Consider the following 113,523-nt stretch of genomic DNA (forward strand, 5'->3'; position numbering starts at 1 on the left):
GCCGTCGCGGCCCGCTTCGACGAGGCGGAGGGCCACCTCCGCTCCGCGATCGAGCGGCTGACCTCCCTGGGCGTGGTGCCGGCCGACGGCGAGGCGCACCACCGGCTGGGCGAGCTCCTCGCCCGGCAGGGACGGCCGGAGGAGGCGCTCGAGGCTCTGAGCACGGCGCGGAGGGCGAGAACCTGGCGCGTCGCGTCCGGTGTCGCGCTCGGGCGGCTCCTTCTGGCGGCGGACCGTCTCGAGGAGGCCGAGGCCGTGCTGCGCGAGGTGCGCGCGATCGACGGGCAGCACGCGCGGGCGACGGTCCTGCTCGCCGTCGTACTCCGGCGCGGCCGGCGGGCGCAGCAGTCGAGGGCGCTGCTCGAGAGCGTGCTCGCGCGCGATCCGCTCGACCACTGGGCGCGCGACCTCGCCGGCCGCCCGCTCGACGCCGACGCCGACGCACTGCTCGACGTCGCGCTGGAGTACCGCGACGCGGGGCTGCCGGACGACGCACTGCGCCTGCTCGCCCTCGCGCTCGCGGCCGATGCCGCGCGGCGCACCCCCGCCGAGCGGACCGGGGTGGTGCCGCTGGTGCACTACCACGCCGCACTGCTGCACGAGCGGCAGGGTCGGCCCGACCAGGCACGGGCCGCCCGGCGGATCGCGCAGCAGGCGCCGCTCGAGGGCTGCCGCCCGGTCCGCCTCGAGGACGTCGAGGCGCTGGAGGCGGCCGACGCCGAGGACACCACCGCCCGCTTCCTCCTCGGCGGCTGGTACTCCGCGGTGGGCCGCGTCGAGGACGCCTTCGCTGCCTCGTGGTCCGCCGCCGCGCACGACCCGAGGGCGTGGGTGCGGGTGGTCGCGCTGCGCGCGCTGGCGGCGGCCTCCTGCACCGCGTACGGCGACGCCGAGGCGGGGCTCGCCTACCTCGAGCGCGCTCGGCACCTCGCCCCCGGCGACGCGGGGCTCCTCGTCGAGTACGACCGGCTCCGGGTGCTCCTCGGGCACGAGGGGCGACTCGCCCTCCTCGAGGAGAACGAGGCGCTCGTCCTCGAGCGCGACGATCTGACCCTCGAGTACGCGGCGCTGCTGGTCGCGGACGGCCGAGCGGGTCGCGCTCAGGGCCTGCTGCTGGGCCGGGTGCTCGGGCAGGGGGAGGGCCCGGGGAGCCGGGTGCCCGAGGGGCGCGTGCTCGAGGTCTGGGACGCGACGATGATCGCGCTCGCCGACGCGTCGTCGCCCGCCGATGCGCTGACCTTCCTCTGCGCCGCCCTCGCGCCGCCCGCCTGTCTCGGCGAGGAGCGCCCGCCGTCGGCCGTCCCCGCCGGGCTGCTGCTCCGCCGCGGTGCCGCGCGGGCGCGCCTCGGCGACGACGCGGGCGCCGCCGACGACTGGGAGGCGGCCGCCGGGCTGACCGGCGACGCCGTGACGGCGCCGCACTACGACGAGCAGACGGTCTCCGCGATCCGCGCGCTCCTGGCGCTCGGGCGCCGCGCCGAGGCCGACCGCCTGACGACGGCCTTCTCCGAGTGGATCGACGAGGAGGCCGCGATCCCGGCCACGGCCGACTGGACCCGCCCCGGCGAGCTGTACCCGCTGGAGCCGCAGCAGCAGAAGGACGCGCTGCTGGCGCGCTGCCGCGAGCAGCTCGCCGCGCTGGCGGAGGAGCGGCGGAGCGGGTGAGCGGGCGATCACAGCGGCGATAACATTATCGCCGATGGTCGAGTTGATAACATTATCAACATGCGCAACTCCCTCGACAACCCGTTCAGTCCCGGCTCCGACGCGGTGCCCGAGATCTGGGCGGGGCGGACGACGCAGCTGAGCGATTGGCGTGACGTGCTCCGTCCCCGCCTCGCGCGAGGCCTCCCCGAGCGCGGCCGCACGATCCTCGGCGAGCCCGGACTCGGCAAGTCCGCCCTGGTGCGGCGGATCGCCCGCGACGCCTCAGTGGACGGCGACTGGGTGACTCCGCAGCTGCGCATCCCGTCGGGCGCCGACCCGCTGAAGCTCGTGGCCGCCGCCCTGCTCGCTCTCGCCGAGGCCGCCGGTCTGCCGACGGCCCGGGAGAAGCGGATCGCGGCCCTCCTCGAGCGCGTGCAGGCGGTCGCTGCATCCGGGCTGTCGCTCACCCTCCGCGGACAGGACGGCCCGGAGGCGCACACCGCGCTGACCGAGCTGCTCGTCGAGGTGGGCCGGGCCGCGATCGCGCAGGACGTCGTCGTGCTCGTGCACCTCGACGAGGTGCAGAACATCGCCGACGAGAGCGGCCTCTCGCAGCTGCTGATCGCGCTCGGCGATGCCATCACCCACGAGGAGACGGTCGCGCTGCCGGGCGGCGTACAGGTGACCCGCTTCCTGCCCATCGCGGTCTACCTCACCGGCTTGCCCGACTTCGAGGACCGCGCCGGCCGCCAGAAGGGCGCCACCTTCGCTCGCCGCTTCAAGACGACCGTGCTGACGGCCATCGACGACGACGACATCGTCGCGGCGCTGCAGGACTTCGTGCTGCCCGGCTGGGAGGTCGCGGACGGCGCGGGTGGGACGGGCCGCATCCGGATGGAGGCCGACGCCGTCGCGGCGATCGTCGACCTCTGCCGGGGTGAGCCGTTCCTGTTCCAGCTGGCCGGGGAGAGCGCTTGGTACGCGGGCACCGACGCCACGATCACGCGCCGGCAGGTGCTTGCGGGCTGGCGAGGCGTGCAGCGGGAGGCGGCCGCTCATGTCGAGCGGATCCTCGGCCGGCTGCCCGCGCGAGAGCGCGCCTTCCTCGAAGCGATGGCGGTTCTGCCGGCCCGCGATCGGTCGCTGACCCGGATCGCCCGCGCGCTCGGTCTGTCGAAGCCGTCGGAGGTGGGGACGACGGCGCAGCGTCTCGACACCGTCCGCGGGATCATCGACCGAGGGAAGCTGTACGGGTTCCGGCACCGGGCGATCGAGGCGTCGCTGACGAGCGACTGGCCGCGAGTGGACTGAGGCGCGCCGCAGGGGTCCCGCTCACCCCGCGTGCGGCAGCAGAACCTCCACCAGGCCGTCGGTGACGCGCGTCTCGAAACGCGGCTGGGGCGAGGTGGCGGGGCCGCGGACGACCTCGCCGGTCTCGAGCGAGAAGGCGCTCGCGTGCCAGGGGCAGGTGATGCAGGCGTCGGCGCCGGTGCCGCGGAGCTCGCCCTCGTCGAGGGGGCCGGAGAGGTGGCTGCAGACGTTCGAGAGGACGTCGACGCGGTCGCCGCGGCGGACGGCGAGCAGCGGGGTCTCGGCGACGGTCCTCTTCACGGGGGAGTTCTGCGGCAGCTCGGCGAGCTGGCCGAGGGTCTGCCAGCCGGTGGGGAAGCGGTGCGGCACGTCCTCGGTGTGGTTCGCGCCGGCCGCCTGGCGGTAGCTGAGGTGGCCGCCGAGGTAGCCGCCGCCGGAGACGACCGCGAGACCGAGCGCGCTGAGCACCTTCCCGCTGGTGCGCCGCCCGCGCACGCGCTGGACGAAGGATGCGGTGTAGAGGACGGTCCCGGCGACGTTGGCCGCCGCGTGGACGAGCCCGACGCGCTTCTGCTGCTCATGCAGCTCGGACCAGTCGGTGTAGCCGGCGGCGGCGGTGGGCAGCACGCTGACGATCCCCAGGCCGATGAGGGTGCGCGCCGCGCGCTCGTTGCCGGGCAGCAGATCGAGGACCGCCGCCGACACCCACGCGCCGGTCGGCACGAGCACGAGCAGCGGATGCACCGGGTGCCCGATCGGGACGCCGTGCAGCACGTCCCGCACGGGCTGCGGCCGGATGACCGCGTCGACCACCTTCTTGACCCGGTCGACGAGCGGATCGAGGGCGGCCTCGTTCTCGAGACGGCTGACGAGACGGACGAGCTTCACTTCGCGCATGCACCAGGGCACCCCGTGCTCGGGTGGCGCGGCAAGGGGGTTGCGATCCGTGCGGGGCCGTCCCGCCCACGTCGGAGGACCGCGTCTCCGGACCGGCGCTGCCGAGGAGGGCGGGTCTCGATACGCCCCTGCGGGGCTACTCGACCAGCATGGTGCTGCAGAGGCACCTTGTGATCGGGCAGGGCGCGCAGTGCCCCGCCGTGCTGATCGCGCAGTGCCCCGCCGTGCTGATCGAGCAGCGCGCGCAGCGCCCCGCCGTGCTGATCGGGCAGTGCGCTCAGTGCCCCGCCATGCAGGTCGAGCGCCCCCCCCGTGCTGATCGAGCAGAGCGCGCAGCGCGCCCCTTTCATGCTGATCGAGTAGCGCGCGCAGCGTGCGTATCGAGATCCGCCCCCGTCGAGACGCCGGCCTGCAGGCCCGCCGGCGTCAGCCGGCCGACGTGAAGAACGCCTCGATCGCGCGGGTCAGCGCGACGAGGTCGTCGACGTGGGCGAGCTCGCGCGCGGAGTGCATCGACAGCAGCGGGACGCCGACGTCGACGGTCGAGATCCCGAGCCGGGTGGCGGTGAGCGGCCCGATCGTGGAGCCGCAGGGGACCGTGTTGTTCGAGACGAACTCCTGGAACTCCACTCCGGCCCGCGCGCACACTCCGGCCCAGAGCGCGGCGCCGCGGGCGTCGGTCGCGTAGCGCTGCGAGGCGTTGATCTTGAGCAGCGGGCCCTTGCCGGCGACCGGCTGGTTCACCGGGTCGTGCTTCTCCGGGTAGTTCGGGTGCACGGAGTGGCCGGCGTCGGCGGAGAGGCACCAGGACCGCGCCATCGCGCGGGCGCGCTCGTCGACACCCGCGCCGAGGGCGGCGCCGACGCGGGTGAGCACGTCCTCGAGGAAGGGCCCGCTCGCTCCGGAGCGGCTGGCCGAGCCGAGCTCCTCGTGATCGAAGGCGGCGAGCATGCTGATGTGCCCCGGCGCGGCGGCGGCGTCCGCATCCGTGCCGCTCGCCGCGAGCAGCGCGACGAGCCCCGCGTGCACCGAGCTGAGGTCGTCCATCCGCCCGGCCGCGAAGAGCGCGTCGTCGAGGCCGAAGCGCGCGGGCGGCTGGGTGTCCGCGGTGATGAGGTCGTAGCCGGCGATGTCGGCGGCACCGTCGAGCCCGGCCTTCGCGGCGAGGATCTCGAGCAGGTCGTTCCCGTCCGCGTCGCCCAGGCCGTAGACGGGGACGGTGTGCTTCTGCCGGTCGAGCTTCAGGCCGTCGTTCGCCTCGCGGTCGAGGTGGATCGCGAGCTGCGGGATGCGCAGGAACGGGCCGGTGCGCACGAGCACCTCGGCGCCGTCGCGGGTGACGATGCGGCCGGCCAGCTCGAGCTCGCGGTCGAGCCAGGAGTTGAGCAGCGGTCCGCCGTAGACCTCGACGCCGGCCTGCAGCCAGCCCTTCGACTCGACCGTCGGTCGCGGCTTCAGCTTGAAGCCGGGGGAGTCGGTGTGCGCGCCGAGGATGCGGAACGGCGTCACCGCGGTGGCCCCGGCCGGGACGTGCCAGGCGATGACCGCCCCGTCGCGGAGGACGAAGTAGCGCCCGGGCTCCGAGGGCCACGCGGCGGTCTCGTCGACGGACTCGAACCCCGCCGCCGCCAGTCGCCGCGCGGTCTCCGCCGCGGCGTGGAAGGAGGAGGGCGAGGCGGTGAGGAACTCGGCGAAGTCGGCGAGGTGGTCGGCGCGGGAGGTCATCGACTCATTCAAGCAGGGCGGGCGAGGCCCGGCGGCAGCAGCTCGGCGAGCGGGATCGAGCCGGTCGACTTCGTGGTCACGCCATGGCAGCCGCAGCCGGCGGGCGGACGGTCACGCCGGCGACCGCACAGCGCCCAGATCCCGCCGCGCCAGCCACCCCTTCGACCGCCGCAGCCCCTCCTCCAGCGTCGCCTCACTCTCCTCGTCGACGCAGATCCACCCGGCGTACGCCGCCCGCCCGAGCGCCTTCAGCACCCCGCCCAGGTCGAGCACGCCCTCCCCGGCGACCCGCCACTCCCCATCCCGCCCGACCGGGATCGAGTAGTCCTTCAGGTGCAGGTTGTCCACGAAGGCCCCGAACTCGTCGATGAAGCCCGGCAGGTCCTCGACCCCCGAGCGCGCCAGATGCGCCGTGTCGACGGTCAGCCCGAGCACCCCCGGCTCCCTCCCGTCGAAGAACTCGCGGAAGTCCGCGAGCTCCATCACCGGCTGGTCCGTGTGGTGGTGCAGCGAGAACGCCACGCCGGCGTCCCGCGACCGAGAGGCGATATCGGTCAGCGTCGAGGCGAACGAGCGCCGCATCGCAGCATCCACCCCCTCGTGCGGATGCCCGTGGCAGAACACGATCCGCTCGGCCCCCACCGCCGCGGCGAACGCGATGGTCGCCGCGATCCGCTCCTGCCCCGCCTCGTCCAGAGAATCCCCGGTGATCAGCGCCGAGTAGATGCCCGGATCCTCTCCCAGCGAGGCGAGGGCACGAGAGGGATCACCCACGTACTCGGCGTACTGCGCCCCTTTCAGCTGCAGTCCTTCGTACCCCTCCGCCCGGAAGCTCGACACCAGCACCGGAACCTCCGCCGGCTCCAAGAACTTCGAGAACGCCAGCCGCGACACGCTCATTCTCCGATCACCTCGCGCTCGGCCGTGTCGAACACGATGAGCAGCTCGCACTCCTCGTCGCCGATGTTCACGGCGTTGTGGGTGGCGCCGAGAGGGATCGAGATGGTGTCGCCGGGGCCCATCTCTACGTAGTCGTCGTTCACCCGGTTGCGGATTCGGCCGCGGATCACGGTGAGCACCTCGTCGCAGTTGGGGTGGTGGTGCACGGGGTTGTTGCGGCCGGGCTGGATGAAGCACTTGCCGACGGTGAGGACGTCGGAGTTCCCCTCCGAACCGGCGATCATCCACTCGAGACGCCCCCAGTCCTGCGGGACAGTGGTGGCGCCTCCGGCGGGCACGAAGCCACCGCGGCGGGTCTGGTTCTCGATCATGTCGTCTCCTTCGTCGTAGTCGATACGTCATCAAGGGGCGCCCGGCCCGGACAGGCCGGGCGCCGAGAGCGTCAGCCCCCGAGCTGCGCGACCTTCGCGTCCAGCGCCGCGCCGACCTCCGCCGGAGTCAGCTGCCCCTGCGCCATCAGCTGCAGCTGCGCGACCATCTCGACGTTCAGCGCGTCCTGGTAGCGCGGCCAGGCGGCCTGCGGCAGGTACACCCGGTCCTCCTGCAGAGCGAGCAGGTTGGGTGCGAGGTGCTCGTCGATCGCGGGCTCGTAGTTGGTCGTCGTCGTCATCGAGTTGGTCGCCTTCTGGAAGGCGGCGACGCCCTCGGGGCTGGCGAGGAAGCCGAGGAAGGCCTGCGCGGCCGCCGGCTGCTTCGCCTTCGCGTTGATCACCCAGCCGGGTGAGGCGTTGCCCGAGAACCAGGGCTCGCCGTCGGGCTGCGGGAAGCCCGCGATCTCCCAGTTCAGGTCGGGGTTCAGCTCCGGCACCTTCGTGACGTTCCACGGACCCATCGGGATCATCGCGGCGCGCCCGGTGACGAACTCCTCCAGCACCTGGTCGCCGTTCACTCCGACGACGTCCTGCGAGATCAGGCCCTCGTCGAACAGCTCGGCCCACTGGCCGAGCGGCTCCGCCCAGTTCTCCTCGAAGGAGCCGCCGCCGTCGAAGGCGTCGAGATCGCTCACGCCGTTGCGGGCGTTCGCGGCGCCGACGCTCGAGGCGATGCTGTCGGGCAGCGCGCTCCACGGCTCGAGGTACGGGGTCGTGCCCGTCTCCTTGAGGTCGCGCAGCAGCTGCACGAAGTCGTCCCACTCGGTCGGGAACTCGTCGTAGCCGAGCGACGCCACGAGATCGGCGTCGTAGGCCAGCCCCGTCGACCAGGACGAGATCGAGAGGCCGTAGGTGCGGCCGTCCCTGCCGCGGATCTCCTTGTTGAGGGGCGCGACGACGTCCATGTAGGGCTCGTCGGTGATGTCGACGACGAGCTCGCCGTCGATGAGATTCGTCTTGTTCTCGGAGCCCATCACGAAGACGTCGGCGGCGGTGCCGGCCAGCAGCCGGTTCTGCAGCGTCGAGATGTACTCGGCCACCGGAGGGGCGTGCGAGACCTCGACGCGGATGTCGGGGTTCGCCTCCTCGAAGGCGGCGACCACCGGCTCCATGACCTCGGGGTTGTCCCAGGTCATGAAGGTGAGGGTCGTGCGGCCGTCGCCACCGGCGGCGGAGCAGCCGCTGAGCACGAGGGCGAGCGCGACACCGCCGAGGAGCGCGGTGCGCAGTCGGGTGCGGGTGCGGGATCTGTGCGTCATTGCAGGATTCGCTTTCTAGAAGAGAGAGGAGAAGGAGAGGAGAGTTCTAGAAGAGAGAGGAGAAGGAGAGGAGAGGGAGGGGTCAGCCCTTGACGCTGCCGGCGAGGAGGCCGTTCACGATGTGCCGCTGCATGGCGACGAAGAAGATCACCATCGGGATCAGGGCGAGGACGGAGAGGGCGAGGAACGCCGGCCAGTCGACCGAGAACTCGCCGACCGCCTTGTACACCTGCAGCACCAGCGTCTGGTTCTGCGGGGAGCTGAGGAAGACGACCGGGGTGAGGAAGTCGTTCCACACCCACATCGTCTGGAACACGCCGACCGTGATCAGGATCGGGCGGATGAGGGGGAGCGCAATGCGCCAGTAGATCTGGAACGGGCTCGCGCCGTCGAGCTTGGCGGCCTCGATCATCTCGCCCGGAATGGTGCGCATGTAGCCGACGATCAGGAAGTAGCAGAAGACCGATCCCGCGGTGTACATCAGGATCAGCCCCCACAGCGAGTCGACGAGGCCGAGCTGTGCGAAGAGCCGGTAGAGCGGGATCAGCGTCACCTGCCCGGGCACGAGGAAGGCGATCACGAAGACGATCGTGACGAACCGCGATCGGCGCAGGATCACCGAGAAGGCGGCCAGCGAGCCGATCAGCAGCATCAGCACGATCGAGACGGCGGTGATCAGCAGCGTGTTGCCGAAGGCCTGCACGATCGGCACGCTCTCGAGCACGCGGGTGTAGGTGTCGAGCCGCCAGACCGTCGGCAGCGCGAGCGGCGCGGCGGCCGTCTCGGCCTGCGTCTTGAAGGTGTTGACGACGATGTAGTAGAACGGCAGGCCGACGATCAGCGCCAGCGGCAGCATGATCGCGCTGGTGAGCAGGGCGCCCGGCCGCAGGACCTCCGAGCGCCGGGCGGCGGTGCGGGCGGGGGCAGGAGTGCTCGCCGGATCGGGGGCGGTCGCGGGCGCGGGAGCGGCGACGGTGCGGCTCATGACGTCCTCCGTTCGAGTCGGTTCGAGAGCAGGAGCTGCACGGCGACGATCGCGCCGACGAGCAGCATGAAGACGACCGCGAGGGCGGAGGCGCGCCCGAACTGGGCCTGCGAGATGCCGTTCTGGATGATCGTCTGCGTGATCGTGTTCGTCGAGAATCCGGGTCCGCCGCTGGTCAGCGTGAACGGCAGCTCGTAGACCTTGAGGCCGCTGGTCATCAGCAGCAGGCAGCTGATCGTCAGCGCCGGGGTGAGCAGCGGAACGGTGATGTGCCGGAACTTCTGCAGCGCGCTCGCCCCGTCCACCGTCGCGACCTCGTAGAGATCGGCCGGGATGGACTGCAGGTAGGCGAGGTAGAGGATCGCGTGCCAGCCGGCGGTCGACCACACCCCCACGACGATCACCGAGAGCTGGGCGAGGGCGGAGTCGGACAGCCACGGCACGGGTCCGATGCCGAGGGTGCTCCGCAGCAGCGAGTTCAGGGCGCCGGAGCCGAGCGGCGAGAGGATGAACCCCCAGACGAGGCCGAGGATCGCGACGCTCGGGATCGACGGGAAGAAGAAGACCGAGCGGACGAAGTTCCGGCCGAGGAAGGCCCGGTTGAGCACGACCGCGGCCGGGATCGCGATCACCGTGACGAGGACCGTCGTGCCGAGCGTGAAGAGGATCGTGAAGCCGAGGCCGGCGATCATCGACGGGTCGGTGAAGATCGCCGCGTAGTTGTCGAGGCCGACGAAGGACACCTCGGTGCTGTAGCCGCCGAAGTCGGTGAAGCTCCAGTAGAGCGACTGCACCAGCGGATACGCGAACAGCACCGCGAACACGATGAGCAGCGGGATCGCGAAGGCGCGGACCTGGAGGACCTCCCGGAACGCCGCGACGGGAGTGCGCGCCGGCGGGGTCACCGCGGGCGGCGGCGCGGGCGTGCGCCGCGGCGGCTCCAGCACCGTGGTCATGGCAGGAGCCCGTCCACCAGATCGATCGGCGCACCCGTCTCGGCCGAGCGGTAGGCCCCGTCGATCAGGGACACCGTCTTGAGGTTGTCGCGGCCGGAGTTGGGCGCCTCGACCCCGGTCTCGACGGCGTCGAGGAGGCCGGCCAGCGCGCCGTAGGCGGTGAGCGGCTTCGCCTCGCCCGTCGACAGCGGGTTCTCGATCCGCTCCGTGCCGCCGGGGCCGGCGAGGACGATGCCGCCGCCGGTGATGTGCAGGGTGCCCTCGTCGCCCAGGACGATGGTGTCCCACTGGGTGATCCAGCTCGAGAAGCTGTCGGTGTAGGTGACGGTGACGTCGCCGAAGCGGATCTGCAGGTTCGCGTCGGTCTCGCCGACGGCGGGCACGGACGGCGACGAGAACGTGGTGGCGGTGAGCCAGGTGGCGTCCTGATCGATCAGCCGGCGGAAGCCGTCGAGCCAGTGCACGCCCATCACCATCAGTGCGTGGTGGGGCTGATCGTTGCGCCAGCCCTCGTCGACGCGGTGCATCAGCTCGCGGTGGTTGATCACGCGGACCCGCCCGACCCGGCCCGCCTGGATCAGCTCGCGGGCGAGCTCGAAGCCGTAGTGCTCGCGGAAGTTCTGGTCGACCGCCAGCTGCACTCCCGCCTCGTCGGTGATGCGGACCAGCTCGCGCGCCTCGTCGATCCCGTCGGCGAAGGGCTTCTCGACCAGGAGGTGCTTGCCGGCCGCGGCGAGCTCGCGGACGGTCTCGAGCCGGACGTGGCTGGGGGTGCAGACCACGGCGACGTCGAACTCGACGGCCGCGAGGGCCTCCGCGATGCTGGCGAAGGCGCTCGGCACGCCGTAGGTCGAGACGGCCCACTCGCGCCGCTCGGGCGAGGGGTCGATCACGGCGACCACGTCGATCCGCTCGGGCCGCAGGCGGAAGCCGTCGAAGTGCATCTCGCTCACACCGCCGGCGCCCACCACCGCGATGCGGTGCCGTCTCGTCGGCTCCGCGCTGTCGGTCTGCTCAGCGCTGTCGGTTCGTCCTGCGCTGTCGGTCTGTCCTGCGCTGTCATTCATCCGGACCTCCTCGTCGGACGACGAGGTCAGGGTGTTCGACCTCGGCGTCGGGGCGGCACGGTCGCCGCTTCGAGTTCAGCCTGGAGGGCCGATCCGATCGAGGAGAGAGCCAATACGGGCACGTTGGCCCACGGGACGCCCTCAGTCGGGAAGCGTGTTCCAGGTCGCGGCCAGGATCTCGATCCCGGCCCGTGTGAGCGCCGGATCGTTGGCGTAGGAGATCCGGACGTGGTCGTCGAGGCGGTCGTCGACGCTGAAGGTCGGACCTGGCAGGATCCGCACTCCCGCCCGCTCCGCCCGCTGAGCGAGGGCCGTCGCGCGAGGCTCGGGGAGTTCGATCCAGAGCGAGCCGCCGCCCTGCGGGATCTGCGGCGACCAGCTCGGCAGGTGCTCCGCCACCGCGTCGAGCACCAGGCGCCGGTGCTCCGACAGCAGGAGCAGCCGCTCGTCGCGAGCGCGCTCGATCCGCCCGAGCAGCCGCGCGGCCACGATCTGCGCGAGGACCGAGGTGCCCAGATCCTCCCCGCCCTTCACTGCGGCGAGCTCGGCCACGAGGTCCGGCCGGGCGCGCAGCCAGCCGACGCGCAGCCCGCCCCAGAACGACTTGCTCACCGAGCCGACGGTCATGATCGACTCCCCGCCCGCGGCGAGCGGGATGGGGCGGCGCTCGCCGTCGATGACCGTGTCGGCGAGCGTCGCGTCGTCGATGACCGGGACGCCGTGCCGCGCCGAGAGGGTGGCCAGGCGGCTCCGGCGGAAGTGGTCGAGCACCGACCCCGTCGGATTCTGCGCCGTGGACTGCACGACGATCAGCACCGGCTTGAGGGCGATGGTCAGCTTCGCGAGCTCGTCGACGTCGATGCCGTCCGGCCCGGAGGTCACGCCGACCAGGCGCGCGCCCAGTGCCTTGAGTGACTCGATGGCCCCGCGGAAGGTCGGCTCCTCGACGAGCACGGTGGCGCCCGGGGCGACGAACACCGCGGCAGCGAGCCGGAGGGCCTGCTGCGCCCCGGAGGTGATCAGGATGTGCTCCGGCGTCGTCGGCAGTCCGAGGTCGGTGTAGTACCCGGCGACCGCCAGCCGGAGCTCGGCGAGACCCGCCGGGATGTAGCCGTGGCCGGCCACGAGATCGCGGGTGCGCGAGCTGTCGATCGCATTGAACTCGTCCGCGACCATCGGCAGGCCGGGCAGCGCCGCGCTCCGCAGATCGATGCGGTCGACGGCCGCGGCCTCACCGACGAAGGAGCGGAGGCGGTCGCCGCCACGACTGGTCTGCGGGTGCCGTGACGCGCTGACGTACGTCCCGTCGCCCCGTCGGCTCGAGAGCAGGCCCTCGGCGCGGAGGTCGTCGAGTGCCTTGGTCACCGTGTTGCGGCTCACGCCGAGCGCCGCGCCGAGGATCCGCTCGGACGGCAGCCGCGATCCCGACGGCAGCGCCCCGCTGCGGATGAGCGTGCGCAGCGCCGCGGCGAGTTCCTCATGCAGCGCGCTCTCACCCTGCTGCCACTCGCCGAGCAGCCGGAGGAGCCGGTTCGCGCCGACCGCGACCAATCGGAAGGCATTGGCACTCGCTGCCTGATACGTCATCGGCACATCATGGGAGCAATCCCCGGCCGGGTCAATCGACCGATGGCGACGGGGCCGGAGGAGGAAGGACCTCGCGATGCCGCACACCGTCGTGTTGCTCGGAACGCTCGACACCAAGGGCGAGGAGTACGCGTTCCTCCGAGACCGCCTGAGATCGGCGGGCGTCGACTCGATCGTGATCGACGCCGGAGTGCTCGGCGCACCGGGACTCGCGCCGGACATCGACCGCGACACGGTGGCCCGCGCCGGCGGCTCGAGCGCTGCGGCGCTCGCCGCCGCGGGGGACCGGGGCGCCGCGATGGCCGTCATGGCGGCCGGAGCGACGGCCGTCGTCCGCGACCTCGTCGCGCAGGGCTCCGTGCAGGGCGCGCTCGCGCTCGGCGGGACGGGCGGCACCTCGCTGGCCGCGACCGCGTTCGGTGCGCTGCCGCTGGGCTTCCCGAAGCTGATCGTCTCGACGGCCGCGTCGGGAGCGACCGAGCAGTACGTCGGGAGCAGCGACCTGATCCTCGCGCCCTCGGTCGTCGACATCGCCGGGCTGAACCGGATCTCGCTGCGCATCCTCGCCAACGCCGCGGCGGCGATGGCCGGGATGGTCACCGCTGAGCCCGTTCCCGACGACGGCGTGCGCCCGATGATCGCCGCCAGCATGTTCGGCGTGACGACCCCGTGCGTGACCCGGGCGCGCGAGCGGCTCGAGGAGCTCGGCTACGAGGTGCTCGTCTTCCACATGACCGGCTCGGGCGGGCGGGCGATGGAGTCGCTGATCCGGCAGGGCTTCTTCGCCGGGGTGCTCGACCTGACGACGACCGAGCTGGCAGACGAGCTCGTCGGCGGAGTGTTCTCGGCGGGGCCCGACCGCCTGCGCGCCGCGGCCGCCGTCGGCGTGCCGCAGGTGGTCTCCGTCGGCGCGCTCGACATGGTGAACTTCGGCGCCGTCGACACGGTCCCGGAGCGCTTCCACGAGCGTCGGCTGCACGTGCACAACTCGAGCGTCACGCTGATGCGGACGACCGCCGCGGAGTGCGCCGAGCTGGGCGCGCGCCTGGCCGCGCGGGTCGCGGAGTCCTCCGGGCCCACCACCGTGCTGCTCCCGCTCGGCGGAGTCTCGGCGATCGCCGTTCCCGGCGGTCCCTTCTCCGACGGCGAGGCCGACGACGCGCTCTTCGGAGCGGTCCGAGCCGGACTCGCCGGCTCCCCGGTCGAGCTCGTGGAGCTCGACACCGACATCAACGATCCGGCCTTCGCCGAGGCGGCCGTCGCCCGGCTGCACGCGGCGATCACCGCACCCCGCACACCGACCCTCCAGGGAGCGCACTCATGACCTTCGTCGCCCGCACCGACATCCTCGACCGTCTCCGCACCAAGGTCGCCCTCGGCGAGCCGATCGTCGGGGCCGGCGCCGGCACCGGCCTCTCGGCGAAGTGCGAGGAGGACGGCGGGGCCGATCTGATCATCATCTACAACTCCGGCCGCTTCCGGATGGCGGGCCGCGGCTCGCTCAGCGGCCTGCTCGCCTACGGCAACGCGAACGACATCGTCGTCGACATGGGGCGCGAGATCCTCGGCGTGCCGCAGCGCACGCCCGTGCTCGCCGGGGTGAACGGCACGGATCCGTTCCTCGACGTGCCGCGCTTCCTCCGGCAGCTGAAGGACCAGGGATTCTCGGGCATCCAGAACTTCCCGACCGTAGGACTGATCGACGGCAACTTCCGCGCCAACCTCGAGGAGACGGGGATGGGCTACGACAAGGAGGTCGAGCTCATCCGCGCCGCGCGGGCCGAGGACCTGCTGACCACGCCGTACGTCTTCTCCGAGGAGGACGCGGTCGCGATGACCGAGGCGGGCGCCGACGTCGTCGTGGTGCACCTGGGTCTGACCACCGGCGGCTCGATCGGCGCCGAGACCGCACGGACCCTGGACGACGGCGTCCAGCTGGCCACGGCCTGGGCGGCCGCGGCCCGCCGCGTCCGCAGCGACGTGATCGTGCTCGTGCACGGCGGCCCGGTCGCCGAGCCGGAGGACGCGCAGTACGTGCTCAGCAACGCGGTCGGCCTCGACGGCTTCTACGGCGCCTCCTCCATGGAGCGGCTGCCGACCGAGCGCGCCCTGACGGAGCAGGTGCGGCGCTTCACGTCGCTGACGCTCCCGGCGCCGGCACCGGCACCGGCACGCTGAGGACTCCGGCGCCTGGCGCCTCGAGGTCCGGCTGTCACGGCATGATCGCGTCGATGTACCCGCCGTCCACCGGACCGCGGTCCCGTAGTGGGCTGAGGCCGGCGGGGATACCGGAGGCGCCGCCGTGTTCACGATCGGCGTCGGATTCCTCGCCTGCGTCAGCGCTCGAGCTGGATGGATCCAGCCCGGGCGATGTGGTCGAGAGCTTGCTGTGCCAGCCGTTCGGTGCCGAGTCTCCGCGTCACTGTCCATCGATCGAGTCAGGTGGAGAAGCCGGGAGCCGTGAGGCGCAGGATCTCCTGGATGTCGACGAGGATCAGCTCCGGCGACTTGCGCACCTGGAGACCCGGGGCGCCGAGTCCCGGCATGGGCAGACCGAAGACCACCGGTTCGCAGTGACTGATCCGATTACGAGCCCAATTCATGCGCTGGGCCAGACGCGCGACATCCTTGCGCGGTTTCGAGAGGCCGTGCTTCAGGGCAGGTTCCCAGAGGTCGCGAACGTAGTGCGCACGCGTTCCGTCGAGCTTCTCGTCACCCTTCCCGAGGAGGTTCACCCAGGTTCCCAGCATGACCTGAGCGATGATCTTCCCGCCCGGAGCGCCGACACCGACCGTCGCCTCGGCCTCGCCGAACGCCGCGTCGACCTTCTTGTCCAGGAGCCCTCGCTGCGTCTGGAACCATCTCTCGCCGTACACAGCCGTCAGCGAGCGATGAAGGGCCTCGCGAAGCGCTACCTCAGCGAAGCGCACCGCGGCGTGGAGGTGCGCGGCGAGTTCCGCGTCGAGCAGGTAGAGCGCTACCGCGTCCCGGTCACCGGTCGTGGCGGCGCGGAACCTGCGCAGACGCTGCCTCGCGAGGCTCTCGATCAGAGCCCTCTGCTCTCCTTCACTGAGTTGTGGGATCACATCCACAATGATATGGTCGGGGTCATATCCCCCCGGCACCGGCCGCGGTCGGGTTTCGGAAACCGCCGTAGATCGCCTCGATCACGGCGGTTTCATCTTTAACGGTGGCGCGTGGTGTCGGTCCTGCGAGTCGTGATCCGGCGCAGTGCACCTCCTGCGCCGGCGCGCGCGGTCCTCCTGCCGTCCGCGCCGGCGCCTCGAGGTCCGGCTCTCACGGCACGATCGCGTCGATGTACCCGCCGTCCACCCGCACCGCGGCGCCCGTCGTCGCCGAGGCGAGCGGCGACGACAGGTAGACGACCATGTTGGCGATCTCCTCCGGCTCGATCAGGCGCTGGAGCAGCGACTGCGGGCGGTGCAGCCGCATGAACTCGCGCTGCGCCTCCTCCCAGGGGAGGGAGTGGTCGACGAGCTCGTAGACGAAGTCCTCGACGCCGCCGGTGTGAGTCGGCCCGGCGAGCACGCTGTTGACGGTGACGCCGGTGCCGGCGGCGGCCTTCGCGAAGCCGCGGGAGACGCCGAGCAGCGCGGTCTTCGAGACGCCGTAGTGGATCATCTCGGCCGGCGTGACGACGGCGGAGTCGCTGCCGATGTAGAGGACGCGGCCCCAGCCCGCCTCCGTCATCCCGGGCAGGTAGGCGCGGGTGAGGCGGACGCCGGTGAGCACGTTGACCTCGAAGTAGCGGCGCCACTCGTCGTCGGTGATGTCGAGCGGCTCGGTGCTGCCGAAGATGCCGAGGTTGTTGACCAGCACGTCCACGCGCGGCACGGACTCGAGCAGCTTCGCCGTCCCGGCCTCGCTCGAGACGTCGGCGGCCACACCGCGCACAGAGGCGTCGGGCACCGCCGCGCGCACGTCCTTGATCGCGCGCCGCACCGAGCGCTCCGACCGTGCGTTGACGACCACCTCGGCGCCGGCGCGCGCCAGCCCGACGGCGATCGCCAGTCCGATGCCCTGCCCCGACCCCGTCACCAGGGCCGTCCGTCCGCTCAGGTCCAGCTCGATCATTGCCGCTCCGCTCCGTCCGCCGCCTGCGGACTCCTCGGAGGAGGGTGCCACACGCCTCCGACACCCGCCCCAGGAAACCGCTCCCACCGCCCCCGCACGCTGGTCGAGCAGCTCCGGAGGGGCGTGTCGAGCGGGGGAAGGCGCTTCGCGTCTCGGTGGCGGGAGAAAGGACGCGGCTGCGCCGCATCATGTTGGTCGAGTAGCCCCGCAGGGGCGTATCGAGACCCGCCGTCATCAGCAGGGCGGGTCTGCAGACTCGCGTTCTGACGGTGGTGGATCTCGATGCGCCCGCTGCGCGGCCTGCTCGATCAGCATGGAGTGCACCCCCCCCGAGGCGTCCTGCAACGGTCGAGGCGTCCAGCAGCACCGGGACGCCTCGACCGTCCGAGGACGTCTCGCCGCCCTCATGCTGGTCGAGTAGCCCCGCAGGGGCGTCTCGAGACCCGTCACCCCGAGTGGTGCCGGCCGATCGGCAGCACCAGCGGCGTCCCGGACACCGGGTCCGCGATCACGCGCGACTCCATGCCGAAGACCGCGCGCACAGTGTCTGCGGTCACCACCTCGGCCGGCGTCCCCGACGCGTACAGCGCGCCGGCCCGCACCGCGAAGAGGTGGTCGGCGTACCGCGCCGCGAGGTTCAGGTCGTGCAGCACGATCACGATCGTCGTGCCGCGCTCGCGGTTGAGGTCGGTCAGCAGGTCGAGCACCTCGATCTGGTGCGACACGTCGAGGTAGGTCGTCGGCTCGTCGAGCAGCAGCACGTCCGTCCGCTGGGCGAGCGCCAGCGCGATCCACACCCGCTGCCGCTGCCCGCCGGACAGCTCGTCGACCGGCCGGTCCGCGATCTCCAGCGTCCCTGTCGCGCGCAGGGCGTCCTCCACGATCGCGTCGTCGTCCGCGGAGGCGCCCCGCCCGAACCAGCCGCGGTGCGGGTACCGCCCGCGCGCCACCAGATCCGCCACGGCGATCCCCTCGGGCGCGATCGGCGTCTGCGGCAGCAGCCCCACCCGCTGCGCGACCTGCCGCGTCGGGAGCCGGTGGATCGCCTCGCCGTCCAGCAGCACGGCCCCGGCGCTCGGCGTGATCAGCCGCGCCATCGCGCGCAGCAGCGTCGACTTGCCGCAGGCGTTCGCCCCGACGATCACGCTGATCGCCCCGGTCGGCACGGTCAGCGACAGCCCGTCGACGACCACGCGCTCGTCGTAGGCGAGCGTCACGCCGTCGACGGACAGCGTGGAGTGACCGGCGGCCACGGGGGAGGTCGGGGCGGTCACAGGGATCCTCCGGTGCGGTTGCGGCGGGCGAGGAGCCAGAGCAGGAACGGCGCGCCGAGCGCACCCGTCACCACTCCGACGGGGAAGCGGGCGCCCGAGAAGGCGAGCCCGGCGACGTGCTGCGCGACCAGGTCCGCCGCGAGCACGACGACGATCCCGACCAGCGCGGACGGGATCAGCGGCACGCGCGCGTCCGGCACGAGCCGCCGCGCGATCGGCCCGGAGACGAAGGCGACGAACGCGATCGGACCGGTGGCCGCAGTCGCGACGGCGACGAGGCACACGGCCACCGCGAGGAGCCCCAGCCGGCTGCGCCGCACGTCCACGCCCAGCGCCGTCGCCGACTCGTCGCCGAGCTGCAGCATCGAGAGCCGTCCGGCCAGCAGCAGCGCGACGGGCACGAGCACCAGCATCGACAGCGCGAGCGCCGGCACCCCCGCCCACGACGCGGAGTTGAGGCTCCCGGTCAGCCAGCGCAGCGACTCCTGCACGTCCTCGAACTGCGCGCGCGTCTGCACGTAGGCGATGACGCTCTGCAGCATCGCCGCGATCCCGATGCCGATCAGGATCAGTCGGGCGCCGATCACTCCGCTGCCGTCGGCGAGCCAGGCGATCAGCAGCGCCGTGACGAGGGCCGCCGCGACCGCGATCACCGAGACCGCGCCGCCGGACAGCCCGAAGAACGCGATCGCGACGACGGCCGCCGCGCTCGCACCCGAGGTGATGCCGATGATGTCGGGGCTGGCGAGTGCGTTCCGCAGCATCGTCTGGAAGATCACGCCGCCCATCCCGAAGCCGAGGCCGACCAGCACGGCGGTGAGCGTGCGCGGCAGCCGCAGCGTGCCGACGGTGAAGGAGGCGCCGGGCACCGTCTCGCCGAGCATCACCCGCAGCACCTCGAGCGGCGAGTAGACGGTGCTGCCGACGGTGAGCGACACGACGGCGAGCGCGAGGGCGACCAGCGCGAGCACCCCGCAGCCCAGCGCGGTGCGGCGGGCTCGGCGGCGACGACCCGCGGCGACGCCGAGCGGCGGAGCACCCGCCGGAGAACGGAGTGACGGGGCGGCGCTCACAGGGCCCGCACCTTCGAGCGGCGCACGATCGCGATCAGCACCGGAGCCCCGATCAGCGCGGTGACGATGCCGACCTCCACGTCGCTCGGTCGCGCGACGACCCGCCCGATCACGTCGGCGACCAGCAGCAGCAGCGCGCCGAGCAGTGCGGAGGAGGGGAGCAGCCACGCGTGCGACGGACCGGTGAACCGCCGCGCGAGATGCGGCACGGTGAGCCCGATGAAGCCGATCGGCCCCGCGATGGCGGTCGCCGCCCCGCAGAGCAGCACCGCGGCGAGCCCGGCCACGAGGCGCGTCCGGCCGACACGGCGGCCGAGCCCCTTGGCGAGGTCGTCGCCGAGCGCGAGGGCGTCGAGCCCGCGGGCACTGCCGATCGCGAGCGCGCCGCCGAGCGCGAGGAACGGCAGGACCTGGACGATGCTCGTGAACTCGGCGCCGCCGACCCCGCCGACCTGCCAGAACCGGAAGCGGTTGAGCGTCGCGTCCTGGGTGAGCAGCACCGCGCTGATCAGCGAGGCGAGGGCCGCGGCGGTCGCGGCGCCGGCGAGCGCGAGCTTGAGGGGAGTGGCGCCCTCGCGACCGAGCGAGGCGACCGCGTAGACGAAGGCCCCGGCCGCCGCCGCACCGAGGAAGGCGAGCCAGATGAACTGGGGGAGCGTCGTCGCACCGACCGTCGAGATCCCGAGCACGACCGCGAGGGACGCGCCCGCGTTCAGCCCCAGGATCCCCGGATCGGCGAGCGGATTGCGGGTCATCCCCTGCATCACCGCGCCGGCGAGCCCGAGCGCGGCGCCGACGAGCAGCGCGAGGACCGTGCGCGGGACGCGCCCCTGCACCGCCGCGTCGACGATCGAGTCCGGGTCGGGTGCGGTGAGCGCCGACCAGATCTCGCCGAGCGGGATCTCGCGCGAGCCGTAGACCAGCGAGAGCACCGATGCGACGACCAGCGCGGCGAGCACGGCGATCAGCGCCGGGACGCGCCAGCGCGCACCGGCGCCCCGGAGGCGAGTGTCGTCGCGTCCGGGGCGCCGGTGGGGAGCCGTGGCCTCGGCGGTCACGACACCTTGTCGGCGGCGGTCGCGAGGCCGGTCGTGTACTCGTCGAGCACCCACGGGATGCTCAGCAGGTTCGGCGACGAGGTCGCCATCGCCTCGGAGGAGTCGTCGGTGAGGACGTAGACCGAGCCGCGGGCGACCGCGGGGATCTTGGAGAGCAGTGGGTCCGCCTGCAGCGCCGCGAGGGTGGTGTCGTCGCCGTAGACGATGAGGACGTCGGCGTCGAGCTGGTCGGCGTTCTCGGAGCTGACGGTGCCGCTGAACAGCTCGGAGTCGCCGGTGAGCGAGACGACGCTCGGGGCGAGCTCGAGGCCGAGGTCCTCGACGAACTTCACGCGCGCGTCGTTGCCGGTGTAGTAGGTGAAGGTGCTGGCGTCGGTCGGGTCGTACCAGCCGTAGGTGAAGGTCTTGCCGGCCAGCGAGGGCTTCGCGGCGACGGCGGCGTCGATCTCGCCCTCGACCTCGGCGACCTTCGCCTCGGCCTCGTCGCCCAGTCCGAGCGCCTCGCCGTCGAGCTTCGCGGAGTCCTGCCAGGTGGTCGCCCAGGGCAGTCCCGGGTAGGCGACGGTCGGGGCGATCTGGCTGAGGGTGTCGTAGTCCTGCTGCGTGAGGCCGGAGTAGGCGGAGAGGATCACGTCGGGGGTGAGGTCGGAGATCGCCTCGAACGGCACGCCGTCGGTCTCGTCGAAGAGGGTCGGCGTCTCGGCGCCGCTCGCGTCGAGCGCCTCCTTGGTCCAGGCGAGCAGGCCGTCGCCGTCCTCGTCGCCGTAGGAGGCCTTCGCGAAACCGACCGGGGTCACGCCGAGGGCGAGCGCCACGTCCTGGTTGGTCCAGCTGGTCGCGACCACGCGGTCCGCCGACTCGACGGTCGTCTCGCCGAACGCGTGCTCGACGGTGACGGGGAAGCCCGCGCCGGTCGCGGCGGCGTCGGTGCCGCCGTCGGTGCCGGCGGCGTCGGCCCCCGCGGAGCAGCCGGTCAGCAGCAGGGCGGAGAGGCCGAGCGCGGCGACGGCGGAGACGCGCAGGGGCGTGCGGCGGAGGGGGGTGCGGGAGACAGGCACGGCGATCCTTCGGAGGGGGTGACGGGGTTGCGAAGGTTAACCTAACCTAACTTCCTGGCCCGCTGCCAGTTCCAAGGCTGGTCGTCCGCCGGCCTGGCTCCGCTGGGCCTGCGGTGGCTCCGTCCGGCGTTCGGCACGCGGAACCGCGTCCGGCACGCGGGATCGGCGGATTCCGGCGAGCCAAGGGTGTTTCTGCGAGCCGGAGGTCGTCGCGCCGGAGGTTCGGCTCGGGACACAGCCCCGGGCACGCGAAATCCGCGGATTCCGACGAGCCGAGGGTGCTTCTGCGAGCCGGACGTCGTGAGGCCGAGGTTCGGCTCGTGAAACCGGCCTGGGCACGCGGAATCCGCGGATTCCGGCAAGCCGAAGGTGCTTCTGCGAGCCGGACGTCGTGGGGCCGAGGTTCGGCTCGTGAAACCGCCCCGGGCACGCGGAATCGACGGATTCCGGCGAGCCGAATATGTTCCTGCGAGCCGGAGGTCAGGAGGTGTCAGGTTCGGCTCGTGGAACAGGGTTCGGCTCGCCGCATCGCGAACATCCAGCGAGCCGGAGGCGTTCTCACGAGCCGGAGGTGCGGTCCAGCCGCTCCGGGGCGGGAGCGGCCGCCTCCGGAGCCCCCTCCGGTGCCTGCGCGTCCGCCTCCGCCGCGTCCCCGCCCGCCCGCCGAGGCCGCAGCTCGCTCACCAGCGTCCCCGCGACGATCAGCGCCGCCCCCGCCAGCGCGAGCGCCGGCAGCCGGTCGCCGGCGAGCCGTCCGATCACCCCGCCCCAGACCGGCTCGGCGGAGTAGATGATCGTCGCGCGGGTCGGCGAGACGGAGCGCTGGGCCCAGTTCATCGTCAGCTGGATGAGGCAGCTGCTCGCCCCGAGGGCGAGGGCGGCGATCAGCCAGACCCAGGAGAACGCCGGGATCGCCTCTCCCGCGAAGGGCATGCCGGCGAAGGAGAGCAGCCCGGCGACCAGGAGCTGCACGACCGTCACGCGCCCGAGGTCGACCCGGCCGGCGAACGCGCTGATCAGGATGATCTCGGCCGCGATCGGGAGGGTGCTGATCAGCGTCGCCAGCTCGCCCGGGCCCAGCCCCACTCCCGTCTGCGGCCCCGCGATCAGCAGGAGCCCGACGAACGCCAGGCCGACGCCGACCAGTGTGAAGACGCCGGGCCGCTTCCGCAGCACGACCCACTGCAGCAGCGGCACCAGCGGCACGTACAGCGCGGTGAGGAAGGCGGAGGTGCTGCTCGGGATCGTCTGCAGTCCGTAGGTCTGCAGCCCGTAGCCGAGGACGATCATCACCCCGATCGCGGCCCCCGCGCCGAGGTCGGTCCGCCGCATCCCGCGCAGCGACCGGTGGAAGACCACCGCGCTGATGAGTCCCGCCGCCAGGAACCGCACCCCGACGAAGAAGAGCGGACCGCTGTGCTGCATCGCCACGTGCACCGCCAGGAAGGTGCCGCCCCAGAGCGCCGTGATGCCGATCAGCGCCCACTCGGGTCGCGAGAACCGGACGGCGGAGAGAAGGCGGGTGCGCAGCATTCTGCACACTATAGAGTGCAGAACGATGCGCACGCCAGAGCCCTCCGCCGTCCTCGCTCACGTCGGCAGCAACCTCCGCCGGGCGCGGCTGGAGGCCGGGCTGAGTCAGGCGGCGCTCGCCGAGCTCTCCGGCATCAGCCGGCGCACGATCGTCAACGTCGAGGCGGGCGAGGCGAACATCAGCCTCACCGGCGTCGACCGCCTCGCGAGCGCGCTCGGCTCCAGCTTCACCGCCCTCGTCTCCGCTCCCGGCTCCGTTCCCACGGCGATCGACGAGGTGGCCTGGCGCGGCGAGGACGCGGGGAGCGTCGCCGTGCTGCTCGCCTCCGTCCCGGCCCGCGCCGAGGCGCAGCTCTGGACCTGGACCCTCGGCCCCGGCGACCGCTACCAGGCGCAGCCCGACCCCGACGGCTGGCACGAGATCCTCCTCGTCACCGCGGGTGTGCTCCTGCTCGAGCGCGAGGGCGAGCCGGACCTCCGGCTCGCGACTGCGCAGCACGTCGCCTTCTCGACCGCCCGCCGCTACGCCTACGTGAACGCGGCCCCCGACGAGAGCACCGTCTTCACCCGCATCGTCGTGAGCTGACTCCGCCCGGGAGTGCTCCACGCGCCCGGCGATCGGACGCCGGTCGCACCGTTCCGCGCCATCCCGATCGTTCTCCGACGCGGACTGCGGAGATCCGGCGCGCCACTCGCAGACTGTGGTCTCCACGGTCCGCGAGCGGTGACCCGGTGGTCCGGGTTCCCGCCACCGCGCGCGGCGAGAGAAGGGATCACGATGAGACTCTGGAAGACGACGGCGATCTGCTCGACGACGGTCTTGCTCGCAGGGCTGTCCGCCGCCCCGGCGACGGCGGCACCGGCCGAGGGCGGCGGGCCGGTCGCGGCCGCGCTGGCCCCCGCGCACGACCTCTCGGCGCTCCTGACGGGACCCGCGCGTGACCTCGAGACGCCCGGCTACCGACTCGTCCCGGTCGAGGAGCGGACCGTCGAGTACCGGGTGGTCGACCCGGCCGCGACCCCGGCCCCCAAGAGGACGCTGACCTTCACGAACCCCCCGCAGGCTCCGAGCGCCGCGTACCTCGAGGTGCGCTACCAGCAGGGCAACGGCGACTCCTTCAAGGAGGTGTCCCCGCTCCTGCGGCCCGGTGGTCCCGCGTGGCAGACCACCCTCCAGGGGGATGATCGCGAGGTCGACCTCCAGGTGAAGGACGCCTCGGGCGCGGTCCTCGCGGAGCGGAGCTACCCCGGGGAGATGCCCGCCGGCAACCCCTCCGTCGCGTGGTTCTACCAGAGCGTCTTCGACCTTCCCGGCTACACGTTCACCTGGTGACGCCCCGGTGGGGCCGCCGTTCGGCCGCGTCGCGAGGGCTCACCCCGCGGCGCGGCCGTCCCGCGACGTCTCACCCCGCGGCGCCGACCACGAGCCGTCCGGGCGGAGCGCGCCGGCGATGGTCGTGGCGATCCCGCGCAGCTCCCGGCGCTGCCGCTCGCTGAGCGGTCCGAGGACGACGTCGCGCACCAGGGCCTCGTGCCCCGGAGCCGCGCTCGCCTGCTGAGCGAGTCCCGCCGCGGTCAGTGTCGCGAGGGTCGTTCGACCGTCCTCGGGGTCGGCCCGCCGCTCGACCCAGCCGCGGTTCTCCAGTCGCGAGACCGCCCGCGACAGTCGCGACAGCGAGCTGTTCGCGAAGCCGGCGAGCGCGCTCATCCGCAGGGTCCGCTCCGGCGCGGCGGCCAGGGCGTAGAGGACGCCGTACTCGAAGTGGCTGAGGCCGGAGTCCTTCAGCAGCTGCGCGTCGAGCGCTGCGGGAAGCCACTCGAGGAGGGTCGCGAGTGCGCTCCAGGCCGCGAGGTCCTCCCCGTCGAGCGGGGTGTCATCGGGATCGGGCATCCCCCGAGCGTAGCCGGAATTCACTTGACGGAGAAAGTGATTCGGCTATGGTTTCCCAGGCAAGCATTTGGCTGCGAAGGAGAGGAACCGACTCGCATGGACCTGGAACTGAACGGCAAGCGCGCCTTCGTGAGCGGATCGACGCAGGGCATCGGCCGCGCCATCGCTCTCGCACTGCTGCGGGAGGGCGTCGAGGTCGTCGTCAACGGGCGCAGCGAGGCGGGAGTCCGCGCAGCGGTCGAGGGCCTTCGCGCGCAGGTCCCGGGCGCCGTCGTCTCGGGGATCGCCGCCGACTTCGCCGACGCGGAGTCGGTGGACCGGCTCCTGGGCCTCCTGGGCCGGGTGGACGTCCTGATCAACAACGTCGGCCTGTTCGAGGTCGCCCCTTTCGCGGCGATCGCCGACGAGCAGTGGCTGCGCTACTTCACGGTGAACGTGCTGAGCGGAGTCCGGTTGTCCCGGCACGTCCTCGACCCGATGCTCGAGTCGGGCTGGGGGCGCATCGTCTTCGTCAGCAGCGAGTCCGGCGTCGATGTGCCGGGCGACATGACGCACTACGGCGTCACCAAGGCGGGGATGCTGGCTCTCGGCAACGGCCTGGCCAAGCTGACCCGCGGCACCGGAGTCACGGTCAACACGGTCCTCGGCGGCCCGACCTGGTCCGACGGCCTCGCGAGCAGCGTCCAGAGCATCGCCGATGCGCAGGGCGTCCCGGTCGACGTCCTCCGCGCCGCGATCATCGGCGGCAACGCGACCTCGCTCGTCGAGCGCTTCCTCGAGCCGGACGAGATCGCCTCGCTCGTCACCTACCTCGCCAGCCCGCGCGCCTCCGCGACGAACGGTGCGGCGCTGCGCGCGGACGGCGGCGTGCTGACCGGCCTGCTCTAGAACTCGCGGGTTCCGGTCGGCGCGGAGCCGTGCGCGGGCGTCATCCGTCGCTGTCGCGCCGGCCTCGGCGGCGCCGCCCGGAGGCGCTCGCCGAGCCGCCTGCGGAACGGCCGGGAGTCGGCCTCGAGGTGGGGAGGGACGGCGCACTCGCGCGGGTCGTCCGTCCCCACCGTCGGCTCGCTAGAGCGAGCCGAAGAAGGCGATGAAGATCGCGACGAGGGCGTTGGGCATCATGGCTGTCTCCTTTCGTGGTGGGGGCGGAGGGAGCGGTCGCGAGGACCGGCGTCCACTGTCGCCGACGCCCCGTGGCGTCTTCAACTCCGTGGCGCTCATCGTCTCGGGCGGCGGAATCGCTGTTCTTCGCGAGGGAGCAGAGGGTCGCCTCCGCGCCATCCGAGTCAGTCCGTGACAGCGATGACGTCCCTCGCCGATCGCTCCGCCAGGATCGGACGACCCCCTCTCGTCAAGGACGAGGGGAGGCCGCCGTCCTCCCCCGACCGGTCGGGAGTCCGATCGAAAGGAACAGGATGAAGCTCGTCCGCACCACGACCATCGGCGTGATCGCCGCAGCGCTTCTCGGACTCGCGTCCGCGCCCCCGGCGACGGCGGCGGGCGACACGGGTGGGACGGCGACCGACCCGACCCTCTGCACCACGAATCACTCCGTCTACCAGGTCGACACCACCGTCAACGCCCACCTGGACGGTCAGGACGTGGTGATCGACCTGTCGGCCGGGCTCTTCCGGACGCGCACCCGGATCGTCGTCCTGGTGAACGACGAGTACATCGGCGAGACCTACTGCGGTTCCGCCTACTACGCGGACCGCTGGTCCGTGGGCGATCGGGTCTTCCTGAGGATGAAGCCCGCGAGGCCCGGCGACGCGCTGCGGGTCGCGGTGATCGGGGGCACGCCGGGCGGGTCGCTCGGCTCCCGCTACGGGCAGTACAGCCTGCTGGAGGAGCGACTGAGCGCGCCCGGATCGGAGCGCTGACGCTCGACGATCCCGGGACTCCTCCGTGGTGCTCCGGTCCGCGGTGATGGGATCCGCGGTGGTGGGATCCACGGTGGTGGGATCCACATGCCCCCGTCGTGGTCGCGGTCACCCGTGCGTATGCGGGTGGCCGCGGCCGATTCGGCGGGACTAGTCGAAGATCGAGATGAGATAGGCGATCAACGCGAAGATCATGACGACTCCTTTCCTCGGACCTGATCGGGCGCCCGGTGGTGGGTGACCGTGGTTCCACCGTGGACCTCGACCGGCCGACTCTCCACTGATCGGCGGAGACCGATGTCCTGGCGGGAATCGGTCAGTCGCCGACCGTGTCAGAGCAGGCGGGAGCGCGAGAACAGCGCGTGCAGCAGCGGCAGCGCCGACACCGCCATCAGCACCGTGCCGAACACGGTGTCGTCCGCCCGGACGACGGCGCCCGCGATGAGCAGCCCGGCGAAGAGCACCGCCGAGACGACCCGCCGGACGGTCCCCTCGAGCCGGTTGAGCCGGCGCTCGACCGTCGGAACGGTGACCGCGAGGGTCCCGTCCTCGAGGGTCGTCGCCAGCTCGTCCAGGCGTCGCGGCAGCCGGACGAGCAGTCCGAGCGTGTCGAGCGCCTGCCGGCCCACGTCCTGCGCGACGTTCCCGCGCTCCTCCCGGATCAGCTGCTGCGCGTAGGGCTCGACCGAGTCCCAGAGGTTGAAGGCCGGGTCGAGTGCGCTGCACACGCCGGAGGTCAGCGACATGGCGCGGATGATGAGCAGGAAGTTCTCGGGCAGCTGGAACGGCAGCGAGCGCACCACGTCACCGAACTGGATCGCGAAGTCGCGGAACTCGCGCGGATCGACCTCGCGCAGCTCCGCGAAGCCCATGCCGCCGAAGCGCGCGAAGAGCTGGGTCATCGCCCGCTCGAGCTCGCGGGAGTCGGCGGAGGGGAGCAGCACCCCGACGTTGCGCGCGGCGTCGACGAGCCCCTTGCCGTCGCGGGAGGCGGCGGCGATCAGCATCGCGCGCAGGCCCGCCCGCGTGGACGGGGGCACCTCGCCCATCATCCCGAAGTCGATGAAGGTCAGGCGCCAGGGCAGCTCGCCGCCGGGGGTCGGCGTGACGAAGACGTTGCCCGGGTGCGGGTCGGCGTGGAACCAGCCGTGGGTGAAGAGCTGGTCGAACATGACCGCGGCGAACACCGGGGCGACGTCGCGCGGGTCGATGCCGGCGGCGGTCAGGCCCTCCGCGTCGGTGATCTTGATGGCGGTGACGTCCTGGAGCGTCAGCACCTTGCGGGTCGAGCGCTCCCAGATCACGTCCGGGACGCCGACGCGGGGGTCACCGGCGAAGTCCGCGGCGAAGCGCACCGAGTTGGCGGCCTCGCGCAGGTAGTCGATCTCCTCGAGGCTGGTGACCGCGAACTCCTCGACGAGCGCGGGCGCGTCGACGCGATCGGAGACGAGGCGCACGTGGGTCAGCCAGCCGCCGATGCGCCGGAGCGCCGCGAGGTCGACCTCGACGATCTCGTCGATGCCGGGGCGCTGGACCTTGACGACGGCGTTCTCGTGCCCGGAGTCGGCCGCGTCCACCGGCGAGAGTCGCGCGCGGTGCGCCTGCCCGAGCGAGGCCGCGGCCACCGGAGACTCGTCGACGTCCGCGTAGGCGCGCGCGAGAGTCATGCCCAGCTCGGCCTCGGCGAGCGCGCGGATGCGCGGGAAGGGGACCGGAGGCACCTCGTCCTGGAGGCCCTCCAGCTCACGGGTGATCTCGGGCGGGAGGACGTCCAGGCGCGACGACATGAACTGCCCCACCTTGATCATCAGCCCGCCGAGGTCGACGGCCAGGACGTGGAAGCTGCGCGCGAAGCGCCGCATCCGCTGCGGGCGGGTGCGCAGCGCGATCGCCGTCAGCCCGATGCGGGGCAGCAGCAGATCGAAGAACCAGGTCACCGCGAGGTGCCAGGAGGCGAACCGCAGGATGCGGCGGTAGCGACGCCGGTCGCTGCGGGCTCGGCGGCCCGGGTCGGCAGGACCCGGGCGGACCGGCGCCACCCGGGTCAGTCCTGCGCGAGGATCGCGTACAGGCGGCGGCGCACGTCCTCGAGTTCGGAGACGGCCTGCCGGATCTGAGCCGGGGTGCCCGAGCGGCCGACCTGCGCGGCGGCCTGGGCGAGAGCGACGCCGGCCTTCGGCAGCGCGCCGAAGTCGACCTGGTCGGACTCCGACCACGGGGTGCCGGTGCCGGAGGCCGCGACCTGCGCACGACCGGAGTCGGTGAGGCTGTAGGTCTTGCGGCCGTTCGACTCGTCGGCGGCGATCAGGCCCTCGTCCGCGAGCAGCTGCAGGGTCGGGTAGACGGAGCCGGGGCTGGGCTTCCAGCTCCCGCCGCTGCGCTCCTCGATCTCGTGGATGATCTGGTAGCCGTGCATCGGCTGCTCGGCGAGGAGGGCGAGGACGGCGGCGCGGACGTCGCCGCGGCCGACCCGGGTGCCGACGCGCTTCTCGAAGCCGGCGCGAGCCTGCTCCATCGCCTGCCAGATGCCGTCGACGGGGTTGCCGGCGCCGAACGCGCCGGTCGAGGACTGGTTCTTCATGATGACCTCCGTGTGTCTTCCGAGTGTGCCGTTCCGAACGACCGTGTCGCTCCGAACGATACTCAGCGATATGTGCGGCGACTGTGAGCGACTGCTTTCTCCGCCTTGTGCCTCGGCCCTGCCGTCGGCTCGCTTCGGTGGCTGGGCGTGCGTGGCGCGCCACGGCGGACTGATCGTCGAGTCGTCTAGGTGAGTATGTCTCATCACGACCAGCTGCGGCCGTCCCTCGACGTGCCGCTCCTTCGCTGCTGGTCGCATCGAGGAAAGGGACACCCATGAGAAACACCCGCACTGTGGCGGCCTGCGTGGCCGCGACGACCCTGTTCGGCCTGCTCTCGGCGACGCCGGCGCTGGCCTCCGAGCTCGATCGGAGCGACGCCTCGATCGTCCAGGGGCAGGAGTCGCGCGGCTCGGGCCTCGGACTGCTCGGCCACTTCGCGACGGACGCGGCGGACGCGCGGCCCGACCGGGGCGACGCGGGCATGCTCGGCTCCCCGCAGCCCGGCGGACCGGACGCCCCTCTGCCCTCGCGGCCCGTGCAGGAGGTGCCGACCGAGTCGGCTCCGGCTCCGACGCCCGGCTTCGCGGCATCCCTCGAAGCGGACAGGAGGTTGATCGTCTCCCTGCCTATGGAGCGGTTCTCCTCGGGGAAGCGCTTCGTGATCTACGTCGACGGGACGTACGTCGGCGAGACCAGTGCCGACGGCCAGATCGGCGGCGTCCACCTCCTGTCGACGGAGGGTCCGGACGGAGTGGCGCGCTTCCGGATCGACGCGGGGAGGAACGGTGGCCGGGTGGAGGTCCGGCGGTACTTCGGCCGACTGGATCTCGGCCGGGACACCGAGCCCCGGGAGGAGACGGTGTTCGACCAGCAGGTCGCGGTCAGTCCCGATATCACGGCGACTCTCGTGGACGGCAAGGCCGTGGTCTCGGTGCCGGAGAAGTTCCTCGCCGCGAACCAGTTGCTCGTGGTCGGCATCACCACCGTCCGCGCCGAGATCAAGGGGGACACCGCCGTGGGGGTGGACCGGGAGTGGAAGGAGGGCACGGATCGGCTGTTCGAGATCCCCGATGTGAAGCCCGGTGAGCAGCTGGACGTCTGGGAGTTCGAGGGGGAGATCACGGACCCGCTGACAGCGGAGAACTCGAAGGGGAGGTTGTTCTCCGTGACGCTTTAGGGGACCCGAGGCGGAGCGCGAGGCGGACGAGAGCGCGGTGAGTGATCCGGGGGCTCGCGAGCAGGGCTCCGTGAGCTCGCGTGCGTACCGCGTCACAGGGGAGCGGCCGGAGGCGCTTCGAGGTGAGAATGTCTCGTCGCGACCGGCCGCAGCCGACAGAGACGTGCTGCCTCTCCGATGCTGGTCGCCTTCATCGAAGGGAATCTCCATGAGGAACACGCGCACTGCAGCGGCCTGCGTCGCTGCGACCACTCTGCTCGGGCTGCTGTCCGCGACTCCGGCGGTGGCCGGCCCGCTCGACGGCGGTGCTGGAGGAATCGTCCAGCGGGAGGAGTCGCCCGGCGCCGATCTCGGACTCCTCGGCCACTCCGTGACGGACGTGCCGGCCGGGCAGCCGGATCGCGGCGAGGCGGCCCTGTCCGCGAGCCGGCAGCCGGGCGGACCGGCCGTCCGCGAGCTCGGTCTCCCCTCCCGGGAGGTGCCGACCGTGCCGGCCCCGGCCCCGACGCCGATCGAGCCCGCGCTCGCCGACACATCGGCCGAGCCCGCCGCTGCGACGGAGTCGACCGAGACCGCTCATGGAGTGGCGCCGATCGCGGAGCAGCCGTTCGTGATCGCGACGCTCTCGGACGAGGGGGTGCTGGTGTCGGTGTCCGATGACCTGTACCGCACGGACAAGCGGTTCGTGGTGATCGTCGAGGGGAAGCCTGTCGCTCAGATCCAGAACAAGCGGACTCGTGGGGTGGTGAGGGTGGTCCCCGATGTCGTCGATGGGCGGACGGTCCTCTACATCCCCGGTGTGAAGCCCGGCGATCGCATGGCGGTCACGGAGTACGCGGGATCGTTGGACGACGGGTTCGATGACACCCTCCGCCGGACGAGGGTCTACGCGGCGCAGCTCGGCGATGCCTTCCCGGCGACCGCGCCGACCGCTTCCGGAGTGGCGCCGATCGCGGAGCAGCCGTTCGTGATCGCGACGCTCTCGGACGAGGGGGTGCTGGTGTCGGTGTCCGATGACCTCTACCGCACGGACAAGCGGTTCGTGGTGATCGTCGAGGGGAAGCCCGTCGCCCAGATCCAGAACAAGCGGACTCGTGGGGTGGTGAGGGTGGTCCCCGATGTCGTCGATGGGCGCACGGTCCTCTACATCCCCGGGGTGAAGCCCGGCGATCGCATGGCGGTCACGGAGTACGCGGGATCGTTGGACGACGGGTTCGACGACACCCTCCGCCGGACGAGGGTCTACGCGGCGCAGCTCGGCGATGCCTTCCCGGCGACCACGCCGACCGCTCCCGCGGCGTAGCCCGCACCGCCCGCAGTCTCGCCCGACACCGGGACTCCGGCTGAGAACGCAGAAGTTGCGGTAGTCGAGTGCGACTACCGCAACTTCTGCGTTGTGGCCGCGGGTCAGCGCGGGAGGCGCTGGAGTGCGGTGCGGCGCTCGCGGTCCTGGAGGGCGGCGCGCTCGTGGCGGAGGGCGGCGACCTCCGCGTGGGTCGGCGGGAGGCGGCGCTCCCGGGTGCTCCACGCGACGAGGGCGATGCCCGCGCGGAGCGCGAGGCGGTCGAGCAGGCGGGCGGTGCGGGGTCGGGGGAGGCGGGCGACGAGTGTCGCTGCGGTGTTCACGATGGTGTCCTTCGTGCGGGGCCCGGTCGATGCCGGGCGGCTGGCGCGCGGGCGCGCCGGAGAGCGCCAAGTGGGCGCGGCGAGGAGCGCGCTCGGAGCGCGCGGAGCGGCCGCCGGAGGGGCGGCGCGCGGGACCCGGGGATCGGGTCGGGAACGGGACGACGGTCCGTGCGGCGGTGCCGCGGACCGGGAGCTTCTTCTGCGCCGTCACCGTCTGAGCGATGACGAGCGGGAGGCTCGACCGGTCAGTCGGAGAGGGCGCCGAAGAAGCCGGCGGTGGTGAAGTGCGGTGCGTTCGTCATGGTCGGCTCCTTTCGTGGTGGCGTTCGTCGACCGTAGCGGGCTGCGGGTGTTCCTGGCAAGTGGCTGGGTGTGGCGGGTCTCGATACGCCGCCTGCGGCGGCTACTCGACCAGCATGAGGGCGCCTGCGGCGCCTGCGGCGGCTGGCAGGCATGACGGTGGGGCGCGGACCCCTCCATGTTGATCGAGTAGACCGCGGAGCGGTCGTATCGAGATCCACCGTGCTGGGGGACGTGGGTCTCGATACGCCGCCTGCGGCGGCTACTCGACCAGCATGAGGCTGCCTGCGGCGGCCGGTCGGCCAGCATGGCGGGCCTGCGGCGGCCTGCCGATCGGCATGTGCCGGCCGCTCGACCAGCGTGGGCGGCTCGGCACGTGGAAACGGCTCCGGCTCGCTGGATCGGGGGATCCTGGCGAGCCGGAGCCGGTTCTGCGTGCCGGAGGTGCCGGGTCAGGCGCGGGGGCGAGGCTGGAGGCGCTCGAGCTGGGTGACGTGGGCGGGGGTCAGCTCCTCGAGGGAGTGGGCGCCGAGGAGCTTCATGGTGCGGACGATCTGGTCGGAGAGGATCGCGATGGTGCGGTCGACGCCCTGGCGGCCGCCGGCCATGAGGCCGTAGAGGTACGCGCGGCCGATGAGGGTGAACTTCGCTCCCAGGGCGATGGAGGAGACGATGTCGGCGCCGTTCATGATGCCGGTGTCGACCATCACCTCGGTGTCGGTGCCGACCTCGCGGACCACCTCGGGGAGGAGGTGGAAGGGGATGGGGGCGCGGTCGAGCTGGCGTCCGCCGTGGTTGGAGAGGACGATGCCGTCGACGCCGAAGTCGGCGAACTTGTGGGCATCCTCCACGCTCTGAACGCCCTTGATGACGAGCTTGCCGGGCCACATCTCGCGGATGACCTTGAGGTCCTCGAAGCTGATGGTGGGGTCCATGGCGAGGTCGAGGAGGTCGCCGACGGTGCCGCCGGTCGCGCTGAGGGAGGCGAACTCGAGCTTCTGGGTGGTGAGGAAGTCGAACCACCACCACGGGCGGGGCAGCGCGTCGAGGACGGTGCCGACGGTGAGCTGGGGCGGGATGGAGAAGCCGTTGCGCTTGTCGCGCAGGCGCGCACCGGCGACGGGGGTGTCGACGGTGAAGAAGAGGGTCTCGTAGCCCGCCTTGGCGGCGCGCTCGACGAGGCCGTAGGAGATCTCGCGGTCGCGCATGACGTAGAGCTGGAACCAGTTGCGGCCGTGGGGGTTCGCCTTCTTCACGTTCTCGATCGAGGTGGTGCCGAGCGTGGAAAGGGTGAAGGGGATGCCCGCGGCGGCGGCCGCTCCGGCTCCGGCGGTCTCGCCCTCGGTCTGCATCAGGCGGGTGAAGCCGGTGGGTGCGATGCCGAACGGCATGGCGGAGGGTGCGCCGAGGACGGTCGCGGTGGTGTCGACGGCGGCGACGTCCCGGAGCACCTGGGGGTGGAACTCGACGTCCTCGAAGGCCTGGCGGGCGCGGGCGATCGAGATCTCGCCCTCGGCGGAGCCGTCGGTGTAGTCGAACGCGGCCTTCGGGGTGCGGCGCTTCGCGATCGAGCGGAGGTCCTCGATGGTGAGGGCGGCGTCGAGGCGGCGCTTGCGGCCGTCGAGCTCGGGCTTCTTGAAGCTGAGGTACTCGAGCAGCTCGACGGGCTTCGGGAACTGGCGCTGGACCATGCTGGTCAGCCTTTCTCGGGGGAGGAGGGACGGGGTTCGTAGCGCGTCGGCGGGAACGCCCGGCGGACGAGCGCGCGCAGCGACTCGAGCGAGCCGGAGACGAGGCCCTGCGCGCGGGCCTGGACGATGATGTTCCCGATCGCCGTGGCCTCGCTGGGGCCGGCCTCGACCGGGAGCCCGGTGCGGTCGGCGGTCAGCTGGCAGAGCAGCTCGTTCTGCGAGCCGCCGCCGACGACGTGGATCGTGCGGACCCGCTTGCCGCTCAGCCGGACGGCGTCGGCGAGGGTGCTCGCGTAGGCCTCGGCCAGCGACTCCAGGATCGAGCGGACGAACTCGGGGCGGGTGCGCGGCTGCGCGAGACCGCGCTCGACGCACCACTCGACGATCCGGCCGGGCATGTTGCCGGGCGCGAGGAAGCGCTCGTCGGCGGGGTCGAAGGTCGTGATCGGTCCGCGGATCGCCGCGGCCTGGCGCAGCAGCTCGGCGAGGTCGATCTGCTCGCCGGTGCTGCGCTCCCAGGTGCGGATCGACTCCGAGAGCAGCCACAGCCCGGAGACGTTCTTCAGGAATCGGACTCGCCCGTCGACGCCGCCCTCGTTGGTGAAGTTGGCGGCCCGACCCTCCAGCGAGACCACCGGCTCCTCGAGTTCGACGCCGACGAGCGACCAGGTGCCGCTGGAGATGTACGCGAAGTCCTCGCCAGCGGCCGGCACGGCGACGACGGCCGAGGCCGTGTCGTGCGAGCCGACGGCGACGACGCCGAGCCCGGCCGGGGCGCCGAGCTCGGCGGCGACGGCGGGCAGGAGCGAGCCGAGCCGGGAGCCCGGCTCGATCAGGGGCGCGAGGATCCCGAGCGGCAGTTCGAGGCGCGTGAGGAGCTCGTGGTCCCACGCGCGAGTGTGCGGGTCGAGCAGACCCGTGGTGGAGGCGTTGGTGATCTCGGTCGCGGCGACGCCGGTCAGCCAGTAGCCGATCAGGTCCGGGACGAGCAGCGCCTGGTCGGCGAGGGCGAGCACGTCGCGCTCGGCGGCGAGCTGGAACAGCGTGTTGAAGGGCAGGTGCTGCAGTCCGTTGCGCGCGTAGAGCTCCTCGGCGCCGATCCGCGCGTGCACGTCGGCGACGCCGCGCGCGGTCCGCTCGTCGCGGTAGTGGTACGGCGCGCCGAGCATCCGGCCCCGGCGCAGGAGGGCGTAGTCGACGGCCCAGGAGTCGACGCCGATCGAGACGACCTCGGGCTCGTCGCGGAGTGCGTTGGTCAGCCCGGTCGTGAGCGAGCGGTGCAGCTCGAGGATGTTCCAGTGCAGCGCGGACTCGCCGCCCTCCTGGATGCGCACCGGCTGGTTCGGGAAGCGCGCGACATGCCGCATCCGCAGCTCGTCGTGGCCGACGTAGCCGAGGATGACCCGCCCGCTGGTGGCGCCGAGGTCGACCGCCGCGACGGCCTTCATCGGAGGACTCCTTCGGTCCCGGTCATCGGAGGAACGCCGCCGCGACTCCAGCGTCAACCGGCACGTGGAGTCCGGTCGTGTGCGAGAAGTCGGAAGTGCAGAGCGCGAACACCGCGTTGGCGACGTTCTCCGGGACGACCTCGCGCTTGAGGATGGTGCGCTTGGCGTAGAACGCGCCCAGGTCCTCCTCGTCGATGCCGTAGGTCTTGGCGCGGTTCGCGCCCCAGCCGGAGGCGAAGATGCCGGAGCCGCGGACGACGCCGTCGGGGTTGATGCCGTTGACCTTGATGCCGTGCTCGCCGAGCTCGGCGGCCAGCAGGCGCACCTGGTGGGCCTGGTCGGCCTTGGTCGCGGAGTAGGCGATGTTGTTCGGGCCGGCGAAGACCGAGTTCTTCGAGGAGATGTAGACGATGTCGCCGCCGAGCTTCTGGTCGACGAGCACGCGGGCCGCGGCCTGCGAGACGAGGAACGAGCCCTTCGCCATCACGTCGTGCTGGAGGTCCCAGTCGGCCTCGGTGGTGTCGAAGAGGGACTTGGAGAGCGAGAGGCCGGCGTTGTTGACGACCAGGTCCAGACCGCCGAAGGCGAGCACGGTGGCGTCGATCGCGGCCTTCACGGCGGCCGCGTCGGAGACGTTCGCCGCCACTCCCACCGCGACGTCGGTCGAGCCGAGCTCGGCGGCCGCGGCCTGCGCCTTGGCGAGATCGAGGTCGGCGACGACGACGCAGGCGCCCTCGGCAGCGAGGCGGGTGGCGATGGCCTTGCCGATGCCGGAGGCGGCGCCGGTGACCAGCGCGATGCGGGAGGCGAGGGGCTTGGGCTTCGGCATCCGCTGCAGCTTCGCCTCCTCGAGCGCCCAGTACTCGATGCGGAACTTCTCGGCCTCGTCGATCGGCGCGTAGGTCGAGATGGCCTCGGCGCCGCGCATCACGTTGATCGCGTTGACGTAGAACTCGCCGGCGACGCGGGCGGTCTGCTTGTTCGCGCCGTAGGAGAACATGCCCACGCCGGGCACGAGCACGATCAGCGGGTCGGCGCCGCGGATCGCGGGGCTCTCGAGCGTGGCGTGCGCGTCGTAGTACGCCTGGTAGTCGGCGCGGTACTCCTCGTGCAGCGCGGGGAGGCGCTCGACGATCTCCTCGACGGTCGCCGTGGCCGGCAGGTCGACGAGCAGCGGCTTCACCTTGGTGCGGAGGAAGTGGTCGGGGCAGGAGGTGCCGAGCGCGGCCAGTCGCGGGTGCTCGGTGCTCGCGAGGAAGTCGAGGACCTCGGCGGAGTCGGTGAAGTGGCCGACCTGGGGGCGGTCGTGCGAGGCGATCGAGCGCAGGTGGGCGGCGAGCGCGGCGGCCTTGGCGCGGCGCTCCTCCTCCGGGAGGGCGGCGTAGCCGTCGAGGGCGGGGCCGAAGGGCTCGGGGCGGCCGTGCTCGGCGATGTACGCGCTGGCGGTCTCGATGATGCGGAGCGAGTTCGCCTCCGCCTCCTCGCTGGTGTCGCCCCAGGCGGTGATGCCGTGGCCGCCGAGGATCGCGCCGATGACCTCGGGGTTCGCCTCCTTGATCGCGGCGATGTCGAGGCCGAGCTGGAAGCCCGGGCGGCGCCACGGGACCCAGGCGACGGTGCCGCCGAAGGCCTCCGCGGTGAGGCGCTCGCCGTCGGCGGCGGTCGCGAAGGCGATGCCGGAGTCGGGGTGCAGGTGGTCGACGTGCGCGGCGTCGACGAGGCCGTGCATCGCGGTGTCGATCGAGGGGGCGGCGCCGCCCTTGCCGTGCAGCGTGTAGTCGAACGCGGCGACCATCTCGTCCTCGCGGTCGACGCCGGGGTAGACGTTCACCAGCGCGCGGAGGCGGTCCATGCGGAGGACCGCGAGGCCCGACTCCTTCAGGGTGCCGAGGTCGCCGCCGGAGCCCTTGACCCAGAGCAGCTCGACGGGCTCGCCGGTGACCGGATCGGTCTCGACGCCCTTCGCGGAGGTGTTGCCGCCCGCGTAGTTCGTATTGCGCGGGTCGGCCCCGAGGCGGTTCGAGCGGGCGATGAGCTCTGCGGCGGTCGAGGCTGCCATGACTTCTCCGTCTGATTGAACGAGTGTGTTAACTATCACAGAAGCTAACAGGCCGACTCGTTCCGGTCAATGCTCGTCAGCGCACGTCGGCGAGGCCGCGGAACGGGTCGAGGCGCTCGTCCGCGGGGTCGAGCTCGGTCACGAGCACCGCGATCGCGTCCCAGTCGAGCGCGCGGGCGAGGGCCGTGCGCTCGAGCTTGGAGGAGTCGACCAGCAGCACCGTCTCGGCGGAGGCGGCGACCAGCACGCGCTTCACCTGCGCCTCCTCGAGCGTCACCTCGCTGGTGCCCGAGCGGGTCACGGCCGAGGCGGAGGTGAAGAAGCGGTCGTAGTGCAGCTCGGCCGCGCCGGCGCAGGCGAGCGGGCCGACGAAGCTGTCGGTCTCGGCCTGGAGCTCGCCGCCGATCAGGACGACCCGGGCGCGGGTGGCGCGGGCCGAGGCGTGGTTCTCCAGCGAGTTGGTGGCGATCAGCAGCCGCGGCGACTCCGGGGCGGCGGCGAGCAGGGTTCCGGCCGTCGAGGAGGCGTCGACCGCGATCGCGCCCGAGTCCGGCAGCAGGGCGACGGCCTTGCGGGCGATCTCGCGCTTGGCGGCGGCGCCCGCGGCCAGGCGCTCGGCGAAGGGGCGGGGGCGGAGCGCGGCGACCGCGCCGCCGCGGACCCGGCTGAGCCGGCCCTCCGCCTCGAGGTCGGCCAGGTCGCGACGGACGGTCATCGTCGAGACGTCCAGCTCGGTCGCCGCGTCGTCGAGGCGGATCGCGCCGTCGCGCTCGAGCAGCTCGATCAGGCGCGCGCGCCGCTCCGCGGAGTCCACCGTGGCCATGCCGCTCCCGTTCCGCCGACGCGTGGGCGCCCGCGCGATCGAGAGTAACGGTGGGCGCGCGGGCGGGGCGCCGGTCCGGCGGGCCTCAGCTCTCGCCGTCGCGGTCGCGCCGCACCTGAGCGGACGGGTCGCGACCGGTCACCGGGAACGGCCCCGTCACGCCGTCGCGCAGCTCCGCGATGCGCAGGATGCGGCCGCGCTGCAGGAACCAGCCGGCCACCAGCAGCGGGACGATGATCACCAGCGAGGCGATGGTGAGGGTGCCGACCGGGAAGTCGATCGCCATCAGCACCAGCACCACGGCCAGGAAGACGAGCGTCAGCCAGGAGGTGACCGGAGCGCCGGGGAGCTTGAAGGACGGCTCCTTCGCGAGACCCTTCTTCGCCCACTGCCGCAGCCGCATCTGGCAGAGGATGATCGTGCCCCACGCCGTGATGATGCCCAGGCTCGCGATGTTCAGCGCGATCTCGAACGCCTGGCTCGGCACGAAGTAGTTCAGCACCACGCCCGCGACCGTGAAGGTCGCGGTGAGCAGGATGCCCGCGTAGGGGACGCCGCCCTTCGACATCCGCGTCGTCCACTTCGGGGCGGAGCCGTTCATGCCCATCGAGTGCAGCGCGCGACCGGTGGAGTACAGGCCGGCGTTGAGGGAGGAGAGGGCCGCGGTGAGGACCACGAAGTTCATGATCGAGCCGGCGATCGTGCCGACCTCGGGCCCGCCGATCGAGGAGAAGAACGTGACGAAGGGGCTCTCGCCCTCCTTGTAGGCGGTGTACGGCAGCAGCAGCGAGAGCAGGACGATCGAGCCGACGTAGAAGATCGCGATCCGGAAGATCACCGAGTTGATCGCGCGCGGGATGACCTTCTCGGTGTCCTGCGTCTCGCCGGAGGCGGTGCCGACCAGCTCGATCGCGGCGTAGGCGAAGACGACGCCCTGCATCACCAGGACCGCGGGGAGCAGGCCGTTGGGGAGGATGCCGCCGTTGTCGCCGAGGATCGAGACGCCGGTCTGCACGGTCTCGCCGCCCGCCTGCACCGGGAAGGCGAAGACGAGCCAGATCAGTGCGACGACGAGGAAGGCGACCAGCGCCGTCACCTTGATCAGCGCGAACCAGAACTCGAGCTCGCCGAAGACCTTCACCGCGACCATGTTCGCGGCGAGGACGACGAGCAGCGCGATCAGGGCGAGGAGCCACTGCGGCGCCGCGGTGAAGGCCGACCAGTACTTGAGGTAGACGGCGACGGCGGTGGTGTCGACGATCGAGGTCATCGCCCAGTTGAGGAAGTACATCCAGCCTGCGGCGTAGGCGAACTTCTCGCCGTAGAACTCGCGGGCGTAGGAGATGAACGATCCCGACGACGGGCGGTGCAGGACGAGCTCGCCGAGGGCGCGGAGGATGAAGAAGGCGAAGACGCCGGCGACGAGGTAGGCGATCGCGAGGGCCGGGCCGGCGGAGTTGAGGCGGCCGCCGGCACCGAGGAAGAGGCCGGTTCCGATCGCGCCGCCGATCGCGATCATCTGGAGCTGGCGGGGCTTCAGACCGTGCTGATAGCCCTCCTGCTCGTGCGAGAAGTCCTTCGCGGGCGCCTGCTCCGCACCGATGTCGTCCTGCGCTGTCATGGCGTCACGGTACTCCCGCGCGGGGGCGGTTCCGGCCGCCGAGCGCGAGGCGGGGGCGGGTATGCGCTTGCCCGGCCGGTCGCCGGGGTGCGGAGAGGTGCGCGGAGGCGTTGAGGCTCCTCCACAGGCACTGAAACGCGCCGAGTCGTCCGGATGCCTCGTCGATGTGATCAGATCAGTATGGGTTCGGGCATACGGTTCCCTCGCTGCCGCAGCGCAGCCCGCCTCGCCGGTCTCGGCGACGGCGGTCCGAAGTACAGAGAGGTCTCACCATGTCCTTCCGAGCACCCGGCTCCCGCCGGTCCTTCATCACCGGTCTCGCCCTCACCGGAGCGATGCTGATCGCGCCGGTCGCAGCGGCGTACACCGTGTCCCACCCCGAGGAGGGAGGGACGTGGATCCACGGGACGACCGGCGGGACCGTGCTGTCGTCGTATCAGCACGACTCGCGGTCGCACAAGGCGACAGTCTTCAACGGCGAGTACCACCGCACCGGCTGCAAGGCTGCGGGCCGGGACGCCTCGGTGAGTGCACCCGCTCGCACGTTCGAGGTCGACTCCGCGTACTACGACGTCTGCTGAGTCCTGATCGAGAGGCGGGCGGGGCTTCGGCCTCGCCCGCCCTGACAGCGGGAGAGCTGTGAGAAGCAAGAGTGTGGTCCTCGGCTATGTGCTGGCCGTCGTCCTGGCGGCGGTGCTCGCCGTCCTGTTCATTCGCGCCTTCGATGCGCGTGGCCCGGTGTGGAACGGGGGCTGGCAGCTCGTCGTGTCGCAGGACGCGACACCCCGGGTCTCCGCGAGCGAGGTCTACCGTGACCTCACGGCGCTGGCGGACGATCGTGGTGTCGACATCGTCCGCTACGCCGAGGATTCGGTGGATCCGGCGACCGTGCGCCACCTCTACGTCGCAGGCGAGGGGACCGCGGCGGAGCTGCTCCGCGACGGCTACGGCGCTGTCGACACCGCGATCACGACGACGGTCGCGCCGCTGCAGGACCTCGGCCTGCTCGATCCTCGCGGGGCCTGGCTGGTCGGGGGTGATCGAGCGGATGCGGAGGCGGTGCTCGCTGTCATCGAGAACGGCGGCTGGTCGGGCCGGGTCGCGCCCTACGCCTCGGGCATCGACGTCGACACGTACCGCGAATACGGCGATCTGATGCGCTCGTTCGCCGTCGCGCTGCTCGCCGTCATCGTCCTGGTCGGAGCGGGAACGCTGCTGCGGAGCCGGGCGCACGGGGTGCAGCGGCTGCATGGCGCGGGGCTTCTCAAGATCCTGCTCGCGGAGTGGCGCTTCCTCGCGCTCCCGGTGGTCGCCTTCTCCGTCGGCGGAGTGGCGGCGGTCGCTCTCGCGACGGCCGCTCTGAACGGCCTCGCGCAGCTGCCGACGGTCCTCGCGCTCTCCGGCCGGCTGCTCGCGCTCCTCCTGCTCGCCGCGGTCGTCGCGCAGATCCTCGCGATCGCCCTCACCGACGGCCGCCGGCTCGTCGACCAGGTGAAGGGTGAGATCGACGGCTGGTGGGTGCTGCTCGGCGTCTACGCGGTCCGGGTCCCGGCGGTGCTGGTGCTCCTCGCGATCGTCGCCGCGCTCGGGCAGAGCGCCCGGGTCGCCGAGGTCGAGGGGCGCAGCCGCGAGCTCCGGAGTGTCGCGCAAGACGCGGTCACGATCGGCATCGGCGGTTACTTGAGCCCGTCCGAGTACCACGCCGCTGATCGGCGACTGGCCGATCTGGCCGTCTCGCAGGAAGCCTCCGGCGGGGTGATCTTCGTCACGCCGGGACTCAGCGACCAGGGAAACGTGCTGCTCGTCAATGAGGGATACCTCCGGAGGGTCGAGGTGCTCGGCGACGACGGGCGCCGGATGGCCGAGGTCCCCGACGGCGTCCTCACTGTCCTCGAGCCGGAGGACACGTCTGCTGAGTACCGGCTGTCCGTGCTGGCCGACTTGCACTCCTGGCAGGACACGCAGTCGAGCGTCTCGGATCCGGCACCGGGGACCGTCGGTCTTCCCGTCGCGGAGCACGTCGTGCCGTCGGGGCAGGTCCTCGTCACCCTGGGCTCCGGTGAGCACAGCTTCCGCCCGGAGCCCGAGCTCGTCGATCCGGTCGTCGTCGTTCTGCCATCGGTCGGGGTGCTCGCCGCCTCCGAGCTGGTCGCGGTGATCACCCAGGGAGGAGTGATCTTCACCGAACCCGCGGCGCTCCCGGCCGCCATCGAGGTGGGCGGTCTCTCCCCCTTCGTGGCCTCCATCACTCCAGTGGCGTACCAGGCGAACGAGCAGTACCGGCGGGCGCTCGGCGCCCACGTGATCAACGTGATCGGGTTCGTGAGCGGCGGGATCGTCGTGCTGCTCACCGGACTGGTCGCGGCGGTGGTGCTGGTGGAGAAGGACCGCAAGCGGGCGTTCGTGCACCGGCTGTCCGGGCTCGGACCGCTCACGGCGCACCGCAGCGGGCTCCTGCTGGAGGGTGTGCTGCTGACCGCGACGCTGGCGCTCGCCGTCGTCCCGCAATGGTTCCGCGATCCGAAGGACGTCCGCACGGTGATCGACCTCGGCACGGTCGACACCGAGAACTTCCTGCTCGAGCAGACGGCGCTGGACATCGGCGTGGTCGCGGCCAGCGCTGCGCTCCTCCTCGCGTGCCTGGCCCTCGCCCACCGGAGGGCGAGCCGCTCGCCCGTCGTCGACACCTGATGCGCTCCCCGCTCCACTCCTCCCTCCCGACCGAACGGAAAGTCCTCCCGTGATCCTCGCCACCCACCTCGCCAAGGGCTACGGCCGACGCACGCTGTGGAGCGGACTCGACGTGACCGTCGCCTCGGGCAGCACCCTCGCCCTCACCGGCGCGAGCGGCAGCGGCAAGTCGACGCTCCTCAACTGCCTCGGGCTCCTCGACGCCCCCGACTCGGGCTCGATCGAGGTCGACGGCGAGGAGCTGACCCGCCTCCGGGCGCACGGCCGCCGGCGCTTCCGGCGGGACCGGCTCGGCTACCTCTTCCAGAGCTACGCCCTCGTCGACACCGCGACCGTCGAGCAGAACCTCGCGATCGCGCTCGGCGAGCGGCGCGGCCGCAGCGACCGGTTCGAGCGCGCGCTCGAGCGCGTCGGCCTGGCGGGGCGGGGCCGCGAGCGCGTCGCCCGGCTGAGCGGTGGCGAGCAGCAGCGGGTCGCGCTCGCCCGGCTGCTGGTCAAGAGCCCGACCCTGGTCCTCGCCGACGAGCCGACCGGCGCCCTCGACGCCGAGAACAGTGAGACCGTGCTCGACGTGCTGACCGAGCTGGCCGGTCACGGCGCGAGCGTGGTCGTCGCGACCCACGACCCCGCGATCGCGAGCTGGTGCGACGACCGGCTCCACCTCGCTGCGCCCTGAGCCGGGGGAGCCCCGGCCGAACGGTGCGGGTCGGGGGTCTCGGTACGCCCGCTGCGCGGGCTGCTCGACCCGCAGAAGGACCCGCTGCGCGGGCGGCTCGCCAGCAGGGGGTCTCCAGCGGGAGTGCTCAGCCCCATTCACGCTGGTCGAGTAGCCCCGCAGGGGCGTATCGAGACCCGACCCCGTCAGCACGTGGGTTCTGCGGACTCGACCCCTGGCGAGGGTGGGTCTCGATACGCCCGCTGCGCGCGCTACTCGACCAGCAGAAGGGACCCGCTGCGCGGGCTACTCGACCAGCGAACGGACCCGCTGCGCGGGCTACTCGACCAGCGGAGGAAGGGTGGCGAAGGCGAGGTCGAGGAGGGGGAGGCGGTCGCGCTCGACGACGGCCGTCAGGACGCGGTCGCCGAGGTCGGCGCCGACGCCGAGGACGTGCGCGTCGGTGTCGATCCGGAGTCCGGGGACCGGGCGGCCGTCGAGGAGGAGCGGGACGTCGTGCTCGACGCACTTCTCGGTCGCGGGGCCGAGCAGCTCGCCGGGGAGCCGGCCGCGGACGCGCACGGCGTGGAACCGGTTCCTCAGGATGTGGTTCACGTGCTCGACGAGCACGCTCTCGACCGAGTGCCACGGCGGGGCGGGCTCGTGCGCGACGGTCGTCCGCACCGCCTCCCACAGCCACGGGTAGCGCATCCGGGCCTTGATCGCGGTCATCCAGTCGGGCAGCGGGTGCACCGGCGGGGCGTCGAGCGAGGCGCGCTGCTCGTCGTCGAGCTCCGCGAGGTTGGCGGGGTCGTCGTGGTCGTCCGGGTTCAGCCAGAGCGTGTAGCCGATCGCCACGGACTCGATCTCGACGCGTCCGCCGGAGGAGCTCGACGCCGTGCCGGACGTCCACGGCTCGAGCGACGGCTGAGGAACGAAGCCGTACAGCGGGCCCGGGAAGGCTCGCGCCACCTCGTCGAGGGTCGGCGGGACCGGGACGTCCTCGAGGCGGGCGCTCTCGTCGTAGAACATCCTCCGAGGGTGCCGCGGCGGCGCGGCGGGCGCAACGGCGGGCGGTGAGCCGGCGCGAAGCGGCGGCGGGCGGGAGGAGGCGAGCGGAGGTCCGGCGATGGCGGGTCGCGATACGCCCGCGGAGCGGGCTACTCGACCAGCACAGGGGGGCGGGTCGCTCCGCGGTGCTCGGCGGAAGCATGCTGGTCGAGTAGCCCCGCCAGGGGCGTATCGAGACCCGACGCCATCAGCACGTGTGTTCTGCAGACTCGGCTCTCGGTGATGGTGGGTCTCGATACGCCCGCGGAGCGGGCTACTCGACCAGCATGAGGGGGGCCCGCTGCGCGGGCTGGTCGACCAGCAACGGTGCTCAGCCGCGGGCGTGGCGGGTGACGAAGGTGAAGTCGAGGAAGGGGAGGCGGTCGCGGTCGACGACGGCCGTCAGGAAGCGGTCGCCGAGGTGGGCGCCGACGCCGAGGACGTGCGGGTCGGTGTCGATCCGGATGCCGGGGACCCACCGCCCGTCGAGGAGGAGCGGGACGCCGTGCTCGACGCCGAGGTCCATCGCGGGGCCGAGGAGCTCGCCGGGGTCGCTCCCACCGGCGCGCTCGCTGCGGAGGCGGCTCCTCAGGACGCGGTTCACGTGCTCGAGGAGCGCGAACTCGATGCTCTGCCACGGCGAGTGCTCCTCCGCCACGCTCGTCCGCACCGCGTCCCAGAGCTGGGGGTACGGCATCCGGGCGGCGATCTCCGCCATCCACTCGGGCACGGGGCGCGTCGGCGAGACGTCGAGCGAGGGCCTCGGCTCGCCGCCGAGCTCCTCGAGATTCGCGGGGTCGTCGTGGTCGTCCGGGTTGCGCCAGAAGGTGTAGCCGATCGAGGCCTCGTCGAAGAGGATCACCCCGCCCGCATCGCGCGCCGAGGCCGAGGACACCCACTCCTCCAGGGACGGCTGCGGCGTGAGGGTGAAGAGCGGACCTCGGAAGAACCGCGTCACGACGTCCAGCGTCGGCGGCTCGGGGAGCTCCTCGGGGGACATGTACTCGTCGGCATGCATCCGTTCAGCCTCACGCGACGGCGGCGCGGTGGGCAACGCCGTTCGGCGAACCGGCGCGAGGCGACGCACCGGGGCTCAGGCCGGCGTCGAGACCGACGTCGCCGTGTCGCCGCGTGCGGCTCGCGCCCGCGCCTTGATCGCCTCGATGACCTCGGTCTTGGCGTCCGAGTAGGCGTTCATGTCGGCCCAGTACCGCTCCATCAGCGAGCGCTTCGTCGCCTCGTAGAGGGCGCGGTCGGCCGCGTCGCGGCGGAGGTGGTCGCGGAGCAGGAGGTACTCCTCGATCGCGGCGTCGCCCCGGGCGTAGAGGTGCACGTGCACGTCCCGCTCCGGGGTGCGGACGAGGCGATGGCCGGGCTCGCGGACGCGCAGCCGGTAACCGGCCGCGAGCAGTGGGGCGAGGTAGTCCTCCTCCGCGGTGATGTCGGGGACCGCGACGGCGATGTCGACGATCGGCTTCGCGGCCAGGCCGGGCACGGACGTGGAGCCGATGTGCTCGATCGCGACGTCCAGCGCGGCGAGGGCCTGCGCGATCCGCCGCTGGTGCTCGCGGAACGCCTCCGCCCAGCCCTCGTCGTACGCGTGCAGCCCGACCGCGAGCGGCTCGGCTCCACCGACGATGTCGACGGTCGTGACGTCCGGCCGGGGGTGCTCGCTGCTGTCCATACCGGAATCCTCGCAGTGCTCGCGGCCCCTGATCGCGGCGGGCGAACGTCCGGGGCAAGGGCTTGCAGCCCGCCGATCGGAGGGATTGTCTGGAGGGAGGAGAGAGAGGTGTCACCATGACGCAGACCTTCCCCGCGTGGTTGCGGGACCAGGAGAAGAGGGACGACGAGGTCGGCGAGCTCGCCCAGACCTACGCCGGCCGCGGCGACCTGCCGGAGCACGGCGGACGCGCCATCTACGACGGCTACTTCGCGAGCGAGCCCGCCTCGGCGCAGGCCTCGCTCGACCGGGCCTGGATGGAGTTCGAGGCGCACCCCGAGCCGTCCGCCACCTCGGACGAGCCGGAGGGACTGCGATGAGCGACCAGACCCCGAGCCCCGTCGAGGACCCGGACGACCAGGCCGACAAGCCCTCGCAGGCCGAGGGCGAGGATCCGCGCGACACCCCGGTCGAGGTGCTGCCCGCCGAGGGCAAGCCCTCGAAGGCCGAGGGCTGAGCCGAAGGCTCGGAGGTGGAGGGGCGTTCCCGGTGGGGGCGCCCCTTTCCGTTGCCTGCGGTGGGGGGATCTCGATACGCCCGCTGCGCGGGCTACTCGATCAGCATGGGGTGCCTGCTGCGCTGGCTTCTCGATCAGCAGGGGGTGCCCGCTGCGCGGGCTTCTCGCCCGCATGATCCGGCGACGGCAGTCCATTCAGCAGAAGTTGCGGTACTCGCTGGCGACTACCGCAACTTTTGAGGAGTGGGGAGGGGGGCGACGGCGGGTGGGTCAGCGGCCGACGGCGGCCATCAGCTCGTGGGCCTCGGCGCTCTCGGGGTACTGGGCGAGGACGCGCTCGAGGTCGCGGCGGGCCGGGGCACGCCGGCCATCGGCGAGGTGGGTGCTGGCCCGCTCGTAGAGGGCCTCGATCCGGAGCTCGACGGGTCGGGCGGTCGTGACGTTGGGCCGCACCACGCGGTCGAAGGCCTCGAGGGCGCTCTCGATCAGGCCGAGCTCGCGCAGGGCGACGCCGCGGCGGATGAGGACCGCGGCGGACGGGGCGTCGACGTTGACCACCGGCGCCGAGAACTGCGCCATGTCGCCCCAGCGCCGCCGGGCGGAGTAGAGCGAGGCGAGCGTCGAGGCGGCCAGTGTCGAGGGCGGGAGCGTCTCGACGGCGGCCGTGGCGCCGGCCGGGTCGTCCGCGGCGGCGAGCTCGGCGAAGAGCAGGCGCAGCGCGGTCGCGTCGAGCGGGACGTCGATGTCGAGTCCGGCGCTGAGCGGCAGGTGGGCCGTGAGGACGATCCCGTAGCGGCGGAGGAACGGATCGGCGGCCGGGTCGTAGCGCATCCGCACCAGCCAGCCGGCGAGGCGGAGGGCGCGGTCGTCCTCCCGGCGCGAGAGCGCGTCGCGGACCAGCTCGATCACGGCGGCGAGCTTCGAGCCCTCGGGGGAGGCGGCGGTCGCCTCGTGCAGCTCGGCGGCGGGGGCGCCCGCGCGGATCAGGCGGATGAGCGGCGCCTCCCACGGCTGCGCCAGCGGCGAGGGCCGGACGAGACCGGGGCCGCTGGGCATCGACAGCCCGGCCGAGAGCCGGGAGCGGCTGAGGGAGCGGCTGAGCGTCGGGCCCACGACGGGGTGCAGGCGAGCACCCGCGAGGACGCGCAGCTCTCCTGCGGTCCGGAAACCGATCCCCACTGCAGCACTCCCCCACTCGGGGGACCCACTCGACCCCCCAGGTCCCCAGTTTACGGGGTCCCCCGGCCTCCCTCCCCCCGAAAGGGGTCCGCGGCCGTGTCGGGAATCGGAGGAGGGCCGACGCGGCAGGGCGGACGGCCGCGAGCGGCCTCGACGGAGGGTGCGATCGGGCGGCGTCTCCCCGAGCGGTGACCCTTCGGCCACCGCCCGCGGAGGCGTCTCCGTCAGGACGCCCCGGTCGGGACGCCCCGGTCAGGATGCCCCGGTCAGGGCGCCCCGGTCAGGCGACGGCCGTGAGGCGGGAGCCGTCCGCGGCGCTGCGCTCGACGGCGTCGAGCACCTGTTGCACCTGCAGGGCGTCGGCGAACGAGGGCGTGGGCTGGACGCGCTCGGCGATCGCCGTGACGAGGTCGACGACCTGGTGGCTGAAGACGTGCTCGTAGCCGAGCCCGTGCCCGGTCGGCCACCAGGCGGCGGCGTAGGGGTGCACCGGCTCCGTCACCTGGATGGTGCGGAAGCCCTGGGCGTCCACGGGGTCGCGGGCGTCGTAGTACTCGAGCTCGTTCAGCCGCTCGAAGTCGAAGGCGATCGAGCCCGTCTCGCCGTTGATCTCGATGCGGTTGGCGTTCTTCCGGCCGGTGGCGACGCGGGTCGACTCGAAGACGCCGACGGCCCCTCCGCTGAGCGTCGCGGTGAACAGCGCGGCGTCGTCGACGGTGACCGGGCCGCGCTCGGCGCCCTCCTCGGCGCGACCGCCGAGGCCGGCCTGCGCGGAGAGGACCGGGCGCTCGGTGACGAAGGTCCGCAGCATCGCCGAGACGCCGTCGATCGTCTGCCCGGTGAGCCACTGCGCGGTGTCGATGCTGTGCGCGCCGATGTCGCCGAGGGCGCCGGAGCCGGCCCTCTCCTTGTCGAGCCGCCAGGTCAGCGGTCCCTCGGAGTCGCTCAGCCAGTCCTGCAGGTACTGCGCGCGGACGTGCCGGATCTCGCCGAGCCGGCCCTCCTCGAGGAAGCGCTTGGCGAGGGCGAGCGCCGGGGTGCGGCGGTAGCTGAAGCCGCACATCGCGAAGCCGGTCGCGGCGGCGGCCGCCTCGGTCATCGTCCGCGCCTCGGGGACGGAGCGCGCGAGCGGCTTCTCGCAGAGCACGTGCTTGCCGGCCTCGAGGGCGGCGATCGCGATCTCGGCGTGCTGGTCGCCCGGGGTGCAGATGTCGATCAGGTCGATGTCGTCGCGGGCGATCACCGCGCGCCAGTCGATCGAGGACTCGGCCGCGCCGAAGTTCTCGGCGGCGGCCCGCGCGCGGCCCTCGTCGCGGCCGACGACGACGGCGAGCTCGGGCTGCAGCGGCAGGTCGAAGAAGCGCGGGGCGGTCCGCCAGGCCTGGGCGTGGGCGCGGCCCATGAAGGCGTGGCCGATCATGGCGACGCGGAGGGGTGCTGTCATCGGGGGTCTCCTCGGAAGGGGCGCGCCGGCCGCGACCAGGAAGAGGTCGCGGCCGGCGCGGGACGGGTCGGGTGGTGCCTGCGGGCGCGGGCGGAGTCAGGCGCGGACGGGCTCGCCGACCGGTTCGCCGGCGGCGGTCCGCAGCGGGAGCAGCTCGGGCCGCTCCACCCTGGACTCGATCTCGACGACCGCCTTCTCGGCGCTCGAGCGGAGGATCGCGTCCATGATCTCGAGGACGTGCAGCCCGAGGCGGCCGGAGGCGCGGTGCGGCCGGTCCTCCTCGATCGCCTCGGCGATGTCGGCGAGACCGACGCCGCGCCCGGTGTCGACGACGCCGGCGGAGTCGGGGACGACCCGCCAGTCCTCGTCGCGCACCGCGACCTCGACCGGGTCCGAGAACATGTTCGGGTCGGGGACGGCGATGGTGCCCTCCGTCCCGAAGATCTCGAACTTCGGCGCGCGGGTGCGCCAGACCTCGAAGCTGACCATCACGGTCGAGGTGACGCCGTTCTCGTGCTCGAGCAGCGCGCTGATGTGCGTGTCGATCGAGACGGGGATCGGCGTGCCGGCGCGCGGGCCGGACTCGATGGTGCGCGGCCGGTCCGAGCGGGTCGCGAGACCGGTGACCCGGACGACGGGGCCGAAGAAGTGCACCAGCGCGGTCAGGTAGTACGGGCCCATGTCCAGCAGCGGGCCGCCGCCGGGCTGGTAGTAGAACTCCGGCGCCGGGTGCCAGCGCTCGTGGCCGGGAGCGGCCCAGTGCACCTGCGCGGCGATCGGCGTGCCGATCACTCCGGAGTCGAGCGTCTGCCGCGCGGTCTGCACGCCGGTGCCGAGCACGGTGTCGGGGGCGCTGCCGAAGCGCAGGCCCAGCTCCTCGGCGAGGTCGAGCATCGGCGCGGCCTCGGCGGGGTTCAGGCCGAGCGGCTTCTCCGCGAAGACGTGCTTGCCGGCCTTCAGCGCGCGGGTGCCGATCTCGACGTGCGCGGCGGGGATGGTCAGGTTGAGCACGGCGTCGACCTCGGGGTCGGCGATCAGCTCGTCGACCGAGAGGGCGCGGACGCCCTGCTCGTCGGCGACCTCCTGCGCACGCGCGGTGTTCAGGTCGGCGACCGCGACGAGGCGGAGGCCGGGGAAGGTCGGGAGGTTCGCGAGGTACTGCTCGCTGATCTTGCCGACTCCGATGATGCCGACTCTCAGCGGGAGGCCCACAGCAGTCCCCTCTCGATGATGGTGCGGACGTTGGCGTCCTGGAGGATCTCGACGCGGTGACCCGGGGTCGAGACGAAGATGCGGCCCTCGCCCCACTGGCGGGTCCAGACGGCGGGGGAGGTGATCGGGCGGTGCCACGGGTCCCACTCGCGGACGGCCTGCGTGGTGGTCGCGAGCACGTCGTTGTAGTCGTCGTGCAGCACCCAGTACTGCTCGGTGGTGAGCTCGAAGTCGCTGATGCCCTGGGTGATCGGGTGGTCGGCCGCGAGGGCCGTCATCTCGATCGTGTGCGGGACGTAGTTGTCCGACTGCTCGCCGGTGCGCTCGTCCGGGTGCTTGCCCGGGTGCGAGACGAACTGGCCGCCGATCAGCTGCAGGTAGTCGGAGTTGTTGCGGTACGAGTCGGCGATGCCGCCGTGCCAGCCGGCCAGGCCGGTGCCGCGCTCGACGGCCGCGCGCAGGCCGAGGAACTCGGGCCACTCGATCGAGGTCATGGTGTTGGACTGCACGATCAGGTCGACGGTGCGCAGGTAGTCCTCGTCGGCGTAGACGGCGGTCGACTCCTCGACGCGCACCTCGAAGCCGTTCTCGGCGAGGAAGGGGAGGAACAGCTCGGTCGCCTCGACGGGCTGGTGGCCGTCCCAGCCGCCGCGGACGACGAGCGCCCTCTTGGCGGGAGTGGACGGGGGGAGGTCGGTCATCGGTGTCCTCGGGGTGCTCGGCGGATCGCTCCGCGGTTCGTCATCGAACGGTAGTTGCGCAACTCTGTTGCCGTTGCCGCCCGTGTGCGTCCAGTCTGCACCCGCGGAGAGTCGTGGGCAAGGCGGTATCCGGGGTCTTGCAGCGGTCGTCTCGCGGCTGGGTTTCGCAACTCGTTCTGCTCTACAGTGGGGGCATGGACGACAGCGGTGCCGCTCCCCGGCCGACGATGGCGCGCATCGCCGAGCGCGCGGGGACGAGCGTGCCGACGGTCTCCAAGGTGCTGAGCGGCGGCACCGACGTCTCCGAGGCGACCCGGCTGCGGGTGATGGAGGCCGCGCACGAGCTCGGCTACCGGCGCCGGCCGCGGCTGCGCCCGCCGGCGGAGGACCCGCACGTCGCGCACATCGTCGACGTCGTGGTCGGCCACCTCGACGGCACCTGGATCGGTCCCGTGCTCGGCGGGATCGAGGAGGAGGCCGCGGCGGCCGGCGTCGACCTGGTGCTCACCCGCGCGCGGCCCGACGGGGAGTGGGTCAATCGGCTCCTGCGCCGCTCGTCCCTCGGCGCGATCGTCGTCCTCGTGGACGTCACGGCGGCGCAGCTGCACCTGCTCACCACGGCCGAGCTGCCCGTGGTGATCGTGGATCCGATCACCCGCCCGCCCGCCGACGTGGCGAGCGTCGGCGCGACCAACTGGGACGGCGGCCGGATGGCGGCGGAGCACCTGCTCGCCCAGGGCCACACCCGCATCGGCGTGATCGCGGGCGCCCGCGGGCAGCTCTACAGCAGCGCCCGGCTCGACGGCTTCAGCACGGCGCTGCGCGATGCCGGGGTGCCGCTGCCGCGGGAGCGCGTGGTCTACGGCGGCTGGAACCGCGACCGCTCCCGGGTGGTCGCCTCCGCGATGCTGGCGGACGCGCTGATCCGGCCCACCGCGCTCTTCGCCCTCTCGGACACCATGGCGCTCGGCGTCTACGACGCGGCCGACCTGGCCGGCCTGCGCATCCCGGACGACCTCAGCGTGATCGGCTTCGACGACGTGCAGGAGTCGGCGTGGGCGACGCCGCCACTGACCACGATCCAGCAGCCGATCGCCCAGATGGGGGCCGCCGCCTTCCGGATGCTGCACCAGGCGCACCGCGCGGCCCGGCCGCTGTCCTCGAGCGCGACACGGCTGGAGCTCGAGACGCGCCTGATCGAGCGCGCGTCGGTGGCGCGTCCGCGCTGAGGGCGGTCCGCCGGGTGGGCTGCGTACTGCTCCTCTGAGGAGTCGACCGCGCCGTTCCCCGCACCGCGGTCGAGGCGAGTAGATTATGTCTCTGGAGACATGATCGTGGAGGTGTGCTGATGACGGAGAGCTCGACCGCCGTGCGCTCCGCTCGCTCCAGCCGCGGCTTCACGCAGCAGCAGCTGGCGGACCTGACCGATGTCGATCAGGCCCGGATCTCGCGCATCGAGAACGGCCGAGACGCGGACTTCAGCACGGTGCAGCGCGTCCTGGCGGGCGCGGGGCACCGGCTCTACGCGCTGCCCCTCCAGCGGGACGATGCCGCGGCCGCCGCTGTCGAGATCCGCGGACGGCTGCGAGTGGGGGATCGGGATCGCGCCCTGCGGGCACTCCTGCAGCTCAACGACAACCTCGTCGCTGAGCACGGGCTCCTCCGAGGTGTGCTGGGGCTGGCGGAGCCCGAGCCGACGCGGAACCGCGCGTGGGACGCGGCGATCGCCGCGCTCGTCGCCTGGCGTCTGGGCGAGGAGGGGCTGCCTCTCCCGGCCTGGGTGACCCGGCCCATGCGCTACCTCCCTGTCGCCGTCGTCCTCGAGATCGACCCCGCGGATCCGGCGCCGCCCGAGTCGGAGGTGCCCGAGGAGTTCCTGCGGCGCGGCGTGCACGTGTGGCGAGACACCTTCGCGAGCGTGTGATCGTGGCCGTCTCGCTCGACCGCGACGACATCATCGCGGGTCTCGCGGAACTCGTCGCTGAGCTCCATCAGCTGCGGGAGACGGCGGGCATCCGGCTCGTCGGCGGTGCCGCCCTCGCCCTCCGCTACTTCGACAGGGGCACGACGCAGGATCTGGACTCGCTCCACGTGAACCCGGGCAGTGATGACGTGGTGACAGGGGCGGCTGCGAAGGTGGCACGCAGGCACGGGTGGAGCGACGACTGGCTGAACTTCGCGGTGGAGCAGACCGGATCGGTGCCGACTCTCGGCGAGCGGGTCGTCGAGTGGGAGACGGTGTACGACCGTGCGGGGGTCGTGATCCAGGTCGCATCAGCTGATGCTCTTCTCGCGATGAAGCTTCGCGCCAATCGACCCGGTCGCGATACCAACGACATCCGTCAGCTTCTGAGTCTCTGCGAGGTCGGCACTCTGGAGGCCGCTGAAGACCTGTTCGAGAGCTTCTACCCCGGCGACGCGCTCGCCGACCGCGCCGTCGCGATCGTGACCCGGATTCTCGAGGCGGGGCTGCCGGAGAAGCCGCCCTCGCCAGGGCCGATTCTTCTCTGAGTGCCGGGAGCGCGCCGAGTCGCCCGAGAAGGCGCGTTCTCGGGGTGGAGAACGAGCCTTCTCGGGCGAGTCGATGCGGCGGGTGGCTAGAGGGCGCCCTGGGTGGCGGTGCCGGCGGGGATCGGGGAGAGGCGGGTGACGACGGGGGGCGCGGCGACGAGGCCCTTGATGGCGGCGTTCAGGCGGACGACGGGGTCGCCGGCGCCGTGGGCGTCGAGGGCCTCGGCGCTGGTCCACTTCTCGAGCATGACGATGGTGCCGTCGGGGGAGTCGTGGATCGCGTAGAGCTCGCAGCCCTCCTCGCCGTGGACCTCGGCGATGGCGGGGGAGAGGGCGGCGACGAGGGCGTCGCGCTTGCCCTCGGCGGGGGTGAAGATCGCGGTGACGACGACGGGGTCGGACATGGCAGTGCCTTTCGTGGAGGGGTGGTGGGGCGGAGTCAGCGCTGCGCCGGGGCGGCGCAGCTGGAGCGGATGACGAGGTCGGCCTGGACCTCGATGTGCTGGGGGGTGTCGGGGATCCGGCCCTGCATCCGGGCGAGCACCAGGTCGACGCTGTGCCGGGCGAGCATGTCGATCGGCTGGCGGACGACGCTGAGCGGCGGGGTGACGAGCTCGCTCCACGGGTTGTCGTCGAAGACGACCACGGAGAGCGCCTCGGGGATCGCGACGCCGAGCTGGAACAGGCGGTGCACGGCGCTGCGCACCTGCGCCGTGTTGGCGACGATCAGGGCGGTCGGCGGCTCCGGAAGCGCGAGCAGCGCGGCGACGGCCTCGCCGCCGATGTCGCCGCGGAACGGGACCTCGCGGATCAGCGTCCCGTCGATCGGCAGCCCGGCGGCGGTGAGGGCGGCGCGGTAGCCGGCGACGCGCGCCTGGCCGGTCGAGGTGCGCAGCGGCCCCGAGACGATCGCGATCCGGCGGTGGCCGAGCGCGAGCAGGTGATCGGTCGCGCGGGCGGCGGAGGCGGAGTTGCCGATGCTGACCACGTCGACGTCGTCGAGACCGGGGGTGGTGCGGTCGACGAAGACGACGTCGATCCCGGCCCGGCGCAGCCGCGACCACTTCTCGAGGTTCTCGCCGGACGGGGTCGCGATGACGCCGCCGACCGAGCGGTCGAGCAGGCTGGTGAGCGACTCGCCCTCGACGTGCGAGTCCTCCTGCGTCGTCATCAGGAGAACCTGGGCGCCGCGGGCGCGCGCCTCCCAGACGACGCTGTCGGCCAGGCGGGCGAAGAACGGGTTCGTGAGGTCGGGCAGGACCAGACCGATGGACAGGGTCTGACCGTGGCTCAGCTCGCGGGCCGCGGCGCGCGGCCGGAAGCCGAGCTGCTCGATCGCCTCGACCACACGGCGCCGGGTGTCGACGGCGACCGGGCCGGTCCCGTCGTTGAGCACGCGCGACACCACGGACACCGAGACGCCCGCACTGCGCGCGACGTCGCGGATCGTCGGTGCTTTCTGCACGGTTCCTCCCCAGCTGTCGGGCAATCGTATCGGCGCCGGACCGGGCCGCCGCGCCCGCTGTTGACACACTCTAATCGTTGCTGGTACAAAACTGGTACCGGTTCCACTGAGGCCGGCGAGCAGCACTTCCCCGACGAAGACTGCGCACGACGACGACGTCCTCCGCCCCCGAGGCGGCCCTCTGCGTCCGTGCGCCCCCGGACCAGAGAGGCCACCGTGAACCTGTACAAACTCCTCGGCGATCGCGAACGAGAGGGCCGCCCCATCCGCATCGGGCTGATCGGTGCCGGGCGCTACGGCACCATGTACCTCTCGCAGGCGCGCAACATCCCCGGCGTCCACGTGGTCGCCATCGCCGACGTCAACGTCGCGCGGGCTCGCGGCGCCTTCGAGCTGGTCGACTGGCCGGCCGAGGCGATGGCCGCGGACATCCCCGAGGCACTCGCGAACCGGACGACCACCATCGTCGACAACGCCGCCGTCCTCTTCGAGCACGACATCGACGTCATCATCGAGGCGACCGGCAACCCGATCGTCGGCGTGCACCACGCGCTCCGGGCGATCGAGACCGGCAAGCACATCATCATGGTCACCGTCGAGGCCGACGCGCTGGCCGGCCCCGCGCTCGCCAAGCGCGCCGAGGCCGCGGGCATCGTCTACTCGATGGCCTACGGCGACCAGCCGGCCCTGATCATGGAGCTCGTCGACTGGGCCCGCACCAGCGGCTTCGACGTCGTCTGCGCCGGCAAGGGCGCCAAGTACCTCGAGCACTACCACCAGATGAACCCCGACAACGTCTGGGAGAACTGGGAGTTCAGCAAGGAGCTGACCGACTCCGGCCAGCTCAACCCGTACATGCACACCTCGTTCCGCGACGGCACGAAGGCCGCGATCGAGATGGCGGCGGTCGCGAACGCGGCGGGCCTGGTGCCCTCCGACTCCGGCCTCACGTTCACGCCGGGCGATGTGGAGGAGATCGCGACGATCAGCCGGCCGAGCTCGATCGGCGGCGCCCTCGACCACGAGGGGACGGTCGACGTGATGTCGAGCGTCAACCGCGACGGCTCCCTCATCCCGCACAACACGCAGGAGGGCGTCTACGTCGTCGTCAAGGCGACCAACCCCTACGTGTCCACCTGCTTCGACGAGTACCCGTGGCACCCGGACCCGACCAAGCAGTACGCGGCGCTCTACCGGCCGTACCACTACGTCGGCCTCGAGCTGAACGTGTCGATCGCCAACGCGGCGCTGCGCGGGATCTCGACCGGGCACCCCGAGGGCTTCTACGGCGACGTCGTCGCGACCGCGAAGAAGGACCTCAAGGCCGGCGAGTTCCTCGACGGCGAGGGCGGCTTCACCGTCTACGGCAAGCTCGTCTCCGCGAAGCACTCGGTCGCCATCGGGGCGCTCCCCGTCGCCCTGGCCCACCACGTCGAGCTGCGCCACGACATCGCGCAGGGCGCGACCGTCGGATGGGACGACGTGATCATCGACGAGTCGCTCGCCGAGGCGCTCGAGCTGCGCCGCGAGACCGAGGCGCTGCTCGCCTCCTGACCCCCTCGGGCCGGGCGCGTCCTCCGCCCGGCCCGCCTCCGCACCACCCTCGCGATCCGCGACCCCGCACGACCCCGCCCCACCTTCCGATGACGAAAGGCCCCCTCCCATGTCCTTCCCCACCCGCGCCACCCGCGCCACCAGCGCCGCCCTCGCCGGGCTCGCCTCCCTGACGCTCCTCGTCGGCTGCTCGGCCTCGCCCGACGGCGACGGCGGAGGTGCCGCCGCCGGGGGCTCCGGCGCCGACATCGTGTCGCTCGTCGACTCGTCCGCGCAGACCCCGGTCGACGAGGTCACCTCCTCGCTCGGCGACCCGGCCGTCCCCGACGGCGCCAAGCTCTGCTACATCACCCGCACCCTCTCGAACGAGTTCTGGGGCTACGAGCGCGACGGCTTCGAGAACCGCGCGAAGGAGCTCGGCGTCGACTACCAGACCTTCGACGTCACGGACGAGTCCTCGATCACCGAGCAGCTCGACAAGGCCAAGAGCGCGATGAACCAGGGCTGCACCGCGATCCTCGCCTCGCCCATCTCGGCGACCGGCCTCGACTCGGTCTTCGAGTCCGCCCTCGCCGACGGCATCCCGGCCGTCGTGCTGAACGACGCGAAGAGCGACGTCCCCGGCGTCGTCTACGTCGGCCCCGACGCGACCACCATCGGCGCCACGGCCGCGGACTACATCGCCGACCTGCTGCCGGACGGCGGCCAGGTCGCGATGATCGAGGGCGACCCCGGCTCCTCCAACGCGATCAACCGCGGCGACGGCTTCACGGCCGCGCTCGCGAAGCACGAGAACCTCGAGCTCGTCGCCTCGCAGACCGCCTCGTGGGACCAGACCAAGGCGCAGGAGATCGCGACCACGATGCTCACGGCGAACCCCGACATCAAGGCGTTCTACTCGCAGAACGACGGCATGGCGCTCGGCGTGCAGGCCGCCATCGACGCGAAGGGCCTCACCGGGAAGGTGATCCTCGTCGGCACCGACGGCATCCCGCAGGCCAAGAAGCAGATCCTGGCCGGCGACTACACCGCCACCGTCAGCGAGCTGCCGACGACGGAGGGCGCGACCGGCGTGGACGCCGCGCTCTGGCTCCTCGCCGGCAAGGAGGTGCCGGGCTGGATCGACGTGCCCGCCTTCATCATCGACAGCGAGAACGTCGCCGACTACGAGACCGGGATGCCGTGACCCGCGGCTGACCCCCGCGCTCCGCCGGAGACCCTCCGGCGGAGCGCACTCCCGGCAAGGCCCCTCTCGATCAGGAAAGAAGACGGAACATGGCCGAGCATCTGCTCGAGGTCCGCGGCATCGCGAAGTCGTTCCCCGGCGTCCGCGCCCTGGACGGCGTGAGCTTCACCCTCGAACGCGGGGAGATCCGCACGCTCGCGGGCGAGAACGGCGCGGGGAAGAGCACCCTGCTCAACATCCTCGGCGGCGCCCTCCGCCCCGACCGCGGCTCGATCACCATCGACGGCGTGCGGCGGATGGAGTACACCTCGCGCCAGGCACTCGCGGAGGGGGTGCGGATCGCGCACCAGGAGCCGGCCATCGTGCCCCAGCTCACGGTGACGCAGAACCTGCTGCTCGGGCGCACGCGCACGCAGCGCGCCTCCGCTCAGGACGACCTCGACCAGGCCCTCCAGGACGTCCACCGGATGGGCTTCCCGATGGACGGGCGGACGCCGGTCGGCCGGCTCAGCCCGGCGCAGCGGCACGCGCTCACCATCGCGCGGGCGTTCGCCTTCGGGGCCAAGATCGTCGCTCTGGACGAGCCGACGACCAGCATGCTCGAGCACAACGTCGAGGGCGTGCTGACCCGGGTGCGCGAGATCGCGCACGGGCGGGGCGTCGGCGTGATCTACGTCTCGCACAAGATGCCGGAGGTGATGAGCGTCTCGGACACGGTCGTCGTCCTCCGCGACGGGCGGCCCGCCTACGACGCGCCGATCACCGAGACGTCCTCCGAGGACATCGTCCGGCGGATGGTCGGGCGCGAGCTGCTCTCGTTCGAGCGGCGGCACCCGGTCGCCGCGGACGCCGAGGTGCACTTCGAAGCCTCCGGCGTCACGCACCCGAGCGGCGTCGGGCCGGAGTCGATCCAGGTGCGGCGCGGCGAGGTCGTCGGCATCGCGGGCCTGGTCGGCTCGGGGCGCACCGAGTTCCTCCGCGCGCTGATCCGCGCCGACGAGGGCAGCGAGGGCACGGTCCGGCTCGCCGGCCGCACGCTCAAGGTGCGCTCGCCGCGCGACAGCCGCGACGCGGGGATCGCCTTCATCCCGGAGGACCGCAAGCACCAGGGACTCGTGCTGCAGACCCCGGCCTACGCGAACGTCGCCCTCACCTCCGATCGGCAGCTCAACGGCTTCGGTCCGTTCATCAGCACGAAGCGGCAGATCGCGACGGCGGAGGAGATGGGCCGGCGGATGTCGCTGCGCCCGGCCGACGTCCGGCTGAACGCCCGCCAGTTCTCCGGCGGGAACCAGCAGAAGATCGTGATCGCGAAGTGGATCTGGCTCGGCGCGAGCGTCTTCCTCTTCGACGAGCCGACCAAGGGCGTCGACGTCGGCGGCAAGGTCGAGATCTACGAGCTCATCGACCAGCTCGCCTCCGAGGGGCACGCCGTGATCGTCGTCTCGAGCGACCTGCCCGAGATCATCTCCCTCAGCGACCGGGTCCTCGTCATGAGGGCGGGCCGCTTCGTCTCCGAGCACGTCGGCGACGACATCACCGAGCACAGCATCGTCACCAACGCCATGGGCGTCGCGAAAGGAATCTCATGACCTCCCCCGAGACCGGGGGCGTCGCCACGCCGCCCCGCCGCTCCTTCAACCTGCAGGCCTTCGGCATCTACCTCGCCGCGGTCGTCCTCTTCGTCGTCCTCGGCGTCCTGAACCCGAACTTCCTCACCCTCGGCAATCTCCGCGACGTCGCGGTGTCGGCGAGCGTGAACGCCATCATCGGCATCGGGCTGACCTTCGTCATCATCACCGGCGGCATCGACCTCGCGGTCGGCGCGATGGCCAGCTTCGTCGGCATCGTCAGCGCGTCGCTGCTGGTCAACGGCGGGGTGCCGCCGCTGCTCGGGCTGGCCGCGGGCATCGTCCTCGGCCTCGTCTGCGGCGGGATCAACGGGCTGCTGGTCACCAAGCTGAACCTGCCGCCGTTCATCGCGACGCTCGGCACGATGAGCGTCTTCCAGGGCGGCGCGTACGTCGCCACGAACGGCAAGCCGGTCTACGACGTGCCGAAGGAGTTCATCCTGCTGCTCAACAGCTACGTCGGCGGTGTGCCCGTCGTCGTGCTGATCGTGGCGGTCGTCGGCATCACGGCCTGGCTGCTGCTGCGCAAGACCGTCTTCGGTCAGAACGTGATCGCGGTCGGCGGCAGCGAGGAGACCGCCTGGCTCTCGGGCGTGCGGGTGCACCGGGTGAAGATCGCGGTGTACTGCATCTCCGGCGGTCTCTCGGCGCTGGCCGGCCTGGTGATCGTCGCCCGGATCAACGCGGCGCAGCCGGACGCGGGCAGCCCGTACCAGCTGACCGCGATCGCGGCCGCGGTCATCGGCGGCGCGAACCTGATGGGCGGCGAGGGCCGCATCGCGGGCACCCTGGTCGGCGCGCTGATCCTCGGCGCTCTCACCAACGGCCTGGTGCTGCTCAACGTTCCGAGCTTCTACGAGCAGATCGTGACCGGACTCGTCGTCCTCATCGCGGTCACCCTCGACCAGGGCAGCAAGGGCTGGCCGATGCTCTCGCGGGGAAGGAAGAAGCAGCGCGAGGACGTCGCGGCGCCGCCCACCGAGTCGACGCCGTCCGTGCGCGCATGACGGCGCGCCGGAGCGCGACGGCGCGGCTGACCACGCTCGACGGGGCCCGCGTCCTGGTGACGGGTGGCTGCGGCCTGATCGGCCGCCCCACGGTCGCGGCGCTGCAGGCGGAGGGGGCGGTGGTCACCGTCCTGGACCGGGTCGCGTCGGACGCGGACGTCCGCTCGATCGTCGGCGACGTGACCGACCCGGCCGTGCTGGCGGAAGCGGTGGCCGGGCAGGACGCGGTGGTGCACCTGGGCGGCTACGCCGGGCTGGGCATGGCGGACGCGGTCGAGACCTACCGGGTGAACGCGGTGGGCAGCTTCGCGGTGTTCGCCGCCGCCGCCGGGGCCGGGGCCGCGGAGGTCGTCTACGCCTCGAGCATCAACGCGAACGGCTACCCGCTCGGCGCCGAGCAGGTGCTGCCGCCCGTCTTCCCCTACTCCGAGGACGCGCAGCCGCGGATCTCGGACGAGTACTCGCTGTCGAAGCTCGCGACCGAGGACGCGGCGCGGATGGCGCACGCGACCTGGGGGCTGAGCCTCACCGGGCTGCGCTACCCGCTGGTCCGCGACATCACCGTGGACGGCGGCCGCGTGTTCGGCGCGCACCTGCGAGCGGTGCTGGCGGCCGACCCGCGACGGCAGGCGGCGGAGGGCTGGAGCTATCTCGACGCCGCCGACTCGGCGCGGGCCGTGCTCGCGGCGCTGCTGCACGAGACACCGCCGGCGCCGGGGATCCTGGTCGCCGCTCCGCTCACCTATCTGCGCGGGAGCACCGCGGACGCGCTCGACGCGATCGCCCCGGACGTCCCGCGCGGGCGGCTCGAGGGGCGCGCGGTCGGGCTCGACCTGACCCGCTCCCGCGAGCTGCTCGGCTTCGAGGCGCGGGTGCTGCTCGACGACGTCGCACCGCAGGAGCTCGCCGACGTGGCGCCCGCGGGGTCCGGCGCGTGAGGCTCTCGCTGCTCGGCCTCGGGCCGATGGGGGCGCCGATGGCGCGGAACCTGCTCGCGGGCGGGGCGCTCACGGTGTGGAACCGGACGGCGTCGCGGGCCGCGCCCTTCGCGGAGCTCGGCGCCGTGGTCGCGCCGACCCCTGCGGCGGCGGCCGGCGATGTCGTGCTGACGGTGCTGCCCGATCTGGTGCAGGTGGAATCGCTGCTCGAGCGCGAGGACGGCCTGCTCGCGGGCTGGCGCGCGGCGGGGATCGCCGCTCCGGTGCTCGTCGTGCACGGCACGATCTCGCCGGTCGCGGTCGCGGGGCTCGCCCGCCGCCTCGCCGCGGAGCACGGTGTGCAGGTGGTCGACGCCCCGCTCAGCGGCGGAACGGTCGGCGCCCGCGACGCGACGCTCAGCATCATGGTCGGCGGCGCCGACGAGCCGGTGGCCCGCGTGCTCCCCGTCTTCGAGCGGCTCGGGCGCACGGTCCGCCACCTCGGGCCGAGCGGAGCGGGTGCCACCGCCAAGCTCTGCAACCAGATCGTCGTCGCCGGCACGGTCGCCGTGGTGTCGGAGGCGCTGCTGCTCGCCCGGAGCGCCGGTCTCGACCCGGCGACGGTCGTCGAGCTGCTGCAGGGCGGGCTGGCGCGCACCGCGGTGCTGGAGCAGAAGAGCCGCAAGTGGCTCGACGAGGACTTCGCCGAGGGCGGCAGCGCCCGCAACCAGCTCAAAGACCTGCGCTTCGTCGCCGAGTCCGCCGCCGCCGAGGGCGTCGCGCTGCCGACCACCGCCGCGGTGACCGCGCTGTTCGAGAGGATGATCGCCGAGGGCGACGGCGACCTCGACCACACCGGCGTGCACCGCACGCTCGCCGGGCTCACCCGCCGACCGGAGGAGCCGCATGCCTGACCTCGTCGTCATCGACGCGCACCACCACCTCACCGACCTCCGTCGCTCGTACCCGTGGCTGGAGGGACCCGCCGAGCCGTTCCGCTACCACGGCGACGACCGCCCGCTCCGCCGCTCCTACAGCGTCGACGACTACCGCGCGGACGCCTGCGACGTGACGCTGCTCGCCTCGGTGCACGTCGAGAACGGGGCCGCCGACGCGCTCGCCGAGACCGCGTGGATCGACGCGCTCGCCCGGGAGAGCACGGTGCCGACCGTCCACGTCGCGCACGTGTCGCTGCTCGATCCGGAGGCGCCGCGGCTGCTCGAGGAGCACGCCGCGTTCGCGGTCACCCGCGGCGTCCGCGACATCCTGAACTGGCACCAGGACCCGGTCTACAGCCACCGGGACCGGGGCGACGTCCTCGGCGATCCGGTCTGGCGGGCGAACTTCGGCCGGCTGCAGGGGCTGGGGCTCTCGTTCGATCTGCAGGTGTTCCCCGCGCAGCTCGCGGAGGCGGCGGCGCTCGCCGCGGACTTCCCGGAGACGGCGATCGTGCTCGATCACCTGGGCATGCCGATCGGGCGCGATCCGGAGTCGGTCGCCGAGTGGCGCGCGGGCCTGGCCGCGGTCGCCGCGCAGGAGAACACCGTCGTCAAGATCTCGGCGCTCGGCACCAACGACCACTCCTGGACCCGGGAGTCGATCGCGCCGTTCGTCCTCGAGACCCTGGAGGTCTTCGGTCCGGACCGGTCGATGTTCGGCAGCAACTTCCCCGTGGACGGGCTCTACAGCTCCTTCACCGAGCTGTACTCGGCGTTCGACGCGCTGACGGCGCAGCTCTCACCGGCTGAGCGGCTCGCGGTGTTCGCGGGGACGGCCGACCGGTTCTACCGGATGGGGGTGGCGCTGCCGCGAGCGGAGTGACGCGACGGCGTCCGCGGAGAGGTCGCGTTGCTCTCCCGGTCGCCTCTCGACCGGTCGGCGGCTCGGGCCTACAGTGGCTGCGACGGCGGTCCGGGACGACTCCGGGCAGGCCGTCGCCGAGCGGAGGGAAGCCATGTCCTCGACCGTCCCCGACGCCGCCGGCGCACCCGCCGCGGAGCCGAGCGCGGCGAGCCTGCGCACCTTCGGCTGGATCCTCGTCAACACCGCGGTCGCGAACGTGACGACGAGCTTCCTCTGGTTCGCGCTGACCTTCTGGGTGTACCTCGAGACGCGGTCGGTGCTCGCCACCGGGATCATCGGCGGCGCGTACATGTTGCTCGTCGCGGTCTTCGCGATGGCCTTCGGCACGATCGTGGACCGGCACCGGAAGCACCGGGTGATGGTGTTCGCCGGGGCGGTGACGCTGGTGTCGTTCGGCGTCGCCGGCGGCCTGTACCTCGCGCTGCCGGAGGCGGCGCTGCTGGACTTCGGCGGGCCCTGGTTCTGGGTCTTCTCCGGCACGGTCCTGTTCGGCGCGGTGATCGAGAACATGCGGAACATCGCCCTGTCGACGACGGTGACGCTGATGGTGCCGGTGGAGCGCCACGCGAACGCGAACGGCCTGGTCGGCACGGTGCAGGGGCTCGCGTTCGTGGTGACGAGCGTGTTCAGCGGGCTCTCGATCGGCCTGCTCGGCATGGGCTGGACGCTGCTGATCGCGATCGGGGTCTCCGCCGCGGCGCTCGTGCACCTGCTGTTCCTGCGGATCGCCGAGGCGATCCCCGCGGCGGCCGGCTCGCGGGCCCCGCTGATCGATCTGCGGGGGAGCATCACGGCGGTGCGCGCGGCGACCGGGCTCTTCGCTCTGATCGTCTTCTCGACCTTCAACAACCTGATCGGCGGCGTGTACCTGGCGCTGATGGATCCCTACGGACTCGAGCTGTTCCCGGTGGAGCTGTGGGGTGTCGTGCTCGGCGTGACCGCGACCGGCTTCATCATCGGCGGGCTGCTGGTGGCGAAGCTCGGGCTCGGCCGGAACCCGATCCGGACGATGCTGCTGCTGGTCATGGCGATGGGCGTGATCGGCGCGGTCTTCACCCTCCGCGACTGGTGGTGGCTCTACGCCGGCGGCATCTGGATCTACATGACGCTGATCCCCGCGGTCGAGGCGGCGGAGCAGACCGTCGTGCAGAAGGTGGTGCCGTTCGAGACCCAGGGACGCGTCTTCGGCTTCGCCGCGGCGCTGGAGTCGGCGGCGGCGCCGATCACCGCGTTCCTCATCGCGCCGATCGCCGAGTTCGCGCTGATCCCGTACATGGAGTCGGCCGACGGGCGGGCGGCGTACGGCTGGCTGCTCGGCGACGGGGTCGGGCGGGGGATCGCGCTCGTGTTCCTGATCGGCGGGGCGGTCATGGTGGTCGCGGCCGGCGCCGCGATGCTCACCCGCTCGTACCGCACGATCTCGGCGCAGTACCTGCGCGCGGAGCCGCCGGAGACCGGCGCCCTTCCGGGACCGTCGTCGGACGACCTCGAGCCCGCGCCGGGGGAGAGCTCGGTCGAACAGCAGCGCTGACGGCCGACGTGAGAAGAGGGTCCCTCCGCTGACGGGGAAGGCCGGGCGGTGTCGGCTGATGATGGGCGCGGCCCTGTCCCGAGCGAGGTGGATCTCAAGACGCCCGCTTCGAGGGCTACGCGATCAGCATGCTGCGGACGCCCTGCGGGCGCTGCTTGTTCAGCGCGCTTCGGTCGGTGTGCTGCCGTGGGGCGCCCCCCTCATGGTGGTCGAGTAGCGGCGCAGCCGCGTATCGAGACCCGGCGTCCCCAGCGCAGTGGACGCCGAGGACGACAGCGCGGGAGCCGCTCAGACGCCCCGCGGCGTCTTGTCGCGCAGCGACCACACCGCCGCGCTCGCGACGAGGAGCAGGAGGGCCCCGCCGCCGAGGGCGAGCGCGCTCAGCGGAACGCCGAGGTCGCCGACGGCCCGCGGCTGGAACCCGCCGTGGAAGACGAGCCACGGCGCCGCGACGCTCGGCACGAGGTTCCGCGGGTCCCACGGCCCCAGAATCGGCAGCAGGTAGTAGGCCAGGGCGAAGACGGTGAGCGAGAACGCGCGCTCCCGTGTCAGCGTCGCGACGAGGAAGCCCAGCGCCCCGAACGCGACCCCGATCAGCGCGAAGGCGGCCGCCACTGCGCCGATCGCCGCGGGACCCGCGGACAGCGGCGCCGACGATCCGTCGACGGGGAACGGCCTCAGCTGCGCGGTGATGAGCCCGGCGACGGCCGCCGTCAGCACGAGCGCCGCGCCGAAGGCCAGGACGGCCACGACGAGGAGCCTCGCTTTCGCCGCGACGAAGGTGCGCGCCCGGCGGACCTGCGGCCATCGCACGATGATCGACCCGCCGCGGAGATCCGTGGTCGCCGCGAAGAGCCCCGTCGCGTAGCCGAGGAGCGGGGTCACGAGGAACACCGCGAGGCTCAGCCCCGTGCCGACCGCACCGAGCGGAGTCAGCGCCGCCGAGGCCGCCGTCGCCGCCTCGAAGTCGTAGCGCAGCGGATTGTCGATCTCCGTCCGCCCGTCCTCGTCCGTGGTCACGCTCACGGGCTCCGCCAGTGCCTCCTCGACGGAGTGCCCGGCCGAGCGGTACTCCGCGGCGGTCCTCTCGAACAGCGCCGCCGTCGACCGCGCGTTGCCGACGTCGGTCACCGCGCTCCAGACCGCGAAGACGGCGCCGGCGAGCAGGACGACGAGGAGGAGCCGGGAGGCGACCGCGCCGCGCAGCTCCCTCCGCACCTCGCCGCCCAGGGACCTCATCGCTCCTCGTCCGTCCTCTGCATCCGTCTCCTCCTCCTCCTCGTCGAAGAACGACCGACCGGTGTCAGGCCTCATCGGCATGGCCTTCTGTGTATGGTCACGAGCGTCCTCCGAATCACCGGGGTCGGCAAGGGCGTGACGCGGAACGAGGGGTCGCAGCCGCGTCGGCGCGTCGCGTCAGCGGCCCAGGGTGCAGGGGAGCAGGCGCGGGCCGGACCCGCTGTGCCCGGAGGGGTGGATCTCAATACGCGCCCTGCGGGCGCTACTCGATCAGCATGCTGCGGTCGGCGGGCTGCCGATCGGCATGGTCCGGGCGTTGTGCGGCCGGTCGATCAGCAGGCTGTCGCCGGCGGAGTGCCGTGGGGCGGGCGGGCCGTCCATGCTGGTCGAGGAGCGGCGCAGCCGCGTATCGAGACCCCACGTCTCCAGGCAGGTGGATCCCGATACGCCCTCTGCGAGGGCTGCTCGATCAGCATGGCTCTGTCGGCCCGGCATCCTAGGGCGGCGCCTCCTCCATGCTGGTCGAGCAGCGGCGCAGCCGCGCATCGAGACCCGCCGCCCCCGGCGCCGCTACAGTGACCGGCATGACCCCCTCGCGCGTCCTCGCACCGGAGCCCCCCGCCGACGGCTCGAAGCCCAAGGGACCCGCGTCGTACTTCCCGAGCATCGAGACCACCTACGGCCGTCCGATCCAGGAGTGGCTCGACCTCGTGGACGAGCGGCTCGACTCCGAGACCCACATGCAGGTCGTCTCCTGGCTGAAGACCGAGCACGGTCTCGGCCACGGGCACGCGAACGCCCTCGTCGCCTACGTCAAGGCGGCCCGCGCCTGACCGTGGCCCCGTCTGCACCCGATCCGGCTGCTGCTCTGCCGCCGAAGTCGCGCACAACATCAGCTGAGACGGGGGTCCCTCCTCTGACAGGGGAGGCCCTGTGCTCTCAGCTGATGTTGTGCGCCGGAGGAGATGCCGTCGCCGGTGAGAGGTCCTCGAACGGCCGAGGCGTCCCGTGCAACGGGCGGCCTCGGCTCCTCGGAGACGTCTCGCGGACGGCCCAGCACGGGCCGGTCAGCGGCCGGCGCGGCCGAACTCGAGGAGCTTCGCGAAGAGGTCCTCGAGGAGCCAGCGGGTGTCGAAGGACTCGCAGACGCGGATCGGGTGCGGGCCGACGCCGGGCTGGAGGTCGCCGGCGGCGGTGAAGCGCGGGGCGGGGACGGCGCGCCAGCGGCCGCCGGCGGGGTTCATCACGGCGCCGATCGCGGGGCTGTCGCCGAGGGAGCGGAAGTCGAGCGGGCCGTAGGGGATCGTCGCGTTGAAGGCGATCAGCTGGTCGACGAGGTAGTCGCCGAGCGGGCTCGTGCCGCCCAGCCGCGTGCGCAGCTCGGCGTGGCCGACGCCGACCATCGTGTAGACGGGCATCGGGATCTGCCAGACGGCGACTCCGGAGGCGAGCACGGCGTTCGCGGCGGCGACGTCGTTGATCAGGTTGAACTCCGGGTGGTACGCGGCGATGCCCTCGTAGGGCGGGCCGCCCACCCAGACCACGACGACGTCGCGCTCGGCGATCGACGGCTCCGCCAGCAGTGCCGCGGCGACGTCGGTGAGCGGGCCGAGCACGGCGATCCACAGCCGGCCCTCGCCGTGCAGCGCCTCCTCGACGATCACGCGCGAGCCCTCGGACGCCACGGACTCCGCGGAACCGCCGGCGACCAGCGCCGCGGACGCCCCGTCCACGACCCGCACGTCGGCCCCGGCGAGGGCGACCACGCGATCGATCTCCGCGCGCGACTCCCGCAGGCTGCCGGGCCGGCCGAAGTGCGCCGCCACGAGCGCCCGGACGTCGAGCGTCGCGCTCAGCAGCGCCTGCACGATCGCGAACTGGTCGTCCGCCTCGTTCGCGGCGTCGGTGCTGACGATCACGCGATGCGGCGGCGGCATCATGCCGACTCCCGCTGCACGAGCGTCGTCGCGAGGATCGGCTGCCGGTCGACCTCGCGGCCCGCCACCACGGCGACCACTGTCTCGGCGGCGACGCGCCCCATGTCCTCGAGCGGCTGGCGGATCGTGGTCAGCGTCGGATCCGAGGTGGTCGCGATGACCACGTCGTCGAAGCCCACGACCGAGATGTCGGCGGGCACGCGCCGGCCGGAGGCCTGCAGCACGCGGATCGCACCGTTGGCCATCAGGTCGGAGGAGGCGAAGACGCCGTCGAGGTCGGGGTGGCGCTGCAGCAGCCGCGCCATGGCGGCCGAGCCGCTCTCGAGGGTGAACTCGCCGTGCACGATCGGGCTGTGATCCAGCCCCAGCTCGGTCAGCTCGTCGCGCCAGCCGCGGATGCGGTCGCGGGCGGGCTCCATGTCGTGCGGGCCGGCGATGATGCCGAGCCGGCGCCGGCCGGAGTCGGCGAGCGCGCGGGCGGCGAGCCGGCCGCCGCCGTAGTTGTCGGAGTCGATCACGATGGCGTCCTCGGCCAGCGCGACCCGCGGCCGGCCGACCCAGGCGATCGGCACGGGGGAGTCGGCGAGCGCCTGCGCGAGGTGCGTGATCTCGTGCTGCAGGATCACGATCGCCCCGTCGACCGCGCGCGAGCGGAGGAACTTGGGGATGCGGTCGCCGTCGTCGTGGTCCGCGGGCAGCAGCACCGGCTGGACCTCGGCGGCGTAGAGCCCCTTCGCGGCGCCCTTGAGCACCGAGGTGAAGAACGTGCCGGTGAGGCTGTCGAGCTCGTTGAAGGCGACGATCAGCGCGATCGCGCCGGAGCGGCCGCCGCGCAGCATCCGCGCGGCGCTGTTGGCCTCGTAGCCGAGCTGCTTCGCGGCGTGCTCGACGGCGGCCGACATGCGGACGTCGACGTTCGTGCCGCCCGCGAGAACCCGGGCGGCGGTGGCGCGGGACACGCCCGCGGCCCGTGCGACGTCCACGAGCGTGGGTCGGGTCATGGCTGCATCCTTCTGAACGAGGAGGGGAGCCGGCCGGGGCGCCGGATGCTCGATCTCCAGAGTCCCACGGAGACGCCTCCCCCGGGGCCGTGGCGGTCCGATTTGCGAAACTTCTTACAGATACTAGGGGAGATCGATATCTCACGCTGCGGTAACGACTCCGAGATCGCGCTTGCACGAGGGGGAAAGGCCAGCTACCTTGGCGTCCAAGAGATCGTTCTCTTGCTCCCGGTCTCCTCCAGCGAGACCCCCCGCGAATCCCCGACGAAGAGGAACAATCGTGAAAAGAAGACTGACGGCCGTGGCCGCAGCAGCCGCCGCCGTGGCCCTCGCCCTCACCGGATGCTCGTCCGGAAGCGGTGGCGGCGCGTCCGACGACCCGAACGCCGAGGCGACCTTCTGGTCCTTCACCGGCATCAACGCCAAGGACAGCGTCGACGAGTACCTCGCGAAGATGCCCGACGCGAAGATCAAGCTCTCCGAGGTCGGCAGCACCACCGAGACCGCCACCGCCCTCACCGCGGCGCTGGCCGGCGAGGTGCCCGACCTGGTCATGATCCAGAACGACGACCTGCCCCAGTTCGTCGCCAACAGCTCGAACTTCCTCGACCTGCGCACCCTCGGCGGCGACGACGTCGCCTCCGCCTACCTCCCGTGGGCCGCCTCGGCGGCGACCGCTGACGACGGCTCCGTCGTGGGCGTGCCCACCGACGTCGGCGGACTCGGCTTCGCCTACCGCGCCGACCTCTTCGAGGCCGCCGGTCTGCCGACCGACCCGGCCGAGGTCGCCGCGATGTGGAAGGACTGGCCGTCCTTCATCGCCATGGGCGAGAAGTACACCGAGGCGACCGGCAAGCCGTTCGTCGACAACATCGAGACCAGCGTCTTCTTCTCGACCGTCAACCAGGTCTCCGAGAAGTACTACTCGCCCGACGGCGAGCTCGTCTACGACACCAACCCGCAGGTGAAGGACGCGTTCCAGGTCGCCGTGGACGCCAAGGACGCCGGCATCAGCGCCGGCATCGCCGCCTGGTCCTCGGGCTGGGCTCCCGGCCGCGCCAACGGCGCCTTCGCCGTGACCATCGCGCCGTCGTGGATCCTCGCCGGAATCAAGACCGACGCCCCCGACACCGCGGGCAACTGGCGCGTCACGAGCGTCCCCGGCGTCGGCGGCAACTGGGGCGGCAGCGTCATCGCCATCCCGGCCCGCGCCGAGCACCCCGAGGCCGCCTGGCAGTACATCAAGACCATGATGTCCGCCGAGGGCCAGACCGACCACTTCGCGGCCTCGGGCACCCTGCCCGCCGCCACCGAGGCGGTCGCGAGCGACGAGGTCCGCAACTACACCGACCCGTTCTTCGGCGACTCGAAGATCGGCGAGGTCATGGCCACCTCGGTCGAGCAGTTCCCCTCCTTCTACAACGGTCCCGACACGACGCCGATCAACGGCGCCCTGCTGAACACCCTCGTCGAGCTTGAGGCGGGCAACGTCACCTCCGACAAGGCGTGGTCGACGGCCCTCGACACGGCCAAGCAGGCCATCGGCGGCTGATCGCCCCACCCACCCGAGCGGCCCGGCGCCTCGCGCGCCGGGCCGCCCCTTCGACGGAGGTAACCCACGTGTCAACGGCGACAGCCATACGTCCCCCCAGGCAGCGCAAGCAGCCCAGCGTCCCGGTCCAGAAGGCCGCGAAGATCCGCAACTCCCTCTCGGAGCGGATCGCCCCCTACGCGTACGTCGCGCCCTTCTTCCTCATCTTCATCGTGTTCGGGCTCTTCCCGCTGCTCTTCACGTTCTACGTCTCGCTCTTCGACTGGAACCCGATCGGCGAGCAGACCTTCGTCGGCCTCGCGAACTTCCAGCAGCTCTTCGCGGACAGCCGGTTCTGGAACGCCCTGGTCAACACCTTCGGCATCTTCATCATCTCGACGGTGCCGCAGCTGCTCTTCGCGCTCTTCCTGGCGCACCTGCTCAACCACGCGCGACTGCGCTGGGCGAACTTCTGGCGCATGGCGCTGCTGGTGCCCTACATCACCTCCGTCGCGGCGACCGCGATCGTCTTCGCGCAGATCTTCGACAAGAACTTCGGCCTGATCAACTGGTTCCTCGGCATCTTCGGACTGCCCTCCCTCAACTTCCTGGCCACCAACTACGGCTCCTGGATCGTCATCTCGACGATGGTCCTCTGGCGCTGGTTCGGCTACAACACGCTGCTCTACCTGGCGGGGCTCCAGTCGCTCCCGCGCGAGATGTTCGAGGCCGCCTCGGTCGACGGCGCCTCCAGCTGGCAGCAGTTCCGCCACCTCACCATCCCGGCATTGCGCCCGATCATCGTCTTCACCGTGATCATGTCGACCATCGGCGGTCTGCAGATCTTCACGGAGGCGCTCCTGGTGTCTCCCGAATCGGGCCTCACCTGCGGCGCCGGCCGGCAGTGCCAGACGCTCGCGCTGTTCCTCTACGAGCAGGGCTTCGGCCAGTTCAAGTTCGGCTACGGCTCCGCCATCGGCGTCGTGCTGTTCGTGATCGTCGTGGTCGTCTCGCTGATCAACTTCTACCTGTCCACCCGCACCCGGAAGGCGGCCGTCTGATGTCCGATGTGATCGATCAGGCCCTCCCGCAGGCCCGGGCCGTCGCCACCGGCGACACCCCGAAGGTGCTCCCGAAGCGCCGCGGCAAGGGCGGCGGGGTCGGCTGGCCGACGTACGTCTTCCTCGTCGTCGCCGTGCTCGTCTCGGTGTTCCCCCTCTACTACATGTTCGTCATCGCGTCGGTCGGAGCGACCGCCGTCACGTCGATCCCGCCGCGCCTGTACCCGGGCACGAACTTCTTCGCCATCGCGGAGAAGGTGTTCGACACCGTCCCGTTCATCGCGTCGCTGTTCAACTCGCTGATCGTCTCGCTGAGCATCGCGGTCCTCTCCGCGATCCTCTGCGCGATGGCCGGCTTCGCCTTCGCGAAGCTGCAGTTCCCGGGCCGCAACGTGCTGTTCCTGATCGTGCTGCTGACCATGACGGTGCCGGCGCAGCTGAGCATCATCCCGCAGTACCTGATCGTCTCGGCCCTCGACTGGGTCGACACCCTCCAGGCGATCATCGTCCCGGGTCTGGCCAGCGCCTTCGGCATCTTCTGGATGCGCCAGCACATGTCCACGACGGTCAGCGACGAGCTGATCCAGGCGGCCCGCATCGACGGCGCCAACTCCTGGCAGCTGTTCTGGCGGATCGCCTTCCCGGTGGTCCGCCCGGCGGCGTTCGTGCTCGGGCTGATCACGTTCACCGCGGTCTGGAACGACTTCATGTGGCCGTTCATCGTGCTGAAGTCGCCGGAGCTGTTCACGGTGCAGATCGCGCTGAAGCAGCTGCAGGCCAACCGCTCGATCGACGTCGCGCTGGCGATGGGCGGGTCGTTCATGGCCACGCTGCCGCTGCTGATCGCGTTCTTCTTCGTCGGCCGCCGCATGGTGTCCGGGATCATGGACGGAGCGTTCAAGGGCTGATGCACGACGCCTCCACCACTCTCGTCCCCTCCGACCGCACCGACGAGACCGGGGATCGGAGCGGTGGTCGCGACTGGCGGGACCGCTCCCTCTCCGCGAGCGAGCGGGCCCGTCTCCTCACCGCCGAGCTCACGCTCGAGGAGAAGGCGGCCCAGCTCGGCTCCGTCTGGCTCACCGACTCCGCCGACGACTTCGCCCCGAAGCTCGAGGGCGGCCCCGAGACCGCTGCCGACCCGTTCGACGGCGGTCTCGGCCAGCTCACCCGCGTCTTCGGCACCGAGCCCGTCTCGGTGCCGGAGGGCGTGCGCCGGCTCCGCGAGCTGCAGGAGCGGGTCGTCGGCTCGCAGCGCCTGGGCATCCCGGCGATCGCGCACGAGGAGTGCCTGACCGGGCTCGCCGCGTACGGCGCGACCGCCTTCCCCACGCCGCTCGCCTGGGCGGCCACCTTCGACGAGGACCTCGTCGGCGAGATGGCCGAGGCGATCGGCTCCGACATGCGCGCCCTCGGCATCCACCAGGGGCTCGCGCCGGTGGTGGACGTCGTGAAGGACTACCGCTGGGGCCGCGTCGAGGAGACCCTCGGCGAGGACCCGTACCTGGTCTCGCAGCTCGGCACCGCGTACGTCGCGGGGCTCGAGTCGGCGGGGATCATCGCGACGCTCAAGCACTTCGCCGGCTACGCGGCCTCCCGCGGCGCCCGCAACCACGCTCCGGTGAGCATGGGGCCGCGCGAGATCGCGGACACCGTGCTGCCGCCGTTCGAGGCCGCGCTGCGGCACGGCGGCGCGCGCAGCGTGATGACCTCGTACACCGACATCGACGGCGTGCCCAGCAGCGCGAGCCGGCACCTGCTCACCACGATCCTGCGGGAGAAGTGGGGCTTCGAGGGCACCGTCGTCGCCGACTACTGGGCCGTGCCGTTCCTCCAGGCGATGCACCACGTCGCGGTCGACACCGCCGACGCGGGGCGGCTGGCGATCCGCGCCGGCGTGGACGTGGAGCTGCCGCAGACCGCGGCGTACGGCGAGCTGCCGCGGCTGATCCGCGAGGGCGTCGTCGACGAGCGCGACCTCGATCGCTCCGTCGAGCGCCACCTCCGGCACAAGTTCGAGGCCGGGCTGCTCGACGGCGGGCCGCTGGTGCCCGAGGGCGCCGAGTCGGTGGACCTCGACAGCGCGCGCAACCGGGCGATCTCGCTCCGGATCGCGGAGGAGTCGGTCGTGCTGCTGCGCGACGACGACGACGTCCGCGGGCTGCTCGCCTCCGGCACCGTGGCGGTGGTCGGCCCGGCGGCGGACCAGTTCCGCAGCCTGGTGGGCTGCTACGCCTTCCCGAACCACGTGCTCTCCAAGCACCCGGGGCACGACCTCGGGATCGAGATCCCGACCGTGCTGACCGCCCTGCGTGCGGAGCTCGGCGAGGAGCGGGTGCGCTTCGCGGCCGGCGGGTCGATCACCTCCGCGGACACCTCCTCGATCGCCGAGGCGGTCGCCGTGGCGCGCTCGAGCGACGCAGCCGTGGTCGTCGTCGGCGACGTGGCCGGGCTGTTCGGCGACGGGACCTCGGGCGAGGGCTGCGACGCGGCCGACCTGCGGCTGCCGGGCGCCCAGGACGAGCTGGTCTCGGCGGTCCTCGCGACCGGCGTGCCGACCGTGCTGGTCGTGCTCTCGGGCCGGCCCTACGCGCTCGGCGCGTACGGCTCGGCGCGCGGGGTCGTGCAGGCGTTCTTCCCCGGAGCGGACGGGGCGGCCGCGGTCGCCGGCGTGCTCTCGGGACGGGTCTCGCCGACCGGGCGTCTGCCCGTGCAGATCCCGCGGCTCCCCTCGGCGTCGACGACGTACCTGCAGCCGTCGCTCGGGCTCTCGAACCCCGGCATCACGGCGCTCGACAACACGCCGCTGCACCCGTTCGGCTTCGGGCTCACGCGGGGCGCCATCGCGTACGAGGCGCTGACGGCGCCGGCGGTGCTGGCGGTGGACGGGGCGCTCGACGCCGCGGTCACCATCCGCAACGGCGGCGAGGACACCGTCGAGGTCGTGCAGCTGTACGCCGCCTACCCGACCTCGCCCGTCGTGCGGCCGGCGGCGCAGCTGCTCGGCTACGCGCGCGTGCCGATCGCCGCGGGGGAGTCGCTGACCGTGCACTTCCACGTCGAGGCGGCGCGGCTCGCGGCGACCGGCGAGGACGGCGCGCTCAGTGTGGACCCGGGCCCGCTGCGCCTGATCGCCGGCCCGTCGGCCGCCGACGCCGCGCAGACCGCCGACGTCACCCTGACGGGCGCGCGCCGCGTGCTCGCCGAGCGCGCCCTCCGCACCCCCTGGTCGGTGACCCGCGGCTGACACCCGCCGCTCTGGTGACGGCGGATCTCGATACGCGCCCTGCGGGCGCTACTCGATCAGCAGGAGGCGGAGCGCCCCCTCCATGCTGGTCCGGCAACGCGGAGCGGCGTCCTTCCATGCTGGTCGAGTAGCCCCGCAGGGGCGTATCGAGACCCACCCTCCTGGTGACGGCTGAGCTTGATAAGCGCCCTGCGGTCGCTACTCGATCAGCATGGGGCGCAAGGGGCCTGCGCCCGCCGCCCCGCGCGCCTACCGTGAACAGCAGCACCCCCGGCGCGAGGACGCGCGCGGGGCCGGACTTCTCGAGGAGAGACATGCCTGCACTGACCGACACCTTCACCCTGTCCAACGGCGTCGAGATCCCGAAGATCGGCTTCGGCACCTGGCAGATCGAGGACGGCGCCGACGCCTACGACGCGGTGACCACGGCGCTCGAGGCCGGCTACCGCCACATCGACACCGCCCGCGGCTACGGCAACGAGGCGAGCGTCGGCCGGGCCCTGCGCGACAGCGGGATCCCGCGCGACGAGGTCTTCATCACCACGAAGCTGCCCGCCGAGGTCAAGGACCACGCCGGCGCGAAGGACAGCTTCGAGACCACGATGGCGGCGCTCGAGCTCGAGCACGTCGACCTGTACCTGATCCACGCGCCGTGGCCGTGGTCGGACATGGGCTCAGACCACCGCGACGGCAACATCGCGGCCTGGAAGGCGATGGAGGAGATCTACGACTCCGGCCGCGCCCGCGCCATCGGCGTCTCCAACTTCTCGGTCGACGACCTGGAGTCGCTGATCGCCGCGACCGACGTGAAGCCGCACGCCAACCAGATCCGCTGGTTCGTCGGCAACACCCAGGACGAGACGACCGACTACTGCCGCACCAACGGCATCCTCGTCGAGGGCTACTCGCCGCTGGCGACCGGCGGCCTGCTCGAGAACTCCGACCTCGCCGACATCGCGAAGGCGAACGGCGTCTCCGTGGCGCAGCTCTGCATCCGCTACCTCCTCGAGAAGGACGTGCTGCCCCTGCCGAAGTCGACCACCCCCTCGCGCATCCGCGAGAACGCCCAGGTCGACTTCGCCCTCTCCGCCGACGACGTCGCCCGCCTCGACGCCCTCACCGACACGGAGTCCTGACCCGCCCCCAGAACTCACAACTTGCGGTAGTCGCGCCCGACTACCGCAACTTCTGCGAACTGGCGGCGGCGCGCTGGCCGAGTAGCCGCGGAGCGGCGTATCGAGACCCACGTGTTCGAAGTCGCCCGACGTCGATCCTCGCCAAGATCACGTGCGCTTGTTCGAAGCGGTGACGCCGTCGTCATCACGAGCCGAGTCCTGATACTCGAGGGAGACGGTGATACCGAGCTCATGCATGATGCGGAACAGTCTTCGCGCGTAGAGCGTCGGCTGCCCGGTCTCCAGGTTCACGACGTACTCGCGCGACAGGCCGATCCGTTCCGCGAGCTCGGTCTGACTCAGGCCGGACTCCTCGCGTACAGCGCGGACGATCGAGGCGAGATCGCTCGCCTTGCGCGCCTTGATGGTCGGCACTGCTCCTCCTGAGGTCTCGAGTGCGGCTCGTATCGCGCCTCGACTGTGGGTATTTCCTCACAATACGCCCCTGTGAGGAAAAATGCACAGTCGGGCTCTGTGTGGAAATCCTCATACCGTGGTTGTGCGAGGACTTTCCGGCGTGAGGTGGCTCTCGATCCGTGCTCTTCGGGTGCTGGTCGAATCATCAGGGAGTGCGCGCGAGCTGCCAGGGAGGTCGTGGAGCCGCGCAGTGGCACCCTGCTCCTGCGGGGTGGAACAGCCGCGGAGCGGCCCTCTCACGCCGGTCCAGCAGCCGCGCAGCGGCTCCCTCTCATGCCGGAAACGCAGCCGCGAAGCGGCTTCCTTCTTGTTGGTCGAGTAGCCGCGGAGCGGCGTATCGAGACCTCGCGTGCTTGCGGTGGTGGATCTCGAGACGCGCCCTGCGGGCGCTACTCGATCAGCATGAAGGGGCGCGGCGGGTCAGGCGAAGCGGAGCAGGTGCGCGCCGTGGGGCTCGAGGGTCAGGGCGACCGCGCCGTCGGCGACGGGGAGGGGCTCGCCCGTCCAGGCGTCGACGGGGGTGCCGGTGCAGCCGAGGTCGGCGAGGTGCGCGGAGTACTCGCGCGGGGCGTCGCCGAGCCAGAAGACGCCGCGCCACTGCACGTCGCCCTGCCAGGCGCTCCAGACGACGAGGTCGCCGTCGCGGACGATCTCGCGGCTGCCCTCGCTGGACAGCAGGGCCAGCACGTCGTCGTTCGTCAGCAGCGCCAGCGTCTCGGGCGGGGTGTCGGGGAGGTGCCCGCCCATCATCAGCGGCGAGCGCAGCAGGCACCAGAGCGTCACGAGCGTGCGCTGCTCGGCGGGGGTGAACCGCGAGAGGCGGTCCTCGCCCACGTGCGCCCGCACGCCGATCCGCCCCAGCGGCAGCATGTCGGCGTCGGCCCACGCGCCCGGCCGCTGGTGCGGCGCCCAGCGCGCGGCGCGCTGGAACTGCTCCTGCAGGTGCCCCCAGTCGTCCCAGAAGTCGTCCGAGATCCGCCACATCTGCGCGGTGTCCCGGAGCAGCTCCAGGTTCTCCAGCGAGAGCTGCTTGCCGGGCGAGAGGCTCAGCACCATCGGCCGGCCGGTCGCGTCGATCGCGCGGGAGAGCGCGGCGATCTCGTCGGCCTGGATCGGCGGGTAGAGCACGTCGTCGAGCTTGACGAAGTCGACGCCCCACGAGGCCAGCTGCGCCATCACCGAGTCGTAGTACTGCTGCGCGCCCGGCACGGTCATGTCCACGCCGTAGTTGTCCGGGTTCCACGGGCAGACGTTCCCGCGGTCGGCGATGTCGGCGCAGGTCGCGTCGGAGCCGAGCACCGGCAGACCGAGCTCGGCGGCCCGGCGGGGCACGCCGCGCATCAGGTGCACGCCGAAGCGCAGCCCGAGGGCGTGCACGCGCGCGGCCAGCGCGGTGAAGCCTCCGGTCGCCGCGGAGGGGAAGCGCCCCACCGCGGGCTGCGGCCGGCCCCAGTCGTCCAGGACCGGCTCCGACACCTCCTGGTAGTCGCTCGTGCCGGGGTCCGGCTCGTACCACTGGATGTCGACGACGACCGTGTCCCAGCCGTGCGGCAGCAGGTGCTCGGCGAGGTACTCGGCGTTCGCCAGCACCTCGTCCTCGGTGACGGAGGAGCCGAAGCAGTCCCAGCTGTTCCAGCCCATCGGCGGGCGGCGGGCGGCCTCGGTGCGTGCGGCGGCAGCGCTCATGGCGGTCACGCGTCCGACCCTGCCACGAGAGCGCCGGCCAGCTCCAGCGACACCGTCGCGAAGGAGTGCGGCGGCAGCGTCACCCGCAGCCCCGTCGCCGTGGTCTCCAGCCCTTCGAGCGGGATCGGGCTGACCGCGTCGGCGTCGCCCGGCCGGTTGTGCGCCTGGGGCGAGTCGGCGGTGAGGAGCCGCCCCGTCGCTCCGGTCACGGAACCGCCGCGGAAGGACAGCTCGATCTCCAGCGGCTCGTCGAGGTCGACGTTGGTCATCGAGACCAGCACGCGCCCGTCCTTCACCGAGGCGGAGGCGGAGGCCAGCGCGATCTCGCGCCCGTCGACCGCGTGGGTCGGCCCGGCGACCGTGGTCGGCAGCACCGTCGCGTCCTGGTGCCCCTTGTTCATCTCGAACACGTGGTAGGTGGGCGTCCGCACCATCTCGCCGCCATCGGGGTCGGTGAGCAGCATCGCCTGCAGCACGTTGACGGTCTGCGCGATGTTCGCCATCGAGAGCCGGTCGGCGAAGGCGTGGAAGACGTCGAAGTGGATTCCCGCGACCATCGCGTCGCGGATGGTGTTCTGCTGGAAGAGGAAGCCCGGGTGCGTGCCCGGCTCGACGTCCCACCAGGTGCCCCACTCGTCGAGCACCATCCCGTACTTCTTCTCGGGGTCGTGCACGTCCATCACGGCGGCGTGCGAGCGCAGCAGCTCCTCGATGCCCTGCGCGGCGACGATCGTGCTCCAGTAGGTGTCCGCGTCGAAGTCGGTGGCGCTGCCCTTCGCGTGCCAGCTGCCGCCGATCGTGTAGTAGTGCACCGAGACCGACTCCCACGGCACGGAGGAGAAGGGGTGCCCCTCGATCTCGGGGATCACCTCCATCAGCGTCTGCGTCCAGTGCGTGTCCGCGCCGTCGGCGCCGGCCGCGATGCGGTGCAGCGGCACGTCGTTGCCGCTCTGCACGAAGGTGCCGAACTGGCGGGCGAGGTCGGCGTAGGCGCCGGCGCGCATGTTGCCGCCGCAGCCCCAGGTCTCGTTGCCCAGGCCCCAGTAGCGGACGGTCCACGGCTCCTCGCGGCCGTGCGAGCGGCGGAGGTCGGCCATCGGCGACTTCCCGGAGCCGGTGAGGTACTCGACCCAGTCCGCCATCTCCTGCACGGTGCCGGAGCCGATGTTGCCGGAGATGTAGGCGTCGGCGCCGAGTAGCTCGCAGAGCGCCATGAACTCGTGGGTGCCGAAGGAGTTGTCCTCGGCGACCCCGCCCCACTGGGTGTTGATCAGGCCGGGGCGCTCCTCGCGCGGGCCGATGCCGTTCGTCCAGTGGTAGCGGTCGGCGAAGCAGCCGCCCGGCCAGCGGAGGTTGGGGATGTCGAGGGCGCGCAGGGCCTCGACGACGTCCAGGCGGATCCCGCCGGCGTTCGGGACGGGCGAGTCCTCGCCGACCCAGAAGCCGTCGTAGATGCAGCGGCCGAGGTGCTCGGCGAAATGGCCGTAGACGTGCTTGCTGATGGTGGCGCCGGGCCGGTCGAGGTCGACGGTGACGGTGGTGTTCACGGGGTGCTCCAGGGTGGTGGTGGGCGAGTCGGCGGCGGTCGGGGCGGCGTTCACGCGTCGACGCGGACGAGCCGCAGGACGATCGCGCGGTCGGCGTGGAAGGTCGGCAGGTCCAGGCCCGCCTCGCCCAGCAGGCTCCCCGAGTAGGCGGGGGCCGGGGCGTCGGAGTCGAGCGGCACGGTCGCCTCCAGCCAGCGCGGGCTCTGCCAGGGCGGGCCGAGCGAGCCGGGGCGCGCGGCCTCGACGCGGTAGCGGGCGAGCGGGTCCAGGCCCGGGAGGCGGACGCGGCGGCGCGAGTCCGCCGTCAGCGCCGGCGTGACCAGCGTGTAGAGCGCCTCGGAGCCGTCGGTCGCGACGACGCCGCGCAGCGACGGCGCGTCGGGATCGGAGTCTCCGCTCCCGACGACCCGCCCAGTGGCGATCAGCCCGCGGTGCTCGCGGTACGCCGCGATCCAGCCGGCCAGCACCGGCTCCTCCTCGGCGTCCAGCTCGCGGAGGTCCCACTCGATGCCGAAGTGGCCGAGGAAGGCGATCGCGCAGCGGGTGTGCAGGTCGCTGGTGCGGCCGGTGACGGAGTTGACCGGCGAGGCGACGTGCGAGCCGAGCATCTCCGGCGGCACGAGCAGCCCGGTCCAGCGCAGCATCCGCGAGCGGTCCAGCGGGTCCTGGTTGTCGGAGGTGTGCACGCGGTCGGTGCGCTCGAGGATCCCGAGGTCGACGCGGCCGCCGCCGGAGGCGCAGCTCTCGATCTCGAGCTCGGGGTGCCGCTCGCGCAGCTCGTCGATCAGCCGGTAGAGCGCGAGCGTCTGCTCGTGCACGGCGGCGGTGCCGGTGGCGGGGTGGCCGGCGTCGATCAGATCGCGGTTGTGATCCCACTTCAGGTACGCGACGCCGAGGTCGGCGACCAGTCCGTCGAGCACGCCGAGGATGTGCGCGAACGCGTCCGGGTTGGTCAGGTCGAGCACCTGCTGGAAGCGGAAGCGCGGCGGCAGCTCCTCGCGGGCGCGCAGGATCCAGTCGGGGTGCGCGCGGGCGAGGTCGGAGTCCTCGTTGATCATCTCGGGCTCGACCCAGAGGCCGAACTCCATGCCCCGGCCGCGGACGTGCTCGGCCAGGGGGAGGAGGCCGTCCGGCCAGGAGACGGGGTCGGGCGTCCAGTCGCCGAGGCCCGCGCGGTCGTCGCTGCGGCCGAGGAACCAGCCGTCGTCGAGCACGCAGCGCTCGACCCCCAGGGCGGCGGCGCGGTCGGCCAGCTCGGCGAGGGTCGCGAAGTCCTGCTCGAAGTAGACCGCCTCCCAGACGTTGAGGGTGACCGGGCGCGGGCGGAGCGAGGAGCGCGAGACTCCGCGGAGGTAGGCGTGGAAGCGGGCGGCGGCGGCGTCGAGGCCGACACCGAAGCTGCCGGAGATCCATGGGGAGGAGTAGCTCTCGCCGCTCGCGAGGCGGACCTCGCCGGGGAGGAGCAGCTCGCCGCCGCGGAAGGCGAGCCAGCCGTCGCCGCGCTCCACGGCGTGCTCGTGGTTGCCGCCGATGCCGACGTGGCAGAGCCAGACCTTGCCGTCGGCCGCGTCGAAGCCGGGGGTGCCGATCGCGACGACGGTCGTCGCGTCCAGGCCCGTGCGGCCGCGCCGCGAGGAGCGCGAGTGGCTGCCGGTGACGACGGGGTGGCGCTGCGGGATCTTCTCGGTGCCCCAGCGGCCGGAGAAGTCCAGGATCTCGCGGGCCTCGGTGGGGATCCGCAGGGCGGGGTCGGCGCCGATCACCTCGAGGCGCCCGGTGCCGTCGTTGCGGACGGAGACCCGGGTCCGGAGCAGCCCGGCGGGCGAGAGAACGATCTCCAGCACGACCCCGATTCCGGCCTGCGCGTCGTGTGCCTCGACGGTGACGGCGGCGCTCCCGGGCTGCACGACGGCGCCCTCCGCGAGGGCCTCGCCGGCCACCGAGACGGCGCCTACGGTGAGCCGCGGCGACCAGCCGGCGCCCTCGCGGTGCACCCGGAGGCCGGGCAGGCCGGCCCAGCCGAAGGAGTGCTCGGGCAGGATTCCGGGCTCGTAGGGCACGTCGGAACCGCCGTCCATCCCCGTCCTCTCGGGGGTTCTTGCGAAACCGGCGAGGTCGTCGTCGCTCGCCTCGATCCGCGGACCCCAGTGCAGCAGGACGGGCAGGTCACCTCCCGACTGAGTGAGGAGGGCGGACACGTCATCGGCGACGAGATGGATCACTCTCGGGGATTGCATGATGACATTCCTACCGTCGATCCTGGTCTGAGTACAGTGAGAGATCGATCTCGACCACCGGCGATCCCGTCGTCGTCCGCTCACTGCAGATCCACCCCGCTTCGATCCCCCCACCCCGATCACTCACCGCCGAGGAGCATCCATGCCGCTGACCCACCCGGCCCCGCACGAGTCCCGCCTGGAGCGCGGGGTGCTCGACGCCCGGCGGCGGCTCAACCGCGACTACCTGCTCTCGCTGACCGACGAGGGGCTGCTGCAGAACTTCCGCATCGAGGCCGGGATCGGCGACCAGGGCTGGCACCTGCACCCGTCCCAGGAGTCGCGCGAGGCCCGCGGTCTCGACCGGCACTGGGGCTGGGAGACGCCCGGCTCGCAGCTGCGCGGCCACTTCCTCGGCCACTGGCTCTCGGCTGCGGCGCGCGAGGTCGCGGTCACCGGCGACCCGCTGCTCCGCGTCCGGATCGACTCCGTGCTCGACGGCCTCGAGCGCTGCCAGGAGGAGAACGGCGGCGGCTGGATCTGGGCGATCCCGCGCGGCTACCTCGACCGCCTGGCGACCGGCCGCCCGATCTGGGCGCCGCAGTACGCGATGCACAAGCTGCTGATGGGCCTGGTCGACCTGCACCTCGACCTCGGCGACGAGCGGGCGCTGCGGATGGCGCGGGCGGCGACGACCCCGCTGCTGGAGTGGGTCCGCGGCTTCGACGACGACGCGTTCCAGGAGATCCTCGAGGTGGAGACCGGCGGCATGCTCGAGGTCTGGGCCGACCTGCTCGCGATCACCGGCGATCCCGTCTATGCGGAGCTGCTCGAGCGCTACGACCGCCGCTCGCTCTTCGAGGGCCTGCTCGCGGGCCGCGACGTGCTCACCAACATGCACGCCAACACCACGATCCCCGAGGTGCTCGGCGCCGCCCGCGCCTACGAGGTCACCGGCGACGAGCGCTGGCGGCGGATCGTCGAGGCCTACTGGGAGCAGGCGGTCGTCCGCCGCGGCACCTTCTGCACCGGCGGCCAGACCTCCGGCGAGATCTGGACGCCGCCGTTCGAGTTCGCCGCCCGCCGCGGCGAGAAGACGCAGGAGCACTGCACGGTCTACAACATGATCCGGCTGGCCGACGTGCTGCTGCGCTGGACGGGCGACCTCGCCTACGCCGACTACATCGAGCGGAACCTCTGGAACGGCCTGCTCGCCCAGCAGCACCCGCGAACCGGGATGGTCGCCTACTTCCTGCCGCTGGAGGGCGGCGCCCGCAAGGACTGGGGCAGCCCGACCGAGGACTTCTGGTGCTGCCACGGCACGCTGGTGCAGGCGCACACCCGCCACTCCGGTCTCGTCTTCTACCGCGGCGGCGACGCCGAGCTGACGATCGCGCAGCACGTCGACGCGAGCGTCCGCGTGCCGACCGCCGCGGGCGAGGCGGCCGTGCGGGTCGAGGTGCTCGACAACGCCGGCTACGTGGGCCCGGACGCGAACGCGGGAGCCGCGGGCGACGCGCACCGGCCCTCCGCCTCGCGGATCCGCATCGAGGTGGAGTCGGCGGAGGGGGTCGCGCTGCAGGTGCGGATCCGGGTGCCGGAGTGGACCGTCGGCGAGCCGGGCCTCGCGGGCGACACCGCGCGGGTCCAGCGCCGCGACGGCGCGCTCCTGCTGACGCACCCCGGCGGCCGCACCGGCGTCGACCTCGCCTTCGGCACCGAGATCCGCGCCGTGCCGATCCCGGACGAGCCCGGCACCGTCGCGTTCGTCGAGGGGCCGGTCGTGCTGGCCGGCCTCGTCGACCACGAGGTGAGCCTCCGCGGCCGCCTCGAGGACGCTCCCGCGCTGCTCGCCCCCGACAACGAGCGGCAGTGGACCCAGTGGCTCCGCGGCTACCGCACCCTCGGCCAGCCCGCCGCGATCCGCTTCCGGCCTCTGCACGAGGTCGTCGACGAACCCTTCTCGCTCTACTTCCCGGTCTCGGCCGGGAGCTGATGGACAGGACCCCCTCCGTGACCTGCGCTCCGCGCTCATGACCGCCTCCGCCATCACCGCCTCGGCCACCCGGGCGATGCCCCGCGGCCGGCTGCTGCTGCCGATCTTCGCGATGCTGGTCGGCTTCGGGCCGCTCACCATCGACCTGGTGCTGCCCTTCCTGCCGACGCTGCAGGACGACCTCGGCGTCTCGGTCGCGACCGCGCAGCTGGTGGTCACCGGCGCGACCTTCGGCTTCGCCGCCGGCCAGCTGATCTCGGGTCCGCTCAGCGACGCCGTCGGCCGCAAGTGGCCGCTCGGCGTCTCGGCCGCGCTGCACATCGCGGCGAGCCTCGTCGCGGCGATGACCTCCGACACGGCGGTGCTGCTCTCGGCGCGCTTCGTCCAGGGTGCGGCCTGCACCGCGGCCGGAGTGGTCGTCACCGCGATCGTCCGCGACCTCTACAGCGGCAAGCGGCTCGTGACGATGCTCGCGAACCTCGCCGTGATCGTGTCGGTCTTCCCGATCCTGGTGCCCTCCGTCGGCGCGCAGCTGACCAAGGTGATCGACTGGCGCGGCTCCTTCCTCGCGGTCGCCGCCTGGGGAGCGCTCGCCACCGTGATCGCGCTGCTGGTGCTGCCCGAGACGCTGCCCCGCGAGCGGCGGCACCAGGGCGGGCTCGGCCCGTCGCTGCGGAACTCGTTCGGGATGCTGAGGCGGCCACGGGTGCTGGCGCTCGCCGCCGCCTCGGCGGCCGGCTGGTCGGTCGGCTTCGCCTACCTGGCGACCGCGCCGTTCCTCTACACCAACGTCTACGCGGTGGGGCCGGACCTCTACGGGCTGCTGTTCCTGGTCACCTCGCTCGTGACCATCGCGGTCGGGCAGACGACGGGCCGGGTGATCGTGCCGCGGTTCGGGCCGCGCTTCGCGATGTTCGCCTCGGCGATCGTCACGGGCCTCGGCGCCGTCGTGGTCGCGGTGCTCGCCCTCACCGGGACGCAGTCGCTGCTCGTCGTCGTCGGCGCGCTCACCTTCGCGCTCGCGGGCCGCTCGCTCGGCTTCGCGCCGGTGCAGTACCTGTCGCTCCAGGGCCCGTCGAGCGAGGCGGGCAGCGTCACGGCGATCCTCGGCACGGTCAGCTTCACCGCGGCCGGCCTGGTGATGCCGGTGATGGGCGCATGGGCCGAGATCTCGCTGATCCCGTTCGCGATCCTCCTGCTCGTCGCGGCGCTCGTGGAGGGCGGGGTGGCGCTGCTGTTCCGGCCGGGCTCGCGGCGCTTCGATCCGGGCGCGCGGCGGCTCGAGGACGAGCCGGGGCCGGCGGACGCGCCCGCGCCCGACCTCCGCACGCACGACGAGAAGCACTGACATGACCCTCCAGGAAGGATCCACCGTGGAACTCCGCTCCGGCGACTACATCCTGCGCGCCCGCGCGGGCGGCCTCGAGGTGCTCTCGGGCGAGCACGTCCTCTACGCCAACGACCGCCCGCTGCGCGTCACGGTGAAGACCGTCACCGCGATCAGCGAGTACTCCGGCGCGCCCTACGACGACGTCTCGATCGCGGACGGCGCGCTCACCGCCACCGGCACGATCACCGCGCGCTCGGGCTCGTCCTTCGCCGTCACCGACGTCTGGCGCGTCGCCGGCGCCGGCTTCTCCGTGCACCGCGAGGTCGAGGTGCTCGCGGCCGGCGGCGACCTCGGCTTCTCGACGGCCATCTCGCTCGGGCTGACCGGGTCCGCCGACCTGCGCGACTACGAGTGCTTCGCGCCCGGCGCCTGGTACCGCGACAACGCCTTCGGCCCGGCCGACGCGATGGGCCGCGACCCCGGCAGCGAGTACTTCTGGCGCACCGAGACCCACTACGCGCTGCCGCTGTTCGCCGCGCAGAGCCTCGCCACCGGCGAGACCGTGGCGCTCTCGCGCTGGGCGGCCGACGTCACGCTGCCGCGCCTGGACGTGGTCCGCTCGGAGAACTTCACCGACCCGGAGTGCACCGTCGGCTCGATCGGCCTGAGCCGGCCGCAGGGCACCACGCTGAACTACCTCTACTACGGCTTCGGCGTGCGGACGCCGCTCGACGAGGAGCCGGCCGGCCTGTCGATCGACTACGTCTACCCCGGCGCCGACGGCGAGCGCCCGGTCGACAACCCCTACTCCGGGCTCGACTACGACGCGGCGCCGAAGTCGCTGCAGCGGGTCAACCACCCGGTCGAGGTCGGCTTCCGCCAGCGCTACGCGGTGGCCGTCGACCTCGGCCGCCACGACGACTTCGCGACGATGATGCGCGCCACCTGGCGCAGCGCCTACGCGCGCCTCCGCGACGACCTGTTCGAGGTCGACAACGAGCGGCACTTCCACCACGGCATGGCGATCCTGCAGCGCCTCACCCGCCGCTACGGCGACTCCTGGGGCCTGCCGTTCGCCTGCCAGCTGCCGGACCTGGACGTCTCGAGCGTCTCGTTCCAGTTCGGCTTCGTCGGGCAGCAGCCCGGCATCGGCTACCAGCTGCTGCGCTACGGCGACCGCGAGGGCGTGCCCGAGGCGTTCGAGCAGGGCGTCGGCATCGTCGACTTCTGGGCGCGGACGGCCCTGCCCGAGTCCGGTCCGCCGCGGATGTGCTTCAACCCCTCCCTCGGCGGCTTCGAGCCGTACCCGCACTTCCTGCGGATGCTGGCCGACGGTGTCGAGGCGATCCTCGACGCCTACCTGCACCTGCGCGGCCTCGGCGACGAGCGGCCGCTCTGGCTCGAGTTCTGCCGGCGGACCGCCGACTGGCTGCTCGAGGTGCAGGACGCCGACGGCAGCTTCCACCGCGCCTACAACGCCGACGGCTCGGTGCGGATGGACTCGCGCTCGAACACCCCGAGCGTGATCCGCTTCCTCGTGCAGCTGCACCTGGTGACGGGGGAGGCGCGCTACCGCGAGTCCGCCGTGCGCGCCGGCGAGTGGTCGTTCGCGAACATCCACCGCACCCTGGAGTACCGCGGCGGCACCTGCGACAACGCGGACATCCAGGACAAGGAGGCCGGGATCTACGGGCTGTTCGGCTTCCTCGCGCTCTACGACCTGACCGAGGAGCACCGCTGGCTGGAGGGCGCCGTCCGCGCCGCCGACTACACCGAGACCTGGACCTACGCCTGGTCCTTCCCAGTGGTCGCGCCCTGGCCGCAGCACCCCTTCAACCAGTACTCGATCAGCGGCCAGAGCATCATCACCCTCGGCGGCGGCGCCGACGTGTACCTGGCGGCCTGCTCGTACAGCTACTACCGGCTGTCCCTGATCACCGGCGACGACCACTACCGCGACGTCGCCGAGTTCCTGCACCGCAACACCCGGCAGTCGACCGACGTCGACGGCAGCATCGGCTACGCGATGCCCGGCCTCGGCCACGAGAGCGGCGACTTCGCGACCCAGACCCTCCGCAGCCACCACCACTGGCTGCCCTGGTGCACCTTCGTCGAGGTCGACCCGTCCTCGCGCCTGCGCGACACCTTCGGCGTCTACGAGATCGCCGACGCCCAGCGCCTGCCCCCGGCCGAGCTGGCGGCCCGCAACCGCATCTACGACCGCTACGGGCGGCCGGGCGCCTGAGCGCGGGCGGCGTCCGGCAGCACCTCCGGCGGCACCTCCGGCGGCATCTCCGGCTCGCGGAACCGCCTCCGGCTCGCCGGATCCGGCTGTTCCCGCGTGCCGAGGCGCGTTCCACGTGCCGGAGGTCACCCCGGCCGACCTCCGCCTCACGGATTCACGTCCGGCTCGCTGGATCCGCCTGTTTCCGCGTGCCGAGGCGTGTTCCACGTGCCGGGGGTCACCCCGGCCGACCTCCGGCCGATCTCCGGCTCGCGGTTCCGCATCCGGCTCGCTGGATCCGCGTGTCTCAGCGTGCCGAGGCGTGTTCCGCGTGCCGGAGGTCGCCGCGGCTGGCCTCCGGCCGATCTTCGGCTCGCGGTTCCGCGTCCGGCTCGCTGGTTCCGTCTGTTTCGGTGTGCCGAGGCGCGTTCCGCGAGCCGGAGGTCACCCCAGCGGCCTCAGTCGCGCCACTCCACGTCCACGCGCACCGGCTCCGTGCCGATCGCCAGCCCGCCCGACACCTCGCGCCCGTCGACCCGCGGCACCGCGTCGCGGGGCGTCCGCAGCCGCGTCCCGTCCGCCGGCACCAGCCACTCCGCGCCCGGCACCCGCCGCACCGTCAGCGACGCGCGCCCCGGCGACCACTCCAGTCGATCCACGACCAGCCCGCCGCGCGCCCGCAGCCCCGTCACCGCACCGCGCGCCCACACCGAGGGCAGCGCCGGCAGCACCGTCAGCGTCTCGTCGTCCGACCCGAGCAGCATCGCCGCGTGGAGAGCGCTTGTGAGTGCCGGATGGTGCGGGCGTTCATCGATGAGGGAGAAGCGAAGTGCGCATCGTTCGAGCCGGGGCCTCCTGCTCCTGGAACTCGGAGTATCGACCGTTCGACCGGCGACGCGGCGCTACACGCGGGTCGCGGAGGAGACTCTGTTTCGCAGGGCTTCGACGAGGGCCGTCACGGACTCATCGGGTGAGGCTCGAGTGATGGCCAGGACGGTGCGCTCGAGCGGCGGTCGCAGTCCGACGGCGACCGTTCCGGCCGAGAGGGCACTCCGCGGGACGGGGGCGATCCCGAAACCGGCGGACGCCAGGGCGGCGGCCTGCTGCACGGAGCGGGTCTGCAGGCGGTAGGAGACGACCACTCCCGCGCCGGCGAGGCGTTCCGCCAACCAGGCGCTGTAGCCGTTCGACGCGTCCACCCCGATCACGCCCGCCTCGTCGCCGAGCGCCGCGATCGGGATCCGACCCGGCGAGTCCTCTCCGGCGGTCCGGCCGACGACGACGATCTCCTCGATCCCCAGGCGCTCCACGAGCAGTCCGTCGAGCGTCGCCGGCCCGGGGACGACGACGAGGTCGAGGAGGCCGGCGCGCAGGTCCTCGATCGAGGCGGAGGCGCTGGTCGTCTCGACGAGTTGCAGCGGCGTGCGTCCGTCGGCGTTCCACCGGGTGACCACAGGGACGAGGAACGGCAGCGTGAAGCTCTCGGCGACGGCCAGCCGGATCGGCTGCTCCGCGTCCGCCGTCCGCGCGGCCGCCACGGCGTGCTCGGCGGCGTTGACGGCGAGGCGGGCGTGATCGACGAGCGCTCGGCCGTACCGGGTGAGGGTCGCGCCGGCAGGGTTCCGGTCCACGAGGGGCACTCCGACTTCGCGCTCGAGGGACGCGACCTGGTGGGAGACCGCGGGCTGCGAGAGGTGCAGCTCGCGAGCGGTCGCGCCGATCGATCCGACCCGCGCCAGCACCACCATCACCTCGAGAGCTCGAAGACTGGGCATAGACGAACTCTATGCCTGACCTCCGATGAGCGACGGTCGTTTATGGACTGAGCGCGTCCTTCGCCTGGTTGTCTCGAAGGAAGGAGCCGCACCGGCTCCCCGACAGGAAGGCCACCATGAACGAGAAGAAGAACCGCGTGCTCGTCGTTGGCGGGGGATCGGGCATCGCCCGCGCCCTCGTGCGCGAGCTGCTCGCGAAGGGCGATGAGGTGATCGTCGGCGGGCGTCACCCGGAGGCCCTCGGTGATGACGCGACGGAGTTCGGAGACCGGTTCCGGTCCCTTCGGATCGACCTCGCCGACGAGGCGAGCATCGCCGCGGCCGCGCACCTCGGGCCGCTCGACTTCGTCGTGTCGTTCGCGGCGGCGCACGCGAACGGCCCGGTCCGCGAGCTGGAGCGCGACGCCGTCCTGACGGCGTTCGACGCGAAGGTCATCGGGCCGATCCTGCTCGCCAAGCACCTCGCCTCCTCGATCCGGCCGGGTGGCGGCTTCCTCTTCTTCTCCGGCGTCGCGGCGTGGAAGCCGTCGGCGGGGCTCGCGGTGATGGCGACGACCAACGGAGCGGTGTCCTTCCTCGTCGAGGCGCTCGCGGTCGAGCTCGCTCCGGTCCGCGCCGTCGCGATCTCGCCGGGGATCATCGACTCCGGCGCCTGGGACGCGCTGGGCGAGCAGGAGAAGTCAGCGATGTTCGCCGAGACTGCGGCCGGGAACCCCGCTCGCCGGATCGGCTCGGTCGGCGACATCGTCTCCGCCGTCCGCTTCGCCATGGACAACACGTTCGTGACCGGGACGACGCTGCACGTCGACGGCGGCGGGCGGCTCTCGTGAAGCGTCGCGCACCCCTGCTCGCCGTCGGTCTCGCCGGACTCCTCGCCACCGCCGGATGCGCCGGCACGGTCCCGACAGAGGACCCGGCGGCGGCGGTGAGCCGCGACGACGGCCTCGTGCAGCCCGGCACGGTGCATCTGGGCGGCTCGAGCGTCGACGAGAGCCGGCCCGTCGTCCTCCGCGCGCAGCAGCTCTACGCCTTCTGGAACACGGGCGACGCGTCCTGGCTCGAGCTCGCCGTCGACGACTCCTTCCTCGACCGCACCCTCCCCGAGGGGCGACCCCAGGGGCCCGAGGGGCCGATCGCCGCCTCGGAGCAGTTCCGCGCGGCCGTCCCCGACCTCGCGTGCTCGCTCGACGACCTCTACGTCACGGGTGACACCTTCACCGCACGCCTGACCTTCACGGGCCACTTCACCGGCGTCTCCGGCGGAGTCCAGGGCGAGGGCCGGCCGATCGAGTTCGGCGCGATCGACATCCAGCACATCGGCGCGAGCGGACGGATCGTCGAGGACTGGCACCTCGAGGACGACCTCACCTTCCAGCAGCAGGCAGGCCTGCTGCCGGAACCGACCTCCTGACCTCTCCTCTGAGAGGCGCACTGGTCTGAGAGGCGCACTGGGGGTTCGTCAGCGAGGACGTCCACGACGGTTCCGACGATGCCCGGGTGCTCGGCCGACTGCCTGCCCGCACCAGGACGAGTTCGACGAGACCCGTGGCGTCGGAGGGAAGGCGCCGACCAGGCGCCCGTGCGCGGCGGAGCGGCCGCACTGTGTGCCGCCGTCTTCGGCGCGATCACTGCACGTGGCGTCGGCCGCCAGCGCTATACCGTGCGAGGACGTCCGCGGCGCTGATCGCGGCCGTCTCGATGTCCGGCTCGCCGACTCCGACGAGTCGCAGGCACCCGCGTGCGATCGACCGGCCGTAAGCCTCGCGGTCCTCCTGCTCACCCCAGTAGCGCTGGGACACGATGCTCTCCACGAGCCCGAAGACGAGGTCGACGTCCTCCGCCCGCGCCCCCTCCGGGTCGGTGACCTCGAGCGCGTGGAGTGCGAAGCGCCGGTAGCGCTCGTGCAGCGGGTCGAGACCGCGGCGGATTCCCTCCCGCTGCGGCTCGTCCGAGGTCCGCATCGCCGACGCGGTCCGGGCCGTCGACCCCGGCGGGCCTGTCCTGGTCTCCCGCAGTTCGAGCTAGCCGCTCCCGCGCGACGCTCCGGCGACGACGACGAGCAGTGCGGCCGTTCCCGCGAGGAGTGCGGCTGCGGCGACCAGTGCGGGGAGCCGGCCGTCGGGGAGGGGGACGCGGTCGGTGCTGCTGGTGGTGAGAACGCGGTGGTGGGTCCGGTAGCGATGGTGCGACTGGACGAGGATCAGGAGCGCGAGGAGCAGTCCGCCGCCGGCGGGCAGGAGGGCCCAGGGTCCGAGGATCGTGGGCAGGATGCGGATGCCGACGAGGGCTCCGGCGGTGAGCGCGAGCGCGGTGCGGCGCCAGGCGAGTGCGGTGCGCTCGGGCTGCAGCCCGGCGTCGAAGGGGCGCGCGGAGCGGTCGGTCTCGCTCACGCGAGGACGATCGCGAGGAGCACCAGGATCCCGGTGACGACGACGATCAGGCCCAGGGGCAGGGCGAGGGCGGCCGAGGGCAGGGGGGTGTTCAGTCGCAGGGCGCGCTCGGTGCGCGTCCAGCCGATCCAGGCCTGCAGGGGCGTGAGGATCCCGGCGGTGATCAGCAGGATCGATGCCGCGAGCCGGAAGCCGGGGTGCAGGCCCAGCCCGAGCGCCTCGAGGGCGACGCCTCCGGCGAGCAGGGCCAGCGCGGTGCGGATCCAGGCGAGGAAGGTGCGCTCGTTGGCGAGGCTGAAGCGGGCGTCGGGCTCGTCGCCGTGCCGGTAGACGTTCGCCGGGAACCGTCTCACGACAGCTCTCCGTCGCGCAGGCCGACGGTGCGGAAGCCGGCGTTGCCCATGGAGGAGTCGGGGGTGTTGGAGGAGCGGGCGGAGTTGCGGTAGCGGTTGCAGTAGGAGAGGTGGCAGAGGTACGAGCCGCCGCGCAGCACGCGCGCCTGCCCGGCCGCCGGTCCGCGGGGGTCGGTGACGGGCTCGGGCGTGTAGGCGCGGGGGTCGTACCAGTCCGCGCACCACTCCCACACGTTCCCGACGCTCTGGTGCAGCCCGTACCCGTTGGGGGTGAACGCGGCGGCCGGCGCGGTGGTCAGCCAGCCGTCCTCGACCGTGTTCTGGGTGGGGAAGCGGCCCTGCCAGATGTTCGCGCGCCAGCCGCCGGCGTCGACCTCGTCGTCGCCCCACGGGTACTTCGCGCCCTCGATCCCGCCGCGGGCCGCGTACTCCCACTCCGCCTCCGTGGGCAGCCGCCGGCCGGCCCAGCCGCAGTACGCCTGGGCGTCGTTCCAGCTCACGTGCACGACCGGGTGGTCGAGGACGTCCTCGATGCCCGAGTCCGGTCCGCCCGGGTGGGCCCAGTCCGCGCCGCGCACCCCGTACCACCAGGGCGTGCCGGACGCGGGGCCCATGACAGCGGACCGAGGTGCCCGCACGGCCAGATGGAACACGGCCGAGAACCCGAACGTCTCGGCCTCCGTCCGGTACCCGGTCGCCTCGATGAAGCGGGCGAAGTCGGCGTTGGTGACCGTCGTCGCGTCGATCGAGAACGCGGCGAGCGAGACCCGGTGCCGGGGAGTCTCGCCGTCGCCGCGGTTCTCGTCTCCGGACGAATCGCCCCGGAGGTAGTCGCCCCGGGAGATCCACGCCTGAGGCACCCGGTGCTCACCGCGGACCGCGGGGCCGAGCGGCAGCGGGCGGGGTCCGATGCGGGTCGCCGTCCCGCGAGAGGGCGGGCCGCAGGTGCACGAAGGGCCGCACTCAGTCATGCGTCGAGCCTACGGCGACCGTCGCCGTGAGGGGCGTGGAGGAGGAGGCGGTCATCGTCGGCCCTTTCGCGCGCAGGTGGATCTCGGGTGCGGTCGGCGGCTCCTACTGCGCCGAGCGGATCGAAGTGATGTACTCCTGTAGGCGCCCGAAGAGCTCGTGGTCGTACGGTCCCCACTCGGGGCGCGGCGTCTCCGGGCCCGCGTAGGGCTCGTCGTCGTAGTGCCGCTGGTACTCCGCGAGCTTCACCTCGAGGCCGGCCTTGATCTCGGCGTAGGCCGGCTCGTCGGCGACGTTGCGCATCTCCTCGGGATCGGCGGTGAGGTCGTAGAGCTCCCACTCGGGCTCGAAGACCGCGTCGGAGGCGCCGGGGACGCCGAGGCCGGCGCCGTAGTAGTAGATGAGCTTGTAGGAGTCCGTGCGGATCCCGTAGTGGGCGGGAGCGGCGTGGATCGGGTCGTCGTGCTCCCAGTAGCGGTAGTAGACGGCGTCGGGCCAGTCCGCGACCTGCTCGCCGCGCAGCAGCGGGAGGAAGCTCCGGCCCTGGGACGTGGGCAGCGCCTCGTCCGCGGCGATGCCGCAGACGTCGAGGAAGGTGGCGGCGAAGTCGACGTTCGTGATGATCGCCTCCGACCGGGTGCCCGGCTCGATCGCGGCCGGCCACTTCATCAGCATCGGCATCTGCAGGGACTGGTCGTACATCAGGCGCTTGTCGAACCAGCCGTGGTCGCCGAGGAAGAAGCCCTGATCGGAGGTGTAGACGATCAGGGTGTCCTCGGCGAGGCCCTTCTCCTCCAGGTGGTCCAGGAGCCGTCCCACGTTGTCGTCGATGGACTGGATGCACTGCAGGTAGTCGCGCATGAAGATCTGGTACTTCCAGCGCATCCGCGCCTCGCGGTTCTCCGGGCCGCGCAGCTCCTCGGGCATCTCGACCTTGAGATCGTCACCGCCCATGTCGTCGGCGATGGTCATGTGGACACCGCGGACGGCCTTGCTGCGCGACGCGCTGTCGTCGAGGAAGGTCTCGGGCTCGGGGATCGAGCCGTCGGCGTAGAGGTGGGCGTGCTTCTCATCGGGGACCCAGGGGCGGTGCGGGGCCTTGTGGTGCACCATCATGCAGAACGGCTCGCCCTCGTCGAGGCTGTCGAGCCAGTCGATCGAGAGGTCGGTCACGATGTCCGTCGCATAGCCCGGGACGACCGCGGTGCCGTTCTCGTCGATCATCTCCGGGTCGACGTAGTCGCCCTGTCCGGGGAACACCTTCCAGGTGTCGAAGCCCCGGGGCTGCGAGACGCCGTGCTCGCCGAGGTGCCACTTGCCGAACATCGCGGTGCGGTAGCCGGCGTCGTGCAGGACGTCGATGAAGGTGGGCACGCGGTAGTCCATCTCGGTCCAGATCGACGAGACGCCGTTGAGGTGGCTGTAGGTGCCGGTGAGGATCGAGGCCCGGGAGGGGCTGCAGATCGAGTTGGTGCAGTAGACGGCGTCCATCCGCATGCCCTCGTGGGCGATGCGGTCGAGATTCGGCGTGCTGTTCACGCGGCTGCCGTACGCCGAGATGGCATGCGCGGCGTGGTCGTCGGACATGATGAAGACGACGTTGGTCATCGGGGGCCTTCCGTGTCGTGTGCTCGCGGCGATCGTCCGCCGGTATCGAGCGTGGGAGCGAGGGTGATGCGGGACGCCCGAGTTCCGGGATCGCGGGCGTCGATGATGAGTCCGGCCGCGATCTCGCCGGCTCGTCGCAGGGGCAGTCGGCTGTAGGTGAGCCGCGTCCAGAGGCGGGGGTCGAGCTGGCCGCCGGCGAGAGCGGCCACGCGCAGGCCGGCGTCAGTCATGGCCGCCCAGCGGTAGACCGCCTCGACGTCCGCCCCCCAGGAGCACACGAGCGCCGTGGTGTCGGTGTCGTGGGCGAGGATGGCGGCGGCGGCCTCGTCGAGTCGTCGGGTGATGTCCACGGAGTAGTCGGAGCCGGCTGACGGATCGGACTCGAGCCGGGTGAGCAGATCGTCGGTCATTCCCGTCGAGACGGGGAGGCACGACAGGCCGTGGGAGGAGGTGGCGGCGGCCATGGCGGTGGTGCGCACGCGGTCGGCACGTGAAGTCACCTGCGGCAGCACGTGCACGATCCGCGTCACGCCCTCCTCTCGGAGGTGGCTGATCAACTCCTCCACACCAGCGGCGTAGTCGAAGTCGATGGTGGCCCAGGCCGTGTCGGCGGTGGAGCCGCAGTCGAGCGCCGTGAACGGGACGCGATGCTCGACGACCGCACGGGCGAGGTCGGCCGGAACCTCGTGGTCGTCGTGGCCGATGAACACCAGACCCTCGAGGCGTCCGCCGCGGGCGTCCTCCACGCAGTTGTCGGCCGAATCGCCGTCCAGGAGCGCGAGATGGAAACCCCTTGCCGCCAGACCTTCACTCAGCCCCTGAGCGATCTCCGCGTAGCGCGGAGTGGTCAGTGGCTTGTTCAGGAGCACACCGATCGTCCGGCTCGAGCGGGCCTGGAGTGAGCGCGCCAGCCCGTTCGGCACGTAGCCGAGCGTGCGTGCCAGCATCCGGATCCGCGTCTTCGTCTCCGATGCCAGCACCACCGTGCTCTGGTCGTTCAGCGCATAGGAGACTGTCGACACCGAGACTCCGGCTCGTGTGGCGATGTCCTTGAGGGTGATGCGACTCATGCGACTAGGACACCACGGCCACGCGGCGGCTCTCGAGCTCTTCGCTGTTGCCCTCGACCGCGCGTCGACCCAGGGGGTACCAGAACAGCAGGATCAGCGCGACGACGGCGTAGAGCACTCCGGGCACCAGGGTGGCGACCGTGTAGATGCCCTGGATCGTGCCGGGCGACTGCACAGCTGCACCCGCCTGGAAGCCGATGAAGGCGAGTGCGTATCCGCCGAGCCCGCCCGCGAGCCCGAGTCCGACCTTGCGCGCCCAGGTGTTCACGGCGTAGACCGTGCCGTCGTCGCGTTGCCCGGTGCGCACCTCCTGGAAGTCGATCACGTCGCTGATGATCGCCCAGACGAGGAGGTTGAAGGAGCCGATCCCGAATCCGGCGATCACGCTGATGGCGATGAACACCCACGGCGAGGTCACCCCCACGAAGAACAGCACGAAATAGAGGGTGGAGCTCCCGAACAGCAGGACGACGAGAAGTTCCTTCTTGCCGAAGCGACGGCCCAGTCGGGAGATGAAGGGCGCCGCGATCAACGCTGGCAGGGCGTTGGCGAGCCCAGCCACCCCTGAGAGAGCGCCGTTGTTGAAGTAGATGAGCCAGAGATAAGCGCCGACGGATCCGGTGAGAAGCGATGACAGGATGAGAACCAGGTTCGCTGACATGAGCGAGAGCAGCGCCCGGTTTCCGGCCAGCGAGGCCAGGAGTCTGCCGAAGCTCGGCTTGTCGACGTTCGGGATCGAGCGGACCCGCTCGCGGACGAGGGAGTAGCAGAGTACGTAGAAGACGAGGGCCAGCGCCGAGAAGACGATGCCGATCGTGAAGAACGCGGAGGGCAGGACCTGCGAGACCCCATCGACCGTCGCGTAGAGGAACAGCGGCGGTACGAGGGCGACGAAGATGCCGGCGAGGTTCGCGCCGACTCCGCGGAACACGGAGAGGGAGGCGCGCTGGCCGGGGTCCTGGCTCATCACCGAGGCCAGCGATCCGTACGAGATGTTGACCATCGTGTAGAAGACAGTGCCCCACAGGACATAGGTCACGGCCGCCCAGATCATCTTCGCTGGGTAGTCCCAGTCGGCGGCGAAGGGGGAGTAGAGCAACGCGCTCACGACCGCCAGCGGGATGGCCGCGCGCAGAATCCAGGGACGGAACCGGCCGGCCCGCGACGGTGTGTGGCGATCAAGAAAGCGGCCCCAGCCGACATCGGTGAACGCATCGACCAGACGCATCACGAGGAAGAGCGTGCCGACGTGGGCCGGATTCAGGCCGAGCACGTTCGTGTAGAAGATCAGCAGGTAGCTGGAGGCCAGGATGAAGATGAAGTCGTTCCCGAGGTCGCCGAAGAGGTAGCCGACCTTGTCCTTCCAGGTGAAGGAACGGACGGAGGCGATCGTCTCCGTCGAACTTGTGTGGGTCGTCATTGTTCTCCTCGTCGAGATGGGGTCGGAGGCAATGTATACGACTCAAACGTTTGAGGTAAGGCGACCTGGAAGTCCCGCCCGCTCAGGTGAGGGCGGGGGGCGCGGTGGCCTTCGCGAGCGCGTCCTGGCGTCGACTCCTGCCACGACACGAAGAAGGTGGCGGCGACCGGACGGTCAGCCGACCGGCCGGGGTGCGACGTCCTGGGCCGGCCCCGGCGCTTCGGCAGACGTCGAACCAGCGCGGCAGTGAACGCGAGCACCGCCGCCCGCAACTGCGACCCACACCTTGGACCCCGTCGAGCGGGAGTCCGTGCGGTTGAACTGACATGGTCTCGACTATCGGATAAGCGCCCAGCTGTGCCTCTCGCGCGGATGAGGCGCGAGGATCGGCCGACTGGGGTGCGGGGTCGGCCACTCGTGCCCAGACGCGTTCCGCGAGCCGGAAGTCGCCGAGAGCAGCCTCAGTCGCGCCACTCCACGTCCACGCGCACCGCCTCCGCGCCGATCGGCAGCCCGCCCGACACCTCGCGCCCGTCGACCCGCAGCACCGCGCCGCGGAGCGTCCGCAGCCGCGTCCCGCCCGCCGGCGCCAGCCACTCCGCGCCCGGCACCTGCCGCACCGTCAGCGACGCGCGTCCCGGCTCCCACTCCAGCCGGTCCACGACCAGCCCGCCGCGCGCCCGCAGCCCCGTCACCGCACCGCGCGCCCACACCGACGGCAGCGCCGGGAGCACCGTCAGCGACTCGTCGTCCGACCCGAGCAGCATCGCCGCGACCAGTCCCGGCAGCCCGCCGCTCGCGTCGAGGTTGAAGATGCGCCCCGCGTCGTGCCGGGTCGTCAGCGTCGGCGACCAGTGCTCGACCGCCAGCCACTCGGCACAGGTCAGCGCCGACTCCGCATCTCCCAGCGCCGCGGCCGCCGTGCCGACCTGCACCAGCCCGAACGCCATCTCCATCCGCCCCGGGGGAGCGGTCGGCGCCTCGGCCCGCCACGCGATCTTCGCGGCCACCGTCGCCGCCGCGGCCGCCCGCAGCCGCACGGCCGCCGCACCGTCCCCCACGAACGCCGCATCGCCCCCGTACCAGAGCGGGTACAGCTGCGAGGCGTGCCGGTGCGCGATCTCCTCCGGGAACCGCGGATCGATCCACTCCGCGAGCGTGCCGTCCTCCGCCACGCGGTACTCCGGCAGCTCGGCGACCACGCGCGCCCAGCGCTCGTCGAGCGAGTCGTCGCCGCGGGCCCGCCCGAGCAGCGCGGTCGCCCGGGCGGCGTCGCGCAGCACCGCAACGTCGATCGTCGCGTCGACGGCCAGCGGCGAGCGCGCCCCGCCGGGCGTGTTCTCGGGGGAGTAGGACGGCACGATCCGCCGGACCCCGTCGACCACGATCGTGCCGGTCTCGGCGAAGCGGAGCACGCCCTCGGCCAGCTCCCACAGCCGGTCGTCCACGATCCCGCGGTCGCCCGTCGCGGCCACGGCGTCGGCGGCGAGGCGCAGCACCCAGCCGCCGCAGCCGGTCCAGAACAGGTGCGGGTAGCTCGCCGCGAAGTGGTCCGCGCGGCCGTGCGTCGACATCCGCGACGGCAGCAGCATCCCCTCCGCTCCGTAGACGAGGCGCGCGTTCTCGCGGTAGTCGTCGAGGTGCGGCAGCACCAGCTCCAGGATCGACAGCGCGAGCTCGGGCGTGCCGGTCGGGATCATCCCGGCCATCGCCCCGTTCTGCACGTTGCCGTTGAGCGTGTAGTCCGCGGACCAGGCCGGCCGCCAGGTGCCCTGCCAGACGCCCTGCAGCGTCGGCGGCAGCTCACCGGTCGAGGCGACGATGTTCGCCCGGCCGCTGAGGTACGCGAGCTCGACGACGCGGCGGCGCGCGCCCTCGTCGCCGGCGCGGGCCTCGTCCCAGAGGTCCTCGGTGAGCACGGCGGAGGAGGCGCCGGCCAGGTCGAGAGCGGAGGCGCCGACGAGGCGGCCGTGGCCGTCGCGCTGCGCCGTGCGCAGGTCGGTCCACGACAGGTCGTCCGCCACCGGCTCCCCGTCCGAGAGCGAGAGGTCGAGGCGGAGGAGCCGGGGCGCACCGGCCGCGACCGGCGCGACGGAGCGCGTGACGTCTCCCTCCACCTGCCACGGCGTCCCGGTGGCGGCGGTCACGACCGCGCGGACGCGCTCGCCCCCGGTCTCCGCGCTGCCGGTCCCGGCCAGGGCGACGAGCCGCCCCGTCGCCCCGCCCTCGACGCTCGCCTCGACGACCGCCGACGCGTCCGGGACCCCGGTGTCGAACGAGGTCGCGTCGCCCGCGCCCAGCCCGAGCTCGACGACGCTCTCGCCGTCCCGGTCGGACTCCACGCACAGCCGGACGCTCTCGCCGCCGTGCGGGGCGATCAGCCGCACCGCGTGCCGCCCGCCGTCGAGGTCGGTCCACTCGACCGCGACCTCGCCCAGCCGCGGATCGATCAGCCGGCGGCTCGACGCGACGCCGCCGGCCGTGCGGATCGAGACGGTCGCGCAGATCCCGAGCGGATCGGTCCAGATCAGGCCGCCGTCGTAGCCGCTGGAGCGCGCCCCGCGGGTCAGGGCCTCGCTCGCCGCATCGGCGTCGCCGGCCAGCAGGGCGCTGCGCAGCTCGTCCCGCACTCCGGCGAGATCGGGCGCGGCGGGTCGCGCATTGACGGGCAGGAAGTACCGCTCGTGCGCCAGGGACACGGTGAGCGCGTCGGCCGGCCCGTGGACGACGGCGCCGACGCGGCCGCTGCCGACGATCAGCCCCTCCTCCCAGGTGGGAGCGGCGGTGGCGGTGACGAGGAGGTCGGTGCGCGACGATGCGCTGTCGATCGAGGAGATGATCGGTTCCTTTCGGGCTCGAGGGAGCGCCTGATATGTTGCCTGGAACTTCAAATTACCTCTCCCGGTGCGACGGCGCACGGGAGTCGAGAGTAAGGACTCCGCGATGACGCGACCGATCACCCTCTTCACCGGCCAGTGGGCAGACCTCCCGTTCGAGGAGGTGGCCCGTCTCGCCGGCGAGTGGGGCTACGACGGCCTCGAGATCGCCTGCTGGGGCGACCACATCGACGTCGCCCGCTGGGACGACGCGGAGTACGTGCAGAGCCGCAAGGACATCCTCGAGAAGAACGGCCTCCAGGTCTTCGCGATCTCGAACCACCTCACCGGCCAGGCCGTCTGCGACGACCCGATCGACGCGCGCCACCGCGACATCCTCAGCGACCGCGTCTGGGGCGACGGCGACCCCGAGGGCGTCCGCCGGCGGGCCGCGCAGGACCTCAAGGACACCGCCCGCTTCGCCGCCGCGCTCGGCGTGAAGCAGGTCAACGGCTTCTCCGGCTCGTCGATCTGGAAGGGCGTGGCGATGTTCCCGCCCGCGTCCGACGAGTGGATCGCCGCCGGCTACCAGGACTTCGCCGACCGCTTCAATCCGATCCTCGACGTCTTCGAGGAGGTCGGCGTCCGCTACGGCCTGGAGGTGCACCCGAGCGAGATCGCCTACGACTACTGGACCGCGAAGCGCACCCTCGAGGCGATCGGCCACCGGACGTCCTTCGGCTTCAACTTCGACCCGTCGCACTTCGTCTGGCAGCAGCTCGACAGCGTCGCGTTCATCCTCGACTTCGCCGAGCACATCTTCCACGTGCACGTGAAGGAGTCGATCGCCAACCTCGACGGCCGCAACGGCGTCCTCGGCTCGCACCTGCCCTGGGCCAACCCGCGCCGCGGCTGGACCTTCGTCTCGACCGGCCACGGCGCCGTCCCGTGGGAGCCCGTCTTCCGCGCCCTGAACGCGATCGGCTACACCGGCCCGACCAGCGTCGAGTGGGAGGACGCCGGCATGGACCGCCTCGACGGCGCCCCCGAGGCCCTCGCCTTCGTCCGCAAGCTCAACGCCATCACGCCCCCGGCCGACGCCTTCGACGCGGCCTTCTCCACCTCCCGCTGAGCGGCGCGGCGCCGGTGATCGAGCGGCCGGCGCGATCGAGCGGCTGGCGCCGCGCCCCTCCTCTCATGCTGATCGAGTAGCCCGCGCAGCGGGCGTATCGAGATCCACCGTCACCGAGACCTCGGCCTGCAGTCCCGCGTTCTGACGACGTCGGGTCTCGATACGCCGCTCCGCGGCTACTCGACCAGCATGCGGTCCGCACAACATCAGCTGAGGGCAGGGGGCATCGCCTGACAGCGGAGGCCACCCCTTCTCAGCTGATGTTGTGCAGCGCCGCAGGCTCGATGCTCATCGAGCGGCCCTTCATGCTGATCGAGTAGCCCGCGCAGCGGGCGTATCGAGATCCACCGTCGCCGAGACCTCGGCCTGCAGCCCCGTCGTTCTGACGACGTCGGGTCTCGATACGCCCCTGCGCGGCTACTCGACCAGCATGCGGTCCGCACAACATCAGCTGAGAGCAGGGTCCCTCGCCCGTCAGCGGAGGCCACCCCTTCTCAGCTGATGTTGTGCAGCGCCGCAGGCTCTTCATGCTGATCGAGTAGCCCGCGCAGCGGGCGTATCGAGATCCACCGTCACCGAGACATCGGTGTTGCAGTCCCACCGTGCAAGCGACGCCGAGTCTCGATACGCCCCTGCGGGGCTACTCGACCAGCATGCAGGGCGTCCTCCGCTGATCAGGCGACCCCGGGAATGCACGAACGGCCGGCCCCCGTGGGGAGCCGGCCGTCGGTCGTGCAGTGTCCCTACAGCCCCTGCGCGAGGCGGTAGTACGCCGCGTTCGAGCGGATGTCGGCCTCGAAGCCGCGGAGGGTGGTCGACTCGTCGATGACGAGGAGCTCGACGCCGGCGATGCGGGCGAAGTCCTCCCACGCCTCCAGGCCGATCTGCGTCGTCATGACGGTGTGGTGCGCGGCGCCGGCCGTGATCCAGGCCGCGGCGCTGGTGCCGAAGTCGGGGGCGGGCTGCCAGACGGCGCGGCCGACCGGGAGGTGCGGCAGCGTCTGCGGCGGCTCGACGGTGGTCACCTTGTTCGCGACCAGGCGGAAGCGCTCGCGCACGTCGCTCAGCGCGACGACGACCGCGTCGCCGGCGTCGGCGGTGAAGACCAGGCGCACCGGGTCCTCGCGGCCGCCGATGCCCAGCGGGTGGATCTCGAGCGACGCGCGCTTCGACGACAGCGACGGCGACACCTCGAGCATGTGCGCGCCGAGGATGAGCTCCTCGCCGGGCGTCATGTCGTAGGTGTAGTCCTCCATCAGGCTGGTGCCGCCGGGCAGGCCGGCGCCCATCACCGCGGCGATGCGGATGAGGACGGCGGTCTTCCAGTCGCCCTCGCCGCCGAAGCCGTAGCCGTCGGCCATCAGGCGCTGCACGGCGAGACCCGGGAGCTGACGCAGCCCGCCGAGGTCCTCGAAGCTGTCGGTGAACGCCTCGAAGCCGCCCTCCTCCAGGAACGAGCGCAGGCCGATCTCGACCGCCGCGCCGTAGCGGAGCGACTCGTGGCGCTCGCCGCCGGGGAGCAGCTCGGGCACCACGTCGTAGCTCTCGACGTACTCCGCGACCAGCGCGTCGATGTCGGCGTCCGTCGCCGCGTCCACGCGCTCGACGAGCTCGTTCACCCCCCAGGTGTTGACGCTGACGCCGAGGCGGATCTCGGCCTCGGTCTTGTCACCCTCGGTGACGGCGACGTTGCGCATGTTGTCGCCGAAGCGGGCGACCTTCATGCTCTGCGAGGCCGACCAGCCGGCCGCGGCGCGCGACCAGATGCCGATCGACTCGGTGACCCGGGAGTCGCTCGCGTGGCCGACGACCGTCTTCCGCGGCACGCTCATCCGGCTGAGGATGTAGCCGTGCTCGCGGTCGCCGTGCGCGGCCTGGTTGAGGTTCATGAAGTCGAAGTCGATGTCCTGCCACGGCAGGGCGACGTTCGCCTGGGTGTGGAAGTGCAGCAGCGGCTTGGCGAGCGCGTCGAAGCCGTGGATCCACATCTTCGAGGGGCTGAAGGTGTGCATCCAGGTGATGACGCCCACGACGGAGTCGTCGGAGTTCGCCTCGATCATCGTGCGGCGGATCGCGTCGGAGCTCTTCAGCACCGGCTTCCACTCGACGGTGACGGGGATGTCGCTGGACTCGTTCAGCTGCGCGACGACGGCCTGCGACTGCTCGGCGACCTGGCGGAGGGTGTCCTCGCCGTAGAGGTCCTGGCTGCCGGTGAGGAACCAGACGGTGCGGGTCGCGAGGTCGGGGATGATGCTGCGGGTCATGCGAGTGCTCCGGTGGGGTTCTGTCCGTAGACGTTCTGGTAGCGGTCGAACAGGGCGTCGATCGACTCCTGCGGGATGGGGACGAGCTCGCCGCCCTGGCGCGCGATGTGCACGGTGCGGGCGACGTCCTCGGTCATCACCGCGGCCTTGACGGCGTCCTTCGCGTCCTTGCCGATGGTGAAGACGCCGTGGTTCTGCATCAGGACGGCGCGCGAGCGGTGCCCGGTGAGCGTCGAGACGACGCCGCGGCCGATCGAGTCGTCGCCGATGATCGCGAACGGGCCGAGCGGGATCTCGCCGCCGAACTCGTCCGCCATCGCGGTGATGACGCAGGGGATCGCCTCGGCGCGGGCCGCCCAGGCGGTGGCGTAGGTGGAGTGCGTGTGCACCTGGCCGCCGACCTCGGGCATCTCGCGGTAGACGTAGGCGTGCGCGGCGGTGTCGCTGGAGGGGCTGCGCTCGGAGCCGAGGCTGCCCGGCACGACGGTGCCGTCGAGGTCGCAGAGGATCATGTTCTCGGGCGCGAGGTCGTCGTAGGAGACGCCGCTCGGCTTGATCACGAAGAGGTCGGCGCCGGGCACGCGGCCGGAGATGTTGCCGCCGGTCCAGATGACGAGGCCGTAGCGGACGAGCTCGGCGTGCAGGCGGGCGACGTCCTCGCGGACGCGGGCGATCGCCGCCTCGACCTCGGGGCCGAACCCGGCGGGCGCAGCGGTGGTGCTGTCGGTCATGCGGTGTCTCCTTGCGTGGTGAGGGTGTCGACGGCCGTCTGCTCGACGGCGAGGCCGGCGCGGTAGCGCTCGAGGTAGGCGGTGAAGCCGGCGACGTCGGCGCGGTCGGGCGCCACCGTCTCGAAGCCGGCGTCGCCGAAGACCTGCTCGGTCAGGTAGGAGTCGAGGGTCGTCCCCTCCTGCAGGCGGAAGGCGGCGAGCACCGCCATGCCCCAGGGGCCGCCCTCGGAGGCGGTCGCGGCGACCGAGACGGGGGCGTCGAGCGCTCCGGCGAGGAAGCGCTGGGCGACTCCGGCCGTGCGGAACATGCCGCCGTGGGCGAACATCTCGTCGATCACGACGCCCTCGCCGGCCAGCACGCGCATGCCGAGCGCGAGCGTGCCGAACACGCCGTAGAGCTGCGCGCGCATGAAGTTGGCCAGCGTGAGGCGGGAGTCGGGGGTGCGCACGACGAGCGGGCGGCCCTCGACGAGCCCGGCGATCGGCTCGCCCGCGAGGTGGTTGTAGGCGAGGAGCCCGCCCGCGTCGGCCTCGCCGGCCAGCGCCTCCGCGAAGAGGGTGCCGTAGACGGCGTCGCTGTCGGAGGGTCCGCCCGAGGCCGCGGCGAACCGCGAGAACAGGCCGACCCAGGTGGCGAGCTCGCTCGCGCCGTTGTTGCAGTGCACCATCGCGACGAGGTCGCCGGCCGGAGTGGCGACCAGGTCGAGCTCGTGGTGCACGCTCTCGAGCGGGCGCTCCAGGACGACCATCGCGAAGATGCTCGTGCCGGCGCTGACGTTGCCGGTGCGCGGGGCGACGGAGTTGGTGGCGACCATGCCGGTGCCGGCGTCGCCCTCGGGCGGGCAGAACGGGGCGCCGGCCTGGAGCGCGCCGGTCGGGTCGAGCAGGAGCGCGCCCTCGGCGGTGAGCTCGCCGGCCGCGGCGCCCGCGGGGAGGACGGCGGGCAGCAGCTCGCGCAGCGGCGGCAGGGTGCCGGCGACGCGGGCGTCGTAGCGCTCGAGGACGGTCTCGTCGTAGTCCCGGGTCGCCGGGTCGGTGGGGACCATGCCGGAGGCGTCGCCGACGCCGAGGACCTTCTCGCCGGTGAGGCGCCAGTGCACGTAGCCCGCGAGGGTGGTGAGGAAGTCGATCCTCTCGACGTGCGGCTCGGAGTCGAGGACCGCCTGGTGCAGGTGCGCGAGCGACCAGCGCAGCGGGATGTTCGCGCCGAACAGCTCGGTCAGCTCGGCCGACGCGGGGCCGGTGCTGGTGTTGCGCCAGGTGCGGAACGGGACGAGGAGCTCACCCTCCGCGTCGAAGGCGAGGTAGCCGTGCATCATCGCGGAGACGCCGAGCGCCCCGACCGTGGTGAGGCGCGCGCCGTGGCGCTTCTCGGCGTCGGCGACGAGGTCGGCGTAGGCGGCCTGGAGCCCCTCGTGCACGGCGTCGAGCGAGTACGTCCAGCGGCGGTCGACGAGCCGGTTCTCCCACTCGTGGCTGCCGACGGCGAGGACCACGGACGGGTCGGCCGCGTCCACGAGGCAGGCCTTGATGCGGGTGGAGCCGAGCTCGATCCCGAGGGCGGTCGCGCCGCTCGTGATCGCCTCGGCGGGGGGCCGTCGCTGGTCCATTGCACTCCTCGCTGAGGGCCATGTGACCGTTCACAAAGCCACGGGCCAGCGTAGGCGAAGGCGCGCGCCGTCGGCAAGCGCGGGGCGCGGTCGGCGGGTCTCGCTGCGCCGCTGCGCGGCTGCTCGACCAGCATGTGGCGCGCGATCTCCATGCTGGTCGAGTAGCGCCCGCAGGGCGCGAGCTTCATGTTGGTCGAGTAGCGCCCGCAGGGCGCGTATCGAGACCCGCCATCCGCCGGACCCCCGCCTCAGACCGCCCGTGTCGAGTCCCGCTCCACCAGCACCGGCGGCACCGGCCGGTCGACGGCGGCCGGCTCGCCGCGCAGCTCCGCCAGCACCACGCCGATCGTGCGGCGGCCGACCTCGGCGAAGTCCTGCCGGATCGTCGTCAGCGGCGGCCGGTAGTGCGCGGCCTCGGGCACGTCGTCGAAGCCGACGACACTCAGGTCCTCGGGCGCGCGCACGCCGCGGTCCGCGCAGGCGTGCAGCAGCCCGAGCGCCATCTGGTCGTTCCCGGCGACCACCGCGGTGAGGTCGGCGACCTCGTCGAGCAGCCGCAGCCCCGCCCGGTATCCGGACTCCGCCGTCCAGTCGCCGCCGATCACCGCGGCCGGCTCCAGCCCCGCCTCCGCCATCCGCGCGGTGAACCCGTCGAGGCGGGCGTGCGCCTCCACCCAGTGCTGCGGGCCGGCGAGGTGGGCGATCCGGGTGTGGCCGAGCGCGAGGAGGTGCTCGGCGGCGAGCCGCGCACCCGCGGCCTGGTCGACGAGGAGCCGCGGGTCGGCCCCGCGCCCCGCCGCGCCGAGGGTGACGAACGGCACTCCGATCGCGAGGCTCTCGATCGCCTCGAGCGCGCGCTCCTGCGGCGCGAGCACGACGATCGCCTCGACCGCCTCGCGCTGGAGGTGCTCGAGCGCGGCGGCCAGCGACTCCGCGTCGGGCGCCGCGTTGACCACCGGCACCCGGTAGCCGGCGTCGCGCGCGGCCTGCTCGATCGCGGCCATCGCCGTGGCGGTGCCGTAGAAGCTGTGGCTCTCGGCGGCGAGGATGCCGATCAGCCCGGAGCGGCCGGCCGCGAGAGCCCGGGCTGCGGCGCTGCGCCGGAAGCCGAGGTCGTCGATGGCCGCGAGCACCTTGTCGCGGGTGCGCGGCCGGACCTGCGGGCTGTCGTTGAGCACGCGCGACACCGTCTGGTACGAGACGCCCGCGCTGACCGCGACGTCGCGGATCGTCGGCTGTCTCGGCATGGGGTCACCGTAGCGCCCGGCGCTCGCGGCCGTCGTGGCCCACCGTGCTGGTCGAGCAGCCCCGCAGCGGCCTCCGCATGCTGGTCGAGCAGCCCCGGAGCGGCCTCCGCATGCTGGCCGAGCAGCCCCGCAGGCGCCCCTGCATGCTGGTCGAGCAGCCCCGCAGGGGCGTATCGAGACCCGCCGTCCTCAGCAGGACAGGTCTGCAGACTCGTCTTCTGGCGCTGGTGGATCTCGATACGCCCGCTGCGCGGGCTACTCGATCAGCATGGGGTTCCCCCACTTCCCCGAGGCGATTTCTCCCGTCCGCTCGGCAGAACATCAGCCGAGAGCGTCCGTCATCGCCCATCGGCGACGAGAACCACTCCTGGCTGATGTTCTGCGCGGCCTCCGTCCCGTCGCCCTCGTCCAGCCCCGCTCGCTACGGTGACGCTGAGGATTCACTCACGCAGTCAGGAGCCGGACGTGGAGAACCAGCAGATCGCGGCACTCGTCGCCCTCGTCGTCGCCATCGCGGTGGTCGGATCGGTCATCGCGACCGTCCTGCGGATGCGCGCGGGTGCACCGGGAGCGCGCCCGGCCTCACGGGACGGCGGCTCGACCGCCGCGACGGGCGACGGCACCTCGAGCGGATCGGACACCCGCGACGGCCGTGCCGACGACGGCGGCTCCCCGGACGGCGGCTCGCCGGACAGCGGAGGCTCCGACGGCGGCGGCGGCGGGGGCGGCGACTGAGCCACGGCACCGCCCACCGATTCTGGAGGCCCGCCCCACTTCCGGCTCGCGCAATCACATCCGGCCCGCTGGATCCGCTGATCTCCGCGAGCCGAGGCTCGTTTCCCGTGCCGGAGGGCGACGGGTCCGATCTCCGGCTCGCTGAGTCAGCTCCGGCTCGCGGGATCTGCTGGTTTCCGCGAGCCGAGGCCCGTTCCACGTGCCGGACGTGATGGGTCCGATCTCCGGCTCGCGAAGTCACCTCCGGCTCGCCGAATCTTCTGGTTTCCGCGTGCCGACGGTCGTCCCGCGTGCCGGAGACGACGCCGGCCACGCCGGGCTCGCGGACGCGCCGCCGCGTCAGTGCTGGTGCAGGACCGCCCAGGCGAGCAGCGAGTCCAGCCGCCGGATGTCGGCTCCGCGCCCGAGCTTCACCTTGATGTGCCCGGCCCGCGTCCACAGCTCGACCTCGGAGTTGAGGTCGAACGTGCCCGCGTTCTCGCTCGACCACATGTTGATCGAGCTGTACGGCAGCGAGTAGATCTCGACCTTCTTGCCGGTCAGCCCCTGGGCGTCGCGCACGATGAGCCGCTTCGTGGTGAAGGTGGCGGAGTCGCGGAGCGTGCGGAACGACGCGACCGCCTTCTCCCCTTCCACCAGGAGGGAGTCGACGTCGGCGGGGACCGGGATCTCCTGCGCGAGGGTCCAGGTGAGCAGCGGTGCAGTGTCCATCGCACCACCCTGGCCGAGCGGAGCCGCGACCGCATCCGTCGCTCGCCGGAGTGCCCAGGCTCCGCTGATCCCCGCGGGAGATGCTGGGGCATGCCCCTCGCCGTCCCCGACGCCCTCGTCCCGCTCGCCCTGCGCCTGGCCCGCGCCAACCGCACGTTCGTCAGCGCGGACGGCGCTCGCCGCCGGATCCGCGAGAACGCCCTCCGCCCGGCCCGCTACGGCCCGCCCCCGCGACTGCGACCCGGAGTGCGCGTCGACGTCGAGCAGGTCGGCGGCTGGCCGGTCTACACGATCCGCCCGCGGCGGATCCGCGGCGGGGTCGTCTACGCCCACGGCGGCGGCTGGGTCAACGAGATCGCGCCGCAGCACTGGTGGCTGGCGGCGCGCATCGCCGACGAGGCCTCTGCGGCGGTCACCCTGCCGATCTACCCGCTGGTCCCGTTCGGCACCGCCCTCGAGGCGCGCGACGGCGTCCGTGCGCTGGTGCACCGGAGTCTCGACCGGTACGGCGCGACGGCGCTCGCCGGCGACTCCGCGGGCGGCCAGATCGCTCTGTCGACGGCCCTCGCCCTCCGCGACGAGGGCGTCGTCCTGCCGCTGACCACGCTGATCTCGCCCGCGCTCGATCTCTCCTGGAGCAACCCGCGCATCCCGGAGGTGCAGCCGAGCGATCCGTGGCTCGGCACGCAGGGCGGCCGCGTGCTCGCCGAGCAGTGGCGCGGCGAGCTCGATCTGCTCGACCCGATCGTCAGTCCGCTCTTCGGCGACCTCGCCGGCCTCGGACCGCTGAGCGTCTACACCGGCACCCGCGACGTCCTGAACCCCGACGCGCACGTCCTCGCCGAGAAGGCGGCGGCGGCCGGTGTGCCGTTCGAGCTGCACGAGGCGGTCGGCCAGCTGCACGTGTACCCGCTGGTGCCGACCCGCGCGGGCCGGGAGGCGCAGCACGACCTTGTCGACGGACTCCGGTCGGCGCTCTGACCCCTGACGCGACCTCGGGCTCGCGGAAGCGCCTCCGGCTCGCGAGAATCCCGTGATTCCGCGAGCCGGAGCTGCTTCTGCGTGCCGGAAGACGCCGCGGCGACCTCGGGCTCGCGGAAGCACCTTCGGCTCGTGGAAACGGGCCGATTCTGCGTGCCGAGGCTCGTTCCGCGTGCCGGAGGATGCGGAAGCGACGTCGGGCTCGCGGAAACACCTTCGGCTCGTCGAAACGCCGCGAATGAGCGTGCCGGAGCTCGTTCCGCGAGCCGGAGTTCATCTCTGTCAGCCGGACGGCCCGATCGGCCCCCGGGACCCCGCACCCGACGGCGCTCAGGACCCCGCTCGCCGGCCGGTCACACCCCGCCGCCGTGCACAACGAAGGCTGGAAGCCCCGAATCCGTCGAGAAACGGTCGGATCGGCCCTTCCAGCCTTAGTTGTGCGCGGATTCCCGCCGAGACCTACGCGCCCCAGCTCGACTGCGTGCCGCCGACGCGCTCCTCCGCGATGGCCTGCGCGTGCCCGGACGCCGCATAGGCCGCCATCGGGTCGGCCGGCAGCCCGCGCTCCGAGCGCCAGGCCGCGAGGGCGGGGCGGACGTCGGAGTAGAAGGCGTCCATGAAGATCCCGTTCGCGCCGAGCACGTCGCCCGCGAGCTGCGCCTCCTCGAGGGCCGCGCGGTCGACGAGCAGCGCGCGCGCCGTCATCTCCTGCACGTTGAGCACCGAGCGGATCTGGCCGGGGATCTTGTCCTCGACATTGTGGCACTGGTCGAGCATGAAGGCGACGGGCGAGTCCGGGCCGTAGCCGCCTCCGCGCACCACCTCGTAGAGGATGCGGAAGAGCTGGAACGGGTCGGCCGCTCCGACGATCAGGTCGTCGTCGGCGTAGAAGCGCGAGTTGAAGTCGAACGAGCCGAGCTTCCCGAGGCGCAGCAGCTGGGCGACGATGAACTCGATGTTGGTGCCCGGCGCGTGGTGTCCGGTGTCGAGGCAGACCAGCGCGCGGTCGCCGAGCGCGGCGACGTGGGCGTAGGAGGTGCCCCAGTCCGGAACATCGGTGTGGTAGAACGCGGGCTCGAAGAACTTGTACTCCAGGACGAGGCGCTGCTCGGTGCCGAGGCGCTCGTAGATCGCGGCGAGCGAGTCGGCGAGGCGGTCCTGGCGGCCGCGGATGTCCTGCTGGCCCGGGTAGTTCGAGCCGTCGGCGAGCCAGATCTTGAGGTCGCGCGAGCCGGTCGCGTCCATGATGTCGATGCAGGCGAGGTGGTGGTCGATCGCCTTCTGGCGGATCACCGGGTCGGAGTGCGTGAGCGAGCCGAACTTGTAGTCGTCGTCCTGGAAGGTGTTCGAGTTGATCGTGCCCAGCGCGACGCCCTTCGACGCGGCGAACTCGCTCAGCGCCGCGTAGTCGTCCACCTTGTCCCACGGGATGTGCAGCGCGACGCTCGGCGCGAGGCCGGTCAGCTCGTTGACCTTCGCCGCGTCCGAGATCTTCTCCTCGATGGTCCGCGGGGTGCCCGGCGTGCTGAACACCTTGAAGCGGGTGCCGGAGTTGCCGAACGCCCAGGAGGGCAGTTCGATCGCCTGCTGCTCGAGCTGGCGGAGGATGTCGGGGCTGAGGTCGGTCACGGCGGGGTCCTTCTGTGCGGGGCGATCCGGCCGTGCGGCGGACGCCGACCGGGCGGCACCGTATGAATCGTTTCACAGCGCCGTGGGCCGAGCGTATCGCTCCGCTTCCCGGGCTGTCAAAGGCCTGCAGAGAGGGGGCACGCCTGCGGTGCCGCCGGATGAGATGATTCCCGGATCGCGCGCAGCCCTGCGACCCGCGACGACCCGAGGAGACGATGTGCCGTCCATCAGTGTCCGCGAGGTCGCCGCTCGCGCCGGAGTCTCGGTCGGCACCGTCTCGAACGTGCTGAACCGCCCGGAGAAGGTGGGCGCCGAGTCCGTCCGCCGCGTGCAGTCCGCGATCGCCGAGCTCGGCTTCGTCCGCAACGACGCGGCCCGCCAGCTCCGCGCGGGCCGCAGCCGCAGCATCGGCCTCGTCGTGCTCGACGCAGGCAACCCGTTCTTCGCCGAGCTCGCCCGCGGAGCCCAGGCCCGCGCCGCCGAGGCGGGGCTCTCCGTGCTCCTCGCGAGCACAGACGCCGAGGCCGACCGCGAGGACTCCTACCTCGACCTCTTCGAGGAGCAGCGGGTGAGCGGGGTGCTGATCTCGCCGCAGGGGGAGGGATCGGCGCGGCTCGACCGGCTCCGGGCGCACGGCATCCCCTGCGTGCTGGTCGACCGGGAGTCGGGGGACAGCGCGTTCTCGTCGGTCGCGGTCGACGACGTCGCCGGCGGGCGGCTCGCGGTCGAGCACCTGCTCGGGCTCGGGCGGCGCCGGATCGCGGTGGTCGGCGGGCCGGAGTCGATCCGCCAGGTCGCGGACCGGTTCGCAGGCGCGCGCGAGGCCGTGACGGCGGTGCCGAGCGCGACGCTCGAGGTGCTGCCGACGCCGGGGCTCACCGTGCTGGACGGCCGGGCCGCGGGCCGGGCGCTCGCCGAGCGCGCTCCCGCCGATCGCCCGGACGCCGTCTTCTGCGCGAACGACCTGCTCGCCGTCGGCGTGCTGCAGGGGTTGATGCTGCTGGGCGAGGTGCGGGTGCCGGAGGACGTGGCGCTGATCGGCTACGACGACATCGCCTTCGCGACCGCGACCATCGTGCCGCTGTCGAGCATCCGCCAGCCCAGCGCCCTGATCGGCGCGACCGCCGTCGAGCTCCTCCTCGAGTCCGAGCCCCGCCAGGTCGTCTTCCAGCCCGAGCTCGTCGTCCGCGCCTCGACCTCCGGCTGACCCTCCCGTCTGCCTCTCCCCGCGAGATGCCACTTGTGCACGCTTTCCTCGGCGTGTCGCGTACTCAAGTGGCATCTCGCGGAGACGGGCAGAACGGGGGACCTCCGCCCGGAGGCTGAGCGCGCTGGTAGCGTTTAGTGGGCCGGGTCCAAGAAACGCGGCTTCCCCCTCCTGACGAAAGCCGCCATGACTCTGCGCCGTTCCGCCCTCGCCGCCCTCGCGGCCTCCGCCCTCTTGCTGACCGGCTGCACCGCCGCGTCCGACGGCGACGCCGGGGGAGACTCCAGCACCCCGGTCGCCGACGGCGTCCTCACCTACGCGACCGGCGACGCCGAGCCCACCTGCCTCGACCCGCACGTCGGCGGCAACTACCCGCAGGCGCTGCTCGCGACCCAGGTCCTGGAGTCGCTCGTCTCGCGCAGCGACGACGGCACGATCACCCCGTGGCTCGCGGAGTCGTGGACCGTCTCGGAGGACGCGCTCAGCTACGACTTCACCCTCCGCGAGGGCCTGACCTTCACCGACGGCACCCCGCTCGACGCCGACGCGGTCGCCGCGAACATCGAGCACCTGCAGGACCCGGCGACCAAGTCCTCCACCGGCTACCTCGCCGTCGCGAAGGTCGAGTCGGTCACCGCCGTCTCGCCGACCGTCGCCCGCTTCACCCTCAGCGCCCCCGACAGCGCGCTGCTCGAGTCGCTCTCGCAGCCGTGGACCGCGATCGAGTCGCCCACCGGCATCGCCCGCGGCGAGGAGGCGAACTGCGAGGCGCCCGTCGGCACCGGTCCGTTCACGGTGACGGAGTGGGTCAAGCAGGACCACGTGACCCTCACCCGCAACGACGACTACGACGCCGCCACGGGCCCGACCGGCGAGGGCCACGACGGCCCCGCCTACCTCTCCAGCATCACCTGGCGCTTCATCCCCGACTCCGCCACCCGCTACGCGGCACTGCAGGCGGGCGAGGTGGACGTGATCGACAACGCCCAGCCCGACACGCTCGCGGCCGCCACCGACGCCTCCGACCTGGTCGAGATCGACGCGCCCCGCCCCGGCTCGGTGAACCGCCTCGAGCTCAACTCGGGCCAGGCGCCGTTCGACGACCAGAGCGTCCGCGAGGCGTTCATCCGCGCCGTCGGCGTCAACGACGCCATCGACTCCCTCTTCTTCGGCACCGCCGAGCGCTCGTACTCGCCGCTGTCGAGCAGCGAGGCGACCGCCTACTCCGATCCGTCGCTCTTCGAGGACGCCGGCTCGGACGACGAGATCGCCGCCGCGGAGGACCTCCTCACGACCGCGGGCTGGGTCGACTCCGACGGCGACGGGATCCGCGAGAAGGACGGCGCGCCGCTCGTCCTGCGCCTCCCAGTCAGCACCAACCAGTCGATCCCGGCCGAGCAGTCGCTGTTCGAGCAGATCCAGGCGTCGGCGAAGGTCGCCGGCTTCGACGTGCAGATCAGCCTGCTCGACCTCTCCAGCTGGTACACCGCGCTCGCGGCGAACGAGTACGAGCTGGTCAGCGCCCCGTACACGAAGG

General features: G+C 72.3%; 99 protein-coding genes (2 of these 99 running past the window's edge). 42 read left to right on the forward strand and 57 right to left on the reverse strand.

Annotation, left to right across the window (positions count from 1 at the left end; all coding sequences use genetic code 11):
- On the forward strand, nt 1–1,665 hold the 3' portion of the coding sequence (locus EDF43_RS10805; protein ID WP_132436783.1) for a hypothetical protein. It extends 243 nt beyond the left edge of the window; 1,665 of the gene's 1,908 nt are visible here — the last part of the coding sequence; its start codon lies beyond the left edge, outside the window; its stop codon occupies nt 1,663–1,665.
- A 60-nt stretch (nt 1,666–1,725) separates the two neighbouring features.
- The gene (locus EDF43_RS10810) at nt 1,726–2,958 is read left to right on the forward strand and encodes an AAA family ATPase (RefSeq protein WP_132436785.1); all 1,233 of its coding nucleotides are present in this window, start codon (nt 1,726–1,728) and stop codon (nt 2,956–2,958) included.
- Nucleotides 2,959–2,979: 21 nt separating this feature from the next.
- On the opposite strand, the gene EDF43_RS10815 is transcribed toward EDF43_RS10810, so the two are convergent.
- From EDF43_RS10815 to EDF43_RS10855, 9 genes are all read right to left on the reverse strand, one after another.
- Nucleotides 2,980–3,855 (reverse strand): Rieske 2Fe-2S domain-containing protein, encoded by an 876-nt coding sequence (locus EDF43_RS10815; protein WP_132436787.1) that lies wholly within the window; start codon nt 3,853–3,855, stop codon nt 2,980–2,982.
- Between the two features lie 426 nt (nt 3,856–4,281).
- A complete protein-coding gene (locus tag EDF43_RS10820) occupies nt 4,282–5,580 on the reverse strand; it encodes a M18 family aminopeptidase (protein WP_132436789.1) in 1,299 nt (432 codons plus the stop codon).
- A gap of 111 nt (nt 5,581–5,691) precedes the next feature.
- Nucleotides 5,692–6,474 carry a sugar phosphate isomerase/epimerase gene (locus EDF43_RS10825; protein WP_165909081.1) on the reverse strand — a complete coding sequence of 261 codons (783 nt, stop codon included), beginning with the start codon at nt 6,472–6,474 and terminating at the stop codon, nt 5,692–5,694.
- Between the two features lie 2 nt (nt 6,475–6,476).
- Nucleotides 6,477–6,851, reverse strand: a complete 375-nt coding sequence (locus tag EDF43_RS10830) for a cupin domain-containing protein (RefSeq protein WP_132436793.1) — start codon at nt 6,849–6,851, stop codon at nt 6,477–6,479.
- A 71-nt stretch (nt 6,852–6,922) separates the two neighbouring features.
- Nucleotides 6,923–8,170: an extracellular solute-binding protein gene (locus EDF43_RS10835; RefSeq protein ID WP_132436795.1), complete on the reverse strand. Its 1,248-nt coding sequence runs from the start codon at nt 8,168–8,170 to the stop codon at nt 6,923–6,925.
- An 82-nt stretch (nt 8,171–8,252) separates the two neighbouring features.
- Entirely contained in the window at nt 8,253–9,155 is a 903-nt protein-coding gene (locus tag EDF43_RS10840) for a carbohydrate ABC transporter permease (protein ID WP_132436797.1), read from the reverse strand.
- Nucleotides 9,152–10,111 (reverse strand): sugar ABC transporter permease, encoded by a 960-nt coding sequence (locus tag EDF43_RS10845; RefSeq protein WP_123736385.1) that lies wholly within the window; start codon nt 10,109–10,111, stop codon nt 9,152–9,154. The genes EDF43_RS10840 and EDF43_RS10845 overlap by 4 nt, the downstream gene beginning before the upstream one ends.
- Nucleotides 10,108–11,178 carry a Gfo/Idh/MocA family oxidoreductase gene (locus EDF43_RS10850; RefSeq protein WP_132436799.1) on the reverse strand — a complete coding sequence of 357 codons (1,071 nt, stop codon included), beginning with the start codon at nt 11,176–11,178 and terminating at the stop codon, nt 10,108–10,110. Before EDF43_RS10850 ends, EDF43_RS10845 begins: the two co-directional genes overlap by 4 nt.
- 141 nt (nt 11,179–11,319) lie before the next feature.
- The gene (locus tag EDF43_RS10855; RefSeq protein ID WP_132436801.1) at nt 11,320–12,765 is read right to left on the reverse strand and encodes a PLP-dependent aminotransferase family protein; all 1,446 of its coding nucleotides are present in this window, start codon (nt 12,763–12,765) and stop codon (nt 11,320–11,322) included.
- Nucleotides 12,766–12,841: 76 nt separating this feature from the next.
- Between EDF43_RS10855 and EDF43_RS10860 the strand changes: the two genes are divergently transcribed.
- Both EDF43_RS10860 and EDF43_RS10865 read left to right on the forward strand, forming a co-directional pair.
- Nucleotides 12,842–14,089: a Tm-1-like ATP-binding domain-containing protein gene (locus tag EDF43_RS10860; RefSeq protein WP_123736382.1), complete on the forward strand. Its 1,248-nt coding sequence runs from the start codon at nt 12,842–12,844 to the stop codon at nt 14,087–14,089.
- Nucleotides 14,086–14,943: a phosphoenolpyruvate hydrolase family protein gene (locus EDF43_RS10865; protein WP_123736381.1), complete on the forward strand. Its 858-nt coding sequence runs from the start codon at nt 14,086–14,088 to the stop codon at nt 14,941–14,943. The genes EDF43_RS10860 and EDF43_RS10865 overlap by 4 nt, the downstream gene beginning before the upstream one ends.
- Before the next feature lie 260 nt (nt 14,944–15,203).
- Here the strand turns inward: EDF43_RS10865 and EDF43_RS10870 are convergent, their stop codons facing one another.
- The 7 genes from EDF43_RS10870 to EDF43_RS10900 all read right to left on the reverse strand — a co-directional run bounded on the left by EDF43_RS10870 (nt 15,204) and on the right by EDF43_RS10900 (nt 22,856).
- Nucleotides 15,204–15,857, reverse strand: a complete 654-nt coding sequence (locus tag EDF43_RS10870) for a CAAX protease (protein ID WP_132436803.1) — start codon at nt 15,855–15,857, stop codon at nt 15,204–15,206.
- Between the two features lie 205 nt (nt 15,858–16,062).
- Nucleotides 16,063–16,857, reverse strand: coding sequence for an SDR family oxidoreductase (locus EDF43_RS10875; protein ID WP_132436986.1), 795 nt, complete (start codon nt 16,855–16,857; stop codon nt 16,063–16,065).
- Nucleotides 16,858–17,306: 449 nt separating this feature from the next.
- Nucleotides 17,307–18,134: an ABC transporter ATP-binding protein gene (locus tag EDF43_RS10880; RefSeq protein WP_243582109.1), complete on the reverse strand. Its 828-nt coding sequence runs from the start codon at nt 18,132–18,134 to the stop codon at nt 17,307–17,309.
- Complete coding sequence (locus EDF43_RS10885) at nt 18,131–19,207, reverse strand: iron chelate uptake ABC transporter family permease subunit (protein WP_207901689.1); 1,077 nt, start codon at nt 19,205–19,207, stop codon at nt 18,131–18,133. The genes EDF43_RS10880 and EDF43_RS10885 overlap by 4 nt, the downstream gene beginning before the upstream one ends.
- Nucleotides 19,204–20,265 (reverse strand): iron ABC transporter permease, encoded by a 1,062-nt coding sequence (locus EDF43_RS10890; protein WP_132436805.1) that lies wholly within the window; start codon nt 20,263–20,265, stop codon nt 19,204–19,206. Before EDF43_RS10890 ends, EDF43_RS10885 begins: the two co-directional genes overlap by 4 nt.
- Complete coding sequence (locus tag EDF43_RS10895; protein WP_123736377.1) at nt 20,262–21,323, reverse strand: iron-siderophore ABC transporter substrate-binding protein; 1,062 nt, start codon at nt 21,321–21,323, stop codon at nt 20,262–20,264. The genes EDF43_RS10890 and EDF43_RS10895 overlap by 4 nt, the downstream gene beginning before the upstream one ends.
- A gap of 558 nt (nt 21,324–21,881) precedes the next feature.
- The gene (locus tag EDF43_RS10900; RefSeq protein ID WP_132436807.1) at nt 21,882–22,856 is read right to left on the reverse strand and encodes a DMT family transporter; all 975 of its coding nucleotides are present in this window, start codon (nt 22,854–22,856) and stop codon (nt 21,882–21,884) included.
- A 25-nt stretch (nt 22,857–22,881) separates the two neighbouring features.
- Here EDF43_RS10900 and EDF43_RS10905 point away from each other — a divergent pair, with 25 nt between their 5' ends.
- Both EDF43_RS10905 and EDF43_RS10910 read left to right on the forward strand, forming a co-directional pair.
- Nucleotides 22,882–23,442 (forward strand): helix-turn-helix transcriptional regulator, encoded by a 561-nt coding sequence (locus EDF43_RS10905; RefSeq protein WP_132436809.1) that lies wholly within the window; start codon nt 22,882–22,884, stop codon nt 23,440–23,442.
- A gap of 192 nt (nt 23,443–23,634) precedes the next feature.
- Nucleotides 23,635–24,189 carry a hypothetical protein gene (locus tag EDF43_RS10910; protein WP_132436811.1) on the forward strand — a complete coding sequence of 185 codons (555 nt, stop codon included), beginning with the start codon at nt 23,635–23,637 and terminating at the stop codon, nt 24,187–24,189.
- Between the two features lie 39 nt (nt 24,190–24,228).
- Here the strand turns inward: EDF43_RS10910 and EDF43_RS10915 are convergent, their stop codons facing one another.
- Entirely contained in the window at nt 24,229–24,747 is a 519-nt protein-coding gene (locus EDF43_RS10915) for a MarR family winged helix-turn-helix transcriptional regulator (protein WP_132436813.1), read from the reverse strand.
- A gap of 96 nt (nt 24,748–24,843) precedes the next feature.
- On the opposite strand from EDF43_RS10915, the gene EDF43_RS10920 reads away from it, so the two are divergent.
- The gene (locus EDF43_RS10920; protein WP_132436815.1) at nt 24,844–25,635 is read left to right on the forward strand and encodes an SDR family NAD(P)-dependent oxidoreductase; all 792 of its coding nucleotides are present in this window, start codon (nt 24,844–24,846) and stop codon (nt 25,633–25,635) included.
- 527 nt (nt 25,636–26,162) lie between these two features.
- Nucleotides 26,163–26,627, forward strand: coding sequence for a hypothetical protein (locus EDF43_RS10925; RefSeq protein ID WP_123736371.1), 465 nt, complete (start codon nt 26,163–26,165; stop codon nt 26,625–26,627).
- A gap of 332 nt (nt 26,628–26,959) precedes the next feature.
- Here the strand turns inward: EDF43_RS10925 and EDF43_RS10930 are convergent, their stop codons facing one another.
- Nucleotides 26,960–28,666, reverse strand: a complete 1,707-nt coding sequence (locus EDF43_RS10930) for an AarF/UbiB family protein (RefSeq protein WP_132436817.1) — start codon at nt 28,664–28,666, stop codon at nt 26,960–26,962.
- A 5-nt stretch (nt 28,667–28,671) separates the two neighbouring features.
- Nucleotides 28,672–29,208, reverse strand: a complete 537-nt coding sequence (locus EDF43_RS10935; protein WP_123446929.1) for a PadR family transcriptional regulator — start codon at nt 29,206–29,208, stop codon at nt 28,672–28,674.
- Nucleotides 29,209–29,483: 275 nt separating this feature from the next.
- Between EDF43_RS10935 and EDF43_RS10940 the strand changes: the two genes are divergently transcribed.
- Both EDF43_RS10940 and EDF43_RS10945 read left to right on the forward strand, forming a co-directional pair.
- Nucleotides 29,484–30,386: a hypothetical protein gene (locus tag EDF43_RS10940; protein WP_132436819.1), complete on the forward strand. Its 903-nt coding sequence runs from the start codon at nt 29,484–29,486 to the stop codon at nt 30,384–30,386.
- A gap of 208 nt (nt 30,387–30,594) precedes the next feature.
- Entirely contained in the window at nt 30,595–31,689 is a 1,095-nt protein-coding gene (locus tag EDF43_RS10945; protein ID WP_132436821.1) for a hypothetical protein, read from the forward strand.
- A gap of 104 nt (nt 31,690–31,793) precedes the next feature.
- Here EDF43_RS10945 and EDF43_RS10950 read toward each other — a convergent pair whose 3' ends face one another.
- The 6 genes from EDF43_RS10950 to EDF43_RS10975 all read right to left on the reverse strand — a co-directional run bounded on the left by EDF43_RS10950 (nt 31,794) and on the right by EDF43_RS10975 (nt 39,954).
- On the reverse strand, nt 31,794–32,012 hold the full coding sequence (locus EDF43_RS10950) for a hypothetical protein (protein ID WP_123736366.1): 219 nt from the start codon (nt 32,010–32,012) through the stop codon (nt 31,794–31,796).
- 752 nt (nt 32,013–32,764) lie between these two features.
- A complete protein-coding gene (locus EDF43_RS10955) occupies nt 32,765–34,003 on the reverse strand; it encodes an alpha-hydroxy acid oxidase (protein ID WP_123446923.1) in 1,239 nt (412 codons plus the stop codon).
- A gap of 5 nt (nt 34,004–34,008) precedes the next feature.
- On the reverse strand, nt 34,009–35,451 hold the full coding sequence (locus tag EDF43_RS10960) for a rhamnulokinase family protein (RefSeq protein WP_132436823.1): 1,443 nt from the start codon (nt 35,449–35,451) through the stop codon (nt 34,009–34,011).
- Between the two features lie 22 nt (nt 35,452–35,473).
- Entirely contained in the window at nt 35,474–37,510 is a 2,037-nt protein-coding gene (locus tag EDF43_RS10965; RefSeq protein WP_132436825.1) for a bifunctional aldolase/short-chain dehydrogenase, read from the reverse strand.
- 76 nt (nt 37,511–37,586) lie between these two features.
- Complete coding sequence (locus EDF43_RS10970; RefSeq protein ID WP_123736361.1) at nt 37,587–38,333, reverse strand: DeoR/GlpR family DNA-binding transcription regulator; 747 nt, start codon at nt 38,331–38,333, stop codon at nt 37,587–37,589.
- A gap of 85 nt (nt 38,334–38,418) precedes the next feature.
- Nucleotides 38,419–39,954 carry an amino acid permease gene (locus EDF43_RS10975; RefSeq protein ID WP_132436827.1) on the reverse strand — a complete coding sequence of 512 codons (1,536 nt, stop codon included), beginning with the start codon at nt 39,952–39,954 and terminating at the stop codon, nt 38,419–38,421.
- A gap of 272 nt (nt 39,955–40,226) precedes the next feature.
- On the opposite strand from EDF43_RS10975, the gene EDF43_RS10980 reads away from it, so the two are divergent.
- The 3 genes from EDF43_RS10980 to EDF43_RS10990 are packed head-to-tail and all read left to right on the forward strand — an operon-like array spanning nt 40,227 to nt 43,321.
- Complete coding sequence (locus EDF43_RS10980) at nt 40,227–40,535, forward strand: lactococcin 972 family bacteriocin (protein WP_132436830.1); 309 nt, start codon at nt 40,227–40,229, stop codon at nt 40,533–40,535.
- A 58-nt stretch (nt 40,536–40,593) separates the two neighbouring features.
- A complete protein-coding gene (locus EDF43_RS10985; RefSeq protein ID WP_132436832.1) occupies nt 40,594–42,645 on the forward strand; it encodes a hypothetical protein in 2,052 nt (683 codons plus the stop codon).
- Nucleotides 42,646–42,694: 49 nt separating this feature from the next.
- Nucleotides 42,695–43,321, forward strand: coding sequence for an ATP-binding cassette domain-containing protein (locus tag EDF43_RS10990; protein WP_132436834.1), 627 nt, complete (start codon nt 42,695–42,697; stop codon nt 43,319–43,321).
- A gap of 318 nt (nt 43,322–43,639) precedes the next feature.
- Here the strand turns inward: EDF43_RS10990 and EDF43_RS10995 are convergent, their stop codons facing one another.
- From EDF43_RS10995 to EDF43_RS11005, 3 genes are all read right to left on the reverse strand, one after another.
- On the reverse strand, nt 43,640–44,332 hold the full coding sequence (locus tag EDF43_RS10995; protein WP_132436836.1) for a hypothetical protein: 693 nt from the start codon (nt 44,330–44,332) through the stop codon (nt 43,640–43,642).
- Nucleotides 44,333–44,681: 349 nt separating this feature from the next.
- Nucleotides 44,682–45,368, reverse strand: a complete 687-nt coding sequence (locus EDF43_RS11000; RefSeq protein ID WP_132436838.1) for a hypothetical protein — start codon at nt 45,366–45,368, stop codon at nt 44,682–44,684.
- A gap of 75 nt (nt 45,369–45,443) precedes the next feature.
- A complete protein-coding gene (locus EDF43_RS11005; RefSeq protein WP_132436840.1) occupies nt 45,444–46,034 on the reverse strand; it encodes a GrpB family protein in 591 nt (196 codons plus the stop codon).
- Nucleotides 46,035–46,150: 116 nt separating this feature from the next.
- On the opposite strand from EDF43_RS11005, the gene EDF43_RS11010 reads away from it, so the two are divergent.
- Both EDF43_RS11010 and EDF43_RS21805 read left to right on the forward strand, forming a co-directional pair.
- Nucleotides 46,151–46,393, forward strand: coding sequence for a hypothetical protein (locus tag EDF43_RS11010; RefSeq protein ID WP_123706469.1), 243 nt, complete (start codon nt 46,151–46,153; stop codon nt 46,391–46,393).
- Nucleotides 46,390–46,530, forward strand: coding sequence for a hypothetical protein (locus tag EDF43_RS21805; protein WP_159421935.1), 141 nt, complete (start codon nt 46,390–46,392; stop codon nt 46,528–46,530). Before EDF43_RS11010 ends, EDF43_RS21805 begins: the two co-directional genes overlap by 4 nt.
- Before the next feature lie 270 nt (nt 46,531–46,800).
- Here EDF43_RS21805 and EDF43_RS11015 read toward each other — a convergent pair whose 3' ends face one another.
- The 4 genes from EDF43_RS11015 to EDF43_RS11030 form a co-directional block, all read right to left on the reverse strand.
- Nucleotides 46,801–47,709, reverse strand: a complete 909-nt coding sequence (locus EDF43_RS11015) for a tetratricopeptide repeat protein (RefSeq protein ID WP_132436842.1) — start codon at nt 47,707–47,709, stop codon at nt 46,801–46,803.
- A 280-nt stretch (nt 47,710–47,989) separates the two neighbouring features.
- On the reverse strand, nt 47,990–49,153 hold the full coding sequence (locus tag EDF43_RS11020) for a Gfo/Idh/MocA family oxidoreductase (protein ID WP_132436844.1): 1,164 nt from the start codon (nt 49,151–49,153) through the stop codon (nt 47,990–47,992).
- 96 nt (nt 49,154–49,249) lie between these two features.
- Nucleotides 49,250–50,365: a Gfo/Idh/MocA family oxidoreductase gene (locus EDF43_RS11025; RefSeq protein ID WP_123732622.1), complete on the reverse strand. Its 1,116-nt coding sequence runs from the start codon at nt 50,363–50,365 to the stop codon at nt 49,250–49,252.
- The gene (locus EDF43_RS11030) at nt 50,350–51,066 is read right to left on the reverse strand and encodes a ThuA domain-containing protein (RefSeq protein WP_127887624.1); all 717 of its coding nucleotides are present in this window, start codon (nt 51,064–51,066) and stop codon (nt 50,350–50,352) included. Before EDF43_RS11030 ends, EDF43_RS11025 begins: the two co-directional genes overlap by 16 nt.
- A gap of 194 nt (nt 51,067–51,260) precedes the next feature.
- Between EDF43_RS11030 and EDF43_RS11035 the strand changes: the two genes are divergently transcribed.
- The 3 genes from EDF43_RS11035 (at nt 51,261) to EDF43_RS11045 (ending at nt 53,577) form a co-directional block, all read left to right on the forward strand.
- On the forward strand, nt 51,261–52,295 hold the full coding sequence (locus EDF43_RS11035) for a LacI family DNA-binding transcriptional regulator (protein ID WP_207901695.1): 1,035 nt from the start codon (nt 51,261–51,263) through the stop codon (nt 52,293–52,295).
- Nucleotides 52,296–52,414: 119 nt separating this feature from the next.
- The gene (locus EDF43_RS11040) at nt 52,415–52,990 is read left to right on the forward strand and encodes a helix-turn-helix domain-containing protein (RefSeq protein WP_132436846.1); all 576 of its coding nucleotides are present in this window, start codon (nt 52,415–52,417) and stop codon (nt 52,988–52,990) included.
- Nucleotides 52,991–52,992: 2 nt separating this feature from the next.
- On the forward strand, nt 52,993–53,577 hold the full coding sequence (locus EDF43_RS11045; protein WP_132436848.1) for a hypothetical protein: 585 nt from the start codon (nt 52,993–52,995) through the stop codon (nt 53,575–53,577).
- An 86-nt stretch (nt 53,578–53,663) separates the two neighbouring features.
- Here EDF43_RS11045 and EDF43_RS11050 read toward each other — a convergent pair whose 3' ends face one another.
- Entirely contained in the window at nt 53,664–53,981 is a 318-nt protein-coding gene (locus EDF43_RS11050) for a putative quinol monooxygenase (RefSeq protein ID WP_123446903.1), read from the reverse strand.
- Nucleotides 53,982–54,016: 35 nt separating this feature from the next.
- Nucleotides 54,017–55,042, reverse strand: coding sequence for a LacI family DNA-binding transcriptional regulator (locus EDF43_RS11055; protein WP_123736347.1), 1,026 nt, complete (start codon nt 55,040–55,042; stop codon nt 54,017–54,019).
- Nucleotides 55,043–55,258: 216 nt separating this feature from the next.
- Here EDF43_RS11055 and EDF43_RS11060 point away from each other — a divergent pair, with 216 nt between their 5' ends.
- The 8 genes from EDF43_RS11060 (at nt 55,259) to EDF43_RS11095 (ending at nt 64,731) form a co-directional block, all read left to right on the forward strand.
- Nucleotides 55,259–56,596: a Gfo/Idh/MocA family oxidoreductase gene (locus EDF43_RS11060; RefSeq protein ID WP_132436850.1), complete on the forward strand. Its 1,338-nt coding sequence runs from the start codon at nt 55,259–55,261 to the stop codon at nt 56,594–56,596.
- 109 nt (nt 56,597–56,705) lie between these two features.
- A complete protein-coding gene (locus EDF43_RS11065; RefSeq protein WP_132436852.1) occupies nt 56,706–57,782 on the forward strand; it encodes a substrate-binding domain-containing protein in 1,077 nt (358 codons plus the stop codon).
- An 89-nt stretch (nt 57,783–57,871) separates the two neighbouring features.
- Nucleotides 57,872–59,374 (forward strand): sugar ABC transporter ATP-binding protein, encoded by a 1,503-nt coding sequence (locus EDF43_RS11070; protein WP_132436854.1) that lies wholly within the window; start codon nt 57,872–57,874, stop codon nt 59,372–59,374.
- The gene (locus EDF43_RS11075; protein WP_132436856.1) at nt 59,371–60,420 is read left to right on the forward strand and encodes an ABC transporter permease; all 1,050 of its coding nucleotides are present in this window, start codon (nt 59,371–59,373) and stop codon (nt 60,418–60,420) included. Before EDF43_RS11070 ends, EDF43_RS11075 begins: the two co-directional genes overlap by 4 nt.
- Nucleotides 60,417–61,358, forward strand: a complete 942-nt coding sequence (locus EDF43_RS11080) for an NAD(P)-dependent oxidoreductase (RefSeq protein ID WP_132436858.1) — start codon at nt 60,417–60,419, stop codon at nt 61,356–61,358. Before EDF43_RS11075 ends, EDF43_RS11080 begins: the two co-directional genes overlap by 4 nt.
- Nucleotides 61,355–62,251 carry an NAD(P)-dependent oxidoreductase gene (locus EDF43_RS11085; RefSeq protein WP_243646280.1) on the forward strand — a complete coding sequence of 299 codons (897 nt, stop codon included), beginning with the start codon at nt 61,355–61,357 and terminating at the stop codon, nt 62,249–62,251. The genes EDF43_RS11080 and EDF43_RS11085 overlap by 4 nt, the downstream gene beginning before the upstream one ends.
- On the forward strand, nt 62,244–63,158 hold the full coding sequence (locus tag EDF43_RS11090; RefSeq protein ID WP_132436860.1) for an amidohydrolase family protein: 915 nt from the start codon (nt 62,244–62,246) through the stop codon (nt 63,156–63,158). The genes EDF43_RS11085 and EDF43_RS11090 overlap by 8 nt, the downstream gene beginning before the upstream one ends.
- A gap of 133 nt (nt 63,159–63,291) precedes the next feature.
- Nucleotides 63,292–64,731, forward strand: coding sequence for an MFS transporter (locus EDF43_RS11095; protein WP_132436862.1), 1,440 nt, complete (start codon nt 63,292–63,294; stop codon nt 64,729–64,731).
- A gap of 288 nt (nt 64,732–65,019) precedes the next feature.
- Here the strand turns inward: EDF43_RS11095 and EDF43_RS11100 are convergent, their stop codons facing one another.
- Nucleotides 65,020–66,045, reverse strand: coding sequence for a hypothetical protein (locus EDF43_RS11100; RefSeq protein ID WP_132962502.1), 1,026 nt, complete (start codon nt 66,043–66,045; stop codon nt 65,020–65,022).
- 509 nt (nt 66,046–66,554) lie between these two features.
- Here EDF43_RS11100 and EDF43_RS11105 point away from each other — a divergent pair.
- Nucleotides 66,555–66,803: a DUF4287 domain-containing protein gene (locus tag EDF43_RS11105; protein ID WP_132436866.1), complete on the forward strand. Its 249-nt coding sequence runs from the start codon at nt 66,555–66,557 to the stop codon at nt 66,801–66,803.
- A gap of 234 nt (nt 66,804–67,037) precedes the next feature.
- On the opposite strand, the gene EDF43_RS11110 is transcribed toward EDF43_RS11105, so the two are convergent.
- Together EDF43_RS11110 and EDF43_RS11115 are read right to left on the reverse strand one after the other, a co-directional pair.
- The gene (locus EDF43_RS11110) at nt 67,038–67,907 is read right to left on the reverse strand and encodes a nucleoside hydrolase (protein WP_132436994.1); all 870 of its coding nucleotides are present in this window, start codon (nt 67,905–67,907) and stop codon (nt 67,038–67,040) included.
- Complete coding sequence (locus tag EDF43_RS11115; RefSeq protein ID WP_123446870.1) at nt 67,907–68,908, reverse strand: LacI family DNA-binding transcriptional regulator; 1,002 nt, start codon at nt 68,906–68,908, stop codon at nt 67,907–67,909. The genes EDF43_RS11110 and EDF43_RS11115 overlap by 1 nt, the downstream gene beginning before the upstream one ends.
- Before the next feature lie 301 nt (nt 68,909–69,209).
- On the opposite strand from EDF43_RS11115, the gene EDF43_RS11120 reads away from it, so the two are divergent.
- The 5 genes from EDF43_RS11120 to EDF43_RS11140 all read left to right on the forward strand — a co-directional run bounded on the left by EDF43_RS11120 (nt 69,210) and on the right by EDF43_RS11140 (nt 75,883).
- Nucleotides 69,210–70,460 carry an ABC transporter substrate-binding protein gene (locus EDF43_RS11120; RefSeq protein WP_132436868.1) on the forward strand — a complete coding sequence of 417 codons (1,251 nt, stop codon included), beginning with the start codon at nt 69,210–69,212 and terminating at the stop codon, nt 70,458–70,460.
- Between the two features lie 68 nt (nt 70,461–70,528).
- Entirely contained in the window at nt 70,529–71,500 is a 972-nt protein-coding gene (locus EDF43_RS11125) for a sugar ABC transporter permease (protein WP_207901697.1), read from the forward strand.
- Nucleotides 71,500–72,408: a carbohydrate ABC transporter permease gene (locus EDF43_RS11130; protein WP_123706487.1), complete on the forward strand. Its 909-nt coding sequence runs from the start codon at nt 71,500–71,502 to the stop codon at nt 72,406–72,408. Before EDF43_RS11125 ends, EDF43_RS11130 begins: the two co-directional genes overlap by 1 nt.
- Nucleotides 72,408–74,747 carry a glycoside hydrolase family 3 N-terminal domain-containing protein gene (locus EDF43_RS11135; RefSeq protein WP_132436870.1) on the forward strand — a complete coding sequence of 780 codons (2,340 nt, stop codon included), beginning with the start codon at nt 72,408–72,410 and terminating at the stop codon, nt 74,745–74,747. The genes EDF43_RS11130 and EDF43_RS11135 overlap by 1 nt, the downstream gene beginning before the upstream one ends.
- Before the next feature lie 314 nt (nt 74,748–75,061).
- Entirely contained in the window at nt 75,062–75,883 is an 822-nt protein-coding gene (locus tag EDF43_RS11140) for an aldo/keto reductase (RefSeq protein ID WP_132436872.1), read from the forward strand.
- Between the two features lie 147 nt (nt 75,884–76,030).
- Here EDF43_RS11140 and EDF43_RS11145 read toward each other — a convergent pair whose 3' ends face one another.
- The 4 genes from EDF43_RS11145 to EDF43_RS11165 all read right to left on the reverse strand — a co-directional run bounded on the left by EDF43_RS11145 (nt 76,031) and on the right by EDF43_RS11165 (nt 81,809).
- Entirely contained in the window at nt 76,031–76,297 is a 267-nt protein-coding gene (locus EDF43_RS11145) for a helix-turn-helix transcriptional regulator (protein ID WP_123706490.1), read from the reverse strand.
- 462 nt (nt 76,298–76,759) lie between these two features.
- On the reverse strand, nt 76,760–78,025 hold the full coding sequence (locus tag EDF43_RS11150; protein WP_243646287.1) for an alpha-galactosidase: 1,266 nt from the start codon (nt 78,023–78,025) through the stop codon (nt 76,760–76,762).
- Between the two features lie 5 nt (nt 78,026–78,030).
- Nucleotides 78,031–79,572 (reverse strand): alpha-L-arabinofuranosidase C-terminal domain-containing protein, encoded by a 1,542-nt coding sequence (locus EDF43_RS11155; protein ID WP_132436876.1) that lies wholly within the window; start codon nt 79,570–79,572, stop codon nt 78,031–78,033.
- Nucleotides 79,573–79,622: 50 nt separating this feature from the next.
- Entirely contained in the window at nt 79,623–81,809 is a 2,187-nt protein-coding gene (locus EDF43_RS11165) for an alpha-galactosidase (RefSeq protein ID WP_132436878.1), read from the reverse strand.
- A 142-nt stretch (nt 81,810–81,951) separates the two neighbouring features.
- Between EDF43_RS11165 and EDF43_RS11170 the strand changes: the two genes are divergently transcribed.
- The 3 genes from EDF43_RS11170 to EDF43_RS11180 are packed head-to-tail and all read left to right on the forward strand — an operon-like array spanning nt 81,952 to nt 87,359.
- Nucleotides 81,952–83,784, forward strand: coding sequence for a beta-L-arabinofuranosidase domain-containing protein (locus tag EDF43_RS11170; RefSeq protein WP_132436880.1), 1,833 nt, complete (start codon nt 81,952–81,954; stop codon nt 83,782–83,784).
- 37 nt (nt 83,785–83,821) lie between these two features.
- Nucleotides 83,822–85,132 (forward strand): multidrug effflux MFS transporter, encoded by a 1,311-nt coding sequence (locus EDF43_RS11175; protein ID WP_132436882.1) that lies wholly within the window; start codon nt 83,822–83,824, stop codon nt 85,130–85,132.
- Between the two features lies 1 nt (nt 85,133).
- Nucleotides 85,134–87,359 (forward strand): hypothetical protein, encoded by a 2,226-nt coding sequence (locus EDF43_RS11180; protein WP_207901699.1) that lies wholly within the window; start codon nt 85,134–85,136, stop codon nt 87,357–87,359.
- A 437-nt stretch (nt 87,360–87,796) separates the two neighbouring features.
- On the opposite strand, the gene EDF43_RS11185 is transcribed toward EDF43_RS11180, so the two are convergent.
- On the reverse strand, nt 87,797–88,102 hold the full coding sequence (locus tag EDF43_RS11185) for a glycoside hydrolase family 95-like protein (RefSeq protein ID WP_132436886.1): 306 nt from the start codon (nt 88,100–88,102) through the stop codon (nt 87,797–87,799).
- Nucleotides 88,103–88,240: 138 nt separating this feature from the next.
- The gene (locus EDF43_RS11190) at nt 88,241–89,113 is read right to left on the reverse strand and encodes a LysR family transcriptional regulator (RefSeq protein ID WP_132436888.1); all 873 of its coding nucleotides are present in this window, start codon (nt 89,111–89,113) and stop codon (nt 88,241–88,243) included.
- Between the two features lie 116 nt (nt 89,114–89,229).
- On the opposite strand from EDF43_RS11190, the gene EDF43_RS11195 reads away from it, so the two are divergent.
- Nucleotides 89,230–89,943, forward strand: coding sequence for an SDR family oxidoreductase (locus EDF43_RS11195; RefSeq protein ID WP_132436890.1), 714 nt, complete (start codon nt 89,230–89,232; stop codon nt 89,941–89,943).
- Nucleotides 89,940–90,524: an ester cyclase gene (locus EDF43_RS11200; RefSeq protein WP_132436892.1), complete on the forward strand. Its 585-nt coding sequence runs from the start codon at nt 89,940–89,942 to the stop codon at nt 90,522–90,524. Before EDF43_RS11195 ends, EDF43_RS11200 begins: the two co-directional genes overlap by 4 nt.
- Before the next feature lie 214 nt (nt 90,525–90,738).
- Here the strand turns inward: EDF43_RS11200 and EDF43_RS11205 are convergent, their stop codons facing one another.
- The 8 genes from EDF43_RS11205 to EDF43_RS11240 form a co-directional block, all read right to left on the reverse strand.
- Nucleotides 90,739–91,074: a hypothetical protein gene (locus tag EDF43_RS11205; protein WP_132436894.1), complete on the reverse strand. Its 336-nt coding sequence runs from the start codon at nt 91,072–91,074 to the stop codon at nt 90,739–90,741.
- 60 nt (nt 91,075–91,134) lie between these two features.
- A complete protein-coding gene (locus EDF43_RS11210; protein WP_132436896.1) occupies nt 91,135–91,503 on the reverse strand; it encodes a DUF202 domain-containing protein in 369 nt (122 codons plus the stop codon).
- On the reverse strand, nt 91,500–91,856 hold the full coding sequence (locus tag EDF43_RS11215; protein ID WP_123736328.1) for a DUF202 domain-containing protein: 357 nt from the start codon (nt 91,854–91,856) through the stop codon (nt 91,500–91,502). The genes EDF43_RS11210 and EDF43_RS11215 overlap by 4 nt, the downstream gene beginning before the upstream one ends.
- The gene (locus EDF43_RS11220) at nt 91,853–92,827 is read right to left on the reverse strand and encodes a formylglycine-generating enzyme family protein (protein ID WP_207901701.1); all 975 of its coding nucleotides are present in this window, start codon (nt 92,825–92,827) and stop codon (nt 91,853–91,855) included. The genes EDF43_RS11215 and EDF43_RS11220 overlap by 4 nt, the downstream gene beginning before the upstream one ends.
- A gap of 103 nt (nt 92,828–92,930) precedes the next feature.
- On the reverse strand, nt 92,931–94,433 hold the full coding sequence (locus tag EDF43_RS11225) for a sulfatase (protein WP_132436898.1): 1,503 nt from the start codon (nt 94,431–94,433) through the stop codon (nt 92,931–92,933).
- Nucleotides 94,430–95,503, reverse strand: coding sequence for a LacI family DNA-binding transcriptional regulator (locus EDF43_RS11230; protein ID WP_132436900.1), 1,074 nt, complete (start codon nt 95,501–95,503; stop codon nt 94,430–94,432). The genes EDF43_RS11225 and EDF43_RS11230 overlap by 4 nt, the downstream gene beginning before the upstream one ends.
- A 4-nt stretch (nt 95,504–95,507) precedes the next feature.
- Nucleotides 95,508–96,923, reverse strand: coding sequence for a glycoside-pentoside-hexuronide (GPH):cation symporter (locus EDF43_RS11235; RefSeq protein ID WP_123736325.1), 1,416 nt, complete (start codon nt 96,921–96,923; stop codon nt 95,508–95,510).
- 461 nt (nt 96,924–97,384) lie between these two features.
- Nucleotides 97,385–99,814, reverse strand: a complete 2,430-nt coding sequence (locus EDF43_RS11240) for a glycoside hydrolase family 95-like protein (protein ID WP_165909082.1) — start codon at nt 99,812–99,814, stop codon at nt 97,385–97,387.
- Between the two features lie 52 nt (nt 99,815–99,866).
- Here EDF43_RS11240 and EDF43_RS11245 point away from each other — a divergent pair, with 52 nt between their 5' ends.
- Complete coding sequence (locus tag EDF43_RS11245) at nt 99,867–100,871, forward strand: sugar phosphate isomerase/epimerase family protein (protein ID WP_123736555.1); 1,005 nt, start codon at nt 99,867–99,869, stop codon at nt 100,869–100,871.
- Between the two features lie 743 nt (nt 100,872–101,614).
- Here EDF43_RS11245 and araA read toward each other — a convergent pair.
- From araA to EDF43_RS11265, 4 genes are all read right to left on the reverse strand, one after another.
- Nucleotides 101,615–103,135 carry an L-arabinose isomerase gene (gene araA, locus EDF43_RS11250; protein ID WP_132436904.1) on the reverse strand — a complete coding sequence of 507 codons (1,521 nt, stop codon included), beginning with the start codon at nt 103,133–103,135 and terminating at the stop codon, nt 101,615–101,617.
- Complete coding sequence (locus EDF43_RS11255; protein ID WP_123446858.1) at nt 103,132–103,866, reverse strand: L-ribulose-5-phosphate 4-epimerase; 735 nt, start codon at nt 103,864–103,866, stop codon at nt 103,132–103,134. The genes araA and EDF43_RS11255 overlap by 4 nt, the downstream gene beginning before the upstream one ends.
- Nucleotides 103,863–105,476, reverse strand: a complete 1,614-nt coding sequence (locus tag EDF43_RS11260; protein WP_132436906.1) for an FGGY-family carbohydrate kinase — start codon at nt 105,474–105,476, stop codon at nt 103,863–103,865. The genes EDF43_RS11255 and EDF43_RS11260 overlap by 4 nt, the downstream gene beginning before the upstream one ends.
- 248 nt (nt 105,477–105,724) lie before the next feature.
- Nucleotides 105,725–106,723, reverse strand: a complete 999-nt coding sequence (locus EDF43_RS11265) for a substrate-binding domain-containing protein (RefSeq protein WP_132436908.1) — start codon at nt 106,721–106,723, stop codon at nt 105,725–105,727.
- A gap of 465 nt (nt 106,724–107,188) precedes the next feature.
- Here EDF43_RS11265 and EDF43_RS11270 point away from each other — a divergent pair, with 465 nt between their 5' ends.
- Nucleotides 107,189–107,458, forward strand: coding sequence for a hypothetical protein (locus tag EDF43_RS11270; RefSeq protein WP_123736320.1), 270 nt, complete (start codon nt 107,189–107,191; stop codon nt 107,456–107,458).
- Nucleotides 107,459–107,797: 339 nt separating this feature from the next.
- On the opposite strand, the gene EDF43_RS11275 is transcribed toward EDF43_RS11270, so the two are convergent.
- Complete coding sequence (locus EDF43_RS11275) at nt 107,798–108,169, reverse strand: PH domain-containing protein (protein ID WP_123446854.1); 372 nt, start codon at nt 108,167–108,169, stop codon at nt 107,798–107,800.
- A 90-nt stretch (nt 108,170–108,259) separates the two neighbouring features.
- Here EDF43_RS11275 and EDF43_RS11280 point away from each other — a divergent pair, with 90 nt between their 5' ends.
- On the forward strand, nt 108,260–109,150 hold the full coding sequence (locus tag EDF43_RS11280; protein ID WP_132436910.1) for an alpha/beta hydrolase fold domain-containing protein: 891 nt from the start codon (nt 108,260–108,262) through the stop codon (nt 109,148–109,150).
- A gap of 459 nt (nt 109,151–109,609) precedes the next feature.
- Here the strand turns inward: EDF43_RS11280 and rhaI are convergent, their stop codons facing one another.
- Entirely contained in the window at nt 109,610–110,779 is a 1,170-nt protein-coding gene (gene rhaI / locus EDF43_RS11285) for an L-rhamnose isomerase (protein WP_132436912.1), read from the reverse strand.
- A gap of 217 nt (nt 110,780–110,996) precedes the next feature.
- On the opposite strand from rhaI, the gene EDF43_RS11290 reads away from it, so the two are divergent.
- The gene (locus tag EDF43_RS11290; RefSeq protein WP_243646281.1) at nt 110,997–111,986 is read left to right on the forward strand and encodes a LacI family DNA-binding transcriptional regulator; all 990 of its coding nucleotides are present in this window, start codon (nt 110,997–110,999) and stop codon (nt 111,984–111,986) included.
- Between the two features lie 186 nt (nt 111,987–112,172).
- Nucleotides 112,173–113,523, forward strand: the 5' portion of a protein-coding gene (locus EDF43_RS11295) for an ABC transporter substrate-binding protein (RefSeq protein WP_132436916.1). It continues 308 nt past the right edge of the window; the window shows 1,351 of its 1,659 coding nt (coding positions 1–1,351); the start codon lies at nt 112,173–112,175; its stop codon lies beyond the right edge, outside the window.

The organism is Rathayibacter sp. PhB179 (assembly GCF_004345345.1).
GTDB classification, from domain to species: domain Bacteria; phylum Actinomycetota; class Actinomycetes; order Actinomycetales; family Microbacteriaceae; genus Rathayibacter; species Rathayibacter festucae.

Excerpts from the sequence above, each read along its gene's own strand:
- EDF43_RS10810 (WP_132436785.1), top strand. The coding sequence starts at position 1,726 with ATGCGCAACTCCCTCGACAACCCGTTCAGTCCCGGCTCCGACGCGGTG.
- EDF43_RS10815 (WP_132436787.1), bottom strand. The coding sequence starts at position 3,855 with ATGCGCGAAGTGAAGCTCGTCCGTCTCGTCAGCCGTCTCGAGAACGAG.
- EDF43_RS10820 (WP_132436789.1), bottom strand. The coding sequence starts at position 5,580 with ATGACCTCCCGCGCCGACCACCTCGCCGACTTCGCCGAGTTCCTCACC.
- EDF43_RS10830 (WP_132436793.1), bottom strand. The coding sequence starts at position 6,851 with ATGATCGAGAACCAGACCCGCCGCGGTGGCTTCGTGCCCGCCGGAGGC.
- EDF43_RS10835 (WP_132436795.1), bottom strand. The coding sequence starts at position 8,170 with ATGACGCACAGATCCCGCACCCGCACCCGACTGCGCACCGCGCTCCTC.
- EDF43_RS10840 (WP_132436797.1), bottom strand. The coding sequence starts at position 9,155 with ATGAGCCGCACCGTCGCCGCTCCCGCGCCCGCGACCGCCCCCGATCCG.
- EDF43_RS10845 (WP_123736385.1), bottom strand. The coding sequence starts at position 10,111 with ATGACCACGGTGCTGGAGCCGCCGCGGCGCACGCCCGCGCCGCCGCCC.
- EDF43_RS10850 (WP_132436799.1), bottom strand. The coding sequence starts at position 11,178 with ATGAATGACAGCGCAGGACAGACCGACAGCGCAGGACGAACCGACAGC.
- EDF43_RS10855 (WP_132436801.1), bottom strand. The coding sequence starts at position 12,765 with ATGACGTATCAGGCAGCGAGTGCCAATGCCTTCCGATTGGTCGCGGTC.
- EDF43_RS10860 (WP_123736382.1), top strand. The coding sequence starts at position 12,842 with ATGCCGCACACCGTCGTGTTGCTCGGAACGCTCGACACCAAGGGCGAG.
- EDF43_RS10865 (WP_123736381.1), top strand. The coding sequence starts at position 14,086 with ATGACCTTCGTCGCCCGCACCGACATCCTCGACCGTCTCCGCACCAAG.
- EDF43_RS10900 (WP_132436807.1), bottom strand. The coding sequence starts at position 22,856 with ATGCTGCGCACCCGCCTTCTCTCCGCCGTCCGGTTCTCGCGACCCGAG.
- EDF43_RS10905 (WP_132436809.1), top strand. The coding sequence starts at position 22,882 with ATGCGCACGCCAGAGCCCTCCGCCGTCCTCGCTCACGTCGGCAGCAAC.
- EDF43_RS10910 (WP_132436811.1), top strand. The coding sequence starts at position 23,635 with ATGAGACTCTGGAAGACGACGGCGATCTGCTCGACGACGGTCTTGCTC.
- EDF43_RS10915 (WP_132436813.1), bottom strand. The coding sequence starts at position 24,747 with ATGCCCGATCCCGATGACACCCCGCTCGACGGGGAGGACCTCGCGGCC.
- EDF43_RS10920 (WP_132436815.1), top strand. The coding sequence starts at position 24,844 with ATGGACCTGGAACTGAACGGCAAGCGCGCCTTCGTGAGCGGATCGACG.
- EDF43_RS10925 (WP_123736371.1), top strand. The coding sequence starts at position 26,163 with ATGAAGCTCGTCCGCACCACGACCATCGGCGTGATCGCCGCAGCGCTT.
- EDF43_RS10935 (WP_123446929.1), bottom strand. The coding sequence starts at position 29,208 with ATGAAGAACCAGTCCTCGACCGGCGCGTTCGGCGCCGGCAACCCCGTC.
- EDF43_RS10940 (WP_132436819.1), top strand. The coding sequence starts at position 29,484 with ATGAGAAACACCCGCACTGTGGCGGCCTGCGTGGCCGCGACGACCCTG.
- EDF43_RS10945 (WP_132436821.1), top strand. The coding sequence starts at position 30,595 with ATGAGGAACACGCGCACTGCAGCGGCCTGCGTCGCTGCGACCACTCTG.
- EDF43_RS10955 (WP_123446923.1), bottom strand. The coding sequence starts at position 34,003 with ATGGTCCAGCGCCAGTTCCCGAAGCCCGTCGAGCTGCTCGAGTACCTC.
- EDF43_RS10960 (WP_132436823.1), bottom strand. The coding sequence starts at position 35,451 with ATGAAGGCCGTCGCGGCGGTCGACCTCGGCGCCACCAGCGGGCGGGTC.
- EDF43_RS10965 (WP_132436825.1), bottom strand. The coding sequence starts at position 37,510 with ATGGCAGCCTCGACCGCCGCAGAGCTCATCGCCCGCTCGAACCGCCTC.
- EDF43_RS10970 (WP_123736361.1), bottom strand. The coding sequence starts at position 38,333 with ATGGCCACGGTGGACTCCGCGGAGCGGCGCGCGCGCCTGATCGAGCTG.
- EDF43_RS10975 (WP_132436827.1), bottom strand. The coding sequence starts at position 39,954 with ATGACAGCGCAGGACGACATCGGTGCGGAGCAGGCGCCCGCGAAGGAC.
- EDF43_RS10980 (WP_132436830.1), top strand. The coding sequence starts at position 40,227 with ATGTCCTTCCGAGCACCCGGCTCCCGCCGGTCCTTCATCACCGGTCTC.
- EDF43_RS10995 (WP_132436836.1), bottom strand. The coding sequence starts at position 44,332 with ATGTTCTACGACGAGAGCGCCCGCCTCGAGGACGTCCCGGTCCCGCCG.
- EDF43_RS11000 (WP_132436838.1), bottom strand. The coding sequence starts at position 45,368 with ATGCATGCCGACGAGTACATGTCCCCCGAGGAGCTCCCCGAGCCGCCG.
- EDF43_RS11005 (WP_132436840.1), bottom strand. The coding sequence starts at position 46,034 with ATGGACAGCAGCGAGCACCCCCGGCCGGACGTCACGACCGTCGACATC.
- EDF43_RS11010 (WP_123706469.1), top strand. The coding sequence starts at position 46,151 with ATGACGCAGACCTTCCCCGCGTGGTTGCGGGACCAGGAGAAGAGGGAC.
- EDF43_RS21805 (WP_159421935.1), top strand. The coding sequence starts at position 46,390 with ATGAGCGACCAGACCCCGAGCCCCGTCGAGGACCCGGACGACCAGGCC.
- EDF43_RS11020 (WP_132436844.1), bottom strand. The coding sequence starts at position 49,153 with ATGACAGCACCCCTCCGCGTCGCCATGATCGGCCACGCCTTCATGGGC.
- EDF43_RS11030 (WP_127887624.1), bottom strand. The coding sequence starts at position 51,066 with ATGACCGACCTCCCCCCGTCCACTCCCGCCAAGAGGGCGCTCGTCGTC.
- EDF43_RS11035 (WP_207901695.1), top strand. The coding sequence starts at position 51,261 with ATGGACGACAGCGGTGCCGCTCCCCGGCCGACGATGGCGCGCATCGCC.
- EDF43_RS11040 (WP_132436846.1), top strand. The coding sequence starts at position 52,415 with ATGACGGAGAGCTCGACCGCCGTGCGCTCCGCTCGCTCCAGCCGCGGC.
- EDF43_RS11050 (WP_123446903.1), bottom strand. The coding sequence starts at position 53,981 with ATGTCCGACCCCGTCGTCGTCACCGCGATCTTCACCCCCGCCGAGGGC.
- EDF43_RS11065 (WP_132436852.1), top strand. The coding sequence starts at position 56,706 with ATGTCCTTCCCCACCCGCGCCACCCGCGCCACCAGCGCCGCCCTCGCC.
- EDF43_RS11070 (WP_132436854.1), top strand. The coding sequence starts at position 57,872 with ATGGCCGAGCATCTGCTCGAGGTCCGCGGCATCGCGAAGTCGTTCCCC.
- EDF43_RS11075 (WP_132436856.1), top strand. The coding sequence starts at position 59,371 with ATGACCTCCCCCGAGACCGGGGGCGTCGCCACGCCGCCCCGCCGCTCC.
- EDF43_RS11080 (WP_132436858.1), top strand. The coding sequence starts at position 60,417 with ATGACGGCGCGCCGGAGCGCGACGGCGCGGCTGACCACGCTCGACGGG.
- EDF43_RS11090 (WP_132436860.1), top strand. The coding sequence starts at position 62,244 with ATGCCTGACCTCGTCGTCATCGACGCGCACCACCACCTCACCGACCTC.
- EDF43_RS11095 (WP_132436862.1), top strand. The coding sequence starts at position 63,292 with ATGTCCTCGACCGTCCCCGACGCCGCCGGCGCACCCGCCGCGGAGCCG.
- EDF43_RS11100 (WP_132962502.1), bottom strand. The coding sequence starts at position 66,045 with ATGAGGCCTGACACCGGTCGGTCGTTCTTCGACGAGGAGGAGGAGGAG.
- EDF43_RS11105 (WP_132436866.1), top strand. The coding sequence starts at position 66,555 with ATGACCCCCTCGCGCGTCCTCGCACCGGAGCCCCCCGCCGACGGCTCG.
- EDF43_RS11110 (WP_132436994.1), bottom strand. The coding sequence starts at position 67,907 with ATGCCGCCGCCGCATCGCGTGATCGTCAGCACCGACGCCGCGAACGAG.
- EDF43_RS11115 (WP_123446870.1), bottom strand. The coding sequence starts at position 68,908 with ATGACCCGACCCACGCTCGTGGACGTCGCACGGGCCGCGGGCGTGTCC.
- EDF43_RS11130 (WP_123706487.1), top strand. The coding sequence starts at position 71,500 with ATGTCCGATGTGATCGATCAGGCCCTCCCGCAGGCCCGGGCCGTCGCC.
- EDF43_RS11135 (WP_132436870.1), top strand. The coding sequence starts at position 72,408 with ATGCACGACGCCTCCACCACTCTCGTCCCCTCCGACCGCACCGACGAG.
- EDF43_RS11140 (WP_132436872.1), top strand. The coding sequence starts at position 75,062 with ATGCCTGCACTGACCGACACCTTCACCCTGTCCAACGGCGTCGAGATC.
- EDF43_RS11150 (WP_243646287.1), bottom strand. The coding sequence starts at position 78,025 with ATGAGCGCTGCCGCCGCACGCACCGAGGCCGCCCGCCGCCCGCCGATG.
- EDF43_RS11165 (WP_132436878.1), bottom strand. The coding sequence starts at position 81,809 with ATGCAATCCCCGAGAGTGATCCATCTCGTCGCCGATGACGTGTCCGCC.
- EDF43_RS11170 (WP_132436880.1), top strand. The coding sequence starts at position 81,952 with ATGCCGCTGACCCACCCGGCCCCGCACGAGTCCCGCCTGGAGCGCGGG.
- EDF43_RS11175 (WP_132436882.1), top strand. The coding sequence starts at position 83,822 with ATGACCGCCTCCGCCATCACCGCCTCGGCCACCCGGGCGATGCCCCGC.
- EDF43_RS11180 (WP_207901699.1), top strand. The coding sequence starts at position 85,134 with ATGACCCTCCAGGAAGGATCCACCGTGGAACTCCGCTCCGGCGACTAC.
- EDF43_RS11185 (WP_132436886.1), bottom strand. The coding sequence starts at position 88,102 with ATGCTGCTCGGGTCGGACGACGAGACGCTGACGGTGCTGCCGGCGCTG.
- EDF43_RS11190 (WP_132436888.1), bottom strand. The coding sequence starts at position 89,113 with ATGCCCAGTCTTCGAGCTCTCGAGGTGATGGTGGTGCTGGCGCGGGTC.
- EDF43_RS11195 (WP_132436890.1), top strand. The coding sequence starts at position 89,230 with ATGAACGAGAAGAAGAACCGCGTGCTCGTCGTTGGCGGGGGATCGGGC.
- EDF43_RS11205 (WP_132436894.1), bottom strand. The coding sequence starts at position 91,074 with ATGCGGACCTCGGACGAGCCGCAGCGGGAGGGAATCCGCCGCGGTCTC.
- EDF43_RS11220 (WP_207901701.1), bottom strand. The coding sequence starts at position 92,827 with ATGACTGAGTGCGGCCCTTCGTGCACCTGCGGCCCGCCCTCTCGCGGG.
- EDF43_RS11225 (WP_132436898.1), bottom strand. The coding sequence starts at position 94,433 with ATGACCAACGTCGTCTTCATCATGTCCGACGACCACGCCGCGCATGCC.
- EDF43_RS11230 (WP_132436900.1), bottom strand. The coding sequence starts at position 95,503 with ATGAGTCGCATCACCCTCAAGGACATCGCCACACGAGCCGGAGTCTCG.
- EDF43_RS11235 (WP_123736325.1), bottom strand. The coding sequence starts at position 96,923 with ATGACGACCCACACAAGTTCGACGGAGACGATCGCCTCCGTCCGTTCC.
- EDF43_RS11245 (WP_123736555.1), top strand. The coding sequence starts at position 99,867 with ATGACGCGACCGATCACCCTCTTCACCGGCCAGTGGGCAGACCTCCCG.
- araA (WP_132436904.1), bottom strand. The coding sequence starts at position 103,135 with ATGACCCGCAGCATCATCCCCGACCTCGCGACCCGCACCGTCTGGTTC.
- EDF43_RS11255 (WP_123446858.1), bottom strand. The coding sequence starts at position 103,866 with ATGACCGACAGCACCACCGCTGCGCCCGCCGGGTTCGGCCCCGAGGTC.
- EDF43_RS11260 (WP_132436906.1), bottom strand. The coding sequence starts at position 105,476 with ATGGACCAGCGACGGCCCCCCGCCGAGGCGATCACGAGCGGCGCGACC.
- EDF43_RS11265 (WP_132436908.1), bottom strand. The coding sequence starts at position 106,723 with ATGCCGAGACAGCCGACGATCCGCGACGTCGCGGTCAGCGCGGGCGTC.
- EDF43_RS11275 (WP_123446854.1), bottom strand. The coding sequence starts at position 108,169 with ATGGACACTGCACCGCTGCTCACCTGGACCCTCGCGCAGGAGATCCCG.
- EDF43_RS11280 (WP_132436910.1), top strand. The coding sequence starts at position 108,260 with ATGCCCCTCGCCGTCCCCGACGCCCTCGTCCCGCTCGCCCTGCGCCTG.